The sequence below is a fragment of the Paenibacillus sp. FA6 genome, assembly GCF_051550225.1.
In the GTDB taxonomy this organism is placed as follows: Bacteria; Bacillota; Bacilli; order Paenibacillales; family Paenibacillaceae; genus Paenibacillus_AQ.
Genome location: NZ_CP188820.1, coordinates 3,460,282 through 3,575,624, shown reverse-complemented (window position 1 = coordinate 3,575,624; position 115,343 = coordinate 3,460,282). Strand labels below are relative to the sequence as shown.

112 protein-coding genes, 2 tRNA genes, 1 riboswitch and 1 other annotated feature (1 of these 116 running past the window's edge) are annotated in these 115,343 nt (G+C 41.4%); of the genes, 91 read left to right on the top strand and 23 right to left on the bottom strand.

Going from position 1 to position 115,343, the window contains the following annotated elements; all coding sequences use genetic code 11:
• The first annotated feature begins 17 nt into the window (after nt 1–17).
• From ACP8HI_RS16765 to ACP8HI_RS16755, 3 genes are all read left to right on the top strand, one after another.
• Nucleotides 18–908 carry a carbohydrate ABC transporter permease gene (locus ACP8HI_RS16765; protein WP_438347340.1) on the top strand — a complete coding sequence of 297 codons (891 nt, stop codon included), beginning with the start codon at nt 18–20 and terminating at the stop codon, nt 906–908.
• Nucleotides 909–937: 29 nt separating this feature from the next.
• Nucleotides 938–1,780, top strand: a complete 843-nt coding sequence (locus ACP8HI_RS16760) for a carbohydrate ABC transporter permease (RefSeq protein ID WP_438351869.1) — start codon at nt 938–940, stop codon at nt 1,778–1,780.
• A gap of 72 nt (nt 1,781–1,852) precedes the next feature.
• Complete coding sequence (locus ACP8HI_RS16755) at nt 1,853–2,839, top strand: glycoside hydrolase family 43 protein (protein ID WP_438347339.1); 987 nt, start codon at nt 1,853–1,855, stop codon at nt 2,837–2,839.
• Between the two features lie 82 nt (nt 2,840–2,921).
• On the opposite strand, the gene ACP8HI_RS16750 is transcribed toward ACP8HI_RS16755, so the two are convergent.
• Nucleotides 2,922–3,689 carry a YwaF family protein gene (locus tag ACP8HI_RS16750; RefSeq protein ID WP_438347338.1) on the bottom strand — a complete coding sequence of 256 codons (768 nt, stop codon included), beginning with the start codon at nt 3,687–3,689 and terminating at the stop codon, nt 2,922–2,924.
• 249 nt (nt 3,690–3,938) lie between these two features.
• Between ACP8HI_RS16750 and ACP8HI_RS16745 the strand changes: the two genes are divergently transcribed.
• From ACP8HI_RS16745 to ACP8HI_RS16735, 3 genes are all read left to right on the top strand, one after another.
• Nucleotides 3,939–6,794 carry a 2-oxoglutarate dehydrogenase E1 component gene (locus ACP8HI_RS16745; RefSeq protein WP_438347337.1) on the top strand — a complete coding sequence of 952 codons (2,856 nt, stop codon included), beginning with the start codon at nt 3,939–3,941 and terminating at the stop codon, nt 6,792–6,794.
• A gap of 30 nt (nt 6,795–6,824) precedes the next feature.
• Nucleotides 6,825–8,141 (top strand): 2-oxoglutarate dehydrogenase complex dihydrolipoyllysine-residue succinyltransferase, encoded by a 1,317-nt coding sequence (odhB, locus tag ACP8HI_RS16740; protein WP_438347336.1) that lies wholly within the window; start codon nt 6,825–6,827, stop codon nt 8,139–8,141.
• Nucleotides 8,142–8,268: 127 nt separating this feature from the next.
• Complete coding sequence (locus ACP8HI_RS16735; RefSeq protein ID WP_438347335.1) at nt 8,269–8,589, top strand: rhodanese-like domain-containing protein; 321 nt, start codon at nt 8,269–8,271, stop codon at nt 8,587–8,589.
• A gap of 134 nt (nt 8,590–8,723) precedes the next feature.
• On the opposite strand, the gene ACP8HI_RS16730 is transcribed toward ACP8HI_RS16735, so the two are convergent.
• Both ACP8HI_RS16730 and ACP8HI_RS16725 read right to left on the bottom strand, forming a co-directional pair.
• The gene (locus tag ACP8HI_RS16730) at nt 8,724–8,909 is read right to left on the bottom strand and encodes a hypothetical protein (protein WP_438347334.1); all 186 of its coding nucleotides are present in this window, start codon (nt 8,907–8,909) and stop codon (nt 8,724–8,726) included.
• A gap of 86 nt (nt 8,910–8,995) precedes the next feature.
• A complete protein-coding gene (locus ACP8HI_RS16725) occupies nt 8,996–9,964 on the bottom strand; it encodes an RluA family pseudouridine synthase (RefSeq protein ID WP_438347333.1) in 969 nt (322 codons plus the stop codon).
• A gap of 193 nt (nt 9,965–10,157) precedes the next feature.
• Here ACP8HI_RS16725 and recQ point away from each other — a divergent pair, with 193 nt between their 5' ends.
• Nucleotides 10,158–12,023, top strand: a complete 1,866-nt coding sequence (gene recQ / locus ACP8HI_RS16720; protein WP_438347332.1) for a DNA helicase RecQ — start codon at nt 10,158–10,160, stop codon at nt 12,021–12,023.
• An 18-nt stretch (nt 12,024–12,041) separates the two neighbouring features.
• On the top strand, nt 12,042–13,817 hold the full coding sequence (locus ACP8HI_RS16715; protein WP_438347331.1) for a B12-binding domain-containing radical SAM protein: 1,776 nt from the start codon (nt 12,042–12,044) through the stop codon (nt 13,815–13,817).
• Nucleotides 13,818–13,887: 70 nt separating this feature from the next.
• Here ACP8HI_RS16715 and ACP8HI_RS16710 read toward each other — a convergent pair whose 3' ends face one another.
• The 4 genes from ACP8HI_RS16710 to ACP8HI_RS16695 are packed head-to-tail and all read right to left on the bottom strand — an operon-like array spanning nt 13,888 to nt 17,400.
• Nucleotides 13,888–14,811, bottom strand: coding sequence for an alpha/beta fold hydrolase (locus tag ACP8HI_RS16710; RefSeq protein WP_438347330.1), 924 nt, complete (start codon nt 14,809–14,811; stop codon nt 13,888–13,890).
• Between the two features lie 50 nt (nt 14,812–14,861).
• Nucleotides 14,862–15,830, bottom strand: a complete 969-nt coding sequence (locus tag ACP8HI_RS16705; protein ID WP_438347329.1) for a type I phosphomannose isomerase catalytic subunit — start codon at nt 15,828–15,830, stop codon at nt 14,862–14,864.
• Nucleotides 15,831–15,836: 6 nt separating this feature from the next.
• Nucleotides 15,837–16,445: a class I SAM-dependent methyltransferase gene (locus ACP8HI_RS16700; RefSeq protein ID WP_438351868.1), complete on the bottom strand. Its 609-nt coding sequence runs from the start codon at nt 16,443–16,445 to the stop codon at nt 15,837–15,839.
• A gap of 1 nt (nt 16,446) precedes the next feature.
• Complete coding sequence (locus tag ACP8HI_RS16695; protein ID WP_438347328.1) at nt 16,447–17,400, bottom strand: TIGR01212 family radical SAM protein; 954 nt, start codon at nt 17,398–17,400, stop codon at nt 16,447–16,449.
• A gap of 515 nt (nt 17,401–17,915) precedes the next feature.
• On the opposite strand from ACP8HI_RS16695, the gene trmB reads away from it, so the two are divergent.
• Complete coding sequence (gene trmB / locus ACP8HI_RS16690) at nt 17,916–18,656, top strand: tRNA (guanosine(46)-N7)-methyltransferase TrmB (RefSeq protein ID WP_438347327.1); 741 nt, start codon at nt 17,916–17,918, stop codon at nt 18,654–18,656.
• A gap of 40 nt (nt 18,657–18,696) precedes the next feature.
• Here the strand turns inward: trmB and ACP8HI_RS16685 are convergent, their stop codons facing one another.
• Together ACP8HI_RS16685 and ACP8HI_RS16680 are read right to left on the bottom strand one after the other, a co-directional pair.
• Nucleotides 18,697–19,830, bottom strand: coding sequence for an MGDG synthase family glycosyltransferase (locus ACP8HI_RS16685; RefSeq protein WP_438347326.1), 1,134 nt, complete (start codon nt 19,828–19,830; stop codon nt 18,697–18,699).
• A 51-nt stretch (nt 19,831–19,881) separates the two neighbouring features.
• Entirely contained in the window at nt 19,882–20,409 is a 528-nt protein-coding gene (locus ACP8HI_RS16680; protein ID WP_438347325.1) for a phosphatase PAP2 family protein, read from the bottom strand.
• Between the two features lie 578 nt (nt 20,410–20,987).
• Here ACP8HI_RS16680 and ACP8HI_RS16675 point away from each other — a divergent pair.
• The 5 genes from ACP8HI_RS16675 to ACP8HI_RS16655 all read left to right on the top strand — a co-directional run bounded on the left by ACP8HI_RS16675 (nt 20,988) and on the right by ACP8HI_RS16655 (nt 24,258).
• A complete protein-coding gene (locus ACP8HI_RS16675) occupies nt 20,988–22,232 on the top strand; it encodes a glycosyltransferase family 2 protein (protein WP_438347324.1) in 1,245 nt (414 codons plus the stop codon).
• A 275-nt stretch (nt 22,233–22,507) separates the two neighbouring features.
• The gene (gene infC / locus ACP8HI_RS16670) at nt 22,508–23,005 is read left to right on the top strand and encodes a translation initiation factor IF-3 (RefSeq protein ID WP_438347323.1); all 498 of its coding nucleotides are present in this window, start codon (nt 22,508–22,510) and stop codon (nt 23,003–23,005) included.
• A gap of 18 nt (nt 23,006–23,023) precedes the next feature.
• Nucleotides 23,024–23,224: a 50S ribosomal protein L35 gene (gene rpmI / locus ACP8HI_RS16665; RefSeq protein WP_438347322.1), complete on the top strand. Its 201-nt coding sequence runs from the start codon at nt 23,024–23,026 to the stop codon at nt 23,222–23,224.
• A 31-nt stretch (nt 23,225–23,255) separates the two neighbouring features.
• Nucleotides 23,256–23,615: a 50S ribosomal protein L20 gene (rplT, locus tag ACP8HI_RS16660; protein WP_438347321.1), complete on the top strand. Its 360-nt coding sequence runs from the start codon at nt 23,256–23,258 to the stop codon at nt 23,613–23,615.
• 277 nt (nt 23,616–23,892) lie between these two features.
• Entirely contained in the window at nt 23,893–24,258 is a 366-nt protein-coding gene (locus ACP8HI_RS16655) for a hypothetical protein (RefSeq protein ID WP_438347320.1), read from the top strand.
• A gap of 6 nt (nt 24,259–24,264) precedes the next feature.
• Here the strand turns inward: ACP8HI_RS16655 and ACP8HI_RS16650 are convergent, their stop codons facing one another.
• Nucleotides 24,265–24,714, bottom strand: a complete 450-nt coding sequence (locus ACP8HI_RS16650) for a GNAT family N-acetyltransferase (RefSeq protein ID WP_438347319.1) — start codon at nt 24,712–24,714, stop codon at nt 24,265–24,267.
• A 541-nt stretch (nt 24,715–25,255) separates the two neighbouring features.
• On the opposite strand from ACP8HI_RS16650, the gene ilvB reads away from it, so the two are divergent.
• From ilvB to ACP8HI_RS16575, 15 genes are all read left to right on the top strand, one after another.
• Nucleotides 25,256–26,998, top strand: coding sequence for a biosynthetic-type acetolactate synthase large subunit (gene ilvB, locus ACP8HI_RS16645; RefSeq protein ID WP_438347318.1), 1,743 nt, complete (start codon nt 25,256–25,258; stop codon nt 26,996–26,998).
• On the top strand, nt 26,995–27,480 hold the full coding sequence (ilvN, locus tag ACP8HI_RS16640; protein ID WP_438347317.1) for an acetolactate synthase small subunit: 486 nt from the start codon (nt 26,995–26,997) through the stop codon (nt 27,478–27,480). The genes ilvB and ilvN overlap by 4 nt, the downstream gene beginning before the upstream one ends.
• A 198-nt stretch (nt 27,481–27,678) precedes the next feature.
• Nucleotides 27,679–28,671: a ketol-acid reductoisomerase gene (ilvC, locus tag ACP8HI_RS16635; RefSeq protein WP_438347316.1), complete on the top strand. Its 993-nt coding sequence runs from the start codon at nt 27,679–27,681 to the stop codon at nt 28,669–28,671.
• A gap of 257 nt (nt 28,672–28,928) precedes the next feature.
• Nucleotides 28,929–30,470: a 2-isopropylmalate synthase gene (locus tag ACP8HI_RS16630; protein WP_438347315.1), complete on the top strand. Its 1,542-nt coding sequence runs from the start codon at nt 28,929–28,931 to the stop codon at nt 30,468–30,470.
• Nucleotides 30,471–30,669: 199 nt separating this feature from the next.
• The gene (leuB, locus tag ACP8HI_RS16625) at nt 30,670–31,749 is read left to right on the top strand and encodes a 3-isopropylmalate dehydrogenase (RefSeq protein WP_438347314.1); all 1,080 of its coding nucleotides are present in this window, start codon (nt 30,670–30,672) and stop codon (nt 31,747–31,749) included.
• 157 nt (nt 31,750–31,906) lie between these two features.
• The gene (locus ACP8HI_RS16620; protein WP_438347313.1) at nt 31,907–32,452 is read left to right on the top strand and encodes a peroxiredoxin; all 546 of its coding nucleotides are present in this window, start codon (nt 31,907–31,909) and stop codon (nt 32,450–32,452) included.
• Nucleotides 32,453–32,611: 159 nt separating this feature from the next.
• Entirely contained in the window at nt 32,612–33,019 is a 408-nt protein-coding gene (locus ACP8HI_RS16615) for a hypothetical protein (RefSeq protein WP_438347312.1), read from the top strand.
• Between the two features lie 236 nt (nt 33,020–33,255).
• Nucleotides 33,256–34,359 (top strand): ATP-binding protein, encoded by a 1,104-nt coding sequence (locus ACP8HI_RS16610; RefSeq protein WP_438347311.1) that lies wholly within the window; start codon nt 33,256–33,258, stop codon nt 34,357–34,359.
• Nucleotides 34,360–34,522: 163 nt separating this feature from the next.
• Complete coding sequence (locus tag ACP8HI_RS16605) at nt 34,523–35,491, top strand: AAA family ATPase (protein WP_438347310.1); 969 nt, start codon at nt 34,523–34,525, stop codon at nt 35,489–35,491.
• 3 nt (nt 35,492–35,494) lie between these two features.
• Nucleotides 35,495–36,607 carry a DUF58 domain-containing protein gene (locus tag ACP8HI_RS16600; RefSeq protein WP_438347309.1) on the top strand — a complete coding sequence of 371 codons (1,113 nt, stop codon included), beginning with the start codon at nt 35,495–35,497 and terminating at the stop codon, nt 36,605–36,607.
• Nucleotides 36,604–37,797, top strand: a complete 1,194-nt coding sequence (locus ACP8HI_RS16595) for a DUF4129 domain-containing protein (RefSeq protein WP_438347308.1) — start codon at nt 36,604–36,606, stop codon at nt 37,795–37,797. Before ACP8HI_RS16600 ends, ACP8HI_RS16595 begins: the two co-directional genes overlap by 4 nt.
• Nucleotides 37,798–38,067: 270 nt before the next feature.
• Nucleotides 38,068–38,472, top strand: a complete 405-nt coding sequence (locus tag ACP8HI_RS16590; RefSeq protein WP_438347307.1) for a FeoB small GTPase domain-containing protein — start codon at nt 38,068–38,070, stop codon at nt 38,470–38,472.
• Nucleotides 38,473–38,902: 430 nt separating this feature from the next.
• Nucleotides 38,903–39,862, top strand: coding sequence for an aldolase catalytic domain-containing protein (locus tag ACP8HI_RS16585; RefSeq protein ID WP_438347306.1), 960 nt, complete (start codon nt 38,903–38,905; stop codon nt 39,860–39,862).
• Nucleotides 39,863–40,012: 150 nt separating this feature from the next.
• Nucleotides 40,013–40,086 (top strand) — tRNA-Pro (locus ACP8HI_RS16580).
• Between the two features lie 18 nt (nt 40,087–40,104).
• Nucleotides 40,105–40,178, top strand: a tRNA-Gly gene (locus ACP8HI_RS16575).
• A 110-nt stretch (nt 40,179–40,288) separates the two neighbouring features.
• Here ACP8HI_RS16575 and ACP8HI_RS16570 read toward each other — a convergent pair.
• Both ACP8HI_RS16570 and ACP8HI_RS16565 read right to left on the bottom strand, forming a co-directional pair.
• Nucleotides 40,289–40,699: an ImmA/IrrE family metallo-endopeptidase gene (locus ACP8HI_RS16570; RefSeq protein WP_438347305.1), complete on the bottom strand. Its 411-nt coding sequence runs from the start codon at nt 40,697–40,699 to the stop codon at nt 40,289–40,291.
• 17 nt (nt 40,700–40,716) lie between these two features.
• The gene (locus tag ACP8HI_RS16565; RefSeq protein WP_438347304.1) at nt 40,717–41,139 is read right to left on the bottom strand and encodes a helix-turn-helix domain-containing protein; all 423 of its coding nucleotides are present in this window, start codon (nt 41,137–41,139) and stop codon (nt 40,717–40,719) included.
• Nucleotides 41,140–41,429: 290 nt separating this feature from the next.
• Between ACP8HI_RS16565 and ACP8HI_RS16560 the strand changes: the two genes are divergently transcribed.
• The 24 genes from ACP8HI_RS16560 to zapA all read left to right on the top strand — a co-directional run bounded on the left by ACP8HI_RS16560 (nt 41,430) and on the right by zapA (nt 62,048).
• Nucleotides 41,430–41,795 (top strand): hypothetical protein, encoded by a 366-nt coding sequence (locus tag ACP8HI_RS16560; protein ID WP_438347303.1) that lies wholly within the window; start codon nt 41,430–41,432, stop codon nt 41,793–41,795.
• Between the two features lie 243 nt (nt 41,796–42,038).
• A complete protein-coding gene (locus ACP8HI_RS16555; RefSeq protein ID WP_438347302.1) occupies nt 42,039–42,518 on the top strand; it encodes a phage neck terminator protein in 480 nt (159 codons plus the stop codon).
• A 5-nt stretch (nt 42,519–42,523) separates the two neighbouring features.
• Nucleotides 42,524–43,528 carry a DUF3383 family protein gene (locus tag ACP8HI_RS16550; protein WP_438347301.1) on the top strand — a complete coding sequence of 335 codons (1,005 nt, stop codon included), beginning with the start codon at nt 42,524–42,526 and terminating at the stop codon, nt 43,526–43,528.
• Between the two features lie 15 nt (nt 43,529–43,543).
• On the top strand, nt 43,544–43,936 hold the full coding sequence (locus tag ACP8HI_RS16545) for a phage structural protein (protein WP_438347300.1): 393 nt from the start codon (nt 43,544–43,546) through the stop codon (nt 43,934–43,936).
• Nucleotides 43,937–43,956: 20 nt separating this feature from the next.
• Nucleotides 43,957–44,265: a hypothetical protein gene (locus ACP8HI_RS16540; protein ID WP_438347299.1), complete on the top strand. Its 309-nt coding sequence runs from the start codon at nt 43,957–43,959 to the stop codon at nt 44,263–44,265.
• Between the two features lie 13 nt (nt 44,266–44,278).
• Nucleotides 44,279–44,416 carry a hypothetical protein gene (locus ACP8HI_RS16535; RefSeq protein WP_438347298.1) on the top strand — a complete coding sequence of 46 codons (138 nt, stop codon included), beginning with the start codon at nt 44,279–44,281 and terminating at the stop codon, nt 44,414–44,416.
• 43 nt (nt 44,417–44,459) lie between these two features.
• Entirely contained in the window at nt 44,460–46,604 is a 2,145-nt protein-coding gene (locus ACP8HI_RS16530) for a phage tail tape measure protein (RefSeq protein WP_438347297.1), read from the top strand.
• Nucleotides 46,604–47,164, top strand: coding sequence for a phage baseplate protein (locus ACP8HI_RS16525; RefSeq protein ID WP_438347296.1), 561 nt, complete (start codon nt 46,604–46,606; stop codon nt 47,162–47,164). The genes ACP8HI_RS16530 and ACP8HI_RS16525 overlap by 1 nt, the downstream gene beginning before the upstream one ends.
• A gap of 17 nt (nt 47,165–47,181) precedes the next feature.
• Nucleotides 47,182–47,508 carry a phage baseplate plug family protein gene (locus ACP8HI_RS16520; RefSeq protein ID WP_438347295.1) on the top strand — a complete coding sequence of 109 codons (327 nt, stop codon included), beginning with the start codon at nt 47,182–47,184 and terminating at the stop codon, nt 47,506–47,508.
• Nucleotides 47,501–48,295, top strand: coding sequence for a phage protein (locus tag ACP8HI_RS16515; RefSeq protein WP_438347294.1), 795 nt, complete (start codon nt 47,501–47,503; stop codon nt 48,293–48,295). Before ACP8HI_RS16520 ends, ACP8HI_RS16515 begins: the two co-directional genes overlap by 8 nt.
• Nucleotides 48,292–48,678, top strand: coding sequence for a Gp138 family membrane-puncturing spike protein (locus tag ACP8HI_RS16510; protein WP_438347293.1), 387 nt, complete (start codon nt 48,292–48,294; stop codon nt 48,676–48,678). Before ACP8HI_RS16515 ends, ACP8HI_RS16510 begins: the two co-directional genes overlap by 4 nt.
• A complete protein-coding gene (locus ACP8HI_RS16505) occupies nt 48,666–49,034 on the top strand; it encodes a DUF2634 domain-containing protein (RefSeq protein WP_438347292.1) in 369 nt (122 codons plus the stop codon). The genes ACP8HI_RS16510 and ACP8HI_RS16505 overlap by 13 nt, the downstream gene beginning before the upstream one ends.
• Nucleotides 49,024–50,196 (top strand): baseplate J/gp47 family protein, encoded by a 1,173-nt coding sequence (locus ACP8HI_RS16500; RefSeq protein WP_438347291.1) that lies wholly within the window; start codon nt 49,024–49,026, stop codon nt 50,194–50,196. The genes ACP8HI_RS16505 and ACP8HI_RS16500 overlap by 11 nt, the downstream gene beginning before the upstream one ends.
• Nucleotides 50,189–50,830, top strand: a complete 642-nt coding sequence (locus ACP8HI_RS16495; protein WP_438347290.1) for a hypothetical protein — start codon at nt 50,189–50,191, stop codon at nt 50,828–50,830. The genes ACP8HI_RS16500 and ACP8HI_RS16495 overlap by 8 nt, the downstream gene beginning before the upstream one ends.
• Nucleotides 50,831–50,841: 11 nt before the next feature.
• On the top strand, nt 50,842–53,628 hold the full coding sequence (locus ACP8HI_RS16490) for a pyocin knob domain-containing protein (RefSeq protein ID WP_438347289.1): 2,787 nt from the start codon (nt 50,842–50,844) through the stop codon (nt 53,626–53,628).
• 16 nt (nt 53,629–53,644) lie between these two features.
• Nucleotides 53,645–54,112, top strand: a complete 468-nt coding sequence (locus ACP8HI_RS16485) for a hypothetical protein (protein WP_438347288.1) — start codon at nt 53,645–53,647, stop codon at nt 54,110–54,112.
• Nucleotides 54,105–54,245, top strand: coding sequence for an XkdX family protein (locus ACP8HI_RS16480; RefSeq protein ID WP_438347287.1), 141 nt, complete (start codon nt 54,105–54,107; stop codon nt 54,243–54,245). Before ACP8HI_RS16485 ends, ACP8HI_RS16480 begins: the two co-directional genes overlap by 8 nt.
• A gap of 82 nt (nt 54,246–54,327) precedes the next feature.
• Entirely contained in the window at nt 54,328–54,576 is a 249-nt protein-coding gene (locus ACP8HI_RS16475) for a hemolysin XhlA family protein (protein WP_438347286.1), read from the top strand.
• Nucleotides 54,577–54,596: 20 nt separating this feature from the next.
• Nucleotides 54,597–54,866 carry a phage holin family protein gene (locus ACP8HI_RS16470; protein WP_438347285.1) on the top strand — a complete coding sequence of 90 codons (270 nt, stop codon included), beginning with the start codon at nt 54,597–54,599 and terminating at the stop codon, nt 54,864–54,866.
• On the top strand, nt 54,863–55,528 hold the full coding sequence (locus ACP8HI_RS16465) for an N-acetylmuramoyl-L-alanine amidase (RefSeq protein WP_438347284.1): 666 nt from the start codon (nt 54,863–54,865) through the stop codon (nt 55,526–55,528). The genes ACP8HI_RS16470 and ACP8HI_RS16465 overlap by 4 nt, the downstream gene beginning before the upstream one ends.
• A 388-nt stretch (nt 55,529–55,916) precedes the next feature.
• Nucleotides 55,917–56,249, top strand: coding sequence for a holin (locus tag ACP8HI_RS16460; RefSeq protein WP_438351867.1), 333 nt, complete (start codon nt 55,917–55,919; stop codon nt 56,247–56,249).
• Nucleotides 56,250–56,344: 95 nt separating this feature from the next.
• Nucleotides 56,345–56,607, top strand: a binding site (T-box leader).
• 67 nt (nt 56,608–56,674) lie between these two features.
• Nucleotides 56,675–57,709: a phenylalanine--tRNA ligase subunit alpha gene (pheS, locus tag ACP8HI_RS16455; protein ID WP_438347283.1), complete on the top strand. Its 1,035-nt coding sequence runs from the start codon at nt 56,675–56,677 to the stop codon at nt 57,707–57,709.
• A gap of 24 nt (nt 57,710–57,733) precedes the next feature.
• Entirely contained in the window at nt 57,734–60,184 is a 2,451-nt protein-coding gene (pheT, locus tag ACP8HI_RS16450; RefSeq protein ID WP_438347282.1) for a phenylalanine--tRNA ligase subunit beta, read from the top strand.
• 271 nt (nt 60,185–60,455) lie between these two features.
• The gene (zapA, locus tag ACP8HI_RS16445; RefSeq protein WP_438347281.1) at nt 60,456–62,048 is read left to right on the top strand and encodes a cell division protein ZapA; all 1,593 of its coding nucleotides are present in this window, start codon (nt 60,456–60,458) and stop codon (nt 62,046–62,048) included.
• A 98-nt stretch (nt 62,049–62,146) separates the two neighbouring features.
• Here zapA and ACP8HI_RS16440 read toward each other — a convergent pair whose 3' ends face one another.
• Together ACP8HI_RS16440 and ACP8HI_RS16435 are read right to left on the bottom strand one after the other, a co-directional pair.
• Nucleotides 62,147–62,548, bottom strand: coding sequence for a cytochrome C oxidase subunit II (locus ACP8HI_RS16440; protein ID WP_438347280.1), 402 nt, complete (start codon nt 62,546–62,548; stop codon nt 62,147–62,149).
• A 201-nt stretch (nt 62,549–62,749) separates the two neighbouring features.
• The gene (locus ACP8HI_RS16435; RefSeq protein WP_438347279.1) at nt 62,750–63,106 is read right to left on the bottom strand and encodes a phage holin family protein; all 357 of its coding nucleotides are present in this window, start codon (nt 63,104–63,106) and stop codon (nt 62,750–62,752) included.
• 152 nt (nt 63,107–63,258) lie between these two features.
• Between ACP8HI_RS16435 and ACP8HI_RS16430 the strand changes: the two genes are divergently transcribed.
• From ACP8HI_RS16430 to ACP8HI_RS16375, 12 genes are all read left to right on the top strand, one after another.
• The gene (locus ACP8HI_RS16430) at nt 63,259–65,622 is read left to right on the top strand and encodes an endonuclease MutS2 (protein WP_438347278.1); all 2,364 of its coding nucleotides are present in this window, start codon (nt 63,259–63,261) and stop codon (nt 65,620–65,622) included.
• A gap of 134 nt (nt 65,623–65,756) precedes the next feature.
• On the top strand, nt 65,757–66,302 hold the full coding sequence (locus ACP8HI_RS16425; RefSeq protein WP_438347277.1) for a hypothetical protein: 546 nt from the start codon (nt 65,757–65,759) through the stop codon (nt 66,300–66,302).
• Between the two features lie 184 nt (nt 66,303–66,486).
• The gene (locus ACP8HI_RS16420) at nt 66,487–66,987 is read left to right on the top strand and encodes an Lrp/AsnC family transcriptional regulator (RefSeq protein WP_438347276.1); all 501 of its coding nucleotides are present in this window, start codon (nt 66,487–66,489) and stop codon (nt 66,985–66,987) included.
• A 13-nt stretch (nt 66,988–67,000) separates the two neighbouring features.
• Nucleotides 67,001–68,212 carry an aminotransferase class I/II-fold pyridoxal phosphate-dependent enzyme gene (locus ACP8HI_RS16415; protein ID WP_438347275.1) on the top strand — a complete coding sequence of 404 codons (1,212 nt, stop codon included), beginning with the start codon at nt 67,001–67,003 and terminating at the stop codon, nt 68,210–68,212.
• 105 nt (nt 68,213–68,317) lie between these two features.
• Complete coding sequence (locus tag ACP8HI_RS16410) at nt 68,318–68,578, top strand: aspartyl-phosphate phosphatase Spo0E family protein (protein WP_438347274.1); 261 nt, start codon at nt 68,318–68,320, stop codon at nt 68,576–68,578.
• Nucleotides 68,579–68,677: 99 nt separating this feature from the next.
• On the top strand, nt 68,678–69,250 hold the full coding sequence (locus ACP8HI_RS16405) for a cob(I)yrinic acid a,c-diamide adenosyltransferase (RefSeq protein WP_438347273.1): 573 nt from the start codon (nt 68,678–68,680) through the stop codon (nt 69,248–69,250).
• Nucleotides 69,247–70,254 (top strand): RluA family pseudouridine synthase, encoded by a 1,008-nt coding sequence (locus ACP8HI_RS16400; protein ID WP_438347272.1) that lies wholly within the window; start codon nt 69,247–69,249, stop codon nt 70,252–70,254. The genes ACP8HI_RS16405 and ACP8HI_RS16400 overlap by 4 nt, the downstream gene beginning before the upstream one ends.
• A gap of 14 nt (nt 70,255–70,268) precedes the next feature.
• Nucleotides 70,269–70,631 (top strand): arsenate reductase family protein, encoded by a 363-nt coding sequence (locus tag ACP8HI_RS16395; RefSeq protein ID WP_438347271.1) that lies wholly within the window; start codon nt 70,269–70,271, stop codon nt 70,629–70,631.
• 122 nt (nt 70,632–70,753) lie between these two features.
• The gene (locus ACP8HI_RS16390) at nt 70,754–71,614 is read left to right on the top strand and encodes a 5'-3' exonuclease (RefSeq protein ID WP_438351866.1); all 861 of its coding nucleotides are present in this window, start codon (nt 70,754–70,756) and stop codon (nt 71,612–71,614) included.
• Between the two features lie 48 nt (nt 71,615–71,662).
• Nucleotides 71,663–72,730: a phosphodiester glycosidase family protein gene (locus ACP8HI_RS16385; RefSeq protein WP_438351865.1), complete on the top strand. Its 1,068-nt coding sequence runs from the start codon at nt 71,663–71,665 to the stop codon at nt 72,728–72,730.
• A 26-nt stretch (nt 72,731–72,756) separates the two neighbouring features.
• Nucleotides 72,757–73,638 (top strand): ROK family protein, encoded by an 882-nt coding sequence (locus tag ACP8HI_RS16380; protein ID WP_438351864.1) that lies wholly within the window; start codon nt 72,757–72,759, stop codon nt 73,636–73,638.
• A gap of 181 nt (nt 73,639–73,819) precedes the next feature.
• Nucleotides 73,820–74,833, top strand: coding sequence for an HRDC domain-containing protein (locus ACP8HI_RS16375; RefSeq protein WP_438347270.1), 1,014 nt, complete (start codon nt 73,820–73,822; stop codon nt 74,831–74,833).
• 66 nt (nt 74,834–74,899) lie between these two features.
• Here the strand turns inward: ACP8HI_RS16375 and corA are convergent, their stop codons facing one another.
• Nucleotides 74,900–75,835, bottom strand: coding sequence for a magnesium/cobalt transporter CorA (gene corA / locus ACP8HI_RS16370; protein ID WP_438347269.1), 936 nt, complete (start codon nt 75,833–75,835; stop codon nt 74,900–74,902).
• Between the two features lie 515 nt (nt 75,836–76,350).
• A riboswitch (SAM riboswitch) is annotated at nt 76,351–76,478 on the top strand.
• 117 nt (nt 76,479–76,595) lie between these two features.
• On the opposite strand from corA, the gene metA reads away from it, so the two are divergent.
• The 20 genes from metA to ACP8HI_RS16270 all read left to right on the top strand — a co-directional run bounded on the left by metA (nt 76,596) and on the right by ACP8HI_RS16270 (nt 99,095).
• Nucleotides 76,596–77,531: a homoserine O-acetyltransferase MetA gene (gene metA, locus ACP8HI_RS16365; protein WP_438347268.1), complete on the top strand. Its 936-nt coding sequence runs from the start codon at nt 76,596–76,598 to the stop codon at nt 77,529–77,531.
• A 20-nt stretch (nt 77,532–77,551) separates the two neighbouring features.
• Entirely contained in the window at nt 77,552–78,730 is a 1,179-nt protein-coding gene (locus tag ACP8HI_RS16360; RefSeq protein ID WP_438351863.1) for a PLP-dependent transferase, read from the top strand.
• A 3-nt stretch (nt 78,731–78,733) separates the two neighbouring features.
• Nucleotides 78,734–79,918, top strand: a complete 1,185-nt coding sequence (locus ACP8HI_RS16355; RefSeq protein WP_438347267.1) for a trans-sulfuration enzyme family protein — start codon at nt 78,734–78,736, stop codon at nt 79,916–79,918.
• Nucleotides 79,919–80,037: 119 nt separating this feature from the next.
• Nucleotides 80,038–81,171, top strand: coding sequence for a cyclic dehypoxanthinyl futalosine synthase (gene mqnC / locus ACP8HI_RS16350; protein WP_438347266.1), 1,134 nt, complete (start codon nt 80,038–80,040; stop codon nt 81,169–81,171).
• 147 nt (nt 81,172–81,318) lie between these two features.
• Complete coding sequence (gene ytxC / locus ACP8HI_RS16345; RefSeq protein WP_438347265.1) at nt 81,319–82,224, top strand: sporulation protein YtxC; 906 nt, start codon at nt 81,319–81,321, stop codon at nt 82,222–82,224.
• Between the two features lie 391 nt (nt 82,225–82,615).
• Nucleotides 82,616–84,556, top strand: coding sequence for a threonine--tRNA ligase (gene thrS / locus ACP8HI_RS16340; RefSeq protein WP_438347264.1), 1,941 nt, complete (start codon nt 82,616–82,618; stop codon nt 84,554–84,556).
• 138 nt (nt 84,557–84,694) lie between these two features.
• Entirely contained in the window at nt 84,695–85,408 is a 714-nt protein-coding gene (locus tag ACP8HI_RS16335; protein WP_438347263.1) for a 3D domain-containing protein, read from the top strand.
• Nucleotides 85,409–85,556: 148 nt separating this feature from the next.
• A complete protein-coding gene (locus ACP8HI_RS16330) occupies nt 85,557–85,754 on the top strand; it encodes a hypothetical protein (protein ID WP_438347262.1) in 198 nt (65 codons plus the stop codon).
• A gap of 172 nt (nt 85,755–85,926) precedes the next feature.
• A complete protein-coding gene (gene liaF, locus ACP8HI_RS16325; RefSeq protein ID WP_438347261.1) occupies nt 85,927–86,931 on the top strand; it encodes a cell wall-active antibiotics response protein LiaF in 1,005 nt (334 codons plus the stop codon).
• A gap of 4 nt (nt 86,932–86,935) precedes the next feature.
• Nucleotides 86,936–87,994 carry a histidine kinase gene (locus ACP8HI_RS16320; protein WP_438347260.1) on the top strand — a complete coding sequence of 353 codons (1,059 nt, stop codon included), beginning with the start codon at nt 86,936–86,938 and terminating at the stop codon, nt 87,992–87,994.
• A gap of 2 nt (nt 87,995–87,996) precedes the next feature.
• Complete coding sequence (locus ACP8HI_RS16315) at nt 87,997–88,647, top strand: response regulator (RefSeq protein ID WP_438347259.1); 651 nt, start codon at nt 87,997–87,999, stop codon at nt 88,645–88,647.
• A 158-nt stretch (nt 88,648–88,805) separates the two neighbouring features.
• The gene (locus ACP8HI_RS16310; protein WP_438347258.1) at nt 88,806–90,377 is read left to right on the top strand and encodes a S1C family serine protease; all 1,572 of its coding nucleotides are present in this window, start codon (nt 88,806–88,808) and stop codon (nt 90,375–90,377) included.
• 108 nt (nt 90,378–90,485) lie between these two features.
• Nucleotides 90,486–91,175, top strand: a complete 690-nt coding sequence (locus tag ACP8HI_RS16305) for a response regulator transcription factor (protein WP_438347257.1) — start codon at nt 90,486–90,488, stop codon at nt 91,173–91,175.
• A gap of 1 nt (nt 91,176) precedes the next feature.
• Nucleotides 91,177–92,637, top strand: coding sequence for a sensor histidine kinase (locus ACP8HI_RS16300; RefSeq protein WP_438347256.1), 1,461 nt, complete (start codon nt 91,177–91,179; stop codon nt 92,635–92,637).
• Nucleotides 92,638–92,681: 44 nt separating this feature from the next.
• The gene (locus ACP8HI_RS16295; protein ID WP_438347255.1) at nt 92,682–93,638 is read left to right on the top strand and encodes a 4-hydroxy-3-methylbut-2-enyl diphosphate reductase; all 957 of its coding nucleotides are present in this window, start codon (nt 92,682–92,684) and stop codon (nt 93,636–93,638) included.
• A 306-nt stretch (nt 93,639–93,944) separates the two neighbouring features.
• Nucleotides 93,945–95,003, top strand: coding sequence for a 3-deoxy-7-phosphoheptulonate synthase (gene aroF, locus ACP8HI_RS16290; protein WP_438347254.1), 1,059 nt, complete (start codon nt 93,945–93,947; stop codon nt 95,001–95,003).
• A 262-nt stretch (nt 95,004–95,265) separates the two neighbouring features.
• Nucleotides 95,266–96,354, top strand: coding sequence for a 3-phosphoserine/phosphohydroxythreonine transaminase (serC, locus tag ACP8HI_RS16285; protein WP_438347253.1), 1,089 nt, complete (start codon nt 95,266–95,268; stop codon nt 96,352–96,354).
• A 122-nt stretch (nt 96,355–96,476) separates the two neighbouring features.
• A complete protein-coding gene (trmL, locus tag ACP8HI_RS16280; RefSeq protein WP_438347252.1) occupies nt 96,477–96,941 on the top strand; it encodes a tRNA (uridine(34)/cytosine(34)/5-carboxymethylaminomethyluridine(34)-2'-O)-methyltransferase TrmL in 465 nt (154 codons plus the stop codon).
• A 148-nt stretch (nt 96,942–97,089) separates the two neighbouring features.
• On the top strand, nt 97,090–97,341 hold the full coding sequence (locus ACP8HI_RS16275) for an AbrB/MazE/SpoVT family DNA-binding domain-containing protein (protein WP_438347251.1): 252 nt from the start codon (nt 97,090–97,092) through the stop codon (nt 97,339–97,341).
• 524 nt (nt 97,342–97,865) lie between these two features.
• Nucleotides 97,866–99,095 carry a PLP-dependent aminotransferase family protein gene (locus ACP8HI_RS16270; RefSeq protein ID WP_438347250.1) on the top strand — a complete coding sequence of 410 codons (1,230 nt, stop codon included), beginning with the start codon at nt 97,866–97,868 and terminating at the stop codon, nt 99,093–99,095.
• Here ACP8HI_RS16270 and ACP8HI_RS16265 read toward each other — a convergent pair.
• The gene (locus ACP8HI_RS16265) at nt 99,092–99,859 is read right to left on the bottom strand and encodes a DUF2161 family putative PD-(D/E)XK-type phosphodiesterase (protein ID WP_438347249.1); all 768 of its coding nucleotides are present in this window, start codon (nt 99,857–99,859) and stop codon (nt 99,092–99,094) included. The two genes, ACP8HI_RS16270 and ACP8HI_RS16265, sit on opposite strands and share 4 nt — an antisense overlap.
• Nucleotides 99,860–100,078: 219 nt before the next feature.
• On the opposite strand from ACP8HI_RS16265, the gene ACP8HI_RS16260 reads away from it, so the two are divergent.
• The gene (locus ACP8HI_RS16260) at nt 100,079–101,974 is read left to right on the top strand and encodes a PrkA family serine protein kinase (protein WP_438347248.1); all 1,896 of its coding nucleotides are present in this window, start codon (nt 100,079–100,081) and stop codon (nt 101,972–101,974) included.
• A 197-nt stretch (nt 101,975–102,171) separates the two neighbouring features.
• Nucleotides 102,172–103,179: a LacI family DNA-binding transcriptional regulator gene (locus ACP8HI_RS16255; protein ID WP_438347247.1), complete on the top strand. Its 1,008-nt coding sequence runs from the start codon at nt 102,172–102,174 to the stop codon at nt 103,177–103,179.
• A 57-nt stretch (nt 103,180–103,236) separates the two neighbouring features.
• Here the strand turns inward: ACP8HI_RS16255 and ACP8HI_RS16250 are convergent, their stop codons facing one another.
• Complete coding sequence (locus ACP8HI_RS16250; protein WP_438347246.1) at nt 103,237–104,673, bottom strand: SpoVR family protein; 1,437 nt, start codon at nt 104,671–104,673, stop codon at nt 103,237–103,239.
• A 188-nt stretch (nt 104,674–104,861) separates the two neighbouring features.
• On the opposite strand from ACP8HI_RS16250, the gene ACP8HI_RS16245 reads away from it, so the two are divergent.
• The gene (locus ACP8HI_RS16245) at nt 104,862–105,818 is read left to right on the top strand and encodes a 3'-5' exoribonuclease YhaM family protein (RefSeq protein ID WP_438347245.1); all 957 of its coding nucleotides are present in this window, start codon (nt 104,862–104,864) and stop codon (nt 105,816–105,818) included.
• A gap of 80 nt (nt 105,819–105,898) precedes the next feature.
• Nucleotides 105,899–106,396, top strand: a complete 498-nt coding sequence (locus ACP8HI_RS16240; protein WP_438351862.1) for a CYTH domain-containing protein — start codon at nt 105,899–105,901, stop codon at nt 106,394–106,396.
• 316 nt (nt 106,397–106,712) lie between these two features.
• Here the strand turns inward: ACP8HI_RS16240 and hepT are convergent, their stop codons facing one another.
• Nucleotides 106,713–107,108 carry a type VII toxin-antitoxin system HepT family RNase toxin gene (gene hepT / locus ACP8HI_RS16235; protein ID WP_438351861.1) on the bottom strand — a complete coding sequence of 132 codons (396 nt, stop codon included), beginning with the start codon at nt 107,106–107,108 and terminating at the stop codon, nt 106,713–106,715.
• Entirely contained in the window at nt 107,105–107,398 is a 294-nt protein-coding gene (gene mntA, locus ACP8HI_RS16230) for a type VII toxin-antitoxin system MntA family adenylyltransferase antitoxin (protein WP_438347244.1), read from the bottom strand. Before mntA ends, hepT begins: the two co-directional genes overlap by 4 nt.
• A 183-nt stretch (nt 107,399–107,581) precedes the next feature.
• Here mntA and ACP8HI_RS16225 point away from each other — a divergent pair, with 183 nt between their 5' ends.
• Nucleotides 107,582–109,831: a glycoside hydrolase family 3 N-terminal domain-containing protein gene (locus ACP8HI_RS16225; RefSeq protein WP_438347243.1), complete on the top strand. Its 2,250-nt coding sequence runs from the start codon at nt 107,582–107,584 to the stop codon at nt 109,829–109,831.
• A gap of 114 nt (nt 109,832–109,945) precedes the next feature.
• Here the strand turns inward: ACP8HI_RS16225 and ACP8HI_RS16220 are convergent, their stop codons facing one another.
• From ACP8HI_RS16220 to ACP8HI_RS16205, 4 genes are all read right to left on the bottom strand, one after another.
• Nucleotides 109,946–111,193 carry a polysaccharide deacetylase family protein gene (locus ACP8HI_RS16220; protein ID WP_438347242.1) on the bottom strand — a complete coding sequence of 416 codons (1,248 nt, stop codon included), beginning with the start codon at nt 111,191–111,193 and terminating at the stop codon, nt 109,946–109,948.
• Nucleotides 111,194–111,265: 72 nt separating this feature from the next.
• Nucleotides 111,266–111,967, bottom strand: a complete 702-nt coding sequence (locus ACP8HI_RS16215; RefSeq protein WP_438347241.1) for a hypothetical protein — start codon at nt 111,965–111,967, stop codon at nt 111,266–111,268.
• 133 nt (nt 111,968–112,100) lie between these two features.
• Nucleotides 112,101–113,027, bottom strand: a complete 927-nt coding sequence (locus ACP8HI_RS16210) for an L-lactate dehydrogenase (protein WP_438351860.1) — start codon at nt 113,025–113,027, stop codon at nt 112,101–112,103.
• 86 nt (nt 113,028–113,113) lie between these two features.
• The gene (locus tag ACP8HI_RS16205; RefSeq protein ID WP_438347240.1) at nt 113,114–114,292 is read right to left on the bottom strand and encodes a MalY/PatB family protein; all 1,179 of its coding nucleotides are present in this window, start codon (nt 114,290–114,292) and stop codon (nt 113,114–113,116) included.
• Nucleotides 114,293–114,482: 190 nt separating this feature from the next.
• On the opposite strand from ACP8HI_RS16205, the gene ACP8HI_RS16200 reads away from it, so the two are divergent.
• On the top strand, nt 114,483–115,343 hold the beginning of the coding sequence (locus ACP8HI_RS16200) for a class I SAM-dependent methyltransferase (RefSeq protein ID WP_438347239.1). It continues 1,212 nt past the right edge of the window; only the first 861 of its 2,073 coding nucleotides appear in the window; the start codon lies at nt 114,483–114,485; its stop codon lies off the right edge, out of view.

Sequence of the window (115,343 nt, the reverse complement as noted above, 5' to 3'; positions counted from 1 at the left end):
AATGTGAGGTGAATGTAATGAAGACTAAATCCAAACTATATCGCAAAGAGAAAATATACGGCTTCTTGTTTATACTTCCTCCTTTGTTAGGGTTAATGATTTTCACACTATATCCTATGATGTATTCGATCTACGGTTCAATGACAGACTGGGATGGATTGGGTCAGATGAACTTTATCGGTCTGAGCAACTTTAAGGATCTCTTCACCGATGAATTGTTCCATAAAGCAACATTTAACACACTATTCATGATGCTTGGAATTCCAATCGGAATCACGCTGGCTTTATTATTAGCGCTTGGATTGAACCGAGGTATTCTCGGTACAACAACCTTTCGTGTCATCTATTACGTTCCAGTTATATCCTCACTGGCAGCCGTTTCTATTATGTGGAACTGGGCCTATAACGGGGACTATGGATTGGTCAATCAATTTCTTGATCTGTTCGGTATAGAAGGTCCTAACTGGATGGCCAATAAGTATACAGTTAAGCCGGCCTTGATGATTATGGCGATTTGGAAAGGCCTCGGGTATACGATGCTACTATACTTGGCTGCGTTGCAAAGTGTTTCGAGATCCTACTACGAAGCGGCCGAACTAGATGGGGCTAATGGATTTCAATCATTCTGGCATATTACTTGGCCTATGGTACGTCCAGTGACCTTCTTTATCGTTGTTACTAATATTATCGGAGGATCGCAAATTTTTACCGAGATGAACATTATGACCCCAACGGGGGGGCCAGAATATGCTTCGGCTTCTGTGGTGTTCTACATTTGGCAGAAGGCTTTCTCTAGCTTCCAAATGGGCTATGCTTCTACAATGGCAGTAGTACTCGGAGGCTTCATATTTGTCGTGACTCTTATCCAATTCAGAATGAACGAGAAGTCATCGTTCGATGTCGATTGATATGAGGGGGAGAGCAAACTATGAATAAGATGTCCCATTCGAAGAGAACTAGAATTACAAATACCATTGTATTTATTTTGCTATTAATTGGTGCGGTGTTCATGATCGGCCCACTGTTATGGATGTTGTCAACATCGCTTAAGGGTAAAGAGGGAGTATTTGCTTTGCCTCCAGAATGGATACCTAATCCGTTCGTATGGAGCAAATATAAGGAGATTTGGGAAGCAGGTCCATTGCTTAGCGGGATTAAGAACAGCTTGATTATTGCGATATCGGTAACAATAGTCGGGACGTTCACCTCGAGTTTAGCCGCTTTTGCTTTTTCTAAGCTGAGATTTCCAGGAAGAAATAAAATATTCTTGCTTATGCTTTCATCATTAATGATTCCTTATCCAGCAGTTATGATTCCACAGTTCTTCTTGTTTTCTCAGCTGGGTTGGATAGATACTTTATTGCCATTGATTGTGCCAGGATTGTTCGGGAATATCGTGATGATCTTCTTCCTGCGTCAATATTTGAGCAGTATACCTAATGCCATTATTGAGGCAGCTAAAATTGATGGTAGCTCTTATTTCCGCCTTTACAGCTCCATTACCTTTCCATTGATTAAACCTGCCATAGCTGCACAGCTTATATTATGGTTTATGGGTATCTGGAATGATTATTTGGCGCCTATCATTTATTTGAACTCACCAGAGAAACAGACATTGCAACTTGTTATCGCGAATTTTAACGCTACTTATGCGATACAGACGGACTATCCACTTATTATGGCAGCCTCTATTATTGCCTTGTTGCCGATGCTAATTACATTCTTAGTGTTTCAAAAACAAATTATTGAATCAGTGGCCATTTCGGGGGTGAAAGGGTAAGGAAGAGAACCCTTGGATGAAGAGGATTAGGAAAACACAAAATGATTGATGTAAATAGAAGGAGAGAAAGACATGGAGAAGAGTGGACGCATAAATAATCCGATTGTGGAGCAACGTGCCGATCCTTGGGTATATAGGCATACTGATAAATACTATTATTTCACGGCTTCGGTTCCTGAGTACGATCGTATAGAGCTTCGTCGAGCCAAGTTCATTGGGGACTTGGAAAGTGCTGAGAAAGTGGTTGCTTGGCGCAAGCATGATACTGGAATATTAAGCGCTAATATTTGGGCTCCTGAGCTTCATTATATTAATAGTAAGTGGTATATTTACTTTGCTGCTGCACACACCAATGAAACGAAAGAAGGTTTGTTCGATCACCGGATGTATGTATTAGAGAATGAATCTGTTAATCCTCTCGAAGGAACATGGAAAGAAAAGGGGCAGGTTCGGACGAAATGGGAAAGCTTCGCACTCGATGCTACGACATTTGAACATAAGGGAAAACTATATTATGTGTGGGCTCAGAAAGATTTAGCAATCGCGGGTAATTCCAATCTTTATATATCTGAGATGAGTAATCCATGGACACTTTGTGGTGAACAAGTGATGATTAGCACGCCTGAATATTCGTGGGAAGTGATTGGGTTTAAGGTGAATGAAGGGGCAGCTGTTCTGAAAAGGAATGGTCGGATATTCATGAGTTATTCAGCTAGCGCTACAGACCATAATTACTGTATGGGGCTTCTTACGGCAGAGGATGATGCGAATCTACTTGATCCAGCTTCATGGATCAAGTCGAAGCAACCGGTATTTCAAACCAATGAGCAGGCGGGACAATACGGACCAGGGCATAATAGCTTTACTGTCTCGGCAGATGGCAAACAAGATATATTTGTCTATCACGCTCGTAACTATAAAGAAATTGTAGGAGATCCTTTATACGATCCAAATCGTCATACTCGGGCTCAAATAATAAATTGGAACATGGATGGGACACCGAATTTCGGAGAACCATTAAAGGATGATAAAGTAACACTATCTATTCCTAAACGTTAAGACGGTCAATGAATAGAGCCGATGAACGGATGAAAGTTCACGGCTCTATTTTTATAATACAGTACTTTTTGAACTACCTTTATTATATTTGTGAATTGGCTTTCATCCTTCTTCTTCTCCTTATCGATCGTCGCTTCCACCGATCAGGTAATACGAAGAACAGTAGATGTAGCAAGGTGAAGAAAAGAAGCGCGACTCCTTGCTCTGATAATAGATAATAAGGATGCGGGCCCAAAATATCAAGAATAGATGCGGTGGCTGGTTTGTGCATAAGAAACATGTAATTAGAACCTATGATGTAATTGATAAATCCAACTATAATAGCGAGAATATTTAAGGAAATCATGGCGGTTCCAATCGACTTCCAAGTGGGTTTGTATTCCTCAATCCAGGTCATATATAATGCTGAGAGAATAATAGCGAAATGGGCTGCGAAAAATTGTAGAAAACGAAAATGCGGGTATGTAAAATCTAGGCTTGGTGTAAGTACAGCTTGTAGCGCTCCTGTAATTCCAGCAAAAAAAACAATGGAGTACAATAAACGGCTTCTAGTAAAAAGCATGATTATAGCTAATAACAAAGTAATACTACATAATTCAAGAGGTAAGCTTGTTCGAGGATTCCATATTCCTTGTGCGACGTACCAGATATTTAGTGCGACTTCTGAAGCGATCAAGATTCCAGCGATCAAATAACGAATCATCTTTTTGATGGAAGGCTCTCTTTTAATAGAAGTTCTGAACGTGAACAATAATAGAGATAAGGCGATCAGAATGCTGAGCTGGATTAGATGTGCTGTGGTGTATGCATGGAAAGTATGTGTATTATCAGAGCTGAAAAATGAGGACATTATTGAACGTCTCCTTTCAAGTTTACAAGGAATAATAATAATGTAGTCGGTGATAATGATGAGTATAGCAAATATTGAAAGAAAACCAGAGTACTCTTTATTTGATTGATCTGTTTATTAGATGATAACAATATGAAAAGACTATTTCAGCTATTGTGTTTAAAGGGCTATACTAGATATATTAATGATTTATGAAATTTACGCTTCACCAAGCAACTATCATAGTTCAAAACGGAGGTATATCCGACAATGATAATGAATAAGCAACACACAAATGATCCATGGCAAACTTATTATGGTCCCAATCTTGGTTATGTACAGGAACAGTACGATCAATTTTTGAGAAACCCTGAATCTGTCGATGAGACCTTTCAACATTTATTTAGTTTGTGGGGAGCACCTCCTATAATTGCTGATGAAGTTAGTAGTCCGCAAGCACCTTCAGAACGAATTTCTTGGGATCGCAACCTGCTGAAAAAGGGTGTAGATGCTGGGAAGTTAGTATGGAATATCCGTGCCTATGGACATCTAGCAGCAGATATTGATCCTTTAGGGCTTCGACCTGCTTCTGATACAAGCTTGCTTGAATCAGAAAGGTACAATTTGTCAAAGGAAGATTTAAAAGCGTTTCCATCTTCCTTAATATGGCATCATGCACCTGAGAGCGTACCTAATGGTTGGGATGCTATTGTGAAGTTGCGTGAAATTTATACAGGAACGATTGCTTATGAATTCAGTCATATTCATGAGGAAGATGAACGGGTCTGGCTAAACCGCCAAGCAGAATCTCCGCGAGTGGAATTAAGCTTAGAAGAGCGGACAGCTCTCTTAAGACGGTTACTTCAAGTAGAGCAATTTGAAGAGTTCCTTCATCGTACATTTGTTGGACAAAAGCGTTTCTCTATTGAAGGAAATGATGTGCTCGTTCCTATGCTTGATGCCATGATGATATCTATGGTAGATAACGGTACGGAGCATATCTTGATGGGGATGGCACATCGTGGGAGATTGAACGTACTCGCCCATGTACTAGGCAAACCATATCAGAATATTTTCTCCGAATTCCACCATTCTCCAAATAAAAAGTTGATTCCATCAGAGGGATCTTCAGGAATTAGCTATGGATGGACAGGTGATGTTAAATATCACTTGGGAGCTAATCGCCTATTGAAAGAAGGAAGTCAGCTGGAAGCTAGAATCACATTAGCAAACAACCCGAGTCACTTGGAGTTTGTGAATCCAGTTGTAGAGGGCTATTCACGGGCAGCTCAGGAAGATCGCACCCAACCTGGATATCCTCGACAAGATGTGAATAAAGCGGCAACGATACTCATTCATGGTGATGCTGCTTTTCCTGGAGAAGGAATTGTTGCAGAAACATTGAACTTTACGAAGTTACCAGGTTATCAGAACGGTGGAACTATTCATATTATAGTGAATAATAATTTAGGGTTTACAACAGAGAGCAAGGATTCGCGCTCTACTCATTATGCTAGTGATTTGGCTAAAGGATATGAAATTCCAATTGTTCATGTGAACGCGGATGATCCTGAAGCGTGTATTGCGGCTGTTCGTATGGCGAGTGAGTATCGTAATAAGTTTAAGAAGGATTTCCTGATTGATCTTATCGGTTATCGTCGCTATGGACATAATGAAACAGATGACCCAGAAACAACGCAACCTTTAATATATCAAAAAGTGAAAAATCATGAACGAGTTAGCGTTCTATACCGTTCTGAATTATCCAAAAAGGGCTTGATTTTGGAAGAACAGGCAGAGCAGCTCAAGGAAAGTGTCTTAAACCGTTTGAAGGAAGCTTACGAGCAAATGAAACGTGATGATGTGCAGAATGCTACGAGTCGGACTATCGCGGTCATGGTGCCAGATGCAGCGAAGATAGCTTCCACTGCAGTACCATTAGATAAACTGCAGGAGATTAATGCAGGGTTATTGAAGCGTCCTGAAGGATTTAAGGTCTATCCTAAATTACAGCGTATACTCGAACGCCGTGAGAACTCTTTGAATGAAGGAGAAAAGGTAGATTGGGGGCTTGCCGAGACGTTAGCTTTTGCAACGATTATTGCAGATGGTACGCCTATTCGAATTAGTGGACAGGATGCGGAACGTGCGACATTTGCCCATCGTAATCTCGTATTACATGATCCTGATTCTGGAGCTACTTTCTGCCCTATACATGAATTACCACAAGCGAAGGCATCCTTCGCAATTCATAATAGCCCATTATCTGAAGCTTCGGTACTAGGCTTTGAGTATGGTTACAACGTATTCTCACCTGAGACGCTTGTGATTTGGGAAGCGCAATACGGTGATTTCTCTAACTGTGCCCAAGTGATCATGGATCAGTTCATCTCGGCTGGTCGTTCTAAATGGACACAGAAATCTAGCTTAGTTATGTTACTGCCTCATGGATATGAAGGGCAAGGACCAGAACACTCCAGCGCAAGGCTTGAGCGGTTCCTCCAACTTGCAGGAGACGATAACTGGATCGTTGCGAACTTGACTACTGCTGCTCAGTATTTCCATTTGTTACGTCGCCAAGCTAGCATAGCGAATACAGAGGAAGCAAGACCACTTGTTATGATGTCTCCGAAGAGTCTGATTCGGAATCCTAGAGTAACGTCACCTAGTCAAGATTTCACTGAGGGAACCTTTAATCGGATTCTAGAGCAAAGTGGCTTAGGAGAAATACCAGAGAATGTGGAACGCTTAATTCTGTGCACGGGGAAAATTGCAGTTGAAATGGAAGAGGCTTTAGATAATGAAACAGATAAGCGTCCTGGATGGTTACACATTGTACGTGTAGAGCAGTTGTATCCATTCCCAGAGCAAGAGATCAAGAATGTGTTAGATCGCTTAACGAAACTGCAAGAGATCGTATGGGTACAGGAAGAACCGCAAAACATGGGCGCGTGGCGTTATATTGAACCACGTATCCGTGCTATCGCACCTAATGGGATTTCGGTTGCTTATAACGGTCGTCCGGAGCGTTCTAGTACGGCTAGTGGTTATCAGAAAGTTCATTTATTTGAACAACAACAGATTATTTCATTGGCACTCCGTTTAAACCAATCACAGAATAATTAACTATCATATTTATAAGAGGAGGTAGAAGATTTGAATAATATTATTGTACCTGCAATGGGAGAATCTATTACCGAGGGAACGATCTATAAATGGCATGTGAAAGAAGGAGAAGCTGTTAAGCTAGGTGATGTCCTTCTGGAGCTTGAGACGGATAAAGTTAATTTAGAGATGAGTGCTGAAATAGACGGAGTTATAGAGAAGATACTTCGACAAAATGGAGATACTGTTCAAATTGGAGAAGTTATTGGGCGGATTCAATCAGGTGGAGAAGCTGGTGTTGCTGCAGAGGTTGCTTCTGAGAAATCTGTGCCCATCGATGAGAAGAAGGTAGTAGCAGAAGAGAAACCTTCTGCTATCGTTGCTGGTAAACCAGCAGAACCACATCAAGCGAATGAGAGTGCATCATTCCTAGCCGCATCACCTTCAGCTCGGAAGTTAGCACGTGAACGTGGCATTGAACTTGAACAAGTACAGGACAGAGATACGAAGGGTCGTATTTATCAGGAAAATGTTCGTAATCATTCAGAAGTTGCCAATGATCAGGTGAAGCGTTCTGGAGATGGACAAGGTGGTACTGGTGGAGCGAATCCGTTGGCACAGGCCGCACCAGTTCCTTCAGCACAGGAATTTGTGGTTGCAAGTTCCAAACCGATGGTGCGTGAACGGATGTCCCGCCGTCGCGTTACGATTGCCAAACGCCTAGTGGAAGCGCAAAGAACAGCTGCGATGCTGACGACATTCAATGAAGTAGATATGACTGCAATTCTTGATATTCGCAAGCGTCGTAAGCAGGCTTTTCAAGAGAAGCATGATGTGAATCTTGGATTTATGTCATTCTTTACAAAGGCGGTTGTAGGTGCGTTGAAAGCATATCCTCTTCTGAATGCCGAAATTGATGGAGAAGACATTCTCGTTAAGAAATACTATGATATCGGAATTGCTGTTTCAGCCAAAGAAGGATTGGTAGTTCCTGTCGTACGTGATGCCGACCGTTTAGGATTTGCGGAGATTGAAAGACAAATCGGTGAATTGGCAGGCAAGGCACGTAGTAATAAATTAAGTATTTCAGAGCTTCAAGGGGGTACCTTCACGATTACAAATGGAGGGGTATTCGGATCATTGTTATCTACCCCGATTCTTAATACACCTCAGGTAGGTATTCTGGGGATGCACAAAATCCAGCTACGTCCGATCGCTATTGATAAGGATACAATGGAAAATCGGCCAATGATGTATATCGCACTTTCTTATGATCATCGGATCGTGGATGGTAGCGAAGCTGTACGATTCTTAGTTGCAGTGAAGGAATTGCTTGAGGATCCTGAATCATTATTGCTCGAAGGATAATAGCAAGCTCTTTAAGCAGAAGAGGCAGGCCAATCATGGTCTGCCTCTTTTGGAATGAGAACAAATTGTGTTACCATGATAAAGGTAATATACAGTAATTCATCAAGAGTTAATGGGAGTGAAAAACATGAATAAACTACCCTTCCAAGAATGGGATGTTGAAGAAGTTCAGGAAAAGCTAAATGAAGGTGAAAAGTTTGAAATTATTGATGTTCGCGAAGATGATGAATGGGAATCAGGGCATATCCCACAAGCAAGACATATCGCTCTAGGGACGTTACCAGAACGTCATACAGAGCTGGATCCTAATCAAGTAACGCTTATAGTATGTCGAAGCGGAGGTCGCAGCACTAGAGCTTGCGAATATCTCACAGGACTAGGATATAAGGTGATAAATATGTCAGGCGGGATGTTGGAGTGGGACGGACCAGTCACATACGACCAGTAAGTATAAGGTGTTTATTCGCATTCGTTGTAAATATCAATCATTATAAAAAGGGAGCACGCCTATACAAACGGCATGCTCCCCTTTTATGGATTGGAATTGTGAATCGGCATATTTTAAAAGCATGAAGCCTCTATTTAATGGTTAATATGATTGCGCTCGAAATGGTATACCTCAGGGAAAGAGGTAGAATTATTCATTCTTTCGAGTTTGCGAATAATTTCTTTTTGCCATTTAAGATCTTCTACTCTTTTTGCGAGATTCAATAGGTCTAAATAGTCATCAATTTGCAAAGAGAGATGTTGCACAGATACAGTGTTCATGTGTTCGACTCCTTTTCGTCCAAGTGGATTCGAACATTAGTGTACCATATCTCTAATCTAATTGATAATGTTTCTCATAAACAAATTTATTTAGTGGGAGTGGCTCGGAAAGGATGAAGGAAGGTTTTGGGAATCTCTGTTTTGAAAGTCATCACTTCACCTTTCGTTGGATGCTCAAAAGCTAGTACTTGTGCGTGAAGCCCCATTCTTCCGATCGTTTTCGTCTTAGCCCCATATTTCTTGTCGCCTGCGACGGGATGACCGAGATCCTGCATGTGGACACGAATTTGATTCTTTCGTCCTGTTTCGAGATTCACCTCTAGTAGGGAGAAGTAGCTGTTGGTCTGAATGGTTGTATAATTTGTAATGGCCAACTGACCGTCATTAGCATAAGGGCTGGAGTACATTCTTAATGTACTACTTTCCTTGAGCCATGATGTAATCGTTCCTGTGGGCTTCTTAATCTTACCTTCAACCAATGCAATGTAAGTACGCTCCTTGACCATATCCTGCCACGAATCTTGAAGCTTCAGCTTCACTTCCTCATTCTTGGCGAACATCATGACACCTGACGTATCGCGATCAAGACGATGGACGACAAAAATACGATTAATTGGATTCTTTTCTCGAACATGTGCGGTAATTTGACGATAAGCAGTCAGCTCAGTTTCTTTCGAGGATGCAACAGACAGTAAGCCTGCTTCCTTGTACACAACAATAATATCCTCATCTTCATACATAATACGGAGCCCAATAAGTGGAATCTCTTCTTCGATCTTATCCTTAGAGACAATCACGGTATGACCCGGTTGAAGGGGGAAATTATAAGCAGTTTCCGCACGTCCATTTACGAAGATTTGTCCCCGTGCAAGCATTGATTTAACAGAGTTTCGTCCGATATTCGTTAGCGTATTCAGCAAGAATGCCAATAGTTCGGAGCTTTCATTCACTGTGTAATGCTTGTTAGGAGTTTGTTTGTCGTGATGTGATGCATTGGGTTTAGATTTATTATAAGATTGTTGTTGGCCTTGGCCAGAACGTTGTTTATTCTTCATATCATGAATTCTCCATCCTCATGTGGTTTACTGTCCAATAATACCATGAGTAATGGTGTAATGCCATGAAAGAGAAAGTCATATTCCTCAACTTAGGTTGCTCAATCCATCAAAGCCCAGTAAACTTGTATAACTAGGAAAATAGCTTGTTCGGTATTGAAAGACCAAGCAAAATAGTAAGGAGTTCATCGTGATGAGAATGGAACCAATGACATTGGACCGAGCGCAGGATTATCTGCAGAAATATTATGGCTATCCAGATTTTCGTGAAGGTCAAAGAAATATCGTATCAAGTCTATTAGATAGCCGAGATACATTGGGCGTTATGCCGACAGGTGGAGGGAAGTCCATCTGTTATCAAATTCCAGCATTGATGCTTCCGGGGCTCACGATAGTCGTATCACCGCTGATCTCTTTAATGAAGGACCAGGTGGATGCGCTGACAACAGCAGGTATCTCTGCAGCTTTTATTAACAGTACGCTTAGTGGAAAAGAAGTGAATGAACGAATCCGAGCTGCTGCGCAGGGGGAACTTAAGCTATTGTATGTGGCTCCCGAGCGCTTAGAGTTAGATTGGTTTCGAGAAGAAATGTCTTATCTCCCCATTTCCTGTGTAGCAGTAGATGAAGCACACTGTGTTTCTCAATGGGGACATGATTTCCGCACAAGCTATTTGTCTGTTGCCCCATTTGTAGAGGGGTTGTCACAACGGCCAATCGTAGCTGCATTCACCGCAACAGCTACTCCGGAAGTCATGGATGATATTGTGAAATTGTTACGTCTTAAGGAGCCACAAGTATTTGTTACTGGTCTGGGACGGGATAATCTGGCTATGTCCGTACTACGTGGTGAGAACAAACGTGAGTTTGTGATGGCTTATACGCTTGAGCATGCCCATGAAACAGGCATAATCTATGCAGCGACGCGGAAAGATGTAGATCTACTATCTGAGCGTCTTCAAAGCGCTGGCATTGCTGTAGGTCGGTATCATGCAGGGATGAGTGATGCAGATCGAGCAGCTAGTCAGGAAGGTTTCTTATATGATGATCTTCGAGTGATCGTTGCGACCAATGCATTTGGAATGGGTATTGATAAATCTAACGTTCGTTATGTTATCCATTACAGTATGCCGAAGAATATGGAAGCCTATGTACAGGAAGCTGGTCGCGCAGGGCGTGATGGAGAACCGAGTCAGTGTATCCTTTTGTTCAATGGGCAGGATATCATGACTCAAAAGTTTCTGATTGAGCAGAATCAGATGGATGATGAACGCAAACATAATGATTATCGCAAGTTGCAGCAGATGCTAGATTACTGTTATACCAACCGCTGTTTACGTAATGCGATGTTAGATTATTTCGGTGAGATTCATGAAGACAAGCCCTGCGGGACTTGTAGCTCTTGTACGGATGAGAGGGAGCTAGTCGATATGACGGTAGATGCTCAGAAGATATTCTCTTGCATACACCGTATGCGTGAACGATTCGGTGTATCTATGGTAGCATCTGTGCTCAAAGGGTCTCGGAATAAAAAAGTGTTGCAGTACGGTTTTGAAGGATTGCCGACCTATGGGACGATGTCCAATAGGACGGAGAAGGACATCTCGGAAGTCATTAACGTGATGGCTTCGGACGGATACCTCTCCCTCTCTGAAGGACAATATCCAGTGTTGAAGCTACAAGCTTTAGCCGCAGAAGTTCTCAAAGGGCAACGACAGGTCATGCAGCGAGTAGCCCGTCCCACGCGGACGAGTGGAACAGCAGCAGGAGGCTATAGCAGGACTAGAGGTAGGGATGATTCGCCATCGGCTGTTAATGAGACGGTGTTCGAACAATTACGTCTCGTTCGTCGTGAACTCGCGGGTAAGGAGCGTGTTCCGTCCTACATCATATTTAATGATGCAACATTACGTGAGATGAGTGTGGTATGTCCACAGACAGAGTCAGAGATACTGAAGATTAAAGGTGTCGGAGAAGTGAAATTCCGTAAATATGGTAAGCCGTTCCTAGATTTCTTTCAAAACCAGAGTCAGGACGGAATCATAGATGATTACGAATAAATGAGGGGTGTGTGAATAATGAAAGTCGTCTTATCTACTTTAAATGCCAAATATATTCATACGTCACTGGCAATCAGATTATTAAAAGCATTTAGTGAGAAAGAGTTCGATATCGAACTTGCTGAATATACGATTAAAGACCCCGTAATGAATATTGTATCCGATCTATATCAGAGGAAGCCTGATATTATCGGGTTCTCTTGTTACATTTGGAATATTGAAGAGACCATTAAGGTTGTTGATATTGTTAAACAAGTTATGCCTGAGGTAACGATTGTGCTGGGTGGACCAGAAGTCTCTTATGATACCCACCATTGGATGGAGCGTATTCAGAATGTCGATCACATCGTTATGGGCGATGGAGAAGAGACATTGCATCACTTGTTACAGACCATTCAAGGTGATCGGAAGTTCCATTTCGTATATGGTGCAACTTACCGCAAAGATAATGAGATTATTATTAATCCCGGACGTCCGAAGAGTGATTTAAATACGCTCCCAACACCGTACCGCTTCGCTGAGGATATCCCGGATTTGGGCAAACGTATCGTTTATTTTGAGACGAGTAGAGGATGCCCATTTAATTGCCAGTTTTGTCTATCCAGTATAGAAGTTGGTGTGCGCTATTACGATATTGAACGGGTGAAGTCAGATATTCTCTACTTGATCGACAATGGTGCGAAGATTATTAAATTTCTTGATCGCACGTTTAATATCAATCGTAACTATGCGATGGAAATGTTTGAATTCATTATGAATAACCATCGTGGCTGTGTGTTTCAATTCGAGATTACCGCTGATATCATGCGACCAGAGGTATTAGATTATTTAGCTAAGAATGCACCACCAGGAATATTCCGCTTCGAGATTGGCGTGCAGTCAACGAACGATATTACGAATGAACTGGTTAAGCGTCGTCAGAATTTCACGAAGCTATCGCGTACCGTGAACACAATCAAATCTAGCGGCAACATTGATCAGCATCTCGATCTTATTGCTGGATTACCAGATGAGGATTATGATACATTCCGTACAACGTTCAATGATGTATTTGCTATGGAACCGGAAGAACTGCAACTCGGATTTCTCAAAATGTTGAGAGGGACAGGACTCCGAATTGACGCGGCTAAATATGAGTATAAGTATATGGAATACGCACCTTATGAAATATTAAGTAGTAATAAGCTTTCATTTGCTGACATTATCCATTTGAAGCGGCTTGAGGATGTACTAGAGAAATACTGGAATGCTCATCGTATGGATCATACGTTGAAGTATCTTATGAAGAATGAATTTGACTCTCCATTTGACTTCTTCCAGGACTTCGGTGATTACTGGGAAGGGCAAGGTTGGCAGAAGATAGGTCATCAACTGGAAGACCTGTTCCTCCGTCTTCATAAGTTTCTTGAATACCGGGGCGTCCTACGGATGGACATTATATTAGGACTAATGAAACTAGATTATTTCATGAATCACAAATACAAACCACGTACCATTTGGTGGGATTCCCGATTGACTAAGGATAAATGGTCGGTGTTCATGAAGTCTCTTGTAGAGCATCCAGAGCAAGTATCTCCTGGATTTGAAGAACTTCAGTTAGATGAGCGAGGACTACTGAAACATGCTGTGATGGATGTTCTCCCATTTGATCTGGATGAGTTATTACAGCAAGAAGATGGCAAGGTATCGGATAGAAGGGATCAGCAGACATTGTTGATTGTTCTTTATCAGCAAGATGAGAGTCAGCGCCCTCGATGGTTTACGAAGAAGCTAGAACCAGTGGTTACACAATAAAACAACGGCTGCATGTTCCCTATGGGACATCGCAGCCGTTGTTTTATTTGTTATAATATAAGGCTATACGTTAAGCGTGTCGTTCCAACCAATCCAGCAGATCAGCAGTAACTTCGTCACGGTTGATTTCATTTAGCATTTCATGTCTTCCGCCAGGGTATAGTCGGCATTCGACATCCTTCACCCCTAATTTTAGGTAGATTTCATGAAGCTTAGTGACACCTTTTCCATACAAGCCAACGGGGTCACGATCACCAGCAAATAAATAGATAGGTTTATTTCTAGGAATACTCCGGTAACTAGCGGGCTTCTGTATGTTCTGTAATAATTGGAAGAAGTCACGGAAGAATCCAGTTGTACATACTTCACCACAATAAGGGTTAGCTATATATTTATCTACTTCATCCTCATCTCGAGATAGCCAATCAAATGTGGTACGTACAGGTGTTATACCTTGGTTATACCGTCCGAATATGATTGCATTGAGCATCAGACTACGATGGGATACACCCTGGAGTTTCACTTGAAATAGAGCTAAGCTTTTGGCTATACAAAGGTTAGGACGCGGGCCATTTGTACCCGATAAAATGAAACCTGAGTATGCTTCGCTATGATTCTCGATGATTCGCTGTGTTAGAAATGACCCCATACTATGTCCTAATAAATAATGAGGGATACCTGCATACTTATCTTTGAGTAGAGAGCTTACCTCGAGAATGTCATTCTCCATTCCATAGAAGCCATTCTCGCCAGTGTGCCCTAACTCTTCCATACTCTTGGCAGTCTTGCCATGCCCGCGTTGGTCATGCGCATAGACGGCATAGCCTGATTCACAAAGGGATGAGGCGACTCTAGCATACCGGTCTGCAGTCTCTGCCATACCATGGACAACCTGAATAAGACCTTTTAATGGAACGGAGACCTCAGGAAGCCACTCGTAAAGATGTAGGGTCATCCCTTGCTGATTAATTAGAGTAAATGAACGTTCTTTCAACAGATACCACCCCCACATTATCAATCAATAACGACTGTATCTCTTTGGATTTAAGGAAGATAAGAACGTAGAACAGTAGCATTCCCTTCGAGTTCATAGTGGAGTAAATTGGCAGGTAATAAGAAGCATTGTCCCGCTTTATAGTCTAAAGATCCATCACTCCAATTCAATGTCCCTTGACCTTCACAAATGACAAGAATTGCAAAGCTAGCAGGTGTAGTTGTTAGAGACCAACTTCCAGACACAATGCCTTTCTCAACGATGAAATAGGGAGATTTTGCGAGTTCTAGCCATTCGCCAGGTACCACAGAATCGGTCTTCATGGTTGTGGCACCTGAGCCCTCATAAGCTATAACATTCAAAGAATCTTCAATATGTAAATCACGTGGTTTCCCATCGAGACCTGGACGGTTATAGTCATACAGACGATATGTCGTGTCTGAGTTCTGTTGGATCTCTGCCACGACTACACCTGCACAGAGAGCGTGAACGGTACCTGCTGGGATGTAGAATGTATCTCCTGCCGCAACAGGTACCTCTCTTAGACTATCTGTAATGTTTCCGTTAGCGATAGCTAGTTGCAAGCTTTCACGTGTAACACCATCGTTTAATCCATATATAATTTTGGAACCCGGTTTGGCATCAAGTACATACCACATTTCAGTTTTACCCAATTCACCCTTTGGTAGTCCTTCATACTCATCTGTTGGGTGAACTTGCACAGACAAGTCGTCATTACAGTCGAGTAGTTTAATAAGTAGAGGGAAACGTCCATTGACCTCGGAGAAACCTTGGCTTCCGAACCATTCCTTACCGAATTGTTCACGTACTTGATCTAGTCCTAATCCAGTAAGTTCACCGTTCATGACATGGGTGATGCCATTTGGATGATCTGCGATCATCCATCCTTCTCCGATATGACCATCTGGAAGATCGAGACCGAATTGTTCGAGTGCTTGACCGCCCCACACGCGTTCTTTAAATTCAGGCTGGAATTGTAATGGATAAGGTTTAATCATAGTAAATCATCCTCTCGATTTTAGCTTGTTATATGATTTGTTTTCTATCGCTACCGTATAAGGTGCGTCTGAGCGTTGCAGCTGTTGGTAGATGATAGATTGTGCGATAGATTGCGGGATATTGGAAGCCCATTGTTGTACAGCTTCAGATTCTGAATCGCCTCCTGGATGTCCGGGATATAATACGATGGTTATAACACCACCAGGACGTAGAAGCTCAAGACTTGCCTGAAGTGCTGTGATGGTGCTGTCTGTCATCGTTATAATCTCTTTATTAGAAGCGCTTGAAGGCAAATATCCAAGGTTGAACATGACGGCAGCAAGCTTTCCATGATAGATCTGTGGGATCGCATCTTTCATGGAAGCATGGCTTTGAAGAAGTAGAGTGACAGGTGCTATGGCAGTGGCGGAACTCTGATCAAGCCTTTGTTGGGTGAGGGTAAGGGCTTCTTCCTGTATATCGAACCCAAATACATGCCCCTTAGGCCCAGCGGCTTGTGCTAGAAATAGAGTGTCTGAACCAGTTCCAATAGTCGCATCAATAGCAATATCTCCTGGTTTCAAACGTTCGGAGACTAGCCTATGAGCGAAGCTGAGGACGGAGAGGAAGCCCATATCAAGCGTTCCTCCAATACTTTCCTTGCCAAGTATCCCGCTCTTTAAGCTCAGTGTCGAAGGCATTCAGAACTTCCCACTTTTTGAGGCTCCACATAGGACCTATCAGTAGGTCTCTTGGCGCATCACCGGTGAGCCGATGAACGACCATTTCGGGAGGCAGTATTTCTAAGGTATCGACAATAAGCTTGACGTATTCATCTTTTTCTAAGAAGCGTAACAGACCAGCTTCATATTGCTTGACCATAGGAGTCTTGCGCATAAGATGTAATAAGTGAATTTTAATACCTTGGACATCCATTTGAGCAACAGCTCGCCCCGTTTCAAGCATCATCTCATGGCTTTCTTGCGGAAGTCCGTAGATGATATGAGTACATACGCGAATATTGTGCTTACGCAGCTTCTTAACCGCGTCCAAGTAAACTTGCGTGTCATGAGCACGATTAATGAGTTCAGAAGTAGAGTCATGAATCGTCTGGAGTCCCATCTCGACCCAAAGATAAGTTCGCTCATTTAGCTCAGCCAAGTACTCAACTACATCATCAGGTAGACAGTCTGGACGAGTAGCAATGGATAAACCTACAACCCCTGGTTGCTTTAAAATAACCTCAAAATACTCCCGTAACTCTTCTACAGGTGCGTAAGTGTTCGTATAGGCCTGGAAATAGCCAATATATTGTGCGTTGGGCCATTTTAGATGTTGCTTGTCACGTATCGTATTGAACTGAGTGACAAGATCATCCCGTCTACTCCCTGCAAAGTCTCCAGATCCCCTAGCACTACAGAAGGTACAGCCCCCTTTAGCAATTGAACCATCACGGTTAGGGCATGTGAAACCAGCATCGAGCATGACTTTGAATACTTTATCGTTAAACTGTTGATGCATTTCGTAGTTCCATGTATGAAATCTTTTATCTCCCCATAGTAATGGGTTAGCCATAGTTGAATGATTCATGAGGTACTCCTTTATGAACTCACATTATTAAGACATACAGCAACTATTATATCAAATGAAAGAGGAAAAGTAATGTGAGTAATCATATACCCCTTCACATAATAAGTTAATTCGTAACTTGTTTCAGGAGCGAGCAAAGAGGGTAAATAAAGTAATATTCATTTGACAGTCATTTGTTCGGAAAAGAATTCGTAGTGCTTGTAAAGCAGAAATGGGTTAGACGGCAGATACCTCTAACTGACTATGAATCATAAAATTGTTGGACCCCAATTCCATATATAAAGAATGAGGAATTCTGTATTTTCTTGTAATTTAAGAGAAACAGGGTTCCTTTTTCGATTTTAAGAAAGTATAAGTTTCACTTGATACTCTATTCCTTATATTTCCGCTGAAACGGGTGCCGTCCTTGAAAAAGGAAGGCGAAGCCGTTTCTACTTGTAGAGTGGCTCTTTACATTTCGCTAGAAGTTCGGCACAATATTGCAATAGTGATGATATTGAAAGCGGAGGGAAAATATGCGTTTACGTGGTAGAAAAGGCATAAGGGAAAATCTAGAGGAGCAGAAAGAACTCGTTATTCTGGATCCTAAAGAATATAAAGGGAAATGGTCAACTTTATTTGGAAACGATCATCCCATCCATGTCGAATTCGGGATGGGAAAAGGTCAATTCATTAGTCAGATGAGCATAAAAAACCCGGATATTAACTTTATAGGTATTGATGTGTATGATGAATTGATTCGACGTGCGAGTGAGAAAGCAATCGATGTTTGGTCTGAACAACAAATTAAACTTCCTCCTAATCTTCGATTAGCATTTGCTAATGCAGAGTATGCTGATGAAGTCTTTGAGGTAGATGAGTTAGAGCGCGTATATCTCAATTTCAGTGATCCGTGGCCAAAGGTCAAGCATGCAAGACGTCGACTAACACATCCGCGTTTCTTAGAAAAGTATGCCTCGATTCTGAATTCAAATGGGGAGATCCACCTCAAAACAGATTCACAGACGTTATTTGAATTTTCTTTAAACTCGTTTGCTGATGTTGGATTACAAATGAACAACATATCTCTTGATCTGCACCGTGAAGGTATTCCAGAATGGAACGTCATGACTGAGTATGAATCGAAATTCGTAGGTCAAGGTATGAATATTTATCGTTGTGAGGTTATGGTTGGGGAACAATCGCTACAGCGATATCAGGTGGAGCGGTTGAAGAAATACCGTCTTCAAGAGAATAAGCCGGACATTGAATCCTAGTTTAAGTGGGATGGCATAGAACACAAAACAAGGTGACCTCTTAAGAGGTCACCTTGTTTTGTTCAAGCATTTCAATAATACTTTTTGCGCTTTGCATCGGATGATACTTGGCAATGGTCTCGAGATTCTCTTGTCTATCGTTACCGATTTGTTGATATTCATATATCAACTTGTGCACCCACTTCTTCATAACATCAACGGAGGTAATCGTTTCACCTAATCCTAGTGAGGTGAAGTATTGGGAGTTCTCTTCCTCTTGACCAGGGATAGGCAGATGGAAGAGCATGGGAATACCCTTTGACAATCCCTCTGAACATGTCATCCCACCAGGCTTTGTAACAAGCACATCTGAAATCTCCATTAACTGGTCAATTTCTCGGACGAAACCGAATATATGAATGTTAGGATGCTTATACTGAGGATTAGATTCCATTTTGTGAAGGGCTTTATCATTACTTCCAAGGCAGAATATGACTTGAATACGATCGCTCCACTGTGCGAGATAGTCATTGATAACATCATCACTAATGATTCCCCATCCGCCTGCCATAACTAATACCGTAGGCATATCATTTAACTGGAATTTCACACGGATGCTATCCTTACTTGGATGTTCCCAAAAACTGGGATGTACGGGTATTCCTGTTACCTGTATTTTGGAAGACGGAACATTCCTTCTCATTAGTTTATGCTTCACCTCAGGAGTGGAGACTAGAAATTGATCCACCTCGGGGCTTATCCAAGTGCCATGTGCATCATAATCTGTAATAACCGTGCACAATGGAACGGTAACACCCAAACGTTTCAGACGAGAAATGACGGCACTTGGGATCGGGTGAGTACAGACGATAATGTCAGGTCGAAGTTGTCTCACGACATCCCTAGTATGAGTATAAAAAATACGATGAAGTGCTAATGTTGTAAAACGATTGAGCGATTTCTTATATTGGTATTTATACATCATCCCGATCAACCGCGGTTGGGAAGTAATGGTTTTTTTATATGCTGTTATGATTAAGGGAGCAACTCTGGGATTCAAGAAACTTCCAAGTTCCATTACTTTTGTGTTCACATCAGGTGATAGCTTGCGCAGACTGCTAGAGAGTGCATAGGCCGCTTGAGTATGCCCTGCACCAAAACCTTCTGATAACAACAATACTCTTTTTTTATTCAATCTAAACTCACCTATTCCTGCAAGGTTTTCCATATCATCACCATAGCGACTTTAAGACCATATTGCAACAGTCATAACCGCTACGGAAGTACCAATAACTGCTCCTGCAAGGACATCTGAAGGGTAATGAAGCCCAAGATAAATTCTTGAGAAACCGACTATTATACTGAGACCGAGAAATAATGGCATCATTTCTGGAAAGGCTATAATGAAAGGGAACGCTGTAGAGAATGCTGCAGTCGTATGGCCCGATGGGAATGAATGGTCACTCAAAGGGTTTCGAAATGTGTGCGTCTCTGGAATAGCGAGATAAGGTCTAATTCGTGGATACAGTTTCTTCGCGATAGCAACGGGAATATGACTAAGGGCAAGTGCAATAGCTGCTTGCGAACCAGTGATACTCCATGAAAGTGGTGCGAATGCCCAAGCTAATAGGCTAATACTAATAGTAAATGTAGCCCCACCTAAATGGGTAAGATGGAATAGCCAAAAGTTTAGGAAGCGATTGTGAAGCCGACCGTTAATCCATTGAAATATCTGTTGATCCAATTTTAGAAGTTTATAGGTGCGTTCTCTCATGTGAATTCTCCCCTATGGCTCGTGGCCATGGCGTGTATTTGGAAGCGGTTATCATTATAAATATATGTTGACCACATTCATTGTAACATATTTTTAATTTCCGTTATATTTCGTGAGAAGAGCCTTATTAAATTATGATGAAGCTCATCGAATTTTGACTTTCGTCCCAATTAAAACGTACACTTATAGTTATGGATTTATAAATGGATTATATAAAGTTGAATATTATTCATCTTTTGTGTTGCTAGTAAAGAATAATAAAGGGGATGTGAAACAAAATAAGAAGCAAATGGACGATAATAAGAAGTAATCCTCATGATGATAAGATAGTACCGTTATTATCACGATAAATAACGATTCTTATAATAATAATGGGCAAAAATGAGCTAAACACTTTTTGACAAAAGATTCAAAAACGTACAATATTAATACTGCTTCAAAGTTACATGTGCCAAAAATCCTTGTGGTTCAAGGCAAACCTAGAGATAGAGACAGAGAACAAATAGAATTAAAGAAGACAGTAAATAGCATCAATTAGAGAAATAGATGCTAAGTGTTAAAAAAGGGGGTTTTAAAGAATGGTAATAGATACTATTTTTGTTGCGATGCAGGTCATTTTGGTTTTTGTCGGTTTGTACCAATTTATTTTTTCTTTATTTGGTCTTCATAGGAAAAAGAAGAAAGAACATTTCAAAGCTACCAAGTCATTTGCTGTTTTAGTTGCAGCGCATAATGAAGAACAAGTTGTTGGGGCTCTTATGGAGAATTTAAAAAGTCTGGATTATCCGAAAGAATTGTATGATGTGTTTGTCATTTGTGATAATTGCACGGATAGCACGGCGGCTATCGTTCGTGAGCATGGTATGCAGGCGTGTGTGCGCACGAACAAGAATCTTCGCGGTAAAGGGTATGCTATTGAATGGATGTTGAAGGAACTTTGGAAGTTGCCTCGTCAATATGATGCAATTGTTATGTTTGACGCTGATAATTTGGCAGCACCTAACTTTTTAAGTGAAATGAATGATGACTTGAACTCAGGTGCACGAGTTATTCAGGGGTATATCGATACTAAGAACCCGGAAGACTCATGGATTACTGCGGCATACGGAATTTCATATTGGTACATCAATCGTTTGTGGCAGCTGTCTCGTCACAATATGAAAATGGCTAACTTTTTAGGTGGTACTGGGATGTGCTTCGAAACAAAATTGTTAAAGGAAATGGGTTGGGGAGCCACAAGTTTGGTTGAGGATCTTGAATTTACAATGCGTAGCGTCCAAAATGGCGTATATCCTAGATTCAATTATGATGCCAAAGTATTTGATGAGAAACCGATTACGTTCAAAGCATCGTCAAGACAACGTCTTCGTTGGATGCAAGGACACTTTACAGTGGCACGTAAATACTTCTTTCCACTGTTATGGCAAAGTATTAAGGAAAGAAGTCTTGTTAAATTTGATTTAGCATTATATGGAGTCAATGTGTACATCGTACTCCTTACATTTCTGATGACAGCAACGATGTGGGTAGATATGGCCCTTTTTAATGGTCCTAACATTGCCAATATCTACGGGTATATGCCAATATGGCTGAGTGTTATAGCTGTATCTGCTAATATTCTAACTTTCTTTGTTGCAATGGCTTTAGAAAAGGTGACCTTTAAAAAGGTATATCTATATCTTATCTTCTTTCCGATCTATTTAATTTCGTGGTATCCTATTACGTTCTATGCATTCTTTACACAGAACAACAAACAGTGGAGCCATACTGAACATACTCGAGTCCTCAGAATGGAAGAGGTAGTACAGAGTAAACAAGCATAAGAATAACACTTGACACTACAGTGGCTGAGATGATATATTATTCAAGCGTGTTAAATGAATATTTGGATTTAAGAAGAGGCACCAGCTTCTCACCTGACCAATGAATGTTGGCTGGTATTTGATCCGATGATTTATGAATGGGATATTTCATGAATAATTGATCATAGGGATGCTGGGAGGAAAAACCAGCATCCCTTTATTTGTTTTTTTGAATGGAATTTTGGGGATTGGAATTGAATTAAATTTGGAGGTGGACGGTTATCAGTAAGGAACATATGATCAATGACGAAATTCGGGCCAAAGAGGTCCGCTTGGTGGGAGCAGAGGGAGAACAAATCGGAATTACGCCGATTCGTGAAGCACTGCAGATGGCAACGGATCTTAATCTCGACTTGGTAAATGTAGCGCCTCAGGCAAAACCGCCGGTGTGCCGCATCATGGATTACGGTAAGTTCCGCTATGAACAGCAGAAGAAAGATAAAGAAGCTCGTAAGAACCAAAAGATCGTGGATACCAAAGAAGTTTGGTTCCGCGCTAACATTGACGAGCATGATTACCAAACAAAGCTTCGTAATGTCGTTAAATTCTTAAAAGAAGGCGACAAGGTTAAATGTTCTGTGCGTTTCCGTGGACGTGAAATTGCACATGCAAGCATTGGCCAGAAGATTCTTGAACGTGTGAAAGAAGAAGTAGCCGAGCATTCAACTATAGAGCGTCACCCTAAACTTGAGGGTCGTAGTATGATTATGATATTGGCTCCTAAAACTCAATAATCCCGAGGAGGAACTATAATGCCTAAAATGAAAACACATAGCAGTCTAAAAGGCCGCTTCAAGATTACCGGAACAGGTAAAGTTATGCGCTATAAAGCGTTCAAAAACCATCTTTTGTCTCATAAATCCAAACGTCAAAAACGTGTGCTTGGCACAAACCCAGTAATGGCTCCAGGAGATGTAAAACGTTTGAAACAAGGTCTATCTAATTTGAGATAATCAACAACATATATTTGGGAGGTTTACTAATATGGCAAGAGTAAAAGGCGGATTTGTCGTTCGTCGTAGACATAAAAAGGTATTGAAACTCGCTAAAGGTTATTTTGGATCGAAACATCGTATTTTTAAAACAGCAAATGAACAAGTGATGAAATCATTGGTTTATGCATACCGTGACCGTCGCCAAACAAAACGTAATTTCCGCAGATTGTGGATTGTACGTATCAATGCGGCTGCACGTTTGAACGGATTGTCTTACAGCAAGTTAATGCATGGTTTGAGATTAGCTGGTGTTGATATTAACCGTAAGATGCTTGCTGATTTGGCGGTTCATGATATCACTGCATTTAATTCTATTGCATCTGTTGCTAGAGAAAAAATTAACGCTTAGTTTATTGTAATAATAAACATAGGACCCAATGTCTACATGGCATTGGGTTTGTTGTATATGCGGCTACAACGAAGAGATGAAGGAATTCAAAGGGATGACTGGAGCTATATGGATTGAACTAAAGATTTACATGTTCATTCTGTGTAGTTAACGTGGTCTCTTTTGCGTACCCAAAAAGAGATTATGGCCTGGGAAATACATAATATAGGGCAAATGAACAAGCATTCAAGCATTTCTAAGAATACACTGAATTGGAAGCCATAGGAGGAGGGAATACATGAAACATTCTGTAACGAAGGCTCAGGCGCAAAGATGGGTAGGTAAGAATATTAATGCTACCAAAAAGGATGGAACTCTCGTTACTGGGAGATTGTTGAGAATTTCGGGGAATCGTCTTATTTTGCAGCGTAATTCTAGGAAAAAGGTACAGACTAAAGCTATTATCCCTTTGGTACTATTTGATTTATTAGCCATTGGAACATCACCATTTGTGACCGGTTTTGGAAATGGTGTGAATGGTGTAAACGGTGTAAACGGTGTAAACGGTGTAAACGGTGCAGGATATAGCCCTTATGGAAATTACGGAAACTACGGAAATAATTATGGCGGTGGCGGAGTTTATCCTCCCGGATATTTCTTTTGATTCTGCCTAATGAGGTAGTAGCTTTTCCATTTCATAATATTTCGTTGATGAGTGTACTTTGATAGTGGAATATCCTAATTTTTTATAAAAAGAGAGTCCATTTTTATTAATGATATCTACCATGACTTTAGACCGTTCGCATCCACGTGATTGCGCAAAGTGTTCTGCGTGAGCCATAAGTAGGTTCCCCCAGCGCTTACGCTGCGCAGCGGGTGCAACGGCCAACATGTCGATATAAAGAAGATCACCGTGCAACATGAAATGAACAAATCCTAATGGGTCATCCTCGTAGTAAACAGAAGCTACAAGTGTCACTCCATGGGTTAAACGCTGAGGAATATTTTCCTTGGTCTCAGTAATTTGTAAAGCACTCATACTAGATAATGGGACAAGCTGAGATTCAATTAAGTGTATAATAATGGCATCGTCTTGCTTGGGTCTTCTGTATCGGATCATTCAGCAGATTCTCCCTTCGTTATGCAGTTTATGATGAGTTAATCCAATTCATCATATGTGCTATATAAGGGATTGTGTGCTACAATTGGAGAATGAAAAAGGGATAGGATAACCCTATTTAATGAATTATTAAATTATGGGTATTGACTATACGGGTAGATGAATCATATAATACTTGTAACATTTTAACGAGTATATGTAATCGGCAATGAAGAGGACGAAGTTTTAAGGGCTCTTTTGTTCAGAGAGTGTGAGGAATTGCTGCAACCTCCACCAAAATCCCTTTTATACGAGCTCACCTCGGAGCTGTTCTCCTGAAAGGCAGGAATGCTTATTAGGGAGAATCGACTGGTCCACGTTATAGACTACAGGTATATTTAGGTATACTTGACAAGGCTTTGTGTTGCGAAATACAGGGCAAACATGGGTGGTACCACGGAAGAGATAACCTTTCGTCCCTCACACAGAGATAAGTCTGTAGTGGAGGATGGAAGGTTTTTTTGTTTCAAAATAATGACAATCTTGATTAGGAGGATGACTGATGAGCGAGAAAAAAACTGAACTGACGTCGATCGAGCAATTACGAGAGAAATGGATGAAACCGGAAGTCATTAGCGGCTCGGAAATATTGCTACGTAGCCTTCTTCTGGAGGGTGTTGAATGTGTTTTTGGTTATCCAGGAGGAGCAGTGCTCTACATTTATGATGCCATGTACAATTACAAAGAGTTCAAGCACCTATTGACTCGTCACGAACAAGGTGCAATTCATGCGGCAGATGGATATGCGCGTGCTAGCGGTGAGGTAGGTGTATGTATTGCAACATCTGGACCAGGAGCCACTAACTTAGTAACAGGAATTGCTACAGCCTATATGGATTCTGTGCCTATGGTAGTTATTACGGGGAACGTTGCTACAACTTTAATCGGAACAGATGCTTTCCAAGAAGCTGACATTACTGGTATAACGCTACCGATTACTAAACATAGCTATTTGGTAAGAGATGTAGAAGACCTGCCTAGAGTTATTCATGAAGCGTTTCATATAGCGAATACAGGTCGTAAAGGTCCGGTACTGATTGATATTCCTAAGGATGTATCAGCCGCGATGACGATGTTCAAGCCAAGTGAGACTACCAATGTACGTGGTTACAGCCCATGCACTGTACCTAATAAGTTACAATTGGAGAAGCTAGCGGAAGCGATTAGTAAAGCGGAACGTCCTTATATATTAGCAGGCGGGGGCGTAATCTACTCAGGGGCTCACGACGAACTATATGAATTTGCAACCCGCTCTGATATTCCGATTACGACTACACTTCTCGGACTTGGTGGATTTCCAAGTGGCCATGAATTATGGACGGGGATGCCAGGAATGCACGGAACCTACGCATCGAATAATGCGATTCAACAATGTGATCTACTTATCAATATTGGAGCGCGGTTTGATGACCGGGTTACGGGCAAGCTGAATGGTTTTGCACCACATGCCAAAATTGTTCACATTGACATTGATCCCGCGGAGATCGGTAAGAATGTGGCGGTAGACATTCCTATTGTTGGTGATGTGAAGACTGTTCTTGAGATGATCAATCCAATGGTGAGCCGTGCTAATAAAGCGGATGCTTGGAGAACTCTAATTCAACAATGGAAATTGGACTATCCTTTCAGATATACGGATTCAGAAGAAGTATTGAAGCCACAATGGGTTATCGAAATGTTGAACGAAACAACCAAAGGCGAAGCCATAGTTACAACGGATGTAGGACAGCATCAAATGTGGGCAGCGCAGTACTACAAATTTAATAAGCCAAGATCATGGATTACTTCAGGTGGGCTTGGTACGATGGGATATGGTCTTCCTTCAGCGATCGGCGCACAGATGGCTCAACCAGAACGACTGGTTATCTCCATAAACGGGGATGGAGGTATTCAAATGTGTTCGCAGGAACTAGCGATTTGTGCTATAAATAATATTCCTGTTAAAATTGTAATCATCAACAATCAGGTACTCGGTATGGTACGACAATGGCAAGAGCTAATATACAATAATCGGTATAGTCACATTGACCTTGCAGGAAGCCCTGATTTTGTGAAATTAGCGGAAGCTTATGGCGTGAAGGGTCTTCGGGCAACGAATAAAGAGGAAGCACGGATTGCATGGCAAGAAGCACTTGATACTCCAGGTCCAGTTCTATTGGATTTCGTAGTTAACAAGGATGAGAATGTATATCCGATGGTTACTCAAGGATCGACCATTGATCAAATGTTGATGGGGGATGAGTGAATATGAGACATACGATTTCAATACTTGTAAATGACCAACCAGGCGTATTGCAAAGAGTCTCTGGACTTTTTGGAAGACGAGGTTTCAATATTGAAAGTATCACCGTGGGACAGTCTGAAGAAGTTGGATTATCACGCATGGTTGTTGTGACACTCGGCGATGACAAGACACTTGAACAGATTGAGAAACAGTTATATAAGCTGATCGATGTTATCAAAGTAATTAATTTGGGTTCCAAACCAATGGTAGGTCGTGAACTAGCTCTAATTAAAGTAAATGCTGAAACGTCTGAACGTCCGGAAATTCTAGGGGTAGTGGAGACGTTCCGGGCATCGGTAGTAGATATTGGTTCGAGCAGCTTAATGGTTCAAGTGGTTGGAGATTCGAGTAAAATCGATGCTATGATTGAATTACTAGCACCTTATGGTATTCGTGAACTATCCCGAACTGGCGTTACAGCAATGACTCGTGGAAATGCGTAGTATGAGTATGAAATAGATGCCCACTATTAAAGAGCGGGTGTTTGAGAGAATCACAAGGTTACTGGCAGTGAATCTTTGAAACACCCGTTCTTTAAAGTTGGATTCAAAATTGATGTATGACAATTTTGAATTCAACTAAAGATGAATTCTAAATTCATCATAGAGGGTTCTTTTAAAATTAAAGGAGGACTAATAAACATGGCAGTTACAACTTATTATGAGCAAGATGCAGATCTTAACGTATTGAAAGGAAAGACGGTAGCGGTGATTGGTTATGGTAGCCAAGGACACGCACAAGCACAAAACCTACGCGATAGTGGCGTGAATGTGGTTATCGGACTTCGTGAAGGTAAATCATCCGTGAAAGCTAAAAATGATGGCTTCGAGGTTCTTTCAGTAGCTGAAGCAACTCGTCGTGCAGATGTCGTACAAATTCTTATGCCTGATGAAACGCAAGCTTCTGTATACAACAATGAAATTAAACCTAATCTTAAATCAGACGCTACGCTAATGTTCTCTCACGGTTTCAATATTCATTTCGGACAAATTGTTGCTCCAGAAGGAAATGACGTGCTTCTAGTAGCACCTAAATCACCTGGTCATATGGTTCGTCGTACTTATGAAGAAGGATTCGGTGTTCCTGGATTGATCGCTATTGAGCAAGATGCAACAGGTAGAGCACAACAAATCGGCTTAGCTTATGCTAAAGGAATTGGCTGTACACGTGCTGGTGTTATTGAAACTTCATTCCGTGAAGAGACAGAAACCGATCTATTCGGTGAGCAAGCAGTTCTATGTGGTGGAGTTACAGCATTAATTAAAGCAGGATTTGAAACTTTAACTGAAGCTGGTTATGCACCTGAAATGGCATATTTCGAATGTCTACATGAAATGAAATTAATCGTGGACATGATTTATGAAGGTGGTATGGCTAGTATGCGTGATTCGATTTCGAACACAGCAGAATATGGTGATTATGTTACAGGATCACGTGTGATCACTGACGAAACGAAGAAGGCAATGAAGGAAGTGTTGAATGATATCCAACAAGGTAAATTCGCACGTGACTTTATTCTTGAGAATCAATCTAACAATGCATTCATGAATGCAACACGCCGTAATGAAGCTAATCATCCAATTGAAGTAGTTGGATCACAGTTACGTGAAATGATGCACTGGAGCAAGAAATAGTAAAGCAACTGCATGCCTTGAGATAGATATATGCTTTAAGGCGTTGGAGTAATAAAGTTATAAAGATATTCCAATGCGGTCGTGCACATATGCGTGATCCGCATTGGATATTTTTTATAAATATAAGAAAGTATAAGTTTCACTTGATACTCTATTTCTTATATTTCGGCAGAGACGGGTACCGTCCTTGAAAAAGGACGGCATAGCCGTTTCTGCTTGCGTAGTTAGGATTTATACTTGTCAAGGAGGTGTCGGTTATGCGGAAAATTTATATTTTTGACACTACGCTGAGGGATGGAGAACAGTCTCCAGGCGTGAACTTGAATGCACGTGAGAAAGTGGAAATTGCCCTCCAACTTGAAAAATTGGGAATCGATCGGATGGAAGCTGGTTTTCCAGCGGCATCCCCTGGAGATCTTGCAGCGGTAAATGCTGTCGCCAAAGCCATTAAGAATGTGTCAGTTATCGGACTTAGCCGTTCTCGTGAAACAGATATTGATGCTGTTCGTGAAGCGTTGATTGGAGCTCAGGATCCTTGTATACACATCTTCCTAGCAACCTCACCGATTCACAGAAAGTACAAATTACGGATGGAAAAGGCTCAAGTACTGGAAACAGCACAATCTGCCCTAAGATATGCTAGCAAGTATTTCTCTAAGATTGAATTTTCACTGGAGGATGCTGGGCGTACGGAATATGACTTTATGGCGGAGATGGTTAGCATGGCTATTAGAGAAGGCGCATCTGTCGTTAACATTCCAGATACGGTTGGCTATTTGAATCCATCTGAATATGGAGCGATTTTCAAGTTTCTAAAAGAGAATGTTCCAGATATTGAAAAGGTTCAATTGAGTGCACATTGTCATAACGATCTTGGTATGGCTACGGCCAATACATTGGCGGCAATTCAGAATGGTGCAGACCAAATTGAAGGAACGATTAATGGAATTGGTGAACGTGCTGGGAATACAGCTATTGAGGAAGTGGCTATGGCGTTAGCTACACGGGAATCATTCTTCAATGCTACGACCAATCTTCAATTGACTGAGATTGCTCGCACAAGCCGTTTAGTTAGCAAGTTGACAGGGATGGTCGTTCCTGGGAACAAGGCGATTGTGGGAGCGAATGCCTTTGCTCATGAATCAGGAATCCATCAAGATGGTATGCTCAAAGAAAAGACGACTTATGAAATCATGACTCCTGAATCTATTGGTCTGAAGGAGAGCAAGCTAGTTCTTGGTAAGCATTCAGGACGACATGCATTCCGAGAGAAGCTGATAGACTTAGGTTATGAGCTGGATGATCAACGGTTGAATGATACTTTTGCTAAATTCAAAGAACTTGCAGATAAGAAAAAGGAAGTATCTGATGATGATCTACTTGCTCTGTTGGAAGAAAGACTTGTGGATACACCAGAGGTATTTAAGCTTGAAACGCTCTATGTAACATACGGAAATGAGTCGATCCCGACCGCTAAAGTCCGTATCGTGAAGGAACAGGATCAGGTGATCATTGAAGAGGCGGAAGGTAATGGATCCGTAGATGCTATCTATAATGCCATCGACAAAGCAACACAGGAAGAAGTGACACTCTCGGATTATTCGATAAAATCAGTTTCTCATGGGAAGGATGCACTTGGAGAAGTGCATGTGCTACTTACCCAGAATGATGTCGCTGCACAGGGACGAGGACTGAGTACGGATATATTAGAGGCGAGTGCACGTGCCTATGTGGATGCATTGAATCAACTGTTAGATAAACGTACGACCTTTAGTAATCGTGAAAAAGTGAATCTATAGTCATTGCGTTGAACATAGATACGAAAAGGTGCAGGTCTGTCATGACTTATCATGAGCGGAGCCTGTATCCTCGCTCGTCTTATAGGTATAAACTATCAATCTCATAGATTCTATATCTTTGTCAAATCAACATAAAGTATGATACAACAATATATAGGTGAAATAAAACAGTGTAGATGATAAAAGAGGAGCGATAATAATGTCAGAAGTAAAGAAGATAGCCGTCATTTCCGGAGACGGAATTGGACCAGAAGTTGTTGCAGAAGCAGAGAAAGTATTGAAACGTACAGAGGAGCTTTTTGGATACACTTTCGAAACGGAGCATGCGTTATTCGGAGGAATCGCGATTGATCAATTGGGAACGCCACTTCCACAACATACATTAGATGTTTGTAAGAACGCAGATGCTGTCCTATTGGGAGCTGTTGGAGGACCGCAATGGGATAACAATCCTAAGGAGCTTCGACCTGAGACTGGATTGTTAGGTATCCGTAAAGAACTTGGACTTTTCTCTAACCTTCGTCCGGCTGTCGTATTTGACTGTTTGAAAGATGCGTCTACATTGAAGCCTGAAGTTCTTGAAGGAACGGACCTCATGGTCGTACGTGAATTAACAGGTGGTATCTATTTCGGTGAGAAATTTAGACGTCAAGGTGAACATGGTGAGGAAGCAGTAGATACATGTGTTTATAATGTAGTAGAAATAGAGCGAATCGTTCGTCAAGCTTTTGAAATTGCTCAGAAGAGACGTAAGAAGCTTGCTTCGGTTGACAAAGCGAATGTTCTTGAAACATCCCGCCTATGGCGTGAAGTTGTGAACCGTGTAGCTCCGGAATACCCAGATGTAGAGTTGGAACACATTCTTGTAGATAACTGTGCTATGCAGCTACTACGTCGCCCATCGAGTTTTGACGTTATTGTTACAGAGAATATGTTTGGTGATATTCTGAGTGATGAAGCAGCGATGCTGACAGGATCTATCGGAATGTTATCCTCAGCTTCAATGGGAGAAGGAAGCTACGGGTTGTACGAACCAGTCCATGGTTCTGCTCCAGACATTGCTGGACAACAATTGGCTAATCCAATTGCAACGATTCTATCCCTTGCGTTGATGTTCCGTCTAACATTCGGATATGAAGATGCTGCCAACTCCATTGAGGCTGCTGTAGCGGAAGTGTTAAATGCTGGTCATCGTACTAGTGATATCGCTGTCGATAAGAGCAAGGCGATCGGGACTAGTCAAATGGGTGATTTAATACTAGCTGCAATGAAGAAATAGTCTATTTATAATAATTATAAAATAATAACTGCTATAATCTTGACTTTGATTTCTCTGAATGATAACATTTGTATTGTAGAAATCAACAATGAATGTTGAGACTTTAGATTAGAGAAAATGATATTTTCTCTTACATATTATAAGGGGGAAATTGATTATGGCAGAACGTTTAGTAGGTAAGGCAGCTCCTGATTTCACAATGGAGACTGTATCTGGTGATGGTAAAGACTTCGGGAAAGTGAGCTTGTCCGATTATCGTGGCAAATGGCTCGTACTGTTCTTCTATCCATTGGATTTCACATTCGTATGTCCAACTGAAATCACAGCATTAAGTGATGCTTATGGTCAATTCAAAGTGTTAGATGCTGAGGTATTGGGTGCCAGTACGGATTCTATTCATAGCCATAAAGCTTGGTTGACTACACCTAAAGACTCAAATGGTCTAGGGAACATTAATTTCCCGTTGGCTTCCGATATTACGAAGAAGGTAGCTAGTGATTATGGTATTCTTATCGAAGAAGAAGGTATTGCACTTCGTGGATTATTCATTATTGATCCAGAGGGCGAATTGAAATATCAAGTCGTGAATCATAATGATGTAGGACGTAGTGTAGAAGAAACAATTCGTGTTCTACAAGCTCTTCAATCTGGTGGATTATGTGCAATGAACTGGAAACCAGGTGACAAGAACCTTAACGGTTAATTAGGTCATTGTTTCTTTGATAAGTTCTTACTGTGAAACTCCCTCTTATCTGGCTATGTAGTGCCAGTTAAGGGGGTTTTTCATAAAAAAGAGGTATCGTTAACCTCTTGAGCGAATATTTTAAAGCATGAAAGAGGAAATTGAGGAGCGTGAACGATCATGAGTTTTTGCTGTGGAGCGAGTATGGTTGGTACGAAGGGAACCCTAAAGCATTACCGCACTCAAGTCCATAATGTTCCTCTACTCCTGTGTCCAGTTTGCCAGAGGGTGGAGGTTCATTATAAGGTGGAGAATGAATATGAAATCCTTGCAGAATATGCACATGGAGACGGCGCATTCGAAGTTGACTTTCAAGATTATGTAACAGAAGATGAAGATGAAATTTTTGAGAATGTTGTTAACCGTGAAACTGAGGATCCAAACAATATTGTCCAGAATCAGATTGATATGGCTTTGGATTTGCTCGTTGTTGCGAAGCAGATGGAAGATGAGAAGTGGGAAAGAGAACTTAAAACAAGACTTGCAGTAATGAGTCAGCGTAGAATTCGTCTTCGACATAAGACTTAATGTTAACATTAAAGATAGAGGATTATATTAAGGGATTCGCTTACGCGAAGATCCTTTTTTTTTTGTTTTGAGAAGATAAGCTAAAGGAACCCTTTATCTTATCTTTTTCGACAGTATCTCTGATTGACGTTATTCTTATAGTCTGTCTATGATTGATATGTGATAAATTATGGAAAAGGGTGCAAATGTCGTATGACTTAATTGTCGTTTATTATCGGTGAAGAGGGGGAATAAAGTTGAGTGAAGTCCAAGATACATTAGTAAGATCTCCTCAGGAATTTCAATCATCACAACTATTAAAGAATAAATATGAGAATGTATTGGAGCATCTTGATAGTGGAATTATTCTTTTTAATAGCTATGGAATACTTACGTTCATTAATGTACAGATGGCCAAGCTTTTTGAAATATCTCGTTCATCTTTAATAGGTTGTTCTTTGATAGAAATATTAAGACATCCGCAGTTAAGTCGACTAAATAAGAGGAAATTATTGCGGATTTACAGGGAAACGATCTTTCTACGTAAAGGACATCATGAACTTCGTGATGATCGGGGACGTCATTGGCTCCTTACAGTGACTTATGGAGATCAAATGGATGGCGACTTCTTACTGAGTGCTAAGGATGTCTCGGATTACAAACAAATTGAAGAGACGGCATACCAGAATGACAAACTAGCGATGTTGGGGAAAATCTCGGCTTCCATTGCACATGAAATTAGAAATCCATTGACAGCGATACGTGGATTTATCCAATTATTACGCCCTAACTTACTTCAGCTGGGAAAAGATGAATATGCAAAAATTATTTTGATGGAAATTGACCGGGCTAATGACATCATTTGTGAATTTCTAAATTCATCTAAGCCATCAGCTCCTCAAATGTCTGTTATTAATGTCTCATCTTTGTTAACGCAAGTGGTCCTTCTTACGGAGAGTGAAGCGTTAATGAAAGGTTGCCAAATTATCCTTCATGAAGTAATAGAATCGGCCTACATATCGGTTGATGTGAAGCAAATAAAGCAAGTCATATTAAATATTATTAAAAATGCAATGGATGCGGTTGATGAAGTGAGTCGTGACCATGTTGGAATGATCCAAATACATGTCGAAGTACTTCACGATAATGTGCGGATTAACATTGCGGATAATGGGAAAGGAATGGATCAAAACTCATTGGCGCGGTTGTTTGAACCCTTTTTTACTACAAAGGAAAGTGGAACAGGTCTTGGTCTCTCCGTGAGCTATAGAATTATTAAAAATCATGGTGGTATCATTTCTGTAGAAAGTACATTAGGAGAAGGAACGCAATTTATGATATCGCTACCCTGTGCTAGGTAAAAGAAGAATACGAATGCCTAAAGTTGTATCTTCCATTAGAATCCTCCTAAATACATCATAAGATGAAACCATGAAGGTTGAATGATATAATTATAATGAATGTTATTTCATTGTGATTATTGGAAAACCAAAATGTAAGCGATTACTAGAGGAGATGGGAATAATGGAAGTTCAACAGATCCAGGAGTTAGCTAATAAGTTGAAGGAAAATGTTCGTCGAGTTATCGTGGGAAAAGAAGAGGCAGTGGAACTACTTTTAACAGCCGTCATAGCTTCGGGACATGTGCTACTTGAAGATGTGCCGGGAACAGGCAAGACACTATTAGCCAAAACATTGTCGAATTCAATGGCGTGTTCTTTTCAAAGGATTCAATTTACGCCAGATTTACTCCCTTCTGACTTAACAGGAATTAATTTCTATAATCAAAAAGAAGGGGAATTCAACTTCCGTCCAGGTCCGTTATTCGCCAATATGGTGCTCGCTGATGAGATTAATCGCGCTACTCCCCGCACACAAGCAAGTCTACTCGAGTGTATGGAGGAACGGCAGATCAGTGTAGACGGTGAGACGCATATTCTTGGACGACCCTTTATAGTTATAGCTACTCAGAATCCGATAGATAATCAGGGTACATTCCCACTGCCAGAAGCACAGATGGATCGCTTCATGCTTAGAATGAAGTTAGGGTATCCTTCTGAGAATGAAGGGGTTGAAATATTGAAGCGAACTACATCTTCAGAGGTAAACCAAAAATTGAATTCTGTGGTCACTCAGCAAGAAATTGTAGAAGCGCAATCTTCCTATATGGCAGTAAAGGTACATGAGGATCTCCTCCGTTATATTACTCAGATCGCTGAGGCTACTAGAAAACATGCAGACGTATCGCTTGGGGTAAGTCCACGTGGGACACAGGCATTGCTCCGGGCTGTACAGGCATTCGCTGCTGTAAGAGGTCGTAATTATGTTCTTCCAGATGATATCAAATATATGGTGCCTAGTGTGTTGTCCCATAGATTGGTATTTAGAAACCGTCTTGCACAACAGGAAGGACGGGCAGAAGCGCTTCTGCAGGAAGTACTACAACATGTTGCTGTCCCAAGCGAAGACCAATTAGAAAGCAGTGTGAAGTGATCTATGGCTTTTGTATGGTTGTGCTTTGCCGGCATCCTGGTCATTCTGATCCAAGTTGCTATATTCGGTGTTCCGGTGTTACGACACATCTCTTACTCGCGCCATTTGAACAGAAATCATTGCTATGCGGGTGATTCATTAGAGATGGTAGAGATTATTCGGAATGAAAAAAGATTGCCTGTCATATGGCTGCGTTTAGAGGCTATGTTGCCTGCTTCCTTTTCATTTCAATCTCAAGAGGTCATGCAGATCAGTAAAGGTAGTATATATCAGAATCATCGAAGTGTATTTACGCTCAAGCCCTATAATAAAATTACGAGGCATCATCCATTCATAGCGCAGAACCGAGGCGTATACATATTGGAGACGGTGTCCATGTCAGGTGGGGATTTATTCGGGTTATTCTCTAACACGGAATTAGTGCCTGTGAATGCTTCTTTATCGGTCTACCCTACTTTGCTGTCGATCGACGATATGCCGTCATCCTATCGAACCTGGCAAGGAGAACTGGAAGTGTCACGTTGGGTGGTTGAGGATCCTTTTCTTATATTGGGTACGAGAGAGTATTCAGGAAATGATCCGATGAATCGAATTCATTGGAAAGCAAGTGCTCGGACAGGCCAGTTACAGGTGTATAAACAAGGATATACGGCTGATCCAGAGGTAATCGTATATGTTAACGTCCAGGTCAATGCTGATATGTGGAACGTGGTCTCTGATCCGGAAATGGTGGAGCGGGCTTTATCTTATGCAGCAACGGCTGCCTCATATCTGATTCAACAGGGAATGAAGGTAGGATTTGGACATAATGCCATTCATGATACGAAGTCTATACAGGCCATCCGAATTCAACCTGGATACGGTAAAGCTCATTTGGACGACATATTGAAGGCTATGGCAGAGGTACAGATGAAGTGTCTCCAACCTTTTGAGCAATTTATGAAAGACGAGTTAGATCTGAGAAATGAAGGAGAGACTTGGGATTACTTGCTGATCACAGGTCATGTATCTGAACAAATAGAAGAGCAAATATGGAGACTCCGTTCTCGAGGTAATTCTGTTATGGTTCTTCCCATCCATGCTGAGATGCCATCAGGCAAGGAGGAAATCGCATGAACTTGAGAACAGGAATAAGTAGATTTAGATTATTATCTAGGGCTGTTGTTCTTCGATTGGCGGCTTTCTATTCGATTATTCTAATCATAAGTCAATATATATTGCACCAACCAACCTTATATATTGCTGGATTGATGTGGGTCGGAGGGATGATAGTAGCGATCATCTCATATAGGAGAAGTAAACGTCGTAAACAAGGTTGGGAATGGGCATTTCCCCTCAAATATCAATTAGTGGGCATTGGTTGCACGTTAGTTCTGTCGATGTTCTCCTCGAAACTATCCTTGACTCCTTGGGAGGCAGGTTCGCTATATATAGCAGGCGTCATCTCACTCTCTTCATGGTTGCTTCGTCTGAATTCTGAGCAGGTCAATAGGGAGGTATTCAGTGAGTCTCTTCAACAGGGTCCACTAAAAGGGTTGGTAAAAGTGAATCGCAACTGGAGTATCGTTATTCTGGTGGTGATGTTAGTCTTTGGAGCGTTCACACAATTGAGTCAAGGATTCTATTGGTTATGGATCCAATTTGTTGATTGGTTAAACAACATATTGTCCAATTTGAATGAGCCTGTTACGGATAACGTGATTCCTGAGCCAGAGATCATGGAGAATCCGTTTATGCTGGATGGTGAAACTACGACAGAGGCTGGATCGTCCATATGGATGAATATTCTGTATTGGATAGTAGGGATTCTTTTAGTATTGATTGTTGTATTTGCACTCTATAAGTTAGTACGTTTTGTCTTTTTGAAAATAGGAGAGTTACTGGCGAAGTTTGGAGCTAGAGCAGGATTACCACGAATACAATCAGATGATCATAATACTTACATGGATAAGGTTGAGAAGATTGAGACTATACGGCATTCACGTTCATTTAGACGCAAGAAGAATCCACCTCCAGAAGATATTCATGGAAAGGTTCGTTACTACTACCAGAGCATGGTTAGAACAGCAATTAAACAGGGATTAGTGTATTCTACTTCTCAAACCCCCAATGAAGTCTCGTTAGAGATACAAGAGATACAAGAGTTACAAGAGACACCAGGGGCACAAGTTCAGAAGAATAAGGGGGCTAAGCTGTCTCCGACGGTGGTACAAGACGTAACCTCACTCTACAATGAAGTCCGCTATGGAGGCAAAGTGATTCAGGAGCGCCAATTGGAGAGCGTGATCGATAGCTTGAAGAAATAAGAAAGCTTCAGATGGTAGATTTGGTGGATACCAATGGAATGAACTAAAGGGGAACAACTGTCTTTTGGATTGCGGAAAAGTAACTGTTGTGGGTAGGAAGGGAATGAGGTTGAAGCGTAAACTCGCTGCAATCCCATTCCCTTCTATATGTTCAAATAACTACACTTAGATTTGACCAAATCCCCCTAAAGCTAACTTTAGTTGCAGTAACTACTACTAGTTACTAGAAAACCCTACTTTTTATCGTTATCGTCACTTTTAACTTTAGTCTTGACAACTATTTTTCCTTACTCATTAGAAGAAATCATTGCTAGAAATTATATGTTGGAAGAAAATCCGGATGTGGTTATTAACATTGTGAATGAAACGACTATTGAGCGAAACCTTTACTTAACTACACAGCTGATTGAGCTTGGACTCCCCGTAGTTGTTGCTCTTAATATGATGGACGCTCTGGAGTCCAGAGGCGACCAGATTGAGAAGGTACTTCAATTGGCCCAAGTTGCGACAATAGGTTCTCCTACCGAATTAATATCGATTTTCGATGCACAAATGGAACGGAAGCTGGAGGAGTTAGGTAAACTCATTGCACCTAAGCTTGAACAGATGTTTCCAACGCGCTGGGCAGCGGTTAGATTGCTTGAAGATGTTGAAAGTGTTGTAGATACAATTTAAGGTGATCGAGAGCTTACAAGGGCAATCAAGGCGACACGCGAACAATTGGAACAACAATATGACAATGAATGTCGATGGGCTCACTCTTTCTGATAAAATAGATAAAATCTTAACCCATCGCATTCTAGCTATTCCTTTGTTTCTACTCATTATGTATGTGGGATCGCAGAAAAGGATTTATCAAGAAGGCTGGAACAGTTATTTTTGCAGCCTCCGTCATTATATGATTGTTTTATTGTTATGAGGAATATTCGGAGACTTCATAGGGGTGAAAGTCCATACTCGGGATGTCCACATCAAAAAAACCGAATTGCTCTTGTGTACATAGTGACACGGAACAATAGATCCCAATACAGCGCTTACCCTTTACATTGAGATCGTCATTCTAGTATGATGAGATAATATTGTATAGGTGAGGGGAGTCAGAAATATGAAGTTGAATCAAAGTAAAATTGTTGATTGTACCATTCGTGACGGAGGTCTAGTAAATAATTGGGACTTCAGTGTTGAATTTGTCCAGAAACTATATGCAGGCTTGAATGAAGCTGGTGTTGACTATATGGAGATTGGATATAAGAACTCTCCTAAATTGCTTAAGGGCGCAGAGCAAGCAGGTCCTTGGAGATTCCTAGATGATGATTTCCTTCGCAAAGTCATTCCTCAGAAAGGAACTACGAAATTATCTGCGTTAGTCGATATCGGACGTGTGGATGAGAACGATATTCCAGACCGGTCAGAGAGTATGATTGATCTTATCCGTGTAGCTTGTTACGTCAAGGATGTTGATAAAGCACTTCAGCTTGTTCAAACATTCCATGATCGTGGTTATGAGACGACAATAAATATTATGGCTCTATCCAATGTGATGGAACATGAATTAATTGAAGCATTCGCGATGATTAAAGAGAGTGTCGTTGATGTAGTCTATGTTGTAGATTCTTACGGAAGTTTGGATCATAAAGATATTAAATTTTTGGTAGAGAAATTTCAGACTCATTTGCCAAATAAACGTCTTGGTATTCATGCTCACAATAACCTTCAACTAGCGTTCTCCAACACATTGCTTGCTTCGGAGTACGGTGTTGAAATGTTAGATGCATCCGTGTACGGTATGGGTCGTGCAGCAGGGAATTGTCCTACAGAGCTACTTGTTTCTCAATTAAAGAACACACAATACAAGCTGCGTCCTGTACTAGATGTGATCGAACAACTCATGATTCCTTTACGTGAAAAGGAAGAGTGGGGATATATCATCCCTTACATGATTACGGGATCCCTCGATGAGCATCCACGATCTGCGATGGCTTTAAGATCGACGAAAGATAAAGATAAATCAGCAGATTTCTATGATAAATTAATGTCTCCTGAAGTGACATTCGAACAGAAATAAATGAATGAATTTATAAAGGCGTATCCAATAAGAATATTATTGGACACGCCTTTTAATAACTATTCGTAATATATTGTTTGCAATGGATACGAATTCGTGTTATATTATTTCTCGTACTCTTAAAGATTTTTATTGAAGTAAGATACATAACGGGACGTAGCTCAGCTTGGTAGAGCACCTGGTTTGGGTCCAGGGGGTCGCATGTTCGAATCGTGTCGTCCCGATCTTTATTTATTATTTATGCGGGTGTAGTTCAATGGTAGAACTCCAGCCTTCCAAGCTGATAGCGTGGGTTCGATTCCCATCACCCGCTCCAAATATACAACTTCGAAGCCCTTGGTAATCAAGGGCTTTTTTTGTTTCTTATTTTCACATTAATATTGCTAGAAAGGAACGTGTGTTCTATTTTTGGGCGTGCGAAACAAGCTAATAATAGAATGGATACACTTCTTCAGGTATATGATTTCGTTGTAAGAAATGTTGTATGGATTCATTTGGCAAAAGGGTATCGGATGCCGTTAAAAGATGAACCGCAAATCGATTAGCCTGTCGTTCATATCTCCCCGCTTGAAAGAAAGAATGCTCATCTATGAAGAAACGATTAATCCCCTTATGAAGGCGATCATGACCTAATTCATGTGCACAAATAAAACGTTGCCATTCCGGAGAAAGTTGATTATGTAATACAATAAATCTCCGACGAAGGGTCCTATGATATATACCACGCGTATGATTGCCAAGATCAGCATAACGAATAGAAATATTCATGTTGAGGGCGATGGCGAAGGGATCATTCGTTTTATATTTGCGAATAAGTTTATTAACAAGTTCATCCATAGCATTCACCCTAACCGTTAGTCTTTGTTATTTTGTTTTTGTTCTTGACCTATTCTACGAGCTTCTTTGTTCATATGCTTGGCCTCCCAAAACAATCCCGTGAGCACATCTTTAATTTTGCGCTTGTCTTCCCCGTTAAGTGGTATTCCATCAAACATCAATTCCCCATCATCTTCGAGCATCTTCTTAAAGTCTCTTTTATCCTTGTATGTTGCCCATTCGGGTAATGTGTTCGCGTCATAGGCCTGTTCCTCAATCAGTAATGAGAGATTGATATGAAGTCCGTTCGCTATGGATTTCAACGTTTCTACACTAGGATTGTAACGATTCCGTTCGATATCCGCTAAATAGGAGCGGGACAAGTTAGCTTGTTCAGCTAGCTCAGCTTGTGTAAGTTTTTTTAATTTGCGTTGTTCTTTGATTCGATCCCCGATACTCACCTTGTCCACTCCCTCATCTATTGTCGGGATTACCGACATGTATAACCTATTATAACCATGTAAAGACGGATATACAATACTATTTTATGTCGTGTATACCAGTAAACACAAGATAATAGTCGTGAATTAACGATAAAGGCTACAAAATCAACCCGGAATGCTCCAATTTAGCCTAATATGAGCTTTTACAAAATGTCGTGATTACCTTACATTAGTTACACAAGGTAAGTATTGGAATTTCACTTAATACCATTAGATCATTTATATCAATACGAATTGTAGGAGGTTATATGATGAACTCTGTTTTATCGGCAGTTACTAAAAATGACAAGCAAGCTACGAAAGCGCTATTGAGAGATTACCCTAAGATGTGTCAAATGGTTACGGGATTGTCCTATAAACAGGAGCTAACGCTACAAGAGCAGCAAGTAAGTAAAGCGTATAAGCATTTAGTTGAGCATGTTCAACTAGCACACTCCCTTATATTAGATGATGAAGTGAAACGCATTATAGACCATAGGTATTTCAAGTCAAGGAGTTATGTTCTTACATCTATACAATTTCGGAGCATCATGAGTGAGAGGACTGTAGATCGTAGGCTGGAGAAGGGTATAACCATGATTACAGAAAGCTTGAAACTTTGGGGAGTGATTTAGAACGATGACGGTAAGCTGGCGGCAACGTGACAGTCTTCTGGCGGAAGTTCGAAGATATAGTAGATTCATAGAGAGGAACACTCTCGGGTGTATCTGCTACCCCTTATCGTTGCAGAACTCGGCTGTGCTGTGGGTCAGATCATTGACCTTAGACGTGAATCGTCAAGGGTGCGGTGCGGGGGAACAGAGGTAAGACCACTCTATGGTTTAGATAAGTTAAAGTTTCGAAGAAAGGAGGGTCCTATGCTTGCATTAGAGGGTATTCGTACTGTTATTATCGCGGGGTTATCTACTCATGTTGGTAAGGAAGTTATGGTGACAAATGGAACGGGTGACAATCCAGAAGGTGCATTGCTCACCTGCGATTTCTCAGATGTGTTCCATAATAGTCGTGGATTTCCAGTCGTTATGCAAGTGGGAAATAAGCTCGTTAAGACAGAGACGGTACATTTCACTATGACGTTCTTATCTTTCGATGACGACAAGGCAATCCGCACACAGAATGCTTGGACTGCCCGGGAATGGTTTAAGTCGGAGGGACATGTAGAACTGAAAGAAAAGGTTAATGTGGTTGTAGCGAAAGTAGGATCAGTAAGCAATAGAGATATTCAGAACGGTACGGTATGGGAGCGTCGTGAAGGATTTGACGTGGAGTTCCGAACGCTGGATATCTTGGAATCAGATTTAGAATGGATCGAACAAACAAAAATTCAGAGGAGTTGAGGACTTTGTCAGTAAGAAATGATGTAACTGTAACGATTGATATTCAGCGTCCAACACCTAAACTCGGTTTTGGCAAACCGATGATTATTGGTGAGAGCGTAAGTGGGATGGAGTATACAAAGTATGCTGATTTAGATGCCGTTAAGAAGGATTTTGCAGAGAATACTGAAGTGTATAAGGCAGCTTATGCGCTCTTGAATCAGGGTGATCATTCACCAGCTGAAATTGCCATTATGCTTCATAAAACGGTAGGAGAAACGCTAGAGGATTTGGTAGGAAAGATATTTACTAAGGATTGGTATTTCCTTCTATCTACTTCTACCGAGCTTGCTGATATGACAGCTATTGCCGAGGCAGTAGAACAGAATGGTAGGCGGATGTATATTGCCCGTAGTAGTGATAAAGAAACCCTTACTGCAATGAAGGCTAAGAAATTCACGCGTACAGCCGTTTTCTATCATGAAGATGTATCTAATTTTCCCGAAGCAGCGTGGGCCGGTCGAGCAGCATCAACATCGCCTGGCGCTCTGACATGGAAGAACCTAACGGTGCGTGGAATTATACCTGTCGATATGGATACAACGGAATTACTTAATATTCATGATCTTGGTGCGAATTCGTATGTCACCAAAGCAGGAGATGACGTTACAAGTGAAGGCAAGACCGTAAGTGGTGAATATATCGATATTATTCATTCCCAGGACTATATTACGCAAAGTATCGAACTTGCTGTACAGAAGCTGTTCAATCGACAGGATAAGGTTCGCTACGATAATACTGGAATTTCTCAGATTGAGGGCGAAGTTAAGACTGTGCTGAAGCGAGCGGATATGAACGGCATGATTGCTCAAGATGATGAAGGTCTACCGTTATATAGCACAACCTTTAAGCCACGTTCCCAAGTGGACCCAGCGGATCGTGAGAAGCGGGAATACAATGATGGTTCATTCTCATTTGAATTATCAGGAGCCATTCACAAAACTAAAATAAGCGGCGTTATTAAGCTATAAAAGGGAGAGATAATTATGGCAACAACTTATGATCCGATGGACCTAACTGTGACGATTGATGGGGTATATATTACTGGATTCTCAGAGGATATGGTGGAGTTTGAGAAGGATGAGGATGCGCAAACAGCAAAAGTAGGTTCTCAGGGTGACGTTGTAATGACAAAGGTGAATAACCCATTGGGTACGCTCACCTTGACGTTATTTCCAACCAGTCCACAGGTTGCATTCCTAGACAAGATTGCACGTACAGGCAAGCTTGTGCCGATCTCGATTATTTTCAATGGCGAGCCTAAGGAAACAATTACAGTGACACAAGCTTTTGTTAAAAAGCCGGCTACACGCACTTATGGCAATGAAGCGGAAGACCGCCAGTATGAAATTCAATGTCTTGACCATGTGGTCGAGTAAACTAGAGGAGACGATCATTCATGTTTAAACAGAAAAATTATACATCTAAAGCATTGGAGAAGGAGTACATGTTCCAACATCCAGGTGTACGTACAGTATCCAAAATTAAGGATGCAGCTATGAACAAGCATGGTGTTGTTCTTGAGGAGCGTCTGGCCGAAGAAGTGCTGAAGCACGTTGTCGTTAATCCCAAAATGAAAATTGATGATTTCTCGAATTATAAGGAATATACCGAAGTCATCAATGCAGCTTACTCGTTTATCTCGGGTCAGGACGAGGACGGTGAAGAGGATGACCATAAGCAGGGCGGAAGCTCGCAGGAAAGCTAAAGAAAATTGGCATATGTGGCGCTTGATGTTATCGGATATGAAAATTTCATATAGTGATCTGGATAAGATGGATCATGATGATCTAGCAGAAGCGAATGCGGCTTTGGATCTTTATATGGAGCATCAAAAAAAGGAAATGAATAAGAAATGAGTACCCCATTCGGGTACTCTTTCTTTCATATGAGGTGATTTATTTGGCTGATGTAAAGATCGGTGATCTCACTTATGAGGTTGACATCAAAGTTGTTAGCTTTGCACTGAAAGAAGCTGAGAAGAAGACGATTAAGTTAACGGATTTGGTCAAAAAACTAAACGTTGTAGGTAATGCTGGTATATCTTTAGGGAAGAAAGCAATGGCCGCAGCAGATGAATATTCAAATGCCATGACGACGATTCAACAAGCGACAGGTGCCACCGATGCACAGATGAAAGCTACAGAGGGCGTTGCAAATAATTTATACAATCAGAATTTCGGTAAGTCGTGGGAAGATTTGGGGAGCGCGATATCAACAACGATGCAGATTACGAAGCAATCCGGAGATGACTTACAGAATACGACCAAGAATGCTTTATTATTAGAGGAAGCATTTGGTTATAGCGTCACTGAATCTGTAAAGACTGCAGATACGATGATGCAAGCTTTTGGCGTAACTTCCGAACAATCTATGGGACTATTAGCGCAAGGAGCACAAAGTGGATTAGATCAATCAGGTAAGCTTGTAGAGACGGCTAATCAATATTCTAAACCATTTCAGGAGTTAGGATTTACCGCTAATGAAATGTTTGATACTTTGGCTGCTGGATCAAGCGATGGTGCGCTTAGTCTAGATACAGTGGGTGCTGCGATTGAACAATTTAGTATACTTTCGACCAGTGGATCAGATGAAACGAGAAAGGCATTTCAATCTCTCGATCTGAATGCAGATCAAATGATCAGCACTTTTACCGCTGGTGGACCTCAAGCGAAGCAGTCGTTCTCAGGAATAATGCAGATGCTTTCCGAGATAGAAGATCCCTTGAAGCGAAATTCTATAGGTGTGGCTCTAATGGGAGATCAATTCAAGACATTGGATGCTCCTATTATTGCTGCTATGGGAACAGCGAGAAGCCAGTTTGATATGACGAAGGATACGATGGAGCAGATGAATCAGACAAATTTTGAATCTCCTGGAGAAGCGCTTGAAACAATGGGAAGGCAAATTGAAACAGGAATTTTAGTTCCAATGGGATTATTATTGCTACCCGTGCTGGAACTTATTTCTGACGCAGTAGGGTTCTTTATTGATCATATTGATGTACTGGCTCCAGCTCTTGGGAGTGTCGCGCTAGTTCTTCTAGTGGCCATGATTCCTGCTATGTGGGGAGCTGCTGTTGCTGGATGGGGAATGATAGCGCCACTTCTTCCCATTATAGGACTTGCAGTACTTGTTGGAGCTGCTATAGCAGGTGTTATCCTGATTGTTAAAAACTGGGGTGCGATATGGACTTGGGTATCGGAAAGACTAACTGCGTTTATGGGGTTTATAAGGACTTGGGGACTTAGTTTGTTAATGGTATTTGGTACTCCCATTGTTGCTCTTATCGCTTTTGTAATCAGTTATTGGAATCAACTATCAGTATTTACTGTAGCGATATTTAGCAGTATTGGTATTGTTCTAAAAGCTACCTGGGATAGTATTATGTTGATCGTATCTTCAGCAGTGGAGATGATTGTAGCTTTCTTTACAGGAAATTGGGATGAGCTCTTGAGAGTAATGCTTGAAGTTGGGGCAGGGATACATCAAGTTGTAACTGATATGTGGGATGGGGTAACTAACAACTTTAAAACGGGAGTCAACGCAGTAGTAAGCATACTCAATGATATGATCGTAAAAGTGAATAGTGCACTTAGCTTCCAGCTGCCAGATTGGTTAGGTGGTCACGAGTTTAACGTGAACATTCCTTTAATTCCAACCATTCCTACTGTTCCTAAAGGCTCTGCTTCTCCAGCTGTTCGCAACGCAGGAAGGATCGGTGGTCCTGCTATAGATCAAAGTTTAGCCGTAGGACTAGATTATGTTCCTTTCGATGGTTTCATCGCTGAACTCCACAAGGGTGAAAGAGTCATGACGGCTGCGGAGAACAAAGCTTATTCATCCGCAGATCCAGCAAGAAGCTATCCAGCTAGAGTAGCACAAAGTAATGGTGGAGTCTCTATTAATGTAACCGTCCCTGTCACTGTGGAAGGCGGTACTGGTACGCTTCCAAATGCACAGAATATGGGTGCTGTTGTTGCCCAAGAAGTTCAAAAAATATTGGAAAGCGTGCTGAGACGTAATGGATTGGGGGCGAGTGGATAATGGCTATTCTTAACGGTCATTACATCTTAGTTGAGGATGAGAGCCCGAGCTTTGAAGTGGATATCACTGATCAGCCTGTGGAGAGGGATATTGACCTCAGTGACCATGTTCAACGTAAAGCCCGGACACTTTCTATTAGCGGCATTATTGTTGGTGACAATGCGGATAGTACACGGGCGATGATCGTGAAGGCTCAGGATCGAGGAGAGGTAGTTCGTTTTTCGGGTCGAACTATGTTTACTGGATTACTCTCAGGGTTCTCTCCTAAGCATGACCATACGATTAAGGACGGATTCGCGTTTTCATTGACGATGAAGGAAGTTCGAATTGCAGTTTCATCTTATGTGGGGAAACTTCCAACACCGGTTAAAGTACAAGTTGCCAAGGCTGCCAACGCCGGAGTTAAACAACCTCAAAGTAAAAAGAGTTCTACAACTAAGGCTAGTAGCGGTAATTCTAGTGATTCTAGTAATTCGAAGAAACCAACCAAGGTGACGTCTAAACCAAAGGTGACGAAATCGAAACATAAGAAAGGGACTCCATGGGAAATGGAGATGTAAAGGGAGGAGGAGGGAATATGAACTATATAGACATTGAAAAGAATCTTATTCCGTATCGGTTCGATCTTTCGCTTGCAGACGAGGTCTTTACCTTTGAAGTGAATTATAACGAGGATTACGATTTCTTTACGGTCGATCTAGAACGAGATGGGGAAGTGTTAATTGCAGGTGAGAAACTAATTTATGCGATGCCCCTTTTTTATGACGTCATGGATCACAGGTTCCCTAAGGTCTCGATCATTCCATACGACGAATCTGAGAACAGTATAGATGTAACATGGGAAACACTCTCTGAGAGTGTTTTTTTATATGTCATTGAAAGTGGGGAGGAAGAGGATGGCTAACTTTGGACGAGTTGCAGAGATGATCGTCGCCAATCGTAAATTCAGTATGGAGGATTTTACAATGGAAGCAACCATTCCTTTTGATGTTGATATTTTGCCGAATGAGAGTGAAATTAAGATTTGGAACTTATCGGATAAGACGTTGAACAACATGAAGTATGGTGCGCTCTTGCAAATGAATAGTGGTTATCGTGGAGATGTGGGTCTTATGCTACAGGGCTATATATCGAAGGTCCAGACACAATGGGAGGGTGTAGATAAGGTAACATCGATCTTTGTGTTAGATAGTGAGGATAAGAATTACGATAAGAAAGAAGTAAATGAAACCGCATTTGCAAGGAACACATCGGCTAGCTACATCATCAAACAAATGGCAAAAGTCATAAATCTAGCTATAGCTCAAATGGACCTGAATGTGGACTATCAGTATAAAGAGGGTTACACAGCCAAGGGGAATGTCATCGAGATTATTACTAAGGTTGCGAAAGACTGTGGTACATCCGCCTTTATTAATAAAGGAAAGTTGTATGTGCGAAGTTTGCGCCGTGGAGGAGATCATGTGTTTCGCTTAGCTAAAGCAACGGGCTTAATTGGGACACCAGAACGATTTGAAGAGGGTGGGTTCAAAGGATTTAATCTCAAATCACAATTACAGCATCGTATAACAACGGCTTCTGTTGTTGATCTGGCATGTTCACAATTTGAAGGGCGCTTATATGTTCGGAGTGGTACACATCATATTAGTCGCACTGGGGATTTCACTACGGAAATGGAGGCTATCATGTGAGAAATGATCCGGCTTCAACATTGTCTGAAGTCATTGCTCAGATGATGGTTCACCAGTTGAATGCAGTTCATGTGGGCTTCCCATGTCGTGTCATTTCATTTGATGAAGTGACATGTAAGGCCGATGTGCAGCCGTTGGTTCGAACTTCCGATGGTGAACCTGCCATGATTCAGGGTGTACCTGCGCTAGGGCATAGATTCAAAGTTAATGAGATAGAACAGGTCTATAGACCAGCTCTTAAATCTGGGGATACCGTATACGTCGTGTGTGCGGATCGAGAAATCAAGAATGCTCTGAATGGGCAGGTGGCTTCCGTAGATACAGAACGAAGACATGACGTGAATGATGCTGTCATTGTGGGGGTGTTTGGATGCAGTCTTTAAAGTTAAGTGAGACCGGAGATATTCTAATGAATATTGCAGGCGATTTAGTGGTGGTAGAGGGGGCCAAGGAAGTCGCTCAATGCTGTCACATTGGAATTGGAACGAATAAAGGTGAATGGTTTCTGAATCCGGATATGGGAATTACATTCTCTAAGTTTCTGGGGAGACAGTTGAACGAGGAAGACATGCGTGATGAATTGATACAGGGACTGATGCAGGAAGAACGAATTCAGTCTGTGGATCTAATTAAATTCACAATTGACCCGAAATCTCGGACGTTGCTGGTAACATTCGATGCTACTAGTACAGAGGGAGAACGGATTAAGGCGGAAGGAGTGAGTATTGGTGCTGGATAGAACAGGGTTTAAGCGCAGACGATTCGAGGACTTATTTGCAGAGATGAATGACAAGGCGAAAGAGACATTTGGGGAAAAGGTGAACACTTCCGAAAGATCGCCGTTAGGAATTATTCTGCGTATCTTTGCATGGTTTCTCTCTAAGTTGTGGGTGACAGCAGAGGACGTATACAACAACAGTTATATAAATAGTGCAGAAGGTAGTAGCTTAGATCGGCTGGGTCCCCACGTAGGGATTACTCGCGTATTGGATCAATATGCTCGGGGTACTGTTCAATTGACAGGAACATCGGGTCATACGTTGGCACAAGGATTCCGTGTTGCAACCGAGACGAAGGTTTATTTCGACACGACGGAAGATATAACTTTTGATAGTACTGGCATAGCGACGGTTCCTGTGGAAGCTGTAGAAGCAGGTCAGGCCGGGAATGTTGCTGCGGGTTCGATTATCGTCATTGTGAATCCAACCCCGGATGTTACAGGTGTGACGAATATCGTGCCAGCCACGGCTGGGCGAGAGAAAATGACGGACTTAGAATTCCGTGATTTATTTACTCAGTCGGTTGCTGGTGGGGGTGCGGCTACGATTGATGCTCTAATTGGCGCATTGCTTAGGATTAATTCGGTCAGAGCAGCGACAGTCATCCAGAATTACTCTAACGAACCGGACGTTGCAGGGCGACCTCCTCATACCTATCAATGTTATGTGTTAGGTGGGGATGATGATGAGATAGCACAAGCCATCTTTTCAACTGGAGCGGGTGGTATTGAGTCTTATGGAGATATTGTAAAGACGGTCTTGGATATTGGTGGCTACGGGCATGAGGTGAAGTTCAGTCGCGCGGAAGAAGTGATCTTGCAGGTCTTTGTCAATCTGACGACTAATGAACAGTATCCGGCAGATGGGGATGAACAGATTCGATCAGCGATAGTTCGTTATATTGGTGGGGAAGATGGAGGCAGTTACTACAGCGGATTATCGATGGGTGCATCAGCCGTATACAAAAAGCTGGTCAGCGTAATAGATCAAATTGAGGGCATAGAGGATTTTACGTTAAAGATGGGTAAGGACGATGTGCTGGAAGAGGATAACGTCACTTTAGAGCGCTATCAAGTCGCCCAGATTAGTGCTAAGGACATCGTGGTGAATCGTCATGTTTAGTATGAAGGATATGCTATCGCGGTTCACAGATGTGTTCAACAAAAATCCGAATAGCAATATCGGTAAATTAATCGGTATTCTCTATGCTCAAATGGAAGAGCTAAACACTTCTCTCGAGAAGGTTCGCGAGTGGCGGGACATTGATAAAGCTCAAGGGACGACATTGGATCGTATCGGTCAGAATGTCATTCAGCCACGTGGTGCCGCGACAGATGAGGTGTACAGGGTGCTGTTAAAGTCCAAGATAGCAAGAAATCTATCGAAAACAGACATTAACACGATTATACGAGTGCTTGCTTTAGCTTTAGATTGTGATTATAAAGATATTCAAATCAAAGAAAAATTTAGCGATCCGAACGAGCCGGAAGCAGCATCACTCTCGTTAATTCGCATGCCCATGAAAAGACTGAATGAGGTGGGAATGTCACCTTTACAATTCGCGAAGATTATTCAGAAGACAGCAGCTGCTGGTGTTAGTATTGCTCAGATTGAATTAGCAGGCACATTTCGGCTGTCTTCCATTTATGAAGGGTTGCAACGGGACGAATTTGGATTATCCGATCCAGATATGACCGTAGGTGGCACGATTGGAGAAGTTTATGTACCAGGCAATGATTACGAATTACCGATATAGGAGGGATTATCATGGCATTTAATAAACAAGCACCAGAGTGGGGAGCAATAGGGATCGAGCCTCCCGAGTCTAAGAGGATTGCAGGTTGGGAAGTAGAAGATCGTCCGCCTGCAGCGTGGTTGAACTGGTTCATGAACCTGACGGCTGAATCACTTCAGGAGTTACAGGAGAAGGCAGCGGAGAAGACATATGTGGATGAAAAAATAGCGGAAGCTATTCCAGATGATGCATCATTGACCGTAAAAGGAATTACACAACTAAACAGCGCTGTAGATAGCACGTCAGAGACGGAGTCGGCTACGCCAAAGGCAGTTAAAATTGTAAATGACACTCTTACTACACATACGGCGGAAGATGCGACATTAACAACAAAAGGACATGTCCAACTATCTAATGCCACGGACGGTATACGTGAGGACGTAGCAGCTACAGAGAAAGCTGTAGGACTATTGCACAATGAATTAAGCAACGATTCACAACTTTCAGCTGTACTCAAAGATGGTACGCAAGTTATTCAAGGCGGACAGGCCCCAGCTATTGCTTTTCCGAAGATTGAAGGGCGGACGCTGATTAACATGTACGGAGACGCTGGGAGTTGCGAAAATGCTGAAAAACTCAATGTAAACGGGTTGTATCAAGGGGCTACGGCTTCATTGGATGCCGTCAATAAGGTATCAGGAAATTATGGAGCGAAAGTAACGATTCAGACGGGGTTCCCGACACGGGGAAGCACCGCAGGAGCCTATTTTGATTTCCTAGCAGGAAGAAAGTATCTTCTTGCGGGTTACGTTAAAAACGGAAATGCCACAAGTGTGAACTTAACCGCGCCTAATGTTGGCGGGATTCACACGCCAGTAGTAACAGACACAACTAAGTTTAATTTCATTTATAAAAAGTTCGCAGTTGCAACTACCATTCAATCTTATTTGTCGATTGGTGTATCAGGGGCGCCTGGTCAATATGCGTATGCAGATAATATTCGCTTGTATGAATTATCCGAGGCGGAGTATATTGCAATAGACACGATGACGGCTGAGCAAGTATCTGCTAAATATCCATACGTAGGAACAGGAATACACGGAATTAAAGATGTAACTATTACTAGCGCACAGGATAACCTATTGCCGCCGTTTAGTGAATGGATACGTATACATCATAATGCAACTATTGTATCTGCATACGGTTTGAAACACATAAAAACAGTAACAAGTACCGCGGAATCAAGTTCTTCAAAAAACATTCCAGTGGAATCGGATACGACTTACACAGTCAACAGTGGTGGTGGATCTTTCGTGGTCTATGGATCTAGAGACGGGATAACTTATGGCATATTGCAAAATGTATTTACGGGCACAAAGACAATAACTGTAGACGCGACAACTAAATTTTTAATGATAGAAGCTTACATCACCGATTTAATAACAGGAGTAATGGCATGGACGAATCCGATGTTAATAAAAGGAGAAACGGATAAACCATTCAAACCGCAAAGTAAGACGTCCTTGACTGCTTATACCGAGTTACACAGCAATATAAACGGTACGGTAAAAGATTTGTTGGAATATGTAAGCGGTAAGCCGAAGAAGGTTAAACGGTGGGAAAAGGCTGTACTGGACGGATCACTTAGTTGGATTTTAAGTCTAGCCCTACCGGGAGCCTCGCATAAAGTTTTTCGTGCACAAGCCCCAAATAGTCATTCATTCAGTGGGGTGGTCACTAAGTTTAATGGGGCAGTACTAACAACTATTGCCCCAGGTACATGGAGCGCCGAGGACCAAACAGTTCTTGCTGTGGACGGTTATTTATACTTGTCGGTATCTAATGCAGAAAGCGGATGGGGTGATGCATACACACCAACAGCTGAAGAGGTAAAGGCATATTTTAATGGTTGGAGGATGGCAGAAAACAGTAATTGGGGCGCTCCTTATAACGGAACAGGCACTAAAGCATGGGGGCGTATAGACTCTTCCGGAGGACTGATTTCTAGTTCTGGCGTTTTAACCGTTCCTACAATGTTAAACGATCAAGGAGGCTATACTCCATACGAACTGCTCTATCAATTGGCATCTCCTATTATCGAGGATATTCAGATAAGCGGTACAGTCGTACTGGAAAGTGGAGGTAACTACGTAACCGTAAATTCTACCAACGTCCCCATCAATCCAAGTACAATCACATATGCAAATAGTTTTTATAGTGCATTGAGAGATATTGAGCGTTCTTTCTCAGTAAACAATGGACTTTTCGGTGGTATGAAGCCCGAAAATTTCATATTCGGCGATAGTAGCAGAGGATCTACCTCTTGGGTTCGTGGTGTCAACAACATAAAGAAGTCAGGATCGTATTATGTTACACATAATTTCGATGGGTTGCCGTACTCAACAAATGGCTATATCGATCACAACCAAACCCCAACTAGTGATGATTTTGCAAAACAAGTATTTACACCTTATGAATCAGACAAAAAGTATTTCAGACGACAGTTGTCAGGTATATGGGGCCCATGGGTAGAGATATGGACAACAGTTAATAATCCTGCAAGCTTGGCTGCAAATGGATACCAAAGGCTTGCTAGTGGGTTGATTATTCAATGGGGAACTGTTGGAGTTCCAATAGGAGGATTGACAATTACTTTCCCTGTTTCATTTCCTAATAACATCCTTCATGTAAATGGTATGGCGGTAGATAGTGAGGCTACCGTTGTAACATATACAGGAGTTACTCTACATGCAGTAGCGATAAAACACAGTGAACAGACGGGGCCTAGAAATATAACTTGGTTTGCAATAGGCGTTTAAAAAAGGAGGAGTAACAGTGGACAGCATATTTGAAAAAGATGAAGTGAGTCTAACACCTTTAGAACCACCAATATACACCCCGCCAGTCACTCAATATTATGCAGACTTTAACAAGAAGGGAAACATAATCGGATTTTATGTCAACGACATTCACGGTGACAACATCCCGGAAACAGCGATCTCGATCTCGCTGAATGAATGGAAATTATACTCTGCAAATGCGAACGCATATAAGTTTGATGGTGAGAGAATTCGGGAAAAGAATCAGGAAGAAATTGATGAGGAATATGTAAAACCGGAGCCGATCTCGAAAACTCCAGAGCAGGTAAGTATCGATCAAATCGGATCTCAACTTGTACAACGTGAACTCGAATCGTTGGAAATAAAAGAACAGAATCAGGCAATGGGCAGTCACATTGTCGGATTGGAATTGCGAGTTTTAACACTAGAAATTAAACCGGAAGGGGATGGAGAGAATGTTTGAGAACGATTTTGATAGATTGAAGTATTACTTCCAAAAGAAGTGGGCCGAGGAACCGCAGCTTAGGCAGTATGTAGCATTTGGTGTTATAACTCCAGAAGAGTTTACATTAATTACAGATATTCAATATGCATAACACCGATAGCGCCCAATAAGGCGTCTTTATTTTGCCCTCATAACTTTATGGGGGCTATTTATATTGATATGGGGGATAGGATATGGACGATGTGCAATCCGAGACATTGCAACGAATTACCAGAGTGGAGACTAAGGTGGACAACATGGACGACAAATTAGATAGGGCAATAAATGCAAGTGAGACAGCAGTTAAGGCTTTGTCGTCTGCGGATTCCGCGCACAAACGAATTAATCGAATTGAGAATAACCAAACATGGCTCTGGCGTACATTTGCCGGGGCTTTTGTTTTAGCGATTGTTACATTTATTATCTCTGGTGGGCTTAAATAAGAATAGAAAGGATGATATATATGGAATGGTCAGTAATATTTAATTTAATTGACCCCAAATTATTTGTTGTTGTGGCTGTATGCTGGGTGCTTGGAATTATGTTGAAGAAAACGCCGAGAGTAGCAGATTGGTCTATTGTATACGTAGTTACTTTATTTGCTGTGGGGCTTACGATCTGGATTTTAGGATTTAGTTCTGAGTCCGTTATACAAGGTATATTGTGCGGGGCGTTTGCCGTCTACGGGAATCAGCTAGTCAAGCAAGCCAGAAAGGGAGTTGATCAGCAGTGATCTACCGCAAAGATCATTTACCTAAAGGGATGGCATATAATCGTCGTCCTGGACTCTTTATGTCCGCCACAACTATTACTATCCATAATACAGGTAATCTATCTAGCACAGCAGCGAATGAGCGTAACTGGCTCACGAATCCATCAAACGACCGACAAGCCAGTTATCACATAGTTATAGATGAGAGAGAGGCTATTGAGTGTCTACCTTTAACGGAGAGCGCATGGCACAGTGGAGACGGTAGCGGATCTAAAAGTGGCAATCGAACTAGCATTGCTATAGAGATATGTGAGAGCGGTAATTACGCTAAGACACTAGATATTGCTGTTGCACTTATTGCCAATATGTTAAAAGAGCGTGGCTGGGACGTGGATAGGTTGCGTAGGCATTGGGATTGGTCGGGTAAGGTATGTCCAAGGCTGATGTACGATGATGGAAAGTGGACAGGTTGGATAGATTTTAAAAATAGAGTGTCCAAAGAACTGGCGGGAAAGGAAGTAGGTCTGGTGGTCAAAGCAAATCTAATTGTATATGGAAAGAAGATCGAGGATGCATTGTTAGTGGACGGTAAAACATATGTCCCATTGCGGGCGGTGGGAGATGCGCTTGGAGTTAAGACAGCTTGGGAAAATAAGAGTAAGACTGCTATGATTACAGAGTGATTTTATCCCAATATAGAATGTTTCAAATGAATTGTAATACAATCGCACATCGGAGACAGCGGCAAGAATCCACAAGCATCGGCTAAATACCCCATCAACCTTAAGTGGCTGGTGGGGTATTTTTTGTTTAGATATGTACCTTAAATCGTGATGTCTGCTTGGTGTCCAGGTACATAAGTAGTTTGGTTGTTTTGTTCGAATCTAATTGGTAACGGAATTTTCTCTTTGCGTAAAATAGGTTATAAGATTGTCTTGCTTTGCATGACAGTGCAGATTAGATCCTTTTTGCTATGAATGATAATCCCTTCCTAATCATAATCTCATTATAGAGTTGTACAACGAATTCGCTCAATCCCGATTTAGTCTTGAAAAGGAGCAGTGATCCATGATGATAAATCAGAGCTTAAATGATGTCCTCTCGTTTGCTTCGGTATTAGTTGTATTCGTGATGGCGGTCGTTCAACTGGTCAAGACGACCATTAATCTACCTAAAAAAATTATTCCGCTAGTGGGGGTGCTTATCGGGCTGTTGTTGGGACTAGCGTTTTACCCCTTTACAGATTTACAGACGATAGAAAGGCTATGGGGTGGGGGATTAGCAGGATTATCAGCTACAGGTTTTTTCGAGTTAGCTTTCAATAAACGAGTAGGTAATACGATAGATAATGGTGATCGAGATAAAAATAAAGATAAAGATAATAAGGATAACGATAAAAAGTAATGCTAGGATCGGTTGAATTCAATATTCGATGTCGAATACACAACTTGCCAGTGGATACAATTATGATATAATTGTATCCATATGAGTGTTATGAATAAAATGCATTGATGGAGTAAAGTAAGCAGTGCCTCTTTACAGGGAGGAAGCGCCAGTTGATTGAGAGCGTTTCTACAGAAATAGGCTGCTGAAGTTCCCTCCGGAGCAGTTCCTTGAACTTGAGTAGGGGATACCGGTTCACGATCCGTTACATCGTTTAAAGTGAGGGATTTGTATTTAGCTACGCAGTGATAAGAGATGCTGCTAAGTTTAGATGCATGTTTTCTAACAAGGGTGGTACCACGGTCTTTTCGTCCCTTTTCCGGGAGGAAGGGCCTTTTTTGTTTTAAATACACTGTACATTATGAATTGAGGGGGCTTGAAAGGCTATGAAAGAGAGATTAGAAGCGTTGAAGATTGAGGCACTGGCCCAGTTGCAAGAGGTGAGCGGCCCAGAACAGCTGAATGATCTGCGTGTGAAATATTTAGGTAAGAAGGGCGCATTGACTGAAATTTTACGGGGAATGGGTTCATTAAGTGCGGAGGAAAGACCAGTGATAGGCCAAGTTGGAAATGAAGTTCGCGCTGCCATCGAGACCGTGATCGAAGACAAACAGAACGCTTTTCAAAAAGAAGAGACTGAGAAACGTCTGCAAGCAGAAAAAGTTGATGTTACATTGCCAGGACGCAGAATGCCTCAAGGGGGCGTTCATCCACTCAACAAAGTTATACAAGACATTGAAGAAGTATTTATTGGCATGGGATATAACATCGCAGAAGGACCTGAAGTGGAGACGGATTATTATAACTTTGAAGCACTTAATCTTCCAAAGGATCATCCAGCTCGTGATATGCAGGATACCTTTTATGTTACAGAGGAATTATTGATGCGGACACAGACTTCTCCCGTGCAAATGCGTACGATGCAGAGCATGGATGGCGAGTCGCCAGTCAAAGTGATCTGTCCAGGAAAAGTATACCGCCGTGATGATGATGATGCGACACACTCCTTCCAGTTCAATCAGATCGAAGGTCTTGTGATCGGTGAGAACATTCGTATGAGTGATCTCAAGGGAACGTTACAGCAGTTCGTTCAAGAAATGTTCGGTCATAATACAGAAATTCGCCTTCGTCCAAGTTTCTTCCCGTTCACAGAGCCTAGTGCGGAAGTGGATGTCACATGTGTGAAATGTGGGGGAAGTGGATGTCGTATATGTAAACAGACAGGCTGGTTAGAGATTCTTGGTTGTGGCATGGTACACCCGAAAGTATTGAAAGCGGGCGGCTATGATCCTGATAAATACAGTGGATTTGCATTTGGAATGGGTGTAGAGCGGATTGCGATGTTGAAATATGGGATTGACGATATTCGTCATTTCTACAATAGTGATATGGCTTTCTTGAAGCAGTTCGCAAGGATTTAATTTAAAGGAAGAAAGGGGATCATCATGAAAGTATCAATGGAATGGCTGAAGGATTACGTTGCTCTAGAGAACGTGGACGCAAAGGATCTAGCGGAGCAAATTACACGTGCAGGTATTGAAATAGATGTGGTTGAGAATCGCAATAAAGGTGTAAACAAGATTGTTGTTGGTTATGTGGTAAGTAAAGAGAAGCACCCGGACGCTGACAAGTTGAATGTCTGCATTGTAGATGCAGGGCAGGAAGAACAATTGCAGATCGTTTGTGGAGCGAAGAATGTGGAAGCGGGTCAGAAGGTGCCAGTTGCACTGATTGGTGCTACAATGCCAGATGGCATGCAGATCAAGAAGGCGAAGCTACGTGGCGTTCCATCTCAAGGTATGATCTGTTCCGCTAAGGAATTGGGCTTGAATGATAAGTTATTGCCTAAGGATCAACAGGAAGGGATTCTGGTTCTACCTCATTCTGTAGAGATCGGTACCCCGATTAGTGATGTACTCGGATTGGATGACTATGTGCTTGAATTCGATCTCACACCTAACCGTTCAGATTGTTTAAGTATGCACGGTGCTGCATATGAAGTTGGGGCTATTCTAGGTCGTGAAGTTCACATTGCAGATCCATTGGATATGGCTCAGGAAATAGACGAGGCAGCTGCTAATCATATATCGGTAAAAATTAGTTCGCCAGATTATTGCAGCCACTACGCTGCTCGTTATATTACAGGAGTGGTTCTCAAGGCCTCACCGCAATGGATGCAGAATCGCTTAATGGCTGCGGGTGTACGTCCGATTAACAATATCGTAGATATTACGAACTATGTCATGCTTGAATATGGCCAGCCACTTCATGCCTTCGACGCAGATAAGCTGAATAATGGTGCCATTGATGTTCGACTCGCCAAAGCGGGAGAGACGTTGATCACTTTGGACGGACAAGAGCGTAAGTTGGAACCACATATGCTTCTAATTACCGATGGAGTGAAACCAGTAGCACTTGCAGGTGTTATGGGTGGAGCTAACTCTGAAGTGACAGAGCAAACGGTGAATATATTGTTAGAGTCAGCTCATTTCGCTGGGAGCATTGTACGTAAAACTTCTCGCCAGCTAGGTCTTCGTTCCGAAGCTAGTCTTCGGTTTGAGAAAGAAGCCGATCGTGGTGCAGTTATTCCAGCATTGAACAGGGCTGCAGCGCTTATGGCTAGTTTTGCTGGAGGTGAAATTCATCAAGGGATTGTAGAATCTGTCGAGACATCTGTTGAAGAATTAACAATTGCTTTAGGGATTGATAAGTTGAATCGTATTTTGGGTACGGAACTATCTATGCTTGAAGTGAAAACGATATTTGGTCGCTTAGATTTTGATTGTGCGGATACGGCTCAAGGGGTTATTGAGGTCAGTGTTCCAACTCGACGTGGTGACATTACAAGCGATGTTGATCTTATGGAGGAGATTGCTCGACTCTATGGGTATGATAACATTCCAACGACAGCCATTGAAGGACCGACAATTCCTGGGGCTTACACGAAGCCTCAAGCTTTACGTCGTGAATTACGGAGATTGCTTACTCACGGAGGATGGCAGGAACTGATTAGCTACTCATTTACCCATCCAGATCAGACAGCCGTATTCCCGGCATTAACGACAGGGAGCAAGCCGGTTAAGTTGTCCATGCCGATGAGTGAGGAACGTAGTGTTCTGCGTACGAGCATTATTCCTCAGTTGTTGGATGCTGCCACTTACAATGTGAATCGGAAACATCCGGATTTGGCATTGTTTGAGATGGGGAGTGTATTCTTATCAAAAGAAGAGCTCTTGACTACACAGCCGAAAGAACTACCCGTTCTGTCCTTGCTCCTTAGTGGGAATTTAGGTCAGAAACAGTGGAATGTTAATCCGGTGAAGGTTGATTTCTTCGATCTTAAGGGAACGCTTGAGACGTTGTTTAATCATCTTGGTGTGCAGGATTCCGTTACCTATGTAGCCAATCAGCCGCAAGGGTATCATCCTGGTCGTTCTGCTTCAATCTACCTGAAGAACGGTGCTGGTGGACAAATGTTGCTAGGTACACTGGGTCAGGTTCATCCTCAATTGCAAATTGATCGTGATCTGGAAGACGTGTATGTGGCTGAAATCTTGTTACAGCCTCTATTTGATTACACCGACTATGAGGTCAAATATCGTGATTTACCACGGTATCCTGCTGTTGAACGTGATATTGCGGTTGTCGTAGATGACAGCACAGAAGCGGAAGCATTACTTGCCACGATTCGTGAGATTGCAGGAGAACTACTCCAGACTGTACAGGTATTTGATGTGTACACAGGTAGTAAACTAGGTGACAATAAGAAGAGTGTTGCCATTTCACTCGTATATCGCCATCAGGAGCGGACATTGACGGATGAAGAAATAACTTCGTTGCATAGTACAGTTGTTACGGCATTAGAAGAAACTTTTGGTGCTGAATTAAGAAAATAGCAGGAATAGAACATAGTCATATCGAATCCATAGACATAAAGATTCGGTGTGGCTTTTTTTTAATAGGAAAATTTGTTAGAATCTATAATAAGTGAGAGTTCAAAAAGTCGGATTTTCAGCACCGGAAGGACCGGCTGAATTCAATATTCGATGTCGAATAGACCTCATGGTATACTTCGTGATCAAAAGATGACTTTTTAAATTTCCTATGTAATTGATCTTTGTTAATCAGACATCTAAGAGTAACTCACATAAGAAGGAGGGAACAACAGTGAATTTACCCGAACGTACTCGCGTTACCGTGGAAATCTACGGGAGCTCTTATAAAATTGTCGGAAGTAGTTCTGACTATATGAAAAAAATTGCACAGTATGTTGATGAACGAATGAATAGCATTTCAAAAAGTCACTCTCGACTTGATACGCCAAAAATCGCGGTACTCGCTGCTGTCCACATGGCTGAAGAAGCTATTCAAACACAGGAAGTTCGCAATGAATTAAAGATGCTTACTGGAGAGCGAAGTGAACTTAAAGCCGAGATCATTCAACTGCAGGAGAGTCGTACTGAACAGAGTGAGAACAATCTGAAGCAACAGGAAGAGTATTCTATTATCGTTAAAGAAAAAGAAGAACTTCAAGCAGAGTCTATGCGGGTAAAGGCTGAATTAGAGAAGAAGCTTGAGCATACGATGTCTTTGCTACAGCAGGAGACACAGAAGAATCAGCAATTAACGCAAAATCAAGCCAATCAGGAGCAGAAGAATAAACACTCCCTTCAAGGTTTAGAAAAGCAACTGATAGATCTTCGAAATAGTAATAATCAATTACAGACTAAGCTACATCAGGCTGAGAAGGATTTGAAGGAAGAGCAAGATGTTCATGCACTATTGGATGAGAAGTATAAACAATCGGTTCAAAGGGAGCAAACAGCGAAGGTTGGGGAGAATGCTTTACAAAGTAAGATTGCCAAATTAAACAATGAAGCAAATACGATGAAGGCAAGCCTAACCAAATCCGAAACGGAATGCCAAGCGATACAAAAGTCACTCGAAGCGCAAACTTCTTCATCTCTTAAGTTTGAAGATGAAGTGAACAGATTGCTTGCAGAAGTGAAATCGTGGAAGATGCTGGAGGATTCAAGAAATAAAGAAATGGCTGATTTGGAGCAACAGATCTTACTTGCGAACGAACAGAATGAGACACTTGAATCTGGCATGAAGCTACTTCATGATGAACTAATCGTATTGAAGGAGCAAACTGAGCTGGAGCTGAATAGACGGCGAATGTCTGAGGATGAATTATTACATCTTCAGTTACAGTATGAAGAGGTACAAGGGTCATATAGTGATACGCAGAAACAATTTGAAGATGTAAGAGCTGAGAAATTGACGTTGTTAGAAGAGAAGAAAGAGAATGATCAGCTGTTGAAAGTTCTGCAAGTTAAAGTAACCGAAGCGGGAAGCCATGAGGCAGAGCGACTAAAGGAACTTGAAATAGCCCAACATTCTCTGGCGAACTGGAAAGAGCGGTATAGTCAGCTTGAGAGTAAACAATCCGTGTGGATTCAAGATGAACAGAAGTTAAAGGAAGAACTGGATATTTGGCAACAGGAGATCGCAACTACGGAGCAGAAGTGGGATGAGCTACGGGGAGAGAAGGAAACTGTGGATTTAGAGTTGCTTGATATTGGAGAGTCCTTCGAGCTTATGGCTCATCAATACCGACTTCTACAGGTAGAGCATGACATGAAGATAGAGCAAGAGAAGCAGCTTAAAGAAGAACATCTCAAACTTAGTGAGGAATATAGGAAGTTGCAAACTGAATATAACGAGTGGATTGAACTGATTGAGCAGGATCAAGAGTAATACTGCGTGATCAAAAGATGACATCTTTAATACATGAGAATCCCCCCGTTTCAAGAAAGGAGTATTCACTTTCTTAAACGCGGAGGGATCGAAGTGTATTATTCGACGATTAATTTGGATATCATACCGCTGTGCCCAGTGCCGCAAAATACGGAACAGATAATTTCATATTCCCCTGTCTCGTCAGGCGTGATGACTTTGGACGATTTCTTAGTGGACAATTGGAGGTCTAATCCAGGAATCATAATACCGTGGTTACCCTCCTCATTTTCGAACACAATCTTCACAGGTACACCTTTACTGATACGATACTCTTGTTGGTCAAAGCTATAATTTGTGGCTTTAATAATAACCTCTTGGGCTGGAACCTCTTCGGCTGGAGCAACCCCGGTATCTGAAACTCCGTTATTTGATGACTTTGTTGAGGAATCATTCCCTCCACACGCAGTTATGGCGATCAATAGCACACAACTCATCATGTAAACAAGTACTTTTTTCATGATTTTATCTCCTCCATATCTAAATACTGTGACAAATATAGTAATATCATAACGTATAGATACCCTGTTTGCACATGATCATTTGAAGGATTGGTGAACAAACTGTTAAAGTTCGCTATGTAGTCAGATAGAAAAGCCCCTGTTCAGAAACAGAGGCTTAACTGATGTTGCTAATTCGGGTTGCTAACGACTTGGTGGAATTTATCGATGGTCACGCGCTGCCTCATAAGGTGTAGCTACGGGAATGAAGAGGTCGATAATTCCAATGACCAACGCTGCAAGCAGGGCGCCCAGCAAAGTTACGCTGACCCCACTGACGATGAATTGGGCAATATAGATTACCAAAGCACTCACCAGAAAACCGACGATACCTCGACCAAAGGGATTTATTCGTTTACCGAATATTCCCTCGACAACCCAACTTAACAAGGCGATCACTAGAGCGAGTACAAGAGCGCTCCAGAAACCTCCGACAGAAAATTGTGGGACAATCCAACCCACAACCATTAACACAAGTGCAGCTACAATGAATCTAACGATATGACCTAGGAAATGCATGCATTTGGCCTCCTTTACACATGATCTCATTGTTATGCAAGAGTTATTGTACGCAATTATCGGGAACATTATGTATGGAAAGATTCACGAATAGCGAATTTGGAGTGGTTTGGCTATAATAAAGGCAAGATTGAAAGGAGTAGTGAACATTCTTGGACGACAAAATTTTGCATACGTTGGAATATCGCAAGATTTTAAATAAATGTTCGGGTTACACCCAAACAAGCATGGGAAAACAGATTGTTGACCAACTTAAACCTGATACCAATATAGACGTTGTTCTGTTGCTGTTAAAAGCTACAGATGAGGCTTATACCGTAGATCGATTAAAAGGGACTCCTCCCTTCGGTGGGATTACCGATATTACAGCAGCTACGAAGCGAGCGCAGCTGGGAGGGACATTGAATCCCCATGAACTACTTGCTGTTAGTAATACTATTTATGGATCAAGACGTATTAAACGTTTCATTGCTAATATCCACGAAGATGAAGAAGTTGAAATACTATTCAGTCTTAGCGAAGGGATTTCAGAACAGAAAGTTCTTGAAGATGCGATTAAGTCATGTATAGATGAAAGTGCTGAGGTCATGGATTCTGCAAGTACAGAACTAGGGCAAGTGCGAAGAGAACTTAGATCTGGGGAGAGTCGTATCCGTGAGAAGTTGGACTCTATGATTCGTTCCTCCACGGTTTCGAAGATGCTACAGGATCAACTGGTTACTATTCGAGGAGATCGCTTCGTTATCCCAGTGAAGGCAGAATATCGCTCTCATTTCGGTGGTATCGTTCATGATCAATCGGGTTCGGGCGCAACAATGTTCATCGAACCAGAGGTTATTGTGGTGATGAACAATAAACTGCGAGAATTACGGATGAGGGAAGAACGTGAAATTGAAGTTATTCTTCAGAAATTAACGGCCCTTGTTGGGGATCAAGCCGAAATGCTGCTTATTGATATTGATTTGGTGGGACAACTGGATTTCATATTTGCAAAAGCGAGATTGGCACATGTGATGAAGGCGACAATGCCAAGAATGAACGATCGTGGATACTTAAATTTGAGAAAAGGGCGGCATCCTCTGATCCCGCTGGATCAAGTGGTCCCTCTAGATGTAGAGCTCGGTAATTCTCATACATCCATCATCGTTACAGGTCCCAATACAGGAGGAAAGACGGTTACTTTGAAAACCATTGGACTTCTGAGTCTGATGGCTATGTCTGGTTTGTTTGTGCCAGCCGAGGAGGAAAGTCAGCTTTGTGTGTTTGATGCTATTTTTGCAGATATTGGGGACGAACAGAGTATTGAGCAGAATCTGAGTACATTCTCCAGCCATATGACTAATATTATTCGTATACTGAAGCAGATGACTACGAAGAGTCTTATCCTTCTAGACGAAGTAGGAGCTGGGACAGATCCTGCGGAGGGCTCAGCACTAGCGATATCCATCCTAGAACATATCCATCGGTTCGGGTGCCGAATGGTTGCAACGACGCATTACAGTGAGTTAAAAGCCTATGCCTATGAGCGCAAAGGACTTATAAATGCGAGTATGGAGTTTGATGTGAACACATTGAGTCCAACGTACCGCCTGCTGATTGGTATTCCTGGTAGAAGTAATGCTTTTGCTATCGGAGAGCGATTGGGATTACCGCAGAATATATTGGATTTCGCTCGTGGTGAAGTGAAAGAGGAAGATATGCGTGTGGAGCATATGATTGCATCTCTTGAGGAGAATCGTCTTCGCGCCGAGAACGAACGGGCAGAGGCTGAGAAGATTCGAATGGAGATGGAAGTATTAAGAAGAACCCACCAACGAGAGCTTGAGAAGCTAGAGCAGTCACGTGATAAGCTATTAGAGAAAGCGGAACTTGATGCACAGGAAGTAATCAACAAAGCTCGCTCAGAGGCCGAACGAATTATATCTGATCTACGTGAACTTGCTATGGCTGAAGGAGCTTCAGTGAAAGAACATAAGTTGATTGCAGCGCGCAAACAATTAGAAGAAGCAGAACCGAAGCAACGGAAGAAAATCCCTGCGAAGACTCAGAATAAAGCTCGTACGATTGAATCAGGTGATGATGTAAAAGTTTATAGTCTCAACCAAAAGGGGACTGTTGTTGAGCTGATAGGTAACAAAGAAGCGCTAGTCCAATTAGGTATTATGAAAATGAAAGTAAGTCTGGATGATTTGGAACTGTTAAGTGCTAACAAGTCTGACAAACCACAAATCCAGAAGCAAGTAACGATGGTTAAGCGAACTAGAGATGATAATATTCGCACTGAATTGGATCTTCGTGGAGACAATCTAGAAGAGGCGTTAATGGAGGTGGATCATTTCATCGACGAAGCTTTTTTAAGTAATCTAGGTCAGGTCCACATCATTCATGGTAAGGGTACAGGAATATTACGAACGGGCATTCAAGACTATCTTCGCAAACATAAGCATGTAAAGAGTTATCGTTTAGGTAATTATGGAGAAGGTGGAAATGGTGTTACCGTTGCTGAGTTACATTAAAATGTAAGTTTGAAAAGTAAGACAGTAGGAGGATCATCCCTATGAAGAATTTGGCACGTATATTATTTGTGGCCGCTATTATTTTCTTTGCGGCGGGTATTATATATTTGAAGAATAGCTAGGAGGAATATGACATGGAAACAACGGTGTGCCCATGGTGTCAGACGGAAATTGTATGGGATGAAGAACTAGGTCCAGAAGAGGAATGTCCGCATTGCCAGAACGAGTTGAATGAATATCGTACACTCAGCATTGATCTTGATGAGGATGAGCTAGAGGAACAAGTAAGCACTCAAGCCTACGATAAACCAGTGAATCCTGTCCAGACTATTCAGCCATTCTGGGAGCAAGATATGATAACTACGACACCTGCATTTCGTGCGCTTGATAAATACGAGAGTAGTCATGATCTAATGAACTACGAGGAAATGGTTGAAAAGGTGTTAGATCATCAGGAGGAAGTACCTGAATGCCCTCATTGTCACGAATATATGTTGCTTACTGGGCAACAGCAAATAACAGGTACTGGTTGGAAGCCGGCTGTAGTACCAGCGCTACAGGGATCTGTATTGAATGCACCATTTTCAGTAGACATCTATGTATGTACGGGTTGTTTCCACGTTCATACTACGCTGTGTGAGGAAGATCGCTTAAGACTTATTCAAGGATTAAGTAAGTAGGACACAACTAATATAGTTGCATCATATACATGATCAACTAGCTTTTTGGAGGGTATGCTATGAGGATAGTTTCTTCTATGCATAAACCTTTTAATATTGTAGTATATGTATTAATCTCTTTTTCGCGGGTATATTATTTGATTATTATCAGTGCCCACAAAAAGCAAGCACTGGAGGGTAACTTATGAAGGAACTTAATGAACTGGAAATGAAGGTGTTAGACCTTCTGAAAGAAGATGCTAGAATGACGCCAGCTTTACTGGCCACTCTTATTGGTGTCGATGAAGTGGAAATTATAACGGCGATAGCAGAGCTTGAAAGTGAGCATGTTATTGTGAAATACGCGGCTGTTGTGAATTGGAGTAAGGTTGAAGATGAGAAGGTAACAGCTCAGATTGAGGTACAGATTACGCCTGAACGTGGGCGCGGGTTCGAGGGGATTGCAGAACGTATTTATTTATATCCGCAGGTGAAATCCGTTTTTTTGATGTCCGGGGCATATGATTTACTTGTTGAGATTGAAGGACGTAACTTAAGAGAAGTTGCAAATTTCGTGACTGAGAAGTTGTCCACGATCGATTCTGTTCTATCCACAAAGACGAATTTTATTCTAAAAAAATATAAACAAGATGGGATTATATACGAGGAGCAAGAAGAAGAACCTCGACTTATGATCTCGCCGTGAAGGAGTAAACGTGATGATCTTGAATGAAGAGCGTGCAGAGAAACATAATAAGTCAATGGATAGCTATTTAGCACCGCTCGTCAGGGATATCGCTCCTTCGGGCATACGGAAATTTTTCGATCTAGTATCTGGTAACAAGGATATTATTACGCTGGGTGTCGGGGAGCCTGATTTTGTTACACCATGGCATGTACGTGAAGCTTGCATGTACTCTTTAGAACGTGGGCGTACAGGATATACCTCTAATGCGGGAACACCTGAACTTCGTGAGGCAATTGGCCAATACTTGCATGAGAATTTCCAAGTGGCATATGAACCCTCGAACCAGATTCTAGTAACTGTAGGCGGAAGTGAAGCAATAGATCTAGCATTGCGAGCACTAATTGTCCCAGGTGACGAAATACTGATTCCAGAACCATGTTATGTATCCTATTCGCCAATTACAACCATTGGTGGAGGTATTCCTATTGGTATTGAGACTACGTCTGAGAACGGATTCAAGCTAACTGCTGAAGCACTGGAAGCGAAGATTACACCTAAATCGAAGGTATTGATGTTGTGTTATCCAAGCAATCCGACAGGCGCGATTATGACCTATGAGGATTGGCTTCCCATCGCTAAAGTGATTGAAAAGCATGATCTCATCGTTATTTCTGATGAAATTTATGCAGAGCTTACTTATAGTGATGATAAGCATGTTAGCTTTGCAGCGATCCCTGGGATGAAAGAGCGAACGTTACTAGTGAGTGGGTTCTCTAAAGCATTTGCTATGACAGGTTGGCGGATGGGCTATGTATGCGCGCATGAGGACTTCATTGCAGCGATGCTAAAGATTCATCAGTATACGGTAATGTGTGCCCCAGTGATGGGTCAAGTAGCAGCTCTAGAGGCATTAACCAATGGCTTAGAGGAGAAAGATCGTATGGTGGAGTCTTACAACCAACGTAGACGTCTAATCGTTCAGGGCTTCCGTGATATTGGCCTGACTTGTCATGAACCACAGGGAGCTTTCTATGCATTTCCAAGCATCCAAGATACAGGGCTATCATCCGATGATTTTGCACAAAGATTACTAGTAGAGGCTAAGGTAGCAGCTGTTCCGGGTAATGTTTTTGGACTCGGAGGCGAAGGTTTCCTTCGTTGTTCATACGCAACATCAGTAGCTCAATTGACCGAGGCTCTCGAAAGAATAGGTCGGTTTGTAGAGCAATTGAAAAAGGGTTAAGTTATTAAATGCAATAAACTATGAATAATTTCAGGGTTATTAAAATTAAAATATGTTATAATCTGCCTCTAGGAGCAGAATAAACTGTCTAAGGAGGGAATTGAATTGTTTTGTGCTAATTATGACATGCCCACATATCGGGGAAGTTATATCGCCGAAAAGAACCGTGGTAAATGGTCAAGCCAAACGATTGACTCTTCAGAAAGAGAGTTTACGTTAGAGGATGAGATCTGTTTGCTCCGTAATCAGATGGAACAGATGTTTGTTCAAGAGCAGTCTTTTACTTCTGATATTGTAATCGAAATTAGTAGTTTGCTAGACTTAAAGATTAATGAATATATGAGGGCGACTTCATCCAATAAATAAAGTGATCAGATCCTGAAAGGCTCGTCATAATGAGAGCCTTTTTTGAGCTGATCTCTAGATATGGTATATTGATCTTACTTATGAATAGGAGGAATTCTAATGAAAGTATATACTCGAACAGGTGATACAGGAGAGACCTCTGTTATTGGAGGGCGCGTGACCAAGGATGATAACCAAGTAGAGGCTTATGGAACGATTGATGAACTGAATTGTTTTGTAGGACAAGCTATCAGTCTGATGGGGGAAGATCAGCTATTCGTCGATCTGAAGGAACAACTACTAGAAATCCAACATGAGTTATTTGATTGTGGTTCGGATTTAGCCTTCGTGAAGCTCAGCGAGAGTAAATATAAAGTGAGAGGCGAATTGGTAGATCGTTTGGAGCTTTGGCTGGATACTTGTGAGAAGGAGAATCCAACTTTAGAGCGTTTTATTCTACCGGGTGGAGATATCTTATCGTCCACTCTCCATGTTTGTCGTACAGTGTGCCGTAGGGCAGAACGCAGAACAGTTACATTAGGCAAGGAGAAGGATATCAATCCGCATGTACGTAAATATTTAAACCGCTTATCCGATTATTTCTTCGTGATTGCAAGAACGGTAAATGCACGCAAAGAAGTAGCAGACATCGAATATGTGCGTAGCCAAAAGGTATTCAAATCGGAACAATGAGTCAATATTATAACCCCATTACACATGTGGTGTCCCCTGAAGAAGACGGCTGGATATTGAAAAAGATTTTGCAGAAAAAGCTGAACGTTTCCCGTAAACTATTATCACGTTTGAAATATACCGAGCAAGGGATTATGTTGAATGGTGAAAGAGTATATATTAGCGTACCTGTAAGGATTGGAGATGTGGTTGAAATTAGAATGGAGCAGGAGACTTCGGAAGATATTTTGCCGCAGCCCATTCCTTTCGACATTTTATTTGAGGATGATCACTTGTTAGTTGTGAATAAAGAAGCAGGTAGGATTGTCCACCCGACGCACGGTCATTACACGGATACGCTAGCGAACGGAGTCGTTCATTATTGGCTTGAACAAGGGAAAAGTTATCGTTTTCGACCTGTTCATAGATTAGATCGAGAAACGACTGGTGTCTTAGTTATTGCGAAGAATCCCTATGTGCATCAACATATCTCTGAGCAGATGATCGCTGGCGAAGTGGATAAGAAATACGTTGCAATAGTTCATGGTGTGCCTAGTTCACCTGAAGGCATGATAGACGGTCCGATTGATAGAGATCCGGAGGATCCTCATCGCAGAATAGTTACACCAACAGGTTATAGTTCATTGACACGTTATTGGGTGACTGAGCAATTTAATGATGCTAGCATGGTGAATTTGAAGTTGGAAAGTGGCCGAACTCATCAGATTCGTGTTCATATGACATCTATCGGCTGTCCATTGATTGGAGACTCATTATACCGGCATTCAATTTATCGTGAGTTAGATGTTGACCAGGTGGATAACCGTATAGGAAACGGAACTGCTGACAGTTGCAGTGAGACGAATCATGTCATAAATCTTGATCTGAGTATAGGGCGTCAAGCTTTGCATGCATATGAGTTATCATTTATTCATCCGATTCTACATGAGTTGATGACGTTCAATGCACCTATGCCATTAGATATGGCAACACTTCGACATCAATTACTTGATCGTTCGACCTAGGAGGAATAATAGACATGAGTAAACTATTGATATATCTATATCCCAAATGTAGCACATGTAGGAATGCAGTGAAATGGCTAAGAGCTAACAATCATGAACCTGAGATCAGAGATATCTTTGTGGAACCCCCGACCGTCTCTGAGTTAACTGAATTAGTGGAGAATAGTGGGCTTGATCTTAAGAGATTCTTCAATGTAAGCGGGGATGTATATAGAGAAATGGGACTTAAGGACAAGCTTAGTGAGATGAGCCGTGAGGAACAAATCGAACTACTCTCGTCAAATGGCAGGTTAATTAAACGACCTATTGTAACGAACGGAGAGAGTGTGACTTTAGGGTTCAAGGAAGATCAATATGCCAATGTTTGGAGCGGTTGATGAGACCACAAGGTTATTCAAAGTTATGCTATACTATACTATTCGAATCACCGCCATCAGAGCGGAAGTAGAGCTATATAAGGAGCGGTAAAAGAGTGACAAGCAATAAACAACAATCTATCATGCTAGTTGATGGAATGGCTCTATTATTTAGAGCGTATTTCGCTTCAGCTTCCAGCGGTTATATTCGTCGAACGAAATCGGGCGTACCTACGAATGCTATTTATGGGTTCGTACGTTATTTCTGGGATGCAGTACAGACCTTTGATCCTTCCCACGTTATTTGTTGCTGGGATCTGGGAGGCCCTACCTTTCGTGCGCAGGAATATACAGCATATAAAGGGAATCGTTCAGAGGCACCAGATGATCTAGTTCCTCAGTTTGCGTTGATTAAGGATGTCGTCGAGAGTTTCGGAATTCCTAATATTAGTTATCAAGGATATGAGGCGGACGATTGTATTGGAACTTTAGCAACTCAAATTAGTCAAGAAATGAATGTCACGATATTGACTGGGGATCATGACTTACTCCAACTCGTGAATCCGACTACAAGCGTTATTATTATGAAAAAGGGACAGGGCAATTATAAAGTATATACGCCAGAATCCTTATACGAGGAAAAAGAGCTTCACCCTCGTCAAATCATTGATATGAAGGGTCTTATGGGAGACGCTAGTGATAACTATCCCGGTGTTCGTGGTATAGGGGAGAAGACAGCGACAAAGCTTATTCAGGAATATGGCTCTATCGAGGGGATTCTTGAGAACTTAGATCAACTTTCCTCGAGCGTACGTTCTAAGATAGAGAATGATCTTGAGATGCTTCATTTATCACGAAGACTCGCAGAGATTCATTGCACTGTGCCCATCGCGTGTTCAATAGAGGGTTCGCTACTTGAATTGGATCATGATCTAGTCTCTTCCAAATTTGAAGAACTAGAAATGAAAAGCCTCTGTCAATTGATGGGATTTGAGGTGTCCTAAGTGAGAAATCTAGGATTCCAGCTAAAGAGAAGACGTATAGTGATTCCAATGCTAGTGATCGTAATGATATTATCCTTTCTACTTTCAGAGAATATGAATACTTCATATGCAACATCGAAGGCTACGATTAAAAATGGCGTGAAGAAGGTAACGGTTAGTGGGAAAAGCTTTACTGTACAGACGGTTGCTATTCCGAAGGGAACACCAGTGAGCATTGGACTTGCTAAGGGCAATGTTGGAGTGACTGAGAACTTTAACTCGATCGTGAAAGCGTATCGGGCAGAAGCTGCGATCAACGGTGCATTCTTTGAAGCTTACAGTGGTCCACCAGATCCTTACGGTAACCTCATTGTGGATGGGAAGGTTGCTAATATAGGGAACACCGGGACGACAATCGGTTTCAAATCTGATGGAACCGTACTAATGGATAGTCTTAGAATGAGCCTTACAGGTACAGTGAGCAGGGCAAAGGGTAGTCCCATCGGATGGTACGCCACGTTCATTAACCGTACTCCAGCGCCCAATGCGAATATTAGCATCCTATACACAGAAGATCGTGGCAGTCATGTGGGATTTAAGGGTGGCATTGCCGTGGTGATGGAGAATGGAGTAGTGACGAAAAAAGTAGTAAATGATAATGTCCCTATTCCGAAGAATGGCTATGTTCTTATATGTACTGGAACAATGAAGTCGATGTCAGATCGCTTCGAGGTTGGAGCCGAAGTTGGGATAAACCTCACTTATCAAGATGACAAAGGACAAGCGCTTCCTTGGGAAGATGTTATTACAGCAGTAGGAGCAGGACCAAGGCTTGTGAAAGATGGGAAGGTAGCATTATCACCTGCTAACGAAGGCTTCAAGGATCCGAAGATTCTAACTAGTGCCGCTGCACGCAGTGGGATTGCTATTATGCCAGATGGCTCTGTCATCATTGCCACAGTCTCTGGAGCAACCATGAAACAATGGGCCGAAGTGATACAGAAGCTAGGTGCCAAACAGGCTATGAATTTGGATGGTGGTGCTTCCTCGGCGCTTTATGGTGGCGGGAAAGTAATGACCCCAGCTGGACGATTACTAAGCAATACGTTAGTATTTGGTAATAATCTGAATAGGTAACTCTTATTAGAAGGGGATGTTATATGATGGGTTTGTTAGGAGCGATTGAAGCAGGTGGCACTAAATTCGTCTGTGGAATAGGTACGAAGGATGGACAAATAGAAGAAAGAATCAGTTTTCCGACAACGACGCCAGATGAAACGATGGCTCAAGTGGAATCTTTTTTCGCAGGTAAAGAAGTAGAGGCCATTGGAGTGGGTTCTTTCGGACCGATTGATCCTATTAAGGGGAGCCCTACTTATGGTTATATCACGACTACGCCTAAACCGCATTGGAGTCAGTACAATATTGTTGGACATATGAAATCAAAGTTTAATGTACCTATTGGATTTGATACGGATGTGAACGGAGCAGCACTAGGTGAACATTTATGGGGTGCTGGACAAGGCTTGAATAGCTGTATGTATATTACTGTTGGGACAGGTATCGGGGCTGGTGCTGTCGTTAATGGGCAAATGCTACATGGACTATCACATCCTGAGATGGGACATATCATCGTTCGCCGTCATCCTGAAGATTCCTATGAGGGTACATGTCCTTATCACGCTGATTGCTTAGAGGGCTTGGCAGCAGGACCTGCCATCAGTCGCCGTTGGGGGTCACAAGGTGTTGAATTGGGTACTGATCATCCAGCGTGGGAGATGCAAGCCTATTATTTAGCACAAGCATTGATGAATTATATATTGATATTATCTCCGCAAAAGATCATTATGGGCGGTGGAGTTATGAAGCAACAACAGCTCTATCCACTTATTCATCGTGAGCTTCGTAGTCTGTTGAATGGTTATGTCCAGCATTCAGCCATCTATAATGACATAGAGCAATATATCGTCACTCCTCAATTAGGTGACAATGCCGGACTAAGTGGTGCATTAGCACTTGCAAGGCTAGCGATCGAGGAAGCTTGATCAAAAGATGACTTTTTGAACAACCTCTATAATATGATTGACGTAATGGTAGCATATGGTATTATAGTAACAACAGGATAACATGATTCGACTGAGGAAGCACCTCTCTTACTTTATTGTAAGAGGGGTGCTTTTTTATGTTTCTGTGTGTTGTGCTGAAATGATGGGAGGAATGTTAAAGATGCAGATTGTATTTATGAATCGTTTGATAAAGGCTTCTGGAAGTGATGATGAGTTTGCTGCACAAGTATGGATTGGCGAAGAGGAAGGGATCTGGCATCTCGGATGGAGGGACTTCTTGATAGACGGGGAGTTCAATGATGTTTCATGGTATGAAGGTGTTTCATGGAATGAGCTACTCTGTATTTATCGTCATGATCTTGCAATTAAGCTAGGTGAGGGGTATCGCCCCATTATAGAGGGTGTATTTCATGAAGACGAGGAGACCCCATTGCGTGGACAGACAGTTCAGAAGCTATATTGCTATAGTGAACTTCATTCAGAGGAGGATGTATATGCTGAATTATGTACATGGAGACGTAGGAGAGCGGCTTCTGAGCATAAGGCCCCCTATTTTATTGCGAGTAATAAGTTACTGCGATTAATCAGTGCTTATATTCCCCAGCATGTGGATGAATTGTTGCAGCTCCCAGGAGTGGGTCAGAACAAAGCAAGTCAGTACGGCGCTGATATTATTGAGATAACGGCTAAAGTAGAACGCAACCATACCTTCCCTTTGAATTGGGTGTATGCTGAATTAAAGGAAGAGGTATACAGGGCTTGGGTATTTAAGCAGAAGGAACAGAAGTACAAACAAGAGCTTAATCAGTTTAGAATGCATAGTGCTCTCATGATAGGTATATCGGAAGGGAAGAACTTAGAGCAGTTAGAACGAGATTGTGAGTCTTCACGCAAAGAAATTGTCGAAGCGTTGGAGGAACTGGAGAAGTTGGGATATGATACGGAGCCATTGCTACAAAGTGAACTCAAAGATATGACCAGTGAAGAGCAGACGACGATTTGGTCAGCATTTGAAGAACTAGGCGATTCCTTGTTGAAACCGATTCTTCAGAGGGTATATGGCGAAGATAAAGATTTAGTTGGCAAAGGAAATATAGACACATTATATGAACATATACGAATGATTCGTATTCAATTTAGACGAAATAAGGTCATGAGACGAAGCGTCAGCTGAACATGTTACACAAAAGGACGAAGAAATCTCTGAATGGAGAGATTCTTTCGTCCTTTTGCGAATGGATTAGATCCAATCCTTTTTGCGGAACATATAGAACATTCCAAAACCCAAAACGACCATAAAACCGAGGACTACATAGTAACCATATTTCAAATCGAGTTCAGGCATATTGACGAAGTTCATACCGAAGATACCAGTAATCAGTGTTAAGGGCATGAAGATGATGGTAATTGCCGTGAGTACTCTCATGATTTCATTCGCGCGATTGTCAATACTGGACTGATATGCTTCACGTAAGTTGCCCATGAGATCGCGATAGGTTTCAAAGGTTTCCGCGATTTTCACTGCATTTTCATGAATGTCGCTAAAATACTTCTGTAACTGATCATCGATCAGTCGAAGGTCCTTCTTATTGAGAATATTAATGACTTCCTTCTGCGGTCCAAGAACTTTCTTCAGCCATAATATTTCACTGCGAAGTCCGATAATCTCAATCAAATGAGATTTCTTAGTGTGCATAAGAATATCTTCTTCTAATTTTTCGATTTTGGCTTCGATTCGGTCACCTACAGTAAAGTAGTTATTGACAACTAAGTCAATGAGTAGATATAAGAATCGGTCTGGTTCGCTAACCTCTTGTTCCCAAAGGATAGGTTTGAGCACGCGGAGTTCATTTATCTTTTGATTCGTAATTGTAATAATATAATTTCTCCCTAAGAACACGCTAAGTCCACGCAGAAATATTTCCTCATCATCGAATCGAATGCTGTTGACTACGATGAAATAGTGGTCTTCATATATTTCGATCTTGGGGCGCTGTTCTTCTTCGCTAAGGCAATCCTCTACAGCTAAGTCATGTAAAGAAAAGAGAGGTTGTAGAATGGGTAGATCTGCTGAATCAGCATCGATCCAGTAGAATCCATCCTTTGGGGGACTAAGCGTTGTTTGAATATCATCAATAGGGGTAAACACCCCTGAATTAACTAACCGAATTTTCATCTAGGTTCACTCCTTCATCCCATGATTTTCCATAGGTAACGTAAATTATACGCAAAGGAAAGAGATCAGCGTTGTCGATGTAGTAGATCTACTGTAAGAGGAGTTAATTATCGAGCATGGAAAGAATGATTAGCTCCCCTTATCAACTGGCTGGTACAAATCCTATGCAATTTCATTTCAAGTCCAATGAGCTTGGGCCTCGGGTCACCGTCCATCTTCCATCTCACCTCTTCTTCATGATTTGGTTATAACACTTGTCTAGTATAACTGCCCGTAAACATCCTTTCAAGAAGAAAAAAAGGAACCAACCTCTTTTATGTATAGCATATGGAAAGGACGTGAAAATGACTCTCATCTTGCGAAAGTAAATAAAACATGTATAATAATGATCATATCCAAAATTTTCAATGATGTACAACGAACTACAATTGAATAACACTAATTAGCAAGCTAACGATGAATAATCTTATCCGTTAAGATTGTTAACCGTTATAAGTGACTAATTAAAGAGTTTTTTCTTATCAAGAGCAGGTGGAGGGACAGGCCCGATGAAACCCGGCAACCGGCGTGAATAACGCACGGTGCTAATTCTTGCAGGAAGATTAGCTGAAGTTCCAAGCCAATCCTTCTTGAGAGATGAGAAGGGCGCATAGATTAACGATGATGACCTTTCTCCTATGGATTTTTTCCTATGGAATAAGGTCATTTTTTTGTTAGCAATAATAGATGAGAGGCTTTTCGCCAAAGGAGTGAAATTAGCATGCCAATTAAGATTCCAGACGCGTTACCAGCAAAAGAAATTCTCACAGGAGAGAACATATTTGTCATGGATGAGAGTCTTGCATACCAGCAAGATATCCGTCCCCTACGTATTGCAATTCTTAACTTGATGCCTACTAAGGAAACGACGGAGACACAGTTGCTCCGTTTGCTTGGGAACTCACCACTTCAAGTGGACATTGTATTGCTACATCCAGACTCTCATGTATCCAAGAACACGTCCGAGGAATATCTAAGAGCATTTTATAAAACGTTTGAAGAAGTGAAGAATAGCCGGTTTGATGGTCTGATTATTACTGGAGCGCCCGTTGAGAAGATGGAATTTGAAGATGTGAACTATTGGGATGAATTGCTGGAGATATTTGAGTGGAGTAAGACCCATGTCACATCAACGCTACACATCTGTTGGGCAGCTCAAGCAGGGCTATACCATCACTTTGGTATTCCGAAATGGGATATGGATGAGAAAATATTTGGTGTATTCCAACACACGATTAATCAGCCGAATGTAAAGTTGCTAAGGGGATTTGATGAAATGTTTCATGCTCCACACTCTCGGCATACGGAAGTTCGACGCAAAGATATAGAGGCTGTTCAGGAACTTGAAATACTGTCCGAATCAGAAGAGGCAGGTATTTATCTCGTTGCGACGAAAGATGGCAAACAGATCTTTGTTTCAGGTCATTCTGAATATGATCCTTTCTCATTGAGATGGGAATACGAAAGAGATATTTCCAAAGGGATGGATATTAAAATTCCAAGCAACTATTATCCAAATGATGATCCCGATCGTATACCCCCTTCGACCTGGCGGTCGCATGCTAATTTACTGTTTGCAAATTGGCTGAATTATTATGTATATCAAGAAACGCCTTATGATATTGGAGAAACAAAGGAAATATGGCCACAAATATAATGGATGAGGAGAAATTGGATATGGAGAAGAAAGGGTTAAGGATCGAGAGTAGGCTAGCACAGATCGGTTCGGTTGAAGAACCAGTCACTGGAGCTGTTAATTTTCCGATCTATCAAGCGACAGCTTTTCGTCATCCCCAATTAGGGAAGAGTACTGGATTTGATTATTCACGTACTAAGAATCCGACACGTAAGGTGCTGGAGGACGCCTCCGCAGAGTTGGAATCAGGTGATGCTGGATTTGCCTGTAGTTCAGGAATGGCAGCATTACAGACGGTTTTTGCTATGTTTGGTCAAGGCGACCATCTCATCGTCTCTTTAGATTTATATGGAGGAACGTACCGGCTATTGGAACGGGTTCTTTCTAAATACGGCGTTAGTGCCTCCTATGTGGATACGAATGATTTGGATGCGTTGGAGAGTCATAGACGCCCGAATACGAAAGCAGTCTTTATTGAAACTCCAACGAATCCACTTATGATGATTACAGATATTCGTGCGGTCTGTTCATGGGCACGTCAGCATCAATTAATCACAGTTGTTGACAATACTTTGATGACGCCGTTATTCCAACGTCCATTGGAATTAGGAGCGGATATCGTTGTTCATAGTGCAACGAAGTATCTAGGCGGGCATAATGATGTATTGGCAGGACTGATTATTACTAAAGGGAAGGAATTATCGGAGGAGATGTTCTTCCTTCATAATTCGATGGGTGCGGTTCTTGGACCCTCAGATTCCTACCAATTAATGCGGGGAATGAAGACGTTAGCACTTCGTATGGAACGTCATGAGAGTAATGCGATTGCCATAGCGGAGTACTTAACTACTCATTCTGCTATAGCAGAAGTATTTCATCCCTATCTGAAGGATCATCCTGGACGAGCTATTCAAGAAGAACAATGTAGTGGGAATACAGGTATCTTCTCCTTTAAAGTAAAGGATGCCCGTTATGTGGAACCGATCCTTAGACATATTAAATTAATTGCTTTTGCGGAAAGTTTAGGTGGTGTTGAGTCACTGATGACTTATCCTGCAGTACAAACACATGCTGACATTCCACTTGAAATTCGCGAAGCTATTGGTGTAGATGATCGTCTACTTCGATTCTCTGTGGGCATAGAACATGTGGAAGATTTGATTGCTGATCTTGGCGGGGCTTTAGAGGCTGCCCGTCAAGAAATTGAAGGGGGAGAATAAGGCATGAGTGATCAACAAGAATCGGGGAAAGAACGTTCGTTGAAGAACTTGAATTTTGCAACTCGATTGCTTCATTTCGGATCTGAAATAGATCGTACGACAGGGGCATCAAGTGTTCCAATCTATCAGGCTTCAACATTTCATCATGAAGATATCTATAATCCGCCGGAGTATGATTATAGTCGCTCAGGCAACCCGACACGGCAAGCTTTAGAAGATTATATCGCTCTATTGGAGGGCGGAGTACGTGGATTTGCTTATGCTTCAGGGATGGCAGCCATTTCAAGTACATTTATGATGCTGTCATCTGGCGATCACATGATTGTTACGGAGGATGTATACGGTGGAACCTATCGTCTCTTAACAAGTATTCTGAATAGACACGGAATTGAGAGTACGTTTGTAGATATGACTGATATCGAGCAGGTGAAGAACGCACTTAAGCCCAATACGAAGGCTGTATATATGGAGACACCGTCTAATCCAACATTGAAGATTACGGATATAGCAGAGGTCACGAACTGGGCGAAAGAGCATGATCTTTTAACAATACTGGATAATACTTTTATGACCCCTTACTATCAACGTCCCATTGAAATGGGAGTTGATATTGTACTCCATAGTGCTACTAAGTTTCTAAGTGGACATAGTGATGTGCTAGCCGGGCTTGCTGTTGCTAGAACGGATGCTATTGGACGTCAGTTGAAACAACTTCAGAATGGTCTCGGTACAGTGCTAGGTCCACAGGATTCGTGGCTTGTTATTCGGGGAATGAAGACGCTAGAAGCACGGATGAAGCAAAGTGAAATCAGCGCAGGTATATTGGCGACTTGGCTAAGTGAAAGAACGGATATTACCAATGTCTTCTATCCGGGATTACCGGGTCATCCGGGTCGTGAAATTCATGAGAAACAGTCCACAGGATATGGAGCATTGGTATCCTTTGATGTTGGTTCAGGGGAACGGGCGAAGAAAGTCCTTAACAAAGTTCAGTTACCGCTAGTTGCAGTAAGCCTTGGTGCTGTTGAAAGTATACTTTCCTATCCAGCAATGATGTCACATGCTGCTATGCCAATCGAAGTTCGCGCTGAACGGGGCATAACGGATGGGCTTCTCCGTTTCTCTGTTGGTCTTGAACATATTGATGATTTGATCGCAGATCTCAATCAAGCACTTCAGGAGAACTAATAAAAACGGCATCGTTTTTGACGATGCTGTTTTTTCATGGTAGTAATATGTTAATATAAAGAAATGTAAAAGTAAGAGAGTGAATGTAACAAGAACTGAAATTAAGGGAGGCTTCCTTTATGAATACGGTGGACCGTATATTAGATAAAGCAGTACGAGGAGAGCGACTAAACCTCGAAGAAGGCGTTAGATTGTTTGAAAGTGATGAGATTGAGAAACTAGGGCATACCGCAGATATTCTCATGAGACGTATACATCCTGAGCCGATCACAACCTTTGTTATAGGGCGCAATATTAACTATACCAACTTTTGCGATACCTATTGTCGGTTCTGTGCGTTCTATAGACCGCCAGGTTCAAGTGAGGGCTATGTGTTGTCAGATGAGACGATATTCCAGAAGATTCAAGAAACTGTGGATGTTCGAGGTACCGAGATTCTGATGCAAGGTGGAACGAACCCAGATCTTCCGTTCAGCTATTATACAGACTTACTTAGAGCGATTAAACAACGTTTCCCTGATATTACAATGCATTCCTTCTCCCCTGCGGAAATTCGCAAAATGCAGGAGGTTTCTGGATTGAGTCTAGAAGAAGTCGTTCGTGAGCTTCATGAAGCTGGTCTTGACTCGTTACCTGGCGGTGGTGCTGAAATTCTTGATGATCGTATTCGTAAGAAGATTAGCCGGCTAAAAGGGACTTGGCGCGATTGGATGGATGTGATGCAGGCTGCGCATAAGCAAGGAATGAATACGAGTGCCACGATGGTTATCGGATTTGGTGAAACGATGGAAGAGAGAGCTCTGCATATGATGCGCATCCGTGATGCACAAGATGAATGTATTCAGAACAAGTATAACTCCAAAGGATTTACGGCATTCATTCCATTTACTTTCCAACCGGATAATACAAATTTCGTGCGTGAACGCGAGACACCTGAGGCTTATCTCAAGACTGTAGCAGTTGGTCGTATTCTACTCGACAATGTACCGAATTTGCAGTCCTCATGGGTGACCATGGGTCCAGAGATAGGTAAATTATCTTTGAGCTACGGATGTAATGATTTCGGTAGTACGATGATGGAAGAGAATGTTGTCTCCTCCGCAGGCGCAGTGTATAAAGTTAATATTGAATCTATTATTGGACTTATTCGCGAGGCAGGTAAAACACCAGCACAACGTAATACGAGATATGATATTTTGAAAGTATATGAAGAAGGTTCTGTCGTCGATCGTGATTTCGTTATGCAAAATTAATAGATGTTAAATACCACCCCATTTTCCAAGTGAAAGTGGGGTTTTCCTGTACTTGAGAAATGTTAGCTTGTTTTCCACTAACCCCTTCCGTATATCCTCTGTTCAGGGACCATATACTTAACAAGGATAACGAAAGGAGTGATCTCCATGATGATATTCAGCATATCAGCTACGACAGTGACATCAGAAGAAGAAATGGCATTCCAACGAATAGTATCGAGAGTAAATGAAGAACTACATAAAAAATACAAATCATTACATTTGACTTGTGTTTCAGATGATGGGACTTCATATTGGCATTGCATGGGAAATGAGCAGAGATCATTCAAAGGTGACAGCCTGCTCTTCATTTATCAGTTAGTTGCAAGGGCTACTGCGGAACTCGTTCTAGAAATAAAGGAACAACATATAATCAGATCCTTGATTCGGAATGAATTTAATTTCTCTGAGAAAGAGGAATCTGAGCCAATGATTGAGCATTGTATAGCTTTATTAGAGAAAGGAAAAGATTCACCGAATCCATCTTGGAATCGGCGTTATGTAATGTTGGCGAAGGGTGTACAGAAATGTCTACTTGAAAGCAATGAGTTAAATATAGATGGATTTATTTCCTTTCGGCTTCAGGAATATGGTAAAGAACTGAGGGAAGTTGTAGAGTATGCGGTAGATGAATTTTTGGTCGATCAACAGTATGAAGAGTTTGTCGGTCTTCTTAAATATTTCGTGTACTTCCAAGAACCACAAATTCCATTAGCTCATGTTGTTCATAAGGGCGGGCGGGAACTGTTGCTGTTTGACGAGAAAATGAATTCATTGGCTTGTGAGAGTGATGATGCTGTCTACGTAGAAAGAATTAATCAGCAGGATATGGAAATGGATGATGCTGTAGTCAGTACGCTTATATCTGTTTCACCGGCTAAATTAATTATCCATACGCGTGATGTGCAAATGCCAGCTGTGAAGACGATACTGCAGATTTTTGAGAAAAGAGTAGAGATATGTCACTATTGTCCCAAATGTCATGCTTTCTTTAGGGAGAAAGAGAAGATTTAACTTGACGAGTAGTATCAGCTAGAACTATAATTACTGTTAAATTCACTAATAGCGTTGAGAAAGACATGAACCATCGTAATATGGGCTGTTCAGAGAGAGGGAACATAGGCTGTAATTCCCTTCAGTAACCGACGTTGGTTTACCCCTTTGTAGCTGCGATTATGAACTTCTCCATTGTGTCATCAGGGGAACAGTAAGAAGCGCCGGGTCATTACCGTTATATAATGCTGATGAAGGACATGATTTTACATTCAATTTTTGTAAGTGAGAATGTATATTCAACTGTTAAATTAGGGTGGAACCACGGGTGATAACACTCGTCCCTTGACCGGGACGGGTGTTTTTTGTGTTGCCCTCCCATAAACATAGAAAGAAACTAGGAGGAATTGAAATGGCAGTAAGCATCAAATTACCGGACGGTTCGGTTCGGGAATACGCAGAAGGCAGTAGTATTGAAGATGTAGCGGCATCAATAAGTAGCGGTCTGAAGAAGAATGCTGTAGCCGGTAAATTGAATGGTGTTGTGGTGGATTTATCCACGGTGTTAGAAGAAGGCGCGCTCATCGAAATAGTGACGTTAGATTCGCAAGAAGGTATTGAGGTTATGCGTCATAGTACGGCGCATGTGATGGCCCAAGCTGTGAAGCGTTTATTCGGCAATAAAGAGGTACAGCTAGGAATAGGTCCAGTCATTGAGGATGGATTCTATTACGACATGGATTTAGAGCATTCTCTTAATCCAGAAGATCTGCAGAAAATTGAGAAAGAAATGGAACGTATCATCGGTGCAAACTTACCAATTACCCGCAGAGAAGTTAGTCGTGAAGAAGCTTTGCAAATTTTCGGTGAACTTGCTGATCCGTATAAGATTGAACTAATTAATAATCTTCCTGAAGACAGCATCATTTCGATGTACGATCAAGGTGAGTTTTTCGATCTTTGCCGTGGACCACATCTTCCATCAACAGGAAAGATTAAAGTATTTAAATTAATGAGTGTTGCTGGTGCATATTGGCGCGGTGACAGCAAGAACAAGATGCTTCAACGGATCTATGGAACGGTCTTTCCTAAAAAGGCGCAATTGGATGAGTACTTGCATTTCTTAGAAGAAGCGAAGAAACGCGATCATCGTAAATTAGGGAAAGAATTAAAAATCTTCACATTCTCTTCATTGGTGGGTCAAGGTCTTCCAATGTGGTTGCCAAAAGGTGCTAAATTACGCCGGACGCTAGAGCGCTATATTGTGGATATGGAAGAAAGTCTAGGATATCAACATGTCTATACTCCGGTATTAGGTAATGTGGATCTTTATAAAACTTCGGGTCATTGGGAGCACTACCAAGAGGATATGTTCCCTGTAATGGTGCTAGATAACGAGGAATTGGTACTCCGTCCAATGAATTGCCCGCATCATATGATGATATATAAGAGTGATATGCACAGCTATCGTGATCTGCCGATTCGAATTGCGGAGCTTGGTACGCAGCATCGATATGAAATGTCTGGTGCACTAACAGGTCTGCACCGTGTACGCTCTATGACGTTGAATGACGCCCATATCTTCTGTCGTCCGGATCAGATCAAAGAAGAGTTCAAACGTGTCGTTACACTGATTCAAAAGGTATATGAGGATTTTGGAATCAAGGAATATCGGTTCAGATTGTCATATAGAGATCCCCAGGATGCAGAGAAATATTGGCCAGATGACGCGATGTGGGAAAATACGCAACGTATTCTCCGTGAAGTCGTTGAAGAGATGGGGCTGCCATTCTTTGAAGCAATAGGTGAAGCTGCGTTCTACGGACCTAAACTGGATGTACAGGTGAAGACAGCTTTAGGTAAGGAAGAGACATTATCTACGACACAAATAGATGTTCTGTTGCCAGAGCGCTTCGAATTAGAATATGTAGGGGATGATGGACAGAAACATCGTCCAGTCGTTATTCACCGCGGTATTCTTGGAACTATGGAACGTATGACAGCATTCTTATTGGAGAACTTTGCGGGTGCATTACCGCTTTGGTTATCTCCGGTTCAGGTAAAGGTTATTCCGGTATCTGGTGCTTTTGAAGATTATGCGAATGAGGTTGTAGACAAGCTGAAACTTAGCGGTATTTCAGTTGAAGCTGACTTACGTAATGAAAAGCTTGGTTACAAAATTCGTGAAAGCCAACTAGAGAAAATTCCATATATGTTCGTAGTAGGTGAGAATGAAATGACAAGTGGCGCTGTTTCAGTTCGTAAACGTGGAGAAGGCGATATCGGAGTCAAGTCTCTTGATGAGGTTATCTCCATACTGAAGGATGAAATTGATAATCACCGAATTTCATAATAGTAAATAACAATTATTCATATATCATCCTCTGTCATAGGATGGATTGATAAGCCTAAGCGACAATGGCTTGCCAATCCATCATGTATACTTATCTGTTCATGTGGGAACCCTCGATAGTAAGGGGGAGATTTTCATATGAATCAGGTAAGAACATGGCAGAGGATTTTGTTATGTGTTTTTTTGTTAAGTATAATTGATGGGGGAAATAAGTTATATGCTTCGATGAGTTTCACAGATTGTAATGAGTTGGGAATACCTGCAAATACATGTTATCAGCAACAGATGTATTATAGTCACCAAATGAAGAATGATGCTAACTTGAAGAACATTCACACGCAAACCAATAACGTGAAGAATGTTAAGATAAATTCAGGAAATACAACAGGGGATAAGTCGCTCGCAGTATCGGCACCTAGCCAAGAGCAAGTCATCCGAACGGTTAAGGTAGTGGCGACTGGTTACACTGCGGGCTATGAATCAACGGGTAAAAAACCGAACCACCCGCAATATGGGATTACGTATTCAGGTGTGAAGGTGCAACGGAATAAAAATAAGGTATCCACAATTGCTGCTGATCCCAAAGTATTTCCATTAGGAAGCGTTCTATATATCCCAGGATATGGCTACGGAATTGTTGCCGATACAGGCTCTGCTATCAAAGGAGACAAGATTGATTTGTATTTTGCGACAACGAAGCAGGTGTATAAAGAATGGGGGAAGAAAGACGTTAGCGTACAGGTCATCAAACGTGGGAATGGCAAGTGTACTGAGCAGATGTTGCAGAGACTTGGTGCAGCGATTGAGACCTATAAATCACTGCCAGCCTTTGTGCTAGAAGAAGCTATTTGACGGGTTCCTAAGCTTGTCGTATATGGATTCATGTTGGCGTTAACTCCTCTGCATAAATTTCTGAGCGAATGACATACTAATGAATGGGATAAGATGTGGTCCCAATTCAACTTGTCGATAGGCAGAGATGATGAGGAGGTGGAAACTCGTGGAAAAAAACCAAAACCAAAATCAAAATTTTAATTCAAAACAAAAGAAAGTGCAAGAAAATTATAAAACACCGAATGAAAAGTTTAACGCTGAATTTGCCGAGGAAACTGGTCAAATTGAGAAGAAGAATAAAGTTCAAGAAAACTACAAAACTCCAAATGAAAAGTTTAATGCGGAGTTTGAATCTAAAGAGTAATGATGGTTAAGAGAAATCCAACAAATGCCCCCACCGTTAAAGCGGTGGGGGCATTGTTTCAGTTCAGCTATCTCATCCTCTAGACCGAGTGAATATCATTCTAGCGCATGTATCCGAAATAAAGGGTCTGTTGTACACTTAGAATAATAAATGAGGAAAAGGGGATCTGAATATGAAAAAGGGATGGGTTGATCGATGTTTCGGTGGGGTAGTTCTTATCGGGATAGGAGTAATATTTCTCCTTCAACAAATGAATATAGTGGATATTAGCATTGGATCTATTATTTCTACGTATTGGCCGCTGATATTAATATATGCAGGTATAAAAAATATATTAACGTTACGTAATGAAGGGAGTTCCTTTTTAGGAGGTTTCATACTCATTGCTATTGGAGGTTATTTTCAAGCACGTGCATTAGATTGGGTAATCTTGACTCCAGGTGATTTTTTTAAGTTCCTTGTTCCTGGATTTTTAATTTTGGCGGGTTTATTCGTTATATTTAAACCGCAACGCCGTCATTCTATTTCGGGGAAGAAGATGAAATCTACGATCGACCCGAATGTGCAACCACAGGAGCCTTCTGAATTACCTAGTTTACCTAATTTATCGGATTTGCCGAACGGAGAATCTCAATCGACATTAGATAAGCAATTTGAAGAGAAATTCGGTATGTCTTTTGGAAGCAAGAAAAGTTTAGATTCCGATGAAGTAGAAGGTTTCAATAACAATGAGAAGGGAAATTCCTATGACGATAGACAGAGAAGACATCATTCGAAAGAGAATTATGGTGACGGTGAGAAGATTAACAAGTCCACATTTATTGGTGATACACATATGGGACGGGAGTATTTCGAGCTGAAGCCTACTAATATCTCTCAGTTTATTGGAGACACGGTACTTGATCTAACGAAAGCTCAAATTCCTTATGGTAAGACTAAGATCAATATTTCAGCGTTCATTGGAGATATCAAGATCTATGTTCCTGATGACATGGATTTAGGTTTCAAAATTAATGCCAGTTCCTTCATAGGAGATATGACCATACTATCTGAATCTAAGAGTGGATTTATTAGCAATATTTCATCCACAACCCCATATTTCAAGGAAGCTAATAAAAAAATAATTATTAATGTTAGTGCTTTTATTGGTGATATTAAAGTGAATACGGTAACTTAAGCAAATGCTGAAGATAATTAAGAGTACAAAATGGTTGTTGTTGCTATATTTCTTGCTGAGCGGTGTTGTGATGGCTGGAGTTATCTATGCTGGGAGTTATTTGGGATATATTGAGATAAAGAACTCAGTGATGTGGGTATATTATTCACTTGGAATCATTGTGTTTACTGTTGTCATAGGTTATATGGCAGGGCAACGCATTCAGCGGGGAATTGATGTTCTGGATCTTAATATGCTGCAGGTGGCTAAGGGCAACTTATCTGTGCGGATGCCACTTGCGGAGGATCAATCCTTTGCACGCGTATATCACGAATTTAACACGATGATGGATGCTGTGGAGAAAAAGATGAAGTTACTGCAACGATTAGGAGCACAAGAAGTGATGGAGAAGGAGAAAGCAGCAGAGAATGCTGTCATTGAAGAGCGTCGCAGGATGGCTAGAGATCTTCATGACACGGTGAGCCAACAGCTATTCGCCATACATATGTCCGCCTCTGCTCTTCCCAAAGTATTAGTCCAGAACGAAGAGCAGGGTAAGCTTGTACTGTCACAGCTCATCGAAATGTCACATATGGCACAGAAGCAAATGCGCGCACTCATTGCTCAACTGCGTCCCGTAGAACTTGAAGGTAAGAGTCTTGCAGAGGCATTGGAGAAATGGTTCCCGGATTATTGTCGTCAGAATGGGCTAAAGGGGATGAAGGAGCTTGAAATGCAAGGGAATATGTCGGAAGCTATTGAGCATCAACTATTCCTTATTATTCAAGAGGCGATGGCTAATATTGTGAAGCATGCACATGCGGGATTAGTGAGCATGTCATTACGTGAGGGAACACATCAGGTCGTGCTCAGTCTTAGTGACGATGGTCGGGGCTTTAATGGTGGCGTACAGAAGCAAGGTTCTTATGGGCTTATGACGATGCGAGAGAGAGCGGAGAAGCTGGGTGGGCAAGTAGAGATTATTAGTAAGGAAGGTGCAGGGACAACGATTCGGGTACATATACCTAAATTTACACCATTGGAACATGAACTTGATGACGATATTTTTGAGGGGGAACTATAAGTATGGAAGACAAGATTAGGATACTGCTTGTAGATGATCATGATATGGTCAGAATGGGTCTGAAGACATATTTAATGCTAGAACCCAGATTCGAAGTGATTGGTGAAGCGAAGGACGGTCAAGATGTTCTCGGAATGTTGAGAAATGAATTATCAGAAAGTCCGCCCGATTTAATATTGATGGATCTAATGATGCCTATTATGAATGGTGCCGAGACGACCAAAGTGGTCATGAAAGAATATCCTCAGATGAAAATTGTTATATTAACTAGTTTCCTTGAGGATAATCTAGTGGTGGATGCCATCGAAGCGGGAGCGGTTAGTTATGTGCTGAAGACTGTATCAGCAGATGAACTGATTTATGCGTTACAAGGTGCATTTCGGGGCATGCCAGTCATGACAGGGGATGTCTCCCAAGCTCTAACCCGTGGGATTCGTAAGCGGATGGTTGAAGCAGATTCCTCTAATCTTACAGAGCGTGAGAAAGAAGTGCTTCTCCTAATAGCTGAAGGGAAAAGTAACAAAGACATTGGTGAAGAACTACATATTAGCATTAAGACGGTGAAAACGCATGTTAGTAACTTGTTAATGAAATGCGAATTGGACGATCGTACGCAACTTGCCATTTATGCTCATCGAAAAGGATTGGTTTAGATGTAAAGGAAATACATGAGACCGTTCGAATATGTTTTATCTCTCTTTATATTGTTTTTAATGTGACTTTAAGGTTCATAGTACATGATAAGAACAGTTAAATAATATCCCGCTTACAACAGTAAACAGTAAGATTAGGGTATAGGAGGTAACAAAACATGGACGAACGCGATAATAAATTTGGACAGTTGGACGACGAATTGGATAGAGAAATGACAAAAGGTAATGAGTCTTCAGAATCAGGTTCTTCATATTATTATTCCTATGGGCCCTTTCAATCTATAGGTAAAGATAGCGCGTTAAAGAATAATGCAGATTCCAATGATCATGGGCAACGGGAAGAAGTAGAGATTACTCAACCACAACCACTTCGTAACTTACCTGTAGATACATCGCGGAATTTCCGAGATGGGGGTAATAACAATAATGGTTCTGGCGGAAATGGTAACTGGCAGTATAGTCAAAAGCCAAAAAGCTCGGTTAAAACGATATTGGTATCCTTCTTAGCGGGTATGGTTGTGATTACGTCTTTAATGTTTACAGCTGATAGAATGAACTTGTTCACACCGGATACGCCAATAGCGGTGACTGCTTCAGTTGAATCGAATACAGCTGTGGCAACATCATTACCTTTAACGAATTCTGGAAATGTCTCAACGGTATTTAAAGAAGCGAGTCCTGCAGTTGTGAAGATTGCAACATTTGTGAAGTCTGGAAATGTGAAACAGACTAATCCATATTCCAATGATCCTTTCTCCTATTTCTTTGGTGATCAATTCGGGGGGAATAGCAGAAACAATGATGGAGGTTCATCCTCACAATCGGAATCGCAATCAGATTCAGATAAGTTGATTGCCTATGGTATTGGTTCAGGATTTATCTATGACGCAAAAGGATATATTTTGACGAATCAACATGTTATTAATGGTGCGGACGTGATACAAGTAACAATAGAAGGTACTACAAAGCCTTATGAAGCTAAGTTGCTTGGATCAAGTAAGGATCTTGATTTGGCAGTTTTGAAGATTGAAGGAGATAATAATTTCCCGATTGTTCCATTGGGAGATTCAGATCGTGCTGTCATTGGCGAGAGTCTCGTAGCAATCGGTAATCCTCAAGGCTTTGATCATACCGTTACATCGGGTGTGCTGAGTGCAAAAGAACGTACGATTGATATAGCTGAGGAAGATGGTAGCGGTACTCGCAAATATGAGCATTTACTACAAACAGATGCTTCTATAAATCCTGGTAACTCTGGTGGACCGCTTCTAAATCTGAGTGGTGAAGTCATCGGGATGAATGTTGCGGTTAGTGCAGATGCACAAGGAATTGGGTTCGCTATACCGACAACGGTTATTAAAGGAGTCTTGGATAAACTTGAGAATAATCAGGAAATTCCGAAAGCTCCAGTTCCTTTCATAGGTGCATCTTTAATTACACTGACTGAAGAAGTGGCGAAACAAATGGAAACAACGGTGAAAGAAGGATCGGTAGTTGCAGAAGTCATCTATAAATCTCCGGCTTATTTAGCTGATCTACGTCCATATGATATCATAACTGGAATCAATGGTACCAACTATGCTGCAAGCCAAGATCTTATTGATTTCATTCTGAAACAAGAAATAGATACTGAAATCACACTTAACATTGTAAGAGATGGTAAGAGTATGGATCTCCCAGTATCAATAGGGGATAAAAACGGATTCGAAGTTTCGTCAACTCGGAAATAAGTTGGAACAACGAATAGCGGAAGGGAAACTCTCCTTCCGCTATTTATATATGGTTTAATAGTAATATGAATGAATACCTATTCTCTAATAATAAAGGGGTTGTAATTTATGCGTTCGACTATTTTACTGATTGATGATGATGAGAAGATTATTTCTATGTTGCGTAGAGGATTAGCCTTTGAAGGATATGATGTAGTAACAGCAATGAATGGTGCAGAGGGATTGAATATTCTATTAAGCAGTGAACCTGACCTTGTTGTATTGGATGTTATGATGCCGAAAGTGGATGGATTTGAAGTGTGTCGACGACTTCGTGAAGGTGGGAGTAAGGTTCCTATCTTGATGCTGACTGCCAAAGATGAGATTGAACATCGGGTAAAGGGATTAGATCTTGGTGCAGACGATTATTTAGTTAAGCCATTTGCGTTAGAAGAACTCCTTGCTCGCGTACGTGCATTACTTCGTCGTAAACCAGGACTGAATGAACAAGGAGAACCGAAGTTAAGTTATGAAGATATTATATTGGATATGGATGCAAGAGAAGTGCTACGAGCAGGTGTTCGATTGGAATTAACGGCGAAGGAATTTGAGTTGCTGAACCTATTTATGCAGAATCCGAAGCGTGTGTTATCACGTGATTTGATCATGGAAAAGATATGGGGATATGACTATAGCGGTGAGTCCAATGTGTTGGAAGTGTATATCGCCATGCTTCGTCAAAAGGTAGAGGAGCATGGAGGTAAGCGGGTTATTCAAACTATCCGAGGAGCTGGGTATATTCTAAGAGGAGACACATAACATGTCCATTCGACTTCGACTTACTGCATGGTATTCGGCGATTTTAGCGGTAACGCTGATCATATTCGGCTCTGCCATCTATGGTGTTATTTACTTCAATACATACAATGAAGTGGAGAAACGAATTTCTCAGCAACTGAAGAAAATTGAACCTTCTATTATCGTTGATATAGGAACGGGAGCATTTGACTTCACGTTTAAAAGAGGGCCAAGTAACATTCAGGAAAGTCAGATCTTTGCACAGATACACGATTATTATAAAGGAGTAAATATACCAGATCAAAACTTGAAGGGACTGGGTATAGAGATTCCTATTCCGTCAGTCGATCCAGAAAAGATAATAAAAAGTATAAGTCATATCCAAATTCAAGGTAAACCATTCTTCGTATATCACGAGCCAATTATTGCTGAAGGAGGGGCTGTCATTGGTCTTCTCCAGATCGCTGCTTATACAGGATCCGAACAGAACCTATTAAATGGACTTCAGAGTATACTCGTTATGGGCTCGGCGATCATGATCATTATTGCTTCGAGCTTGGGATTGTTCCTTGCACATAAATCCATTCGACCTATAGGTAAAGTGATTGAGGCTGCCAATCGGATTCAGAAGGGTGCAGATCTTAGCTTACGGATTGAGTACAATGGTCCTCAGGATGAAATAGGTCAGTTAATTGGAACCGTCAATAATATGCTTAGTCGTATGAATGGATTCTATAAGGAATTAGAAGATGCTTATGCGGCACAGCGGAGATTCGTCTCGGATGCTTCACATGAACTAAGAACACCGCTTACGACGATCCGAGGGAACGTTGACTTACTCCAAAAGGTGTGGGATGAGGAGTCTGGCGATCGTCCTAATATGGATGAAGGGACATTGCGATTGATGTCTAACGAAGCGCTTAGTGACATTGCGGATGAAGCTAAACGAATGAGTCAACTTGTGAGTGACATGCTTTCATTAGCACGAGCGGATACAGGACAGACATTTGAGAAGTCGCCAGTACCCCTTGAGCCATTAGTTCAGGAGGTTGCACGGCGTGCGCAGTTTCTTCCTCATCAGGCAGAGTGGATAATAGGAAACTTATCCACGTTAAATGGGGTTTATGTGCTTGGAAACAAAGATTATTTACAACAGGTACTGTTCATTTTCATTGAAAATGCATTTAAATATACTCCCAATGGACAGGTATCCCTGGACGCATTTCGTTATCAAGGCCAAATTGGGATACGAATAGCGGATACAGGGATTGGGATGGATAAGGAAGATGTTCCGCTTATATTTGAACGGTTCTATCGTGCTGATCAATCTCGAGGTGTAACAGAAGGTATTGGACTAGGATTATCGATTGCGAAGTGGATAATAGATGAAATGAATGGCTCCGTTGAAGTGGTTACGAAACTTAATGAAGGGAGCACTTTCATCATCTGGTTGCCTATGATCTTTAATGTCCCTTTGGAATGAGGTATAATGGATAAAAGGTAAGTCTATGAAAAGAGGTTAATAACATGGAAGTACTTAAGATTTCTCCAAGAGGTTATTGTTATGGCGTTGTTGATGCCATGGTTCTTGCTCGCAAAGCAGCTCAGAACTTAGATCTTCCCCGTCCTATATATATATTAGGCATGATTGTCCATAATAGCCATGTCACGAATTCGTTTGAAGATGATGGCATCATTACATTAGATGGTACGAATCGTCTTGATATACTGGATAAGGTAGAGAGCGGGACTGTCATATTTACCGCTCACGGAGTGTCACCAGAAGTGCGTAAGATTGCTAGGGATAAAGGATTAACAACAGTTGATGCCACCTGTCCAGATGTAACAAGGACGCATGTTCTTATCGAGGAAAAGGTTAACGATGGCTTTGAAGTGATTTATATTGGCAAGGATGGTCATCCTGAGCCAGAGGGTGCCATTGGTATTGCGCCTGAGCATGTACATCTCATTGAAAAAGAAGAAGAGATTGATGATCTTCATTTAAATACGACACGTATTGTGATTACGAATCAGACGACGATGAGCCAGTGGGATATTAAACATATCATGAAGAAGTTGTTAGAAAAATTCCCCACTGCTGAAGTGCACAATGAAATTTGTTTCGCGACACAAGTGCGTCAGGAAGCTGTCGTAGAACAAGCTGGGCAAGCAGATCTTCTTATCGTAGTAGGAGATCCGAAGAGTAATAATTCCAATCGTCTTGCTCAAGTGTCTGAGGAAATTGCTAATGTTAAAGCATATCGGGTAAGCGATGTGACAGAAGTTAAGCAGGAATGGCTTGAAGGAATCTCGAAGGTTGCGGTCACATCGGGTGCATCTACACCGACACCGATTACGAAGGAAGTTATAGCCTATTTGGAGCAGTATGACCCAAATAATCAGGATACATGGGAAATCAAGCGAACGGTTAATATGAAAAAGTTGCTACCCAATGTTAAAGTGAAAAGTGGAACTACCACTTAAATGATGATGAATGAAGGAGTTATTCTAAAGGGGCAAGAAAGCCTTTTAGGATAACTCCTATTTTGATAATAAAAGAAAGTAGTTGTTTCGCTTTTGGTCTTGACGGAGCAGAGTGATTTGATGTATATTTACTTTAGTGCATAAAAGCTTAAAAGCGTGTAAGCGTCTAAGTGAGAGAGTGAATGATTTAACAAGTAAATGAAGAAATAATCAAGTAATTCTCCATAAGTCGAAATTAATAATAATCACTAACTAAGCAATGGGTTAAGTCTGTTGTCTTTAAATAAGGAAAGGATGATAAAAATTATGATCGTTATTATGTCAAATGTAACACCAAGCGAACAAATCCAGGAAATTGTGAAGGTCATTGAGAAAGAGGGTCTACAGGCGCATGTATCTCAAGGAGCGGATCGTACTGTGATTGGTCTAATTGGTACTGTTGATCCTAAGCTTGCCGAGCATTTACGCCAGATGACAGGTGTAGAGAATGTAGTCAAAATTTCTAAATCGTACAAATTAGCTAGCCGTGATTTCCATCCCGAAGACACCATTATTGACATTAATGGTGTAAAGATTGGCGGAAAAGAAATCGTTATTATGGGTGGCCCATGTGCCGTAGAATCAGCTGAACAAATTGATGAAATAGCCGCATTAGTCAAAGCTGCTGGAGGTCAGGTATTAAGAGGTGGAGCCTTTAAACCACGTACAGGACCGTATAGTTTTCAAGGTGTTGGAGTAGAAGGTCTTATTATGATGCAAGAAGCTGGGAAGAAACATGGTTTGTTAACGATTACTGAAGTGATGACACCAGAATATGTTGATGTCTGCGCTGAATATGCAGATATTTTACAGATCGGAACCCGTAATATGCAGAACTTCGACTTACTTCGCAAGCTAGGAACTTGTGGTAAACCCGTTCTTCTTAAACGTGGTTTCAGTGCAACTTACGATGAATTACTAAATGCTGCAGAGTATATCCTTGCTGGAGGAAATCCTGATGTTATGCTCTGTGAACGTGGGATTAGAACATTCGAATCCTATACACGAAATACACTTGATTTAGCAGCGATACCAGTATTGCAACAATTGAGTCACCTTCCAGTCATTTCAGATCCAAGTCATGGTACTGGACGACGTGAATTGGTAGAGCCGATGTCGAAGGCATCCATTGCTGCGGGCGCTAACGGATTGATTGTTGAAATGCATACTGATCCTGATAATTCAATGACAGGTGATGGTGTACAATCACTATTCCCAGATCAATTTGCTGCGTTGCTCAAGGATTTAGAGAAACTAGCACCTTTGGTAGGTAGAACATTCAATACAGAGAAAGCACCTGCTGAGTTTTTCTCTACTAGAGTATAAGTAATATATTGCACGTTGGTTTCTCCTGCCCAGTAATCCCGGTTTAACGAACCGGACTTACTGGGTCTTTTGGATTAGGTGCTAATCATATTGGAGTATCAGCATCTCATTCATCATTCCAATAAATATAAATTAATGAACCAATAAAAAAAATAAATGTCCCAGTTTATGTTAGATCATGGGGAATGTACTTGCTGAGGGGTTAGAATACTGCTATCATAACGTTATTATATTAGAAGATAGAGAAAGGGTGGGAGTACTGATGAGTAAGAGAGCCTATAATTTTAATGCAGGACCTGCTGCGTTGCCGCTCGAAGTTCTTGAACGTGCACAAGCTGAATTTGTAGATTTTAGAAATACAGGTATGTCAATTATGGAGATGTCTCATCGCGGTAAAGTGTACGAAGAAGTGCATAATGAAGCAGAGAGTCGCCTGTTGTCATTACTCGGTGGTGGGAAAGGATATAAGGTTCTATTCTTGCAAGGTGGGGCCAGTACTCAGTTTGCTATGGTTCCTATGAACTTGCTTCCTAAAGGAAAGGTTGCTAGTTATGTACATACTGGAAGTTGGGCAGATAAAGCAATTAAAGAAGCAAAATTGATTGGTGAGACACAAATAGTAGCTTCATCAGAGGCTAATAAATTCATGTCTATTCCTGACCTAAGTGGGATTCAATTGTCTGATAAGACAGCTTATCTGCATGTGACTTCTAATGAAACGATTGAAGGGACGCAATATCAAGTGTTTCCAGATACAGGAGATATTCCGTTAATTGCTGATATGTCGAGTGATATTCTTAGTCGCCAATTGGACCTGAATCAATTCGGACTTATTTATGCAGGTGCTCAGAAGAACCTAGGACCCTCGGGTGTAACGGTTGTCATTGCTCGGGAAGATTTGATCTCTGAATCACCAAAGGATATTCCGACGATGCTGCGGTACAGTACGCATCAATCGAATAATTCACTCTATAACACGCCTCCTGCTTTCTCTATCTATATGGTTAATGAAGTTCTGAAGTGGATCGAAGAGCAGGGTTCTTTGGCAGGAATGGAGAAGATTAATCGGGAGAAGGCTCAGCTAATCTATGATACAATAGATAACAGCGGAGGATTTTATCGCGGACCTGTTGAAACAGGAAGCCGTTCCATTATGAATGTTACATTCCGTCTGACTTCTGAGGAGCTGGAGAAACAGTTCATTAAAGAATCAGAGCAAGAAGGCTTCATAGGGCTCAAAGGACATCGTAGTGTGGGTGGTTTGCGCGCCTCAATTTATAACGCTGTTCCTTATGAGAACTGCAAAGCATTAACTGACTTTATGACACATTTTCAAAAAAGTAACGGGTAATTAAAGTCGATAGCTTGATTGATTCTGATGTGTTTGTTGCCCTCCGCCAATGGTGGAGGGCTTTTGCATATGGAACAAACGGGGGTATAATAACATTAAATAGAGAGGTGGAGGATATCATCATGGCATTACATATTGTGCTCGTGGAGCCGGAAATACCGGCGAATACAGGGAATATTTCAAGAACATGTGCTGCGACAGGCGCTCATCTACATTTGGTTCATCCGCTAGGCTTTAGTACCGATGATTCAGCATTGAAAAGAGCAGGTCTAGACTATTGGCATGCTGTTCATATTGAGCATCATGATTCTTTTGCAGAAGTTCAAGAGAAGTATGCAGGAAGTCGGTTCTTCTATGCTTCAACCAAGGCGAAGATGAGATACAGCGACTTTGAATACCAAGATGGAGATTTTTTTGTATTTGGAAAAGAGACAAAGGGACTTCCACAAGAATTACTTGCAGCAAATCCAGATACATGCATAAGGTTGCCAATGGGGGATCAGGTTAGATCATTAAATCTCTCCAATTCTGCAGCAATTGTCGTTTATGAGGCGTTACGGCAACTAAATTTCATGAATTTACAATAAATTTGTCGAGTACAGCAGGATTCGACATAATTATATCGAACTATTAGATAATACCCATTTATTTTGCTGGGAAAGTATGATTTGTTTCATTAGGAGTACTTTTTGATCGTTTTACAATTAATTGTTGATAGGAGAGTGTAGTACCAATATGAAACCTGCCGGTGTGGTTCGTAAAGTGGATCAACTGGGAAGAATCGTTCTACCTAAATCACTGAGAAAAAGATATCAGATGAATGAAGGAGACCCAGTAGAGATCTTGGTTCAGGGAGATCACATTATTTTGGAAAGATATCGTCCGAAATGTGTGTTCTGTAGTTCGGTAATAGAAGTGAGTCTATTTAAAGAACGTTTTATTTGTGAACAGTGTCAATCAGATATGACTCAATTAATAAAGGCCTAGTATAAGTAACAGAAAGCATCGCGAGGTAGTCGCGATGCTTTTTTCGTGTGATGTTGTCCAATGAAAAAAAGGGATTCCTCGAAGTGAGGAATCCTGATAGTACTTACTAGCTTATAGGCCTTTAGTTTTATCCTCGTTATAAGATGATGTGAGGATGCCAGTCAAGAATAGAACGAGTACTAATGTAACAATCCAAAAAGTTAATGAAAAAGACATCATGGACACCTCCTGTACAACTACATTGCTATATGTATTATACCCAGACATCGTATAAAAATAAATGGTAGTCGCATTAAAAGTTTATTTTAACAATAAAACCGGGTATAAACGTGGTGAAGACTAACATGATAAGGATTATTTATAACTCATCCTAAGCCACGATTCTATCATTTCTCTACCATTTTTGCAAAAGCAGTGACAGCATAGGTGAACATCGATATTTATGATAAATAGTCATAATTTTGTATGTATAGGAATACCTATTAGTGCGGAAGTTTCAATTAAAATGCAAAGGAGGGCGTTACATGAAGTATTCTTTTGCTTCCCATGTGGAATGGATAATGTCGTCACCATCCGACAATATCAGCTCGAATCCCCAGCAGGGCTCATTTATATCACTAGCAGACGAATGGCCAACTTCAGATATATTTCCTCTTACATCGATGCATACGGCTGCGACAGATGTTCTCTTAAGTCTTCCACAGGCTCTTCAATATGGCAATATAGAAGGGTATATGCCCCTTCGTGAATGGCTCCAGTTAGAGTGGAAGCAACATAAGCAGCTAGACTTGGATATAAACCAAATCCTTATTACAAGGGGTAGCGAACACGCGATGGATTTGTTGGTGCGGGTGTACGTAGATAAGGGAGATGCTGTGCTTGTTGAGAATCCAACGTCACCGAGTAGCTTACAAATTCTAAGAATGCAAGGAGCGACCATTATTCCAGTTGAGGGAGATCAGGAGGGATTGCTCGCTCAACAATTGGTTGAGTTAATTGAGAAGCATCATCCGAAGCTTCTATTTGTAACTCCTAATTTCACCAATCCGACAGGAGTTCTTTGGAGCTTGGAGCGGCGAAAGCAGGTATTAGAGTTATGCCGAGCGTATCAGGTATTCATTGTGGAAGATGATTCTTATGGTGATTTATATTTTGAAGAGAGTAAGGAGAATGAGCCATTCAGCAGACGGTATCCGTCCTTAAGTGCATTGGACGATCACGGAAAAGGTGGACAAGTGCTGTATGTGGGATCATTTAGTAAAACGGTGGCACCGGGTCTCTCTACTGGCTTTGCAGCCGGACCTAGTAAGTTGATTGAAGTGATGGGAGCGGCTAAACAATGGGTGGATCGGCAAAGTTGCAACTTGAATCAACGACTGCTGTATCAAATGCTTACATCAACAACGTTTGATTGGCATGAACATATTACTCTATTGAGACGTGAATATAGTACTCGTCTAAGGCTAATGACGGAGTTACTAAAGCGCCCTGCCTGGAGGAAGGCTAAATATAACCTACCTTCTGGTGGGATGTTTCTGTGGGTACAATTACCTGAGGGTCTGCGAAGTGAATTATTATTGAAATGTTCTATTAGCAAGGGCACATCTTTCTGCGTCGGAACGGAATGCTACGCGGACAAGAATATGGGATTTGATGTCATTCGTCTTAATTTCACCCATCCAAGACGAGATGAATTGCTACTTGGCATGCATCTGTTAAGTGAGGCGGTGAATGAATTTACTGCTAGAAGCTAGTCTTTCTCTGCGTCTATACGGTAGTCTTCTGGTGTAGACAATGTGTGAAGTGATGCAGATACTTCTAACACGCTTTGATACTTAATCAAATCAGAAATTCCTAATGGAGCGAGAGTATATCGACCACGAGACACTCGCTCAAACCATCCATAATAATTTTTCTGCAGGATGGAGGAGGCAGTACCAATGCCTGTCATATCGCGTAATGAAGCTGGGGACAACCCGTTAGAATCAGCATCGCGTAACGGTAGAGCAATACGCAGTGCTTTTTCTCGGTACGAAGTGATCAACTTGGTACGATTACTTCCACCTATATTATAATCGCCGCTTCGTTCATGAAACTCATCGACGAGACGGGATTGACGTCGTTTATTCCTTGGCAGAGGTTTCACCTGATCCGTAGGTTGGGTGAGTACTTCAACGAATGGTTTTTTCGTCTTGTAAAAGGTTATTGTAATTAAACCGAGACCTAATCGTCGACAAAGCGCCGACAGCTCCCCCCAACGTTGGTTTACAGCCCCGCGTTTGGTTCGACTACGTTCAACAGCTAAATATACGTTAGAGCTCATTTTGAGGCGTTCCATTCCTTGCAGTAACAGCGAGAGATTGAATGTCTTCTTCATTTCCACAATTAAAGGATCTGCTAACTCATCCTTCACTCCGACCAAATCACAAAGGCGAACTTCCCCTTTAATAATATATCCTTGTTGCTCAAAAAACTGCTTTAAAGGTTCGTACAGTTCAGTTTCGTATTGCACAGCCATATCGATGCACTCCTCGAATTTATTTCAACCGTCCATTAATAATGATCCATTATACCATCCCCTAAAAGACAAACTCCACATATTGAAAAAAATAGGTCAACTAAACCCACTTTCTAGCATAGGTATGTAATACACTTTTCAAACGAGATAGGATAGTTCTTAGCACATTTAGAGTGATGCCAGGTCTAGTTCATAACATAGTTATAGGAGGTACCAATCATGGATATTTTTGAACGTGTGGCAGCGTATAGGGCAGAAAGTGATCAGTTGGAGTGGAGTGGCACATGCAAAGAATATATTGAATTACTGCGTAAAGATCCAACTCCGGCGATGACTGCACACGCTCGTGTGTACGAAATGATAAAATCTTATGGAGTTGAAGTGGTTAACGGGCATAAGCGGTATAAGTTCTTCGAACAGGAAATTTTCGGATTAGACAGTGCTGTTGAGAAGTTAGTGGAAGAATATTTCCATTCCTCAGCGAGACGTCTAGATGTACGTAAGCGGATACTATTGCTTATGGGGCCTGTTAGCGGTGGGAAGTCAACCTTGGTAACACTTTTAAAACGTGGAATGGAGAAATTCTCAAAGTCAGATCGAGGTGCAGTGTATGCTATCGACGGTTGCCCCATGCATGAAGAACCATTACATTTAATTCCATTGGAATTGCGTCCTGAAGTTGAAAAAGAACTAGGCGTGAGAATTGAAGGGAGTCTGTGCCCTTCTTGCCAAATGAGGCTTAAGACGGAATATGATGGTGATATTGAGAAGGTACGAGTAAAGAGGGTACTAATTTCTGAAGAGGGACGTGTGGGGATTGGAACTTTTAGTCCTTCGGATCCTAAATCGCAAGATATAGCTGATCTTACGGGCAGCATAGACTTCTCCACCATTACGGAATTTGGTTCGGAGTCTGATCCACGGGCATATCGTTTCGATGGAGAGTTGAATAAGGCGAATCGAGGTTTAATGGAATTCCAAGAAATGCTTAAATGCGATGAGAAGTTTCTGTGGAATTTGTTATCATTGACCCAAGAGGGAAATTTCAAGGCAGGGAGATTTGCGTTAATATCGGCTGATGAAATGATTATTGCCCATACAAATGAATCTGAATATAAAACATTTATATCTAATAAAAAGAATGAAGCTTTGCAATCACGTATGATCGTCATGCCTATTCCTTATAATTTGAAGGTGTCTGATGAAGAGAAGATATATGCTAAATTAATTGACCAAAGTGATATGTTGCATATTCACATCGCACCCCATGCGTTACGTGCCGCTTCTATCTTCTCGATTCTGACTCGTCTGAAGGAAACCAAGAAACAAGGAATGGACCTCGTCAAAAAAATGAGGATGTACGATGGTCAGGAAGTGGAAGGATATAAAGAAGCGGACCTAAGGGAGATGCAGAGTGAATTTCTGGATGAAGGAATGTCTGGGGTGGATCCACGTTATGTGATTAACCGGATCTCAAGCGCTCTAATCAAGCAGGATCTTCATTGCATTAATGCACTGGATGTACTACGAGCAATCAAAGATGGGCTAGATCAGCATGCCTCCATAAACAAAGAGGAACGCGAACGATATCTTAATTTCATCGCTATAGCTCGTAAAGAATACGACGAATTAGCGAAAAAGGAAATACAAAAGGCATTCGTCTATTCTTTTGAAGAGTCGGCCAAAACATTATTTGAGAATTACCTAGATAACATTGAAGCTTTCTGTAATTGGTCTAAAATACGCGATCCGCTTACGGATGAGGAAATGGATCCGGATGAAAGACTGATGCGTTCTATCGAAGAGCAGATTGGTGTGTCAGAGAATGCAAAGAAAGCATTTCGGGAGGAAATTCTGATCCGGATCTCTGCCTACTCACGTAAGGGTAGGAAGTTTGAATACAATCATCATGATCGGCTTCGGGAAGCGATTGAAAAGAAGTTATTTGTTGATCTGAAAGATATTGTGAAGATCACGACTTCCACGAAAACTCCAGATGGCAACCAGTTAAAACGAATGAATGAGGTAAGTAGACGTCTTATTGAAGATCATGGTTATTGCCCAACATGTGCAAATGAGTTGCTGAAATATGTGGGAAGCTTATTGAATCGATAGTTAAACGAAAGACGTTAACAAAAATTTGTATTTCCACCCTGTATTCTCCTCAATGGCGAATACAGGGTTTTTACAAATATAAGAAAGTATAAGTTTCACTTGATATGTATATTTATACCGTTTCAGATCGATTTAAGTTATAATGATTGATAAATGATATGTTGTTCAGATACGACAGAGAGTAGGTTGAGTTAGTAGTGGCTTCTATTCATGATGTTGCAAAGGAAGCAGGCGTTTCGATTGCAACCGTATCCAAAGTAATTAACGATTATACAGATGTCAGCGATAAAACAAGAAAAAAGGTAAAGTTGGCTATTGAACTATTGAGGTATCAACCGAATGTAGTTGCACGGGCATTAGTCACAGGGCGTTCTTGGACCGTAGGTGTATTGATTAATATTCCATTTACGAATCCCTATGTGGCCGAATTGTTGGAAGGAATTAAGACTGCATTAGAGAATAGCGGCTATGATCTTATGCGTCTATCAACTCGACTTAATGATCCTAAATATTCTTTCGTAGATCATTGCCAGAGTCGTAATTTAGATGGGGTTGTTGTGTTTGGAGTAGAATATGATAATCCTAATCTGGAACAACTGGTTCAATCAGAAATTCCGGCTATGTTCGTGGATACAGCATTGATGGGGAAGCGTGCGGGATACATTACTACGGATAATGAAAAGGCTGTTGAAATAGCAGTTCAACACTTATATGATTTGGGGCATCATAGAATTGCATATATATCTGGCGTATTGGGTCATGTGATGTCAGATAGTAGATATAGTGGATATAAACAACGATTAGAGGTATTAAATATCCCTTATGATCCATCTTATTTTGAATTATGTGATTATTCATTTGATGGGGGGAGTCTCTCCATGAGGAAGTTACTCTCTTTGCCAGTGCCTCCGACAGGTATCGTATGCACCTCTGATATGGCAGCCTTTGGAGCGATCCACGAAATCGAGGAGCAAGGGATGTCTGTTCCCGATGATATTTCAGTTATAGGATTTGATAACACATACTACGCCCAGGTATTTAAACCGGCCCTCACCACGATTAACCAGAATACGCATAACATTGGGATAAGAGCCATAGAGAATCTTATTAAGATGATTGAGAAATCGGATACACCTCCACCTATTCTTACTGAGCCGTCTAGTTTAGTTATAAGACAGTCCACAGGAATAGTAAGGGAATTGTAAATAGGAACACTATAAGGACACCTAGGCTTACAGGTGACTTATAGTGTTCCTATTTGTTCACATAAATCTTCGGTTACTTTTAGATCCGTCATTACTAAACAACACCGTTTTTTCTTCCATTATCGTTTCTAAATGAATGGTTCTTCCCCAAAGCTTATGAACATAAGGTAGCGTTCGATCGACATACTTTAAATCCAATTCAACACCTTCATACATGTGTTTGATATAGAGTTCGCCATTATTCATGTAATTTCCATCTTGGATAACTAGATAAGGGAAACCTCCATTCACGCGGGAGTAGACAAGCTGGTCTCGAATATTCTCCCATGTTTTATCGGTTATTTTCCACTCGACGCCCTTCTTCTCAAATACATATAAGTCTAGATCATTCACTAGATCTTTTGTCATATAATTGCGAATGAAGGAGGTGTCAGAATCTAACTCTCGTACTTCGAAGATTTTGGCTCGACCTTGACCGGATTTCCTGAGAGGTTGATGTGGATCTGAATTCGAAGGTGAATCCCAGCGTTTCTCAATATCCTCAAATATTTTTAATCCTAAATAATAAGGGTTCAAGCTATTCTTTGAAGGCTGTACAACGCCAGAATTGAGCTTGGCATACTCGATAGTCTCCTCTGATGTTAGGTCTAATTCACGCAGAATTCGTTGATGCCAATAGCTGGCCCAGCCCTCATTCATAATTTTAGTTTCCATTTGCGGCCAAAAGTAAAGCATCTCATCTCGTAGCATCGTAAGGATATCACGTTGCCAAGGTTCCAAATGAGGAGAGTACTCTTGGATGAACCAAATGATATCCTTCTCCGGATGAGGTGGGAATAGAGTAGTTTTTTCTTCAGGTGCTTGATCATGATTATGTTCATTATCAAGATCCCATAAATCTTCGAATCCAGTTACTTGCTGAGCGGGTTCTTTATTAGTGGAGTCTGTTTTACCATCGCTATTTCGATCATACCGATTCTTACGGTAAGGTCGAACTAATTCTGGATCTACATGCTCCTGAATGGCTAAGACGGCATCAAGAAATTCTTCAACGACTTGACTGCCATACTTTATCTCGTACTGGCTAATCCGCTCCGCTGTGGCGGACATGCTATCGACCATAGCGGGGTTTGTTTTGCGAAAACGTGCATTATTCTTGAAAAAATCACAGTGTGCAAGGACATGTGCCACAATTAACTTGTTTTGAATTAATGAATTTCCATCAAGCAGGAATGCATAGCAGGGATTAGAATTGATGACGAGCTCATAAATTTTAGATAAACCGAAGTCGTACTGGGTTTTCATCTTGTGAAATGTTTTTCCAAAAGACCAATGTGAGAATCTGATGGGCATCCCGTAAGCGCCAAAAGTATAAATAATTTCAGCAGGGCATATTTCGTATCTCATAGGATAAAAGTCGAGTCCGAACCCAGTGGCAATCTCAGTGATCTCTGCAATAGCACGTTCTAATGAGGTTATTTCATCTTGATGCATGTGAAGTTCTTCCCCCCTTTCTGGAAGGAGAAATTTAGATACTTTCTATGTCTATGAGGAGAAACAACAAGATATTCAATGGATCATTAGCTTTCTATTTCTAACTATAAGAAAGAAGGATGTCTAATGATCACAAATAACGATATAATAGCAATATAGTGTTTTTATTTTATGCTGGAGGATAACTCATGACATTAATTAATACGTTAACGAACCAAGAAGAATTTACGGGATATTACTTGTTGAAAGAATTAGAAGTGAAACAAACCAATGGGACTCCGCCGAAAGATTATTTCGATATCGTTCTTGGAGATGCCAGTGGTCAGCTCTCAGCAAAGTATTGGGATGTTAAACCAATGGAAAAAGAGACATTCTTTCCTATGGATCTGGTTAAAGTTCAGGGAGTCGCCCATGTTTATCGGGAAAGATTGCAAGTGAAAATAATGAAGATACGGAAGGTAACCGATGAAGAGGGTGTTTCCATAACCGATTTTATTCGTGCTGCTCCTGTTCTCCCGGTGGATCTCTTATTTATGATTAAGCAGGCAATAGAAAGTATCGATGACACAGAGATGAGAACGATCGTGAATTACTGTGTTTCTAAAGTTGAAGGGAAATTAATGCATTATCCTGCCGCAAAAATGCACCATCATGCTTTTTACGCTGGTCTGGCTTACCATATTGTGCGCATGCTAGAGCTCGGGGAATTCATTTGCAAACAGAGACCTTTTCTAAATGCAGATCTGATCAAGGCAGGTATTATTCTTCATGACATAGCCAAGACAGAAGAGATGACAGCAGAGCTTGGAATCGTAAAGGAATATAGTGTTCAAGGGAAGCTTCTTGGCCATATCTCGATGGCATCGAATTGGATTACAGAAGCAGCTATTCGAAGTGAGATTGATCTACAGTCGGAGAAAATTATCTGTTTACAACATATGGTCTTATCTCATCATAACTTGGGGGAATGGGGGAGCCCTGTTCAACCACAAATGGCTGAAGCTGTAGCCCTCCATTTCATTGACGCGATGGATGCCAAGCTACAAATGGTGGAGGATGCCCTGGATACAACACCACAGACGGAGGAATGGACCCCCTTTATTCGTGGATTGGAGAACAAGGCGATTTATCGTATGAAGTTGTAGGTCGTGATGTATGAATAATCAATGCGATAGAACCCACTAACTCTTTAGTGGGTTCTATCGTTTAATAGGAGCTGAACATGATGTCATTAGAAATAGAGCGGAAATTTCTTTTACCTGAATTTCCCGATGCACTAGTCCAGGAAGGAACACTTCGCGTACGCTCAGAGCAACGGATTGAACAGACCTATCTAGCGCTGGATGCTACGCAGGAATTGAGAGTTCGAAGAATTGTGGATGTGATCACTGGAGAGGTTGAGTTTACACATACATTTAAGAGCGGGAATGGTCTCGTTCGTGAGGAAATTGAATACTCCATCACAGAAGAGATATATACGCAGATTGTACAAGCCTTCAAAGCAGTGCCCCTTACGAAGAATCGTATAACGGCAGAATGGGATGATACTCTCGTTGAAATCGATTGCTATGACCAAATCAACATGACTGTAGTTGAGGTTGAATTCGAGTCTGTAGAGGCAGCAGAATCCTTCGTACAACCAGACTGGTTCGGTAAAGATATTAGTTCAGAGAAGCAGTATAGCAACAAGAAGGTGTGGAAAGAGCTTCAAGGGAAGGGGTAGTTCAAAAAGTCACCTTTTGATCACGAAGGTTACCAAGAAGCTTACTCGACATCGAATCTTGAATTCAGCCGGTCCTTCCGGTGCTCACGTAGGTACTGCCTACGCTCCGCTCCTCACTCCCTTGCTTCATCCAATTTTCTCGGTGCTGAAAAGTTGACCTTTTGAACTCGTACTTTAAGTTAAGTGAATAAAGATTAAGGATTGTGTTGGACAGTCCAAACAACGCCTTTTCTACCTTCTAAATGAAGGAGAGAAGGCGTTGTTTAATAAACTAGAGGATTATAGACAATAACGAGTATACAGAGCAATAATGGATCTATTTTGTCATATACGTCTGAATGAGTTCTGCAAATTTCACAAAATCTACAAGATGCTTATCTAGAATGGATTTCACAATATCAATCTGCATGGATTGATAATCATGGACGGCTATGTTACGGAAGCCGATCATGGCTTTCATACTTTGGGTCAAGCTATCATCAATAATGCCATTCTGATTTAAAAACGTAAAGGCGTCTCGACTACTTTGAGGTAAACCAAGGTTCTTCTGAGAGACAACATGCATAGCTAAATCAATACAAGACTCGCAAGCGCGTTGCAGATTTAGAATAATGGAATCTTGTTTCGTGAAATTGTGGAGATTATCCACCTTATCCTCATATTCTTCATTAATTCTCCGGATGCAGCGACGAATGGTTTCGAGTTTGTTCAGACATTACGTCCTTTGTCCACAATTTGAGCTTTAAATACTGAGCTGGCTGCCCGAAAGTCAATGAGATCCACCTCCCGATGAAGTAGGTCGGCTAATGACTGAGAGGTCATGAAGATGTCGTATGGGGAATAGGTGTTATCGGATAGGAAGGCAATGTCTACATCGCTATCCGGTCGGAGCATGTTTTTGGCAGCTGAACCGAACAGAATAACGGCATAAGCATGAAGTTCATGGGAGACAAATTGGATGAGTTCATTTTTCTGTGTTGCAGTCAGGCCCATCAAGTTCATCGAGATCCACCCCTCTCAGTTATAGCAATCGTTAATTCATTATAACACGCTTCCATATTCCAACCCATAAAGAAGGATCTTGGTTAATTAGCAACATTTTAATCAAACATATCGTCTTAGTTATATTCGCAGTAAATCTGCATGGAAACAAACATCATGACACGGCAGAAGGGATGGAGAAGCATGAATAGTTGGTGTAGGGCATGGTTGTTGGGATGTATAGTGGTTATTTGTTTGTTCACTTCGTCTCAAACGGTGTCAGCTCAAGAAAAGTTTACAGATCTTCACAAATCGGAATGGGCGGCGGACAGTATTTATTATTTGTCGGATCGGGGAACGGTGGCTGGTTACGGTAACGGCAGGTTTAGTCCTCATGTAACGGTAACTCGAGCACAGGCTATAACATTTATAGTCCGTGAGTTGTATCCCGATCTGAATCCATTGGGTGAAATGAATTATTGGGATGTTCCTCGAACTCATATGTTCTATAAGGAGATAGCAATTGCAACAAATAAAGGGTTAACAGGTGGTTTCCCAGATGAATCGTTTCGTCCTGATTCACCGATTAGTCGTGCAGAAACAACTGCAATTCTAACCCGTGCATACTCACTCGTTGAAGGAAATCAATCGGTTGCTTTAGCGGATATAGAGGGTCATTGGGCTTCGGAACCTATTCTCTTAATGGCCTCAAATGGCTTGATAGGAGGGTACCCGGATCGAACCTTTGGCCCTGATCAGTCTGTGACTCGTGCGGAGTATGCCGTATTTCTGACAAGAGTGATCCAGTTTCTAAGAGCGGATGCTATTCAGACGCAGGATTGGGATAAGCTTCTGTCTTTAATGACATTGGGCGAAAAGGCAGGGCAAATGCTGATGCCAGATATCCGGATGTGGAATGGTACAACGACTACAGTTGTTAATGAAGGTATTTCTCGTCCGATACGGGAACAGCATTTAGGTGGATTGATCCTTTTCGATAAAAATATTGTGGACATCAAGCAGTTAACCTCCTTAACATATAATCTGCAAAAGCAGGTGGGTGACATTCCTTTATTCTTAGGAGTTGACCAAGAGGGAGGCGTTGTTAAAAGAATACCAGGTGGAACGAACCTACCGGGTCAGATGGCACTAGGTGCCGGAGGTAAGCCTGAAAGATCTTTGGCTGCCGGACAAATGATGGGTGATGAATTAAAGGCCCTCGGGATTAACGTTAATTTTGCGCCTGTGCTGGATATCAATACGAAGCCTGATAATCCGATTATTGGAATTCGTTCGTTCGGATCGAGCCCTGATCTAGTTGCGAAGTTAGGTGTTGCATCTATGCAAGGTCTTCAGAAATCAGGGGTAATCCCTGCTGTGAAGCACTTTCCTGGACATGGAGACACAACTGTGGATTCTCATCTCGGGCTTCCTGTGGTTCCACATGATAGACAGCATCTAGAAGAAGTAGAATTAAAGCCGTTTCGTGCAGCGATTCGAAGTGGGGTAGAGATGATCATGACTGCTCACGTTGCATTTCCAGCTGTGGAGAGTGGACAAATGATATCTCAGAAGGACGGCTCTATGGTTCCAATACCCGCCACTTTATCCAAGAAGGTATTGACCGGTATGCTCCGCAATGATTTGGGATTTGAAGGAGTCATTATTTCCGATGCTTTTACGATGAACGCTATATCGGAACATTTTGGTGAGGACGTGGCAGTGAAGATGGCCGTGTCAGCTGGTGTAGACATTATTCTAATGCCGAAGGATGTGGCAGGAGCCCACCAAACACTAGTGAACGCCGTCCAAAAAGGAGAAATCAGTAAGCATCACATTGATTTGTCCGTTAAGAGGATTCTGCAACTTAAACAGCAGTATGGTTTGTTCCAACCCGGCGTGAGTCTCCAGTCGAAGCTGCAAAATGCAGGAAATATCGTTGGTTCAGACAAACATCGTATTCTGGAAAAGCAGATTGCGGAGGAAGCGATTACCCTGCTAAAGAATGAAAACAACACTCTTCCTTACCGGATGAAAGAAGGGGACCATATTGTCATTGTTGCACCAAGTATGGAGCAAGCGAAGCTGATGGAAAGGCAATTATCCATGACAGAGGTCAAGCAGCATTTCACCGTTGAGAGCATTATTCTAGATTCAAGGAATAGTATGAAAGCTATTCAATCTCTTAACAAGGCTGACTTTGTCATTCTTGCTTCGTATCAATTCCGCAGTCCGATTAATGTACATGATTGGGCAGGGTATCAGGCTTTGATTGATCAATTGAATAGAGAGTATAAAAGGTATACACTACTGTCCTTAGGTAACCCCTATGAGTTGTTGTTCTTGCGGGACGCGAAGTCTGGTATTGCCGTTTACGGTGCACAAGAGCCCAATGTTCTCGCCGGGATGAAGGTGATATTTGGACAATTGGAAGCCCTAGGGACACTGCCTTAATATCAATTGGTATTATTATGCTATATGTAGAGTATACGATACGACAAAAGACTGCGGAGAACGATCGCAGTCTTTTGTGTTTCTAACTAACCGTATTTGTAAATATCAAAAAAATTAGATTAAACTCGAAATCTTGAGTTGTTCTTTTTGTAAATACTCAATGATCATGGGTAGAATGTCTAATGTCGCTTTGGATTCATGTAAGAGTATGATGGCTCCCGTAGATCTGGTTCGGGAGATGTAATTCAAAGTTTGTTGCGGACTATCATTATGCCAATCTTCAGGATCGTTGTTCCATAATACCATTCTCATGTTCTCCTTTGCCATTAACTCGGAGAGTTTATCATCTCGTGAGCCATAAGGTGGTCTGAACAGATGTACAGGCTTGGAAGTGATATTCTGTATCAATTGATTGGTTCGCACAAGCTCAGAAAGTTGCTTCTCAGCAGATAGATTAGATAGGTTAGAATGCGTCATGGAATGATTACCAATAGAAAAACCATGATCATCAACATACTTGACCGATTCGGGGAATTTCTGAACTTGTGTTCCTACGAAAAAGAATGTTCCACCAACATTATATTTGTTCAATACGTTGACGATTTCCTTAGTGTAAATGGAGGGTCCGTCATCAAAGGTAATGGCAACAAATCCAGGAGGTACACTGAAACTAATGGAGTCGTTCAATTGCACTGTGTGTTTCTCAGGTAGTTCCTTTTCCTCGGAAGGTTTCGTTACTACAGGTAATGACATGGATACTACCTTAGCAGGATTAGAATGATCGGACTCTTTCATCTCAAGCGTTACTTCTGGTTCCAGATAGGTAGGTTCTGCTAGATCAGGCGCTACTGTGATGAGCTTTGCGAATACTTTCTCACTTATATATGAATAGCTAGGAAGGTAGATGAAAGATAGCATAGTTAAGATCGCCGTCATTACTAATACCCGAGATAAGATTGGCTTTAATCTGCTGACCTTCAAAGGGCGCAATCCTTTTATCTCACCAGGCTCTTTATTAAATTCTGAGACATGTTGTTGATGTATCATAGGAGCCGTTGAGCTTAATTGGTCCGGACTTTCAATGTCTCTCAATGAAGAGATCTTCGCTGCATAAGCTTGAGAACATGGGAACATTATTTTATTACTATGCTCACGATCATATGTAGTTATGTAGCTGTAATAGTGGCTGTGGGATACATTGTAATAACTTTGTAAAGAAAGCCTGTATTTGATATTCTCAGCTACTTCGGTTATAGCACTAATATGATCTGCAGTATATGAATCAATTTCCCATTGTAGTAGAAATATTTGTTCAAAAGTAAACTTGATATGGATGTAATTAGTACTGGATGCTTTATCCACGGATAGGAGCTCCAGCCATTTCTCAGTGTGAGTGTGGATAATATTACCCTCCTTGTATGTAGAGATTAGTGTTTATTTTTCTGAAGGGGGTGAGAATGAAAAAGACATACGCTCGGTAAAATCGGTGACGTTCTGTAGTAATTGTGTCTTTTCTTCCATGATTTTTTGGAATTGACTTGAAATTTGCGCATTCTCGGCTTCTGAATCTCTTATCGTTTCCTCTAGTTCTTTTATCTTCTGCATGCTGTCATACTGATGCTGTGTAAACTCTTCGCTTAGTCGAGAGTATTTACTTCGTTCTTTCTCTAATTGATTTTTCAAATTCTCGATTCCTGTATTCGAGGAGCTTTGATAGTCTTTATAATCCTCTAGGAGTTGATCATAGCTCATTTGTTTGCTTGTCAATGTATCCTCAAGTAATCTAAACTCTTTTTCCTTCTCAAGAATCATGTGTTCTTTCTTGCTCAAATCATTCTTAAGCCGGTTAATTGTTTCGTTAGCACTAGACAACTGGTCTTCCGTATCTTTACTTTTGAATTGGGATAATTGCCGGTCATTCAGTAGGTTCTCAACAGCAATAACTAGATCGAAAGCGGTTTTGTCTTGCTCGAGTAATGAAAAGTCGATTTTCGAAGAATCGACGTCGGCTCCAAGAGGATCACCTTCAGAAACTTCTTGCGGGGAAATAAGCTCATTTACCGATTCAGAACGAGCAGTTAAAACATTTTTAAGCCATCCCCGTGTTTTAGTACTGGAATTGGGTTTATTCACCATAATATTCATCTCCCATTGAAACGATTCTATTATATGTTATCGGTATATATAGCATATAATTTTAGTGAAATGACAATAAAACAACCCTAGACCACATGGCCAAGGATTGTTTATACATAGTAGTAAATAATAACTATAAATTTAGCTTATTAATCTCGGCTTTCAATTTATTGGCTGATTGTTGAAAAAGCTCTTCTTCTATTTTATTTAGTGGCAAATCAAGCATTTCACGTACACCCGATCGGTCTACAATACTTGGCACTCCAAGGTATACATCCGAAATACCATTGAAATTATGAAGAAGGGTGGATACGCTAAGGACAGCACTCTCATTGAGGAGAATGGCGGAAACGATTCGATCTAGGGCCAAGGCTATAGCATAGGATGTAGAGCCTTTAGCTTCAATAATTTCATAGGCCGCATTTTTCGTATTTTCAAAAATATCATTTTGTTCATTCTCATCAAAACCAAGTGGGGTACCTGCAACATTCGCAAGGCTCCATACTGGTAACTCAGAATCACCATGCTCACCAATAATATGACTATGTATGCTCCGCGGATCGATTCCTTTATGTGAACCGATGAGGTAACGGAAGCGAGCACTATCAAGTAACGTACCTGATCCTATGACTCGGTGATGATCCCACCCACTTAATTTCCAGCTTACATACGATAAGATGTCTACTGGGTTAGTGGCGATGAGGAGAATTCCGTTCTTATTATATTTAGTGATTTGCTGAATAATATCTTTGAATATAGCGACATTATGATTGAGAAGATCGATGCGTGTCTCTCCAGGTTTCTGTGATGCCCCAGCGGTAACAATAATAATATCTGCATCCGCACAATCTTCATAACCCCCAGCCCATAGTTTAACGCCGCCAACGAAAGGAAGACCATGGTTCATATCAAGTGCTTCACCCAAAGCCTTTTTGTGATTAACATCAATTAATACTAATTCTGTCATACGATGTCTTAGAAGTAGTGTATATGCAGTAGTTGTTCCTACCGCACCAGTACCAACAATCACCACTCGACTTGGTTTATAAGTTGGATCTATCACGATGGTTTCACTCCCTAGAATGTCATAATAACCATCTAATCACCTCATCATTCGGTGGAGAAGATGGTTATGGAATATTGATACTATATGTTAGTTCGCCAATCTTGTATTGCCTTGTCTAATCGCTGCATTGCTTCCTCTACGATTTCGCGCTGACATCCCACATTCATCCGCATAAAGCCTTCGGCAGTCTGTCCAAATGCAATACCGTTATTACATGCAATTCTAGCTTTGTTCAGCATGAAAGAAGATAGCTCATCAGTAGCCATTCCTAGTCCTCGGAAGTCAATCCACAGTAAGTAGGTGGCTTCTGGCATCTTAACCTGAAGCTCAGGCATATGTTTCTCGATATAATGTATTATATATTCCATATTACCTCGGATATATATTAAACATTCGTCAAGCCATTCTTCCCCATCATTGTAGGCTGCTTCTGTTGCAATTAAGCCGAATGGGCTGATCGAACCCAAAGCATACTTCTGAAGTGCTTCGACTAATTTACTTCGAATATCTGGATTAGGAATGATGATATTCGAAGTATGAAGACCTGCAATATTAAAAGATTTGCTAGGTGCCGTGCAAATAATGGACTGATTTCTTGCCTCTTCTGAGAGAAGAGCGTAAGGAGTGTGCGATCCCTTATCGAAGAGAAGATCTGCATGGATCTCATCAGATATAACAAGAATATTCCGGCGTGCACATAGCTCTGCTAAGGGTACAAGCTCTTCTTTTGTCCAGACACGTCCTACTGGATTATGTGGGCTACAAAGAATTAACATCTTCACTCGATCATCAATCTGTGCCTCTAGTTTAGCTAGATCCATCGTGTATTCACCATCTACCAAACGGAGGGGATTCTGAATAAGTTCTCGCCCGTGGTTCTCAACGACTTGATAAAAAGGTGGATAAACGGGTGTCTGAATGATGACTTTGTCGCCGGGATCTGTGAAGGCTTGCACGATCAGGCTTAATGCGGGTACGACACCGGGAGTATATACGATCCAATCCTTTTCGATATCCCATTGATGACGCCGCTTCATCCAATCTATGATGGCTTGATAATAGGAATCAGTCTGGAGTGAGTATCCGAATATGCCATGAGCTATTCTCTTCTGTAGTGCTTCAAGGACAGATGGAGGTGCCATGAAATCCATATCTGCTACCCACATAGGCAAGACGTCTTTTACTCCGAAGATACTCTCGATTCCATCCCATTTCAATGATGCGGTATGATTACGCTGTGTAAGTTGGTTGAAATCCATGATGTTGCCCCCTAAGATTAATCTGAAAAAGAAGATAGTATACGTTTCAATTAATACGCTCTTCTTGGTAACAGTCATTATACTAAAGGAAAGTGATATATACTAATGAGAATCCCCACAAATCAATTAAACCGTTTACAATAAGTGTAAAGCCAGATTAATACAATAGAAAGAGATGGTGAACATTCCTATGCTGAAATCTTTAACAACGATTGCTGCTTTTCGTCAGGGGGATTATAGTGTCCTACAACAGAACGTTTGGCTAGAGATGATAGCGTCTGCTGAAGAGAAGATTGTTAATTTGGATAGAATTAGATCCATCGGAGAATTGCTTGAAGCGAACCCAGTACTTGATTATGTTGAGGAAACGCTTGAAATATTGGAGAGCCTTTCTTTGTCCTTCTGGGTAAAGGAGATACTGGAAGAGGTTCTGATATGGTCAGAGGTTGCTAAAGGCGGGACGCTTAAAGAACGTTTATCTTGGCAAAAGGAAGAAATTAATCTGTTTGTACATAACATAGGTTCAGCCGAACTCTATAAAAAATATGGTGTAAATGTTGAAACGGAAAGAACAGATGTCATTTATACACTCATTGCGACACACGGTCTTGTCGGACAGTTTCTGCGTGGGGAAGTCGTCTACAGGGAAAATAAACCACTGACGCAATTAACAATAGATAAAGTGTTATCCCCCGAAGAGTTAGGACATATTCTTGTTCCATTGAATCGTTGTATTATTGCTGGGGTATCATCAGATTTGTGGCTTGAAGTTAAACTTGAAGTTGAACATATTATCCGCTATATTGCCCATGATGGGGATCCTCAATCCGTCGGAATCGTGGACAGGTTGCGGAAATTGCGAACAGCTGCAATTAGCCGGGGGGAACCGTTCGAATCAGAGCTTGATAGAATAACGAGAAATATAGATATTAACGATGAATTTGAGGTTATAGATCAACACACACTGTGGTTTGTAGAAGCAGCTCTACAAGAGTTCACGCTGGAAGAGTTTGTGAAAGTATTTCTAATTATCTATAGTAATGATCATATC

What these genes read in the sequence shown, in the direction of transcription:
- infC (WP_438347323.1), top strand. Translation starts at nt 22,508, where the DNA reads ATGATCAATGACGAAATTCGGGCCAAAGAGGTCCGCTTGGTGGGAGCA.
- ACP8HI_RS16425 (WP_438347277.1), top strand. Translation starts at nt 65,757, where the DNA reads ATGGAAACAACGGTGTGCCCATGGTGTCAGACGGAAATTGTATGGGAT.
- ACP8HI_RS16525 (WP_438347296.1), top strand. Translation starts at nt 46,604, where the DNA reads ATGGCTATTCTTAACGGTCATTACATCTTAGTTGAGGATGAGAGCCCG.
- ACP8HI_RS16545 (WP_438347300.1), top strand. Translation starts at nt 43,544, where the DNA reads ATGGCAACAACTTATGATCCGATGGACCTAACTGTGACGATTGATGGG.
- ACP8HI_RS16560 (WP_438347303.1), top strand. Translation starts at nt 41,430, where the DNA reads ATGATGAACTCTGTTTTATCGGCAGTTACTAAAAATGACAAGCAAGCT.
- ACP8HI_RS16675 (WP_438347324.1), top strand. Translation starts at nt 20,988, where the DNA reads ATGGTAATAGATACTATTTTTGTTGCGATGCAGGTCATTTTGGTTTTT.
- ACP8HI_RS16400 (WP_438347272.1), top strand. Translation starts at nt 69,247, where the DNA reads ATGAGTCAATATTATAACCCCATTACACATGTGGTGTCCCCTGAAGAA.
- ACP8HI_RS16320 (WP_438347260.1), top strand. Translation starts at nt 86,936, where the DNA reads ATGCTGAAGATAATTAAGAGTACAAAATGGTTGTTGTTGCTATATTTC.
- ACP8HI_RS16300 (WP_438347256.1), top strand. Translation starts at nt 91,177, where the DNA reads ATGTCCATTCGACTTCGACTTACTGCATGGTATTCGGCGATTTTAGCG.
- ACP8HI_RS16395 (WP_438347271.1), top strand. Translation starts at nt 70,269, where the DNA reads ATGAGTAAACTATTGATATATCTATATCCCAAATGTAGCACATGTAGG.
- ACP8HI_RS16515 (WP_438347294.1), top strand. Translation starts at nt 47,501, where the DNA reads ATGGCTAACTTTGGACGAGTTGCAGAGATGATCGTCGCCAATCGTAAA.
- recQ (WP_438347332.1), top strand. Translation starts at nt 10,158, where the DNA reads ATGAGAATGGAACCAATGACATTGGACCGAGCGCAGGATTATCTGCAG.
- serC (WP_438347253.1), top strand. Translation starts at nt 95,266, where the DNA reads ATGAGTAAGAGAGCCTATAATTTTAATGCAGGACCTGCTGCGTTGCCG.
- ACP8HI_RS16435 (WP_438347279.1), bottom strand. Translation starts at nt 63,106, where the DNA reads ATGCATTTCCTAGGTCATATCGTTAGATTCATTGTAGCTGCACTTGTG.
- ACP8HI_RS16375 (WP_438347270.1), top strand. Translation starts at nt 73,820, where the DNA reads ATGCAGATTGTATTTATGAATCGTTTGATAAAGGCTTCTGGAAGTGAT.
- ACP8HI_RS16540 (WP_438347299.1), top strand. Translation starts at nt 43,957, where the DNA reads ATGTTTAAACAGAAAAATTATACATCTAAAGCATTGGAGAAGGAGTAC.
- ACP8HI_RS16705 (WP_438347329.1), bottom strand. Translation starts at nt 15,830, where the DNA reads ATGATTAAACCTTATCCATTACAATTCCAGCCTGAATTTAAAGAACGC.
- ACP8HI_RS16655 (WP_438347320.1), top strand. Translation starts at nt 23,893, where the DNA reads ATGAAACATTCTGTAACGAAGGCTCAGGCGCAAAGATGGGTAGGTAAG.
- ACP8HI_RS16725 (WP_438347333.1), bottom strand. Translation starts at nt 9,964, where the DNA reads ATGAAGAATAAACAACGTTCTGGCCAAGGCCAACAACAATCTTATAAT.
- ACP8HI_RS16475 (WP_438347286.1), top strand. Translation starts at nt 54,328, where the DNA reads ATGGACGATGTGCAATCCGAGACATTGCAACGAATTACCAGAGTGGAG.
- ACP8HI_RS16420 (WP_438347276.1), top strand. Translation starts at nt 66,487, where the DNA reads ATGAAGGAACTTAATGAACTGGAAATGAAGGTGTTAGACCTTCTGAAA.
- ACP8HI_RS16265 (WP_438347249.1), bottom strand. Translation starts at nt 99,859, where the DNA reads ATGGCTGTGCAATACGAAACTGAACTGTACGAACCTTTAAAGCAGTTT.
- ACP8HI_RS16650 (WP_438347319.1), bottom strand. Translation starts at nt 24,714, where the DNA reads ATGATCCGATACAGAAGACCCAAGCAAGACGATGCCATTATTATACAC.
- ACP8HI_RS16260 (WP_438347248.1), top strand. Translation starts at nt 100,079, where the DNA reads ATGGATATTTTTGAACGTGTGGCAGCGTATAGGGCAGAAAGTGATCAG.
- leuB (WP_438347314.1), top strand. Translation starts at nt 30,670, where the DNA reads ATGTCAGAAGTAAAGAAGATAGCCGTCATTTCCGGAGACGGAATTGGA.
- ACP8HI_RS16555 (WP_438347302.1), top strand. Translation starts at nt 42,039, where the DNA reads ATGCTTGCATTAGAGGGTATTCGTACTGTTATTATCGCGGGGTTATCT.
- ACP8HI_RS16405 (WP_438347273.1), top strand. Translation starts at nt 68,678, where the DNA reads ATGAAAGTATATACTCGAACAGGTGATACAGGAGAGACCTCTGTTATT.
- ACP8HI_RS16620 (WP_438347313.1), top strand. Translation starts at nt 31,907, where the DNA reads ATGGCAGAACGTTTAGTAGGTAAGGCAGCTCCTGATTTCACAATGGAG.
- ACP8HI_RS16750 (WP_438347338.1), bottom strand. Translation starts at nt 3,689, where the DNA reads ATGTCCTCATTTTTCAGCTCTGATAATACACATACTTTCCATGCATAC.
- ACP8HI_RS16305 (WP_438347257.1), top strand. Translation starts at nt 90,486, where the DNA reads ATGCGTTCGACTATTTTACTGATTGATGATGATGAGAAGATTATTTCT.
- thrS (WP_438347264.1), top strand. Translation starts at nt 82,616, where the DNA reads ATGGCAGTAAGCATCAAATTACCGGACGGTTCGGTTCGGGAATACGCA.
- ACP8HI_RS16360 (WP_438351863.1), top strand. Translation starts at nt 77,552, where the DNA reads ATGGAGAAGAAAGGGTTAAGGATCGAGAGTAGGCTAGCACAGATCGGT.
- ACP8HI_RS16630 (WP_438347315.1), top strand. Translation starts at nt 28,929, where the DNA reads ATGCGGAAAATTTATATTTTTGACACTACGCTGAGGGATGGAGAACAG.
- mqnC (WP_438347266.1), top strand. Translation starts at nt 80,038, where the DNA reads ATGAATACGGTGGACCGTATATTAGATAAAGCAGTACGAGGAGAGCGA.
- ACP8HI_RS16535 (WP_438347298.1), top strand. Translation starts at nt 44,279, where the DNA reads ATGTGGCGCTTGATGTTATCGGATATGAAAATTTCATATAGTGATCTG.
- ACP8HI_RS16600 (WP_438347309.1), top strand. Translation starts at nt 35,495, where the DNA reads ATGGCTTTTGTATGGTTGTGCTTTGCCGGCATCCTGGTCATTCTGATC.
- ACP8HI_RS16480 (WP_438347287.1), top strand. Translation starts at nt 54,105, where the DNA reads ATGTTTGAGAACGATTTTGATAGATTGAAGTATTACTTCCAAAAGAAG.
- pheT (WP_438347282.1), top strand. Translation starts at nt 57,734, where the DNA reads ATGAAAGTATCAATGGAATGGCTGAAGGATTACGTTGCTCTAGAGAAC.
- ACP8HI_RS16730 (WP_438347334.1), bottom strand. Translation starts at nt 8,909, where the DNA reads ATGAACACTGTATCTGTGCAACATCTCTCTTTGCAAATTGATGACTAT.
- ACP8HI_RS16695 (WP_438347328.1), bottom strand. Translation starts at nt 17,400, where the DNA reads ATGAATCATTCAACTATGGCTAACCCATTACTATGGGGAGATAAAAGA.
- ACP8HI_RS16680 (WP_438347325.1), bottom strand. Translation starts at nt 20,409, where the DNA reads ATGAGAGAACGCACCTATAAACTTCTAAAATTGGATCAACAGATATTT.
- rpmI (WP_438347322.1), top strand. Translation starts at nt 23,024, where the DNA reads ATGCCTAAAATGAAAACACATAGCAGTCTAAAAGGCCGCTTCAAGATT.
- ACP8HI_RS16295 (WP_438347255.1), top strand. Translation starts at nt 92,682, where the DNA reads ATGGAAGTACTTAAGATTTCTCCAAGAGGTTATTGTTATGGCGTTGTT.
- ACP8HI_RS16385 (WP_438351865.1), top strand. Translation starts at nt 71,663, where the DNA reads ATGCTAGTGATCGTAATGATATTATCCTTTCTACTTTCAGAGAATATG.
- ACP8HI_RS16355 (WP_438347267.1), top strand. Translation starts at nt 78,734, where the DNA reads ATGAGTGATCAACAAGAATCGGGGAAAGAACGTTCGTTGAAGAACTTG.
- ACP8HI_RS16615 (WP_438347312.1), top strand. Translation starts at nt 32,612, where the DNA reads ATGAGTTTTTGCTGTGGAGCGAGTATGGTTGGTACGAAGGGAACCCTA.
- ACP8HI_RS16460 (WP_438351867.1), top strand. Translation starts at nt 55,917, where the DNA reads ATGATAAATCAGAGCTTAAATGATGTCCTCTCGTTTGCTTCGGTATTA.
- pheS (WP_438347283.1), top strand. Translation starts at nt 56,675, where the DNA reads ATGAAAGAGAGATTAGAAGCGTTGAAGATTGAGGCACTGGCCCAGTTG.
- ACP8HI_RS16240 (WP_438351862.1), top strand. Translation starts at nt 105,899, where the DNA reads ATGTCATTAGAAATAGAGCGGAAATTTCTTTTACCTGAATTTCCCGAT.
- trmB (WP_438347327.1), top strand. Translation starts at nt 17,916, where the DNA reads ATGCGTTTACGTGGTAGAAAAGGCATAAGGGAAAATCTAGAGGAGCAG.
- liaF (WP_438347261.1), top strand. Translation starts at nt 85,927, where the DNA reads ATGAAAAAGGGATGGGTTGATCGATGTTTCGGTGGGGTAGTTCTTATC.
- ACP8HI_RS16440 (WP_438347280.1), bottom strand. Translation starts at nt 62,548, where the DNA reads ATGAAAAAAGTACTTGTTTACATGATGAGTTGTGTGCTATTGATCGCC.
- ACP8HI_RS16735 (WP_438347335.1), top strand. Translation starts at nt 8,269, where the DNA reads ATGAATAAACTACCCTTCCAAGAATGGGATGTTGAAGAAGTTCAGGAA.
- ACP8HI_RS16470 (WP_438347285.1), top strand. Translation starts at nt 54,597, where the DNA reads ATGGAATGGTCAGTAATATTTAATTTAATTGACCCCAAATTATTTGTT.
- ACP8HI_RS16755 (WP_438347339.1), top strand. Translation starts at nt 1,853, where the DNA reads ATGGAGAAGAGTGGACGCATAAATAATCCGATTGTGGAGCAACGTGCC.
- ACP8HI_RS16715 (WP_438347331.1), top strand. Translation starts at nt 12,042, where the DNA reads ATGAAAGTCGTCTTATCTACTTTAAATGCCAAATATATTCATACGTCA.
- ACP8HI_RS16215 (WP_438347241.1), bottom strand. Translation starts at nt 111,967, where the DNA reads ATGGTGAATAAACCCAATTCCAGTACTAAAACACGGGGATGGCTTAAA.
- ACP8HI_RS16225 (WP_438347243.1), top strand. Translation starts at nt 107,582, where the DNA reads ATGAATAGTTGGTGTAGGGCATGGTTGTTGGGATGTATAGTGGTTATT.
- trmL (WP_438347252.1), top strand. Translation starts at nt 96,477, where the DNA reads ATGGCATTACATATTGTGCTCGTGGAGCCGGAAATACCGGCGAATACA.
- rplT (WP_438347321.1), top strand. Translation starts at nt 23,256, where the DNA reads ATGGCAAGAGTAAAAGGCGGATTTGTCGTTCGTCGTAGACATAAAAAG.
- ACP8HI_RS16700 (WP_438351868.1), bottom strand. Translation starts at nt 16,445, where the DNA reads ATGGGCTTCCTCTCCGTCCTCAGCTTCGCTCATAGGCTAGTCTCCGAA.
- ACP8HI_RS16250 (WP_438347246.1), bottom strand. Translation starts at nt 104,673, where the DNA reads ATGCATCAAGATGAAATAACCTCATTAGAACGTGCTATTGCAGAGATC.
- ACP8HI_RS16570 (WP_438347305.1), bottom strand. Translation starts at nt 40,699, where the DNA reads ATGGATGAACTTGTTAATAAACTTATTCGCAAATATAAAACGAATGAT.
- ACP8HI_RS16310 (WP_438347258.1), top strand. Translation starts at nt 88,806, where the DNA reads ATGGACGAACGCGATAATAAATTTGGACAGTTGGACGACGAATTGGAT.
- corA (WP_438347269.1), bottom strand. Translation starts at nt 75,835, where the DNA reads ATGAAAATTCGGTTAGTTAATTCAGGGGTGTTTACCCCTATTGATGAT.
- mntA (WP_438347244.1), bottom strand. Translation starts at nt 107,398, where the DNA reads ATGAACTTGATGGGCCTGACTGCAACACAGAAAAATGAACTCATCCAA.
- ACP8HI_RS16275 (WP_438347251.1), top strand. Translation starts at nt 97,090, where the DNA reads ATGAAACCTGCCGGTGTGGTTCGTAAAGTGGATCAACTGGGAAGAATC.
- ACP8HI_RS16745 (WP_438347337.1), top strand. Translation starts at nt 3,939, where the DNA reads ATGATAATGAATAAGCAACACACAAATGATCCATGGCAAACTTATTAT.
- ACP8HI_RS16415 (WP_438347275.1), top strand. Translation starts at nt 67,001, where the DNA reads ATGATCTTGAATGAAGAGCGTGCAGAGAAACATAATAAGTCAATGGAT.
- ACP8HI_RS16390 (WP_438351866.1), top strand. Translation starts at nt 70,754, where the DNA reads ATGCTAGTTGATGGAATGGCTCTATTATTTAGAGCGTATTTCGCTTCA.
- ACP8HI_RS16380 (WP_438351864.1), top strand. Translation starts at nt 72,757, where the DNA reads ATGGGTTTGTTAGGAGCGATTGAAGCAGGTGGCACTAAATTCGTCTGT.
- ACP8HI_RS16760 (WP_438351869.1), top strand. Translation starts at nt 938, where the DNA reads ATGTCCCATTCGAAGAGAACTAGAATTACAAATACCATTGTATTTATT.
- ACP8HI_RS16585 (WP_438347306.1), top strand. Translation starts at nt 38,903, where the DNA reads ATGAAGTTGAATCAAAGTAAAATTGTTGATTGTACCATTCGTGACGGA.
- aroF (WP_438347254.1), top strand. Translation starts at nt 93,945, where the DNA reads ATGATCGTTATTATGTCAAATGTAACACCAAGCGAACAAATCCAGGAA.
- metA (WP_438347268.1), top strand. Translation starts at nt 76,596, where the DNA reads ATGCCAATTAAGATTCCAGACGCGTTACCAGCAAAAGAAATTCTCACA.
- ilvC (WP_438347316.1), top strand. Translation starts at nt 27,679, where the DNA reads ATGGCAGTTACAACTTATTATGAGCAAGATGCAGATCTTAACGTATTG.
- ACP8HI_RS16495 (WP_438347290.1), top strand. Translation starts at nt 50,189, where the DNA reads ATGTTTAGTATGAAGGATATGCTATCGCGGTTCACAGATGTGTTCAAC.
- ACP8HI_RS16605 (WP_438347310.1), top strand. Translation starts at nt 34,523, where the DNA reads ATGGAAGTTCAACAGATCCAGGAGTTAGCTAATAAGTTGAAGGAAAAT.
- ACP8HI_RS16315 (WP_438347259.1), top strand. Translation starts at nt 87,997, where the DNA reads ATGGAAGACAAGATTAGGATACTGCTTGTAGATGATCATGATATGGTC.
- ytxC (WP_438347265.1), top strand. Translation starts at nt 81,319, where the DNA reads ATGATGATATTCAGCATATCAGCTACGACAGTGACATCAGAAGAAGAA.
- ACP8HI_RS16490 (WP_438347289.1), top strand. Translation starts at nt 50,842, where the DNA reads ATGGCATTTAATAAACAAGCACCAGAGTGGGGAGCAATAGGGATCGAG.
- ACP8HI_RS16335 (WP_438347263.1), top strand. Translation starts at nt 84,695, where the DNA reads ATGAATCAGGTAAGAACATGGCAGAGGATTTTGTTATGTGTTTTTTTG.
- ACP8HI_RS16245 (WP_438347245.1), top strand. Translation starts at nt 104,862, where the DNA reads ATGACATTAATTAATACGTTAACGAACCAAGAAGAATTTACGGGATAT.
- ACP8HI_RS16205 (WP_438347240.1), bottom strand. Translation starts at nt 114,292, where the DNA reads ATGGATTTCAACCAACTTACACAGCGTAATCATACCGCATCATTGAAA.
- ilvB (WP_438347318.1), top strand. Translation starts at nt 25,256, where the DNA reads ATGAGCGAGAAAAAAACTGAACTGACGTCGATCGAGCAATTACGAGAG.
- ACP8HI_RS16505 (WP_438347292.1), top strand. Translation starts at nt 48,666, where the DNA reads ATGCAGTCTTTAAAGTTAAGTGAGACCGGAGATATTCTAATGAATATT.
- ACP8HI_RS16270 (WP_438347250.1), top strand. Translation starts at nt 97,866, where the DNA reads ATGAAGTATTCTTTTGCTTCCCATGTGGAATGGATAATGTCGTCACCA.
- ACP8HI_RS16595 (WP_438347308.1), top strand. Translation starts at nt 36,604, where the DNA reads ATGAACTTGAGAACAGGAATAAGTAGATTTAGATTATTATCTAGGGCT.
- ACP8HI_RS16765 (WP_438347340.1), top strand. Translation starts at nt 18, where the DNA reads ATGAAGACTAAATCCAAACTATATCGCAAAGAGAAAATATACGGCTTC.
- ACP8HI_RS16520 (WP_438347295.1), top strand. Translation starts at nt 47,182, where the DNA reads ATGAACTATATAGACATTGAAAAGAATCTTATTCCGTATCGGTTCGAT.